This is a genomic window from Roseateles amylovorans (assembly GCF_025398155.2).
Lineage (GTDB): Bacteria > Pseudomonadota > Gammaproteobacteria > Burkholderiales > Burkholderiaceae_C > Roseateles > Roseateles amylovorans.
In genome coordinates this window covers 5,862,613-5,977,955 of record NZ_CP104562.2, presented here as the reverse complement: position 1 = coordinate 5,977,955, position 115,343 = coordinate 5,862,613, and the positions used below count along the sequence as shown (strand labels likewise).

Below are 115,343 nucleotides of genomic sequence, written 5' to 3'. Positions count from 1 at the left end.
TTGTCCGCCGAGGCGGCCACCTTGATCGAGCCGCGCAGCTTGCCGTTGACCTGCAGCATCAGTTCGATCTGGTCTTGCACCAGGGCGGCGTCGTCGACCGTGGGCCAGGCCGCATCCAGCAGCTCGCCCAGTTCGGCGGCGAAGCCGAGCTCGGTCCACAGCGCATGCGCGATGTGCGGGCAGGCGGGGTAGATCACCCGCAGCAGCACCGAGAAGCCTTCGCGCAGGGCGGCCGCGTCCTGACCCGCTTCGGCGGCCTTGAAGCCCTCCAGCGCATTCAGCAGCTTCATCGCGCCGGAGACGACGGTGTTGTACTGCATGCGCTCGTAGTCGTAGCTGACCTGCTTGAGCACCAGGTGCACTTCGCGACGCAGCGCCTTGCCGTCATCGCTCAGCGCGGCGAAGTCCGCGCCCGCGGCCTTGATCGCGTCGGCATGCCGGGTGCCGAAGCCCCAGACACGCTTGAGGAAGCGGTGCGCGCCCTCGACGCCGGCGTCGTTCCATTCCAGCGTCTGTTCCGGCGGGGAGGCGAACATCACGAACAGGCGCGCGGTGTCGGCGCCGTACTCGTCGATCAGGGCCTGGGGGTCGACGCCGTTGTTCTTCGACTTCGACATCGTCGTCATCTCGTACTCGAGCGGCAGGCCGTCGGCCTTGAGCGTGCCGCCCAGCGGCTGGCCGTGCTCGTTGCGGACCACGTCGACCTCATGCTCCCAGTAATAGTTCTTGCCGGCGTCTTCCGGCTTGCGGAAGAAGGCGCCCTTGAGCACCATGCCCTGGGTGAGCAGGTTCTTGAACGGCTCGTCGAACTTGATGAGCTTGAGGTCGCGCATCACCTTGGTCCAGAAGCGCGCATACAGCAGGTGCAGGATGGCATGCTCGATGCCGCCGATGTACTGGTCCATCGGCATCCAGTAGTCGCTGCCGGCGCCGACCATCGCGCCCTGGTTGGACGCGTCGCAATAGCGCATGAAATACCACGAGCTGTCCACGAAGGTGTCCATCGTGTCGGTCTCGCGCTTGGCGGCGGCGCCGCACTTGGGGCAGCTGCAGTTCAGGAAGTCGGCGCGCTTGTTCAGCGGGTTGCCGCTGCCGTCGGGAATGCAGTCTTCCGGCAGGACCACCGGCAGATCCTTCTCCGGCACCGGCACGGCGCCGCAGGTCTCGCAATGGATGATCGGGATCGGCGTGCCCCAGTAGCGCTGGCGGCTGACGCCCCAGTCGCGCAGGCGCCAGGTGGTTTTCTTCTCGCCCAGGCCCTGCGCGCCGAGCAGCTCGGCGACCTTGTCGACCGCCTGCTTGTGGGTCAGCCCGTCCAGCACGCCGGAGGCCGTGCACACGCCCTTGTGCTTGTCGCCGTACCACTCGGCCCAGCCGTCCAGCGAGAAGGTCTCGCCCTCGACCGCCACCACCTGCTTGATCGGCAGGCCGTACTTCTTCGCGAAGGCGAAGTCGCGCTCGTCATGAGCGGGAACGCCCATCACGGCGCCGTCGCCATAGCTCATCAGCACATAGTTGCCGACCCAGACCTCGACCTGCGCGTCGGTCAGCGGGTGGGTGACGAACAGCCCGGTGGGCATGCCCTTCTTGTCCTGCGTCGCGAGCTCGGCCTCGGTGGTGCCGCCCTGCTTGCATTCCTCGATGAAGGCGTGGAGAGCGGGATTGGACGCCGCCGCATGCGCGGCCAGCGGATGCTCCGGCGCCACGGCGCAGAAGGTCACGCCCATGATGGTGTCGGACCGGGTGGTGAAGACGTACAGACGTCCGCCCTGGATCAGTTGCCCCCCGGCATCCTGGATCTGGTGCGGGAAGGCGAAGCGCACGCCTTCGCTCTTGCCGATCCAGTTCTCCTGCATCAGGCGCACCCGCTCGGGCCAGCCGGCGAGGAAGTTCTTGTCCGAGGGATCGGCGACGGCCGCCAGCAGCTCTTCGGCGTAGTCGGTGATCTTCAGGTAGTAGCCGGGGATCTCGCGCTTCTCGACCACCGCGCCGGAACGCCAGCCCTTGCCGTCGATCACCTGCTCATTGGCCAGCACGGTCTGGTCGATCGGGTCCCAGTTCACCACCTGGGTGCGGCGCTCGGCGATGCCGGCCTCCAGCATCTTCAGGAACAGCCACTGGTTCCAGCGGTAGTAGTCCGGCTTGCAGGTGGCGATCTCGCGCGACCAGTCGATCGCCAGGCCCATCGCCTGCATCTGGCTTTTCATGTAGGCGATGTTGTCGTAGGTCCACGCGGCGGGCGGCACCTTGTTCTTCATCGCCGCGTTTTCCGCGGGCAGGCCGAAGGCGTCCCAGCCCATCGGCATCAGCACGTTGTAGCCCTTCATGCGCAGCTGCCGGGTCAACATGTCGTTGATCGTGTAGTTGCGGACATGGCCCATGTGCAGCTTGCCGCTGGGGTAGGGCAGCATGGAGCACGCATAGAACTTGGGCTTGCTGGCGTCCTCGACGACGCGATAGGCGTCGCGGGCGTTCCAATGGTCGCGGGCGGCCTGTTCGACCTCGGAGGGGGCGTATTTCTCGTTCATGTTGGCTCGGGGGACGGATCGGGCGATTGTAGGAGCCCAGCGCGTGCGGCTGGGCGCGGTTTGGCCCCGGTGCCGCCGTGCGCGTCTGGCGAAGGTCGAAACGCGGCCCGAATGCCGATGGCATGCGGATGCTGTGCCGCTGGAAGGCGGCGGTCGTATGGCGATGGTGGGGCCATGGATGCAGCGATCGATGCGGCGATGGATGCGGCCGTCGTGCAACTGAAGGAGACCTGCCGCAGGCCAGCGCGCGGGCAGGCCGCTGCTCAGCGAGGCGCGGGGTCCGGCGTCGCGCCTGTGCGCGGCGCCGTCTGGGGACGGGGTGGTGCGGCGGCAGCGCCGGGGGGCGTCGGCGGGCCTGCGCGGCGGTTGCCGCCGGCGTCCCCGCCACGGGCGTCGTCGCCCTTGCCGCCTTCGCCGCCCTCGCCGTTTTCAGCGACAAAGGCGATGCGATTCAGCCCCGCCGCCTGGGCCCATCCGATCAATTGCGCCACCTGTCCGTACGGCACGTTGCGGTCGGCCGTCATGCGCAGTTCGGTGTCGGGCTGACGCACGGCCAATGCCACCAGGCGAGCGCGTAGCGCGGCCGCCTCCAGCACGTCCTCGCCCAGAAAATAGCGGCCGTCCGGCGTGATGGCGATGGCCACGAAGCGCGCGGCGGGCCCGGGGGCTGCGGCGTCGCTCTTGGGGAGTTCCAGTTTGAGCGCGCTGCCCATCAGGGGGGCGGCGATGATGAAGATCACCAGCAGCACCAGCATGACGTCGATCAGCGGCGTCATGTTGATGTCGCCCATCGGCTTGGGCGTGTCGCGGCGCTCGAGCCGGCCGAAGCTCATGGGGTGACGAGCAGTTCGCGCAGGTCGTGGGCGAAGCCTTCCAGCTCGGCTTCGCAGGCGCCCACCCATTTGCCGAACAGGTTGTAGGCCAGCACCGCCGGAATCGCCACGGCCAGACCGGCCGCGGTCATGATCAGGGCCTCACCCACCGGGCCGGCCACCTTGTCCAGGCTGAAGTTGCCGGTCGACGAGATGCTGAGCAGGGCGTGGTAGATGCCCCAGACCGTGCCGAACAGGCCCACAAACGGCGCCGTGCTGCCGACGGTGGCCAGCACCACCTGGCCCCGGTTGAGGCCGCCCAGCACCTGATGCAGGGCATCGCGCAGGCGGCGGGTCAATTGGGCGTGGGGACGGCCGGAGGCCGCGAGCGTGCCGACCGGGCTGTCCAGCAAGGCGGCATCGACCAGCGGCAGCATCAGGGCTTCCCGGTCCAGGGCCTGAAGCTGCTCGCGGCCGGTGGGGAGTTCTCCCGCGGCCCAGAAGATGGGCAGCCCGCGTTGCAGGTCGCGGCGGGCGCGGACCAGGGTCCAGCCGCGCCACAGGATCAGCACCCAGCTGCTGACGGACATCACCAGCAGCACCAGGGCCACCAGGCGGCCGACGCTGTCGCCGGCATGCCAAAGATCGAACAGCTCACGCATCGTCAGCAGGCCCCTGGGGCTCAGGCCAAGCCGAGCACGTCGTTCATGTCGAACAGACCGGTCGCCCGCGTGGCGAGGAAGCGTGCGGCGCGCAGGCTGCCTTGCGCAAAGGTCGCCCGGCTGGACGCCTTGTGGCTGATCTCGATGCGCTCGCCGATGCCGGCAAACAGCACGGTGTGGTCGCCGATGATGTCGCCGCCCCGCACCGTGGCGAAGCCGATGGTCGACGGGTCGCGTTCACCGGTCACGCCTTCACGGCCGTAGACCGCGCAGGTCTTGAGGTCGCGGCCGATGGCGTCTGCCACCACTTCACCCATCTTGAGTGCGGTGCCGCTGGGCGCATCCACCTTGTGGCGGTGATGGGCTTCGATGATCTCGATGTCATAGCCCTGGGCCAGCGCCTTGGCGGCATTTTCCAGCAGCTTCAGCACCACGTTCACGCCCACGCTCATGTTGGGCGCCATCATGACGGCGGCCCGCTGCGAGAGGGCCTGGATCTCCGCCTTCTGGGCGTCGCTGAAGCCGGTGGTGCCGATGACGGTGCGCACGCCCAGCTCGGCACACAAGGCCAGATGGGCCAGCGTGCCTTCGGGACGGGTGAAATCGATCAGCACATCCGCCTGGCTCAGGCCCGCGCGGACATCGGTCGTGATCGCCACGCCGGTGTGCTGGCCCAGGAAGGCGCCCGCATCCTGGCCGAGGGTGGGACTGCCCTCGCGGTCCAGTGCGGCGGTCAGGCGCAGGTCGGGTGCATTCAGCACCGCTTCGATCAGCATGCGGCCCATGCGGCCGGAGGCCCCGGTGATGGCGATGCGCACGGCGCCTGCGCTCATCGACGCGCCTCCAGCGGCGGATAGTCGCGCACCGGGCCGACCGGCTCCGGGGTGGCGGAGGCCTGCTTGACCGGCGGGGGCAGCGCCTTGCGCTCTTCCTCGGTCATTTCCAGCTTCGGCGCCTTGCCGGACACCTTGGCGGTGTTGATCGCGGCGATGAATTCGTTTTCGGTCGGGAGGTCGCCCGGGGCGTCGATCTTGGCGAGCTGGTCGCCGTCGAAGGTCAGCTGGATGTGGCGATTCTGCGGCGCTGCGCCTTGGCGCCGGATGGTGAAGATGTAGTCCCAGCGGGTCTCGTGGAAGACATCGGTCAGCAGCGGCGAGCCGAGTTGGTCGCGCACCTGGGCCCGGGTCATGCCGGGCTTGATGCGCTCGATCTGTTCCTTGGTGACCACGTTGCCTTGCACGATCTCGACGCGGTAGGGTCGAACCAGGCCGAGCACCTTGTCGCCGCTGACGGAGAAGGCGTCGAAGGTGGGCATCTGCGAGCACGCGCCCAGCGACGCCAGGCCGCCGATGGCGACGCCGAGTCGCGCAATCAGGGCGATTTGGGATTTCAATGACATGGCGGGGCTTCGCAAGGGGTCAAGGGCTATGATGAGCGGAATTCTAGCGGGAGGCTCCCGCACTCTCGCGGTCGCAAACCCCATGAATCGCTCCGACGAAATCAAGAACAGCGGCCTCAAGGCCACGCTGCCCCGGATCAAGATCCTGGAGATCTTCCAGACGGCTCAGCGCCGCCACATGACGGCGGAAGATGTTTACAAAGCTTTGCTCGATGAGCGGGCGGACATTGGTCTGGCCACGGTCTATCGCGTGCTCACCCAGTTCGAGCAGGCGGGGCTGCTGTCTCGCAATCATTTCGAGTCAGGCAAGGCGGTCTTTGAACTCAATGAAGGTCATCACCATGACCATCTGGTCTGCCTGAACTGCGGCCGCGTGGAAGAGTTCTACGATCCCCAGATCGAGGAGCGCCAGCATGCCATCGCCGCCGATCGCGGCTTTGCGCTGCAGGAGCATTCGCTCGCGCTGTATGCGAACTGCATGAAGAAGGACTGCCCGCACAAGATGGAGCGCTGAGGCGCGCTGTCCTGCTGTCTCGCTGTCCCGCTGTCTGTTTGGCCGGTTGTCCTCTGCTGGGCGCTCCGGCGGACCGAGGCGGCGCACACGTCCATGTTGACGGCAGCTGTGGTTGCCACCGTGGCGGCAAGTGCAGCGGCTCGGATGGCGCGGCTCGGACAGCTGACGGAGTGGCGACGTGCGCCGTTCGTTGACGTCGCCGTCAGCTGGCGTCGTCGTTCAAGCCTTGTTCAATCGCGCGCTGGTGGCGTTCCACGAACTCGCGATAGGTGTCGATGCCCCGCAACTGGAGAATCGTGTTGCGCACCGCGGCCTCCACCAGCACCGCCAAGTTGCGGCCGGCATCCACGGCAATCACCACCTTGCGCACCGGCATGCCCAGCACGTCTTCATACAGCGGCTCGTAGGGCAGCCGTTCGAAGTCGCGCTCCATGGTTTCCTTGCGGACCAGATGCACGATCAGCTTGAGGCGCATCTTCCGACGCACCGCCGTCTCGCCGAAGATGGCCTTGATGTCCAGCAGGCCGATGCCGCGGACTTCCAGCAGGTTCATCAGCAGATCCGGGCAGCGGCCCTCGATCGCGGTCTGGGCGATGCGGTAGAAATCCACCGCGTCATCGGCCACCAGGCCGTGTCCGCGTGAGATCAGCTCCAATCCGAGTTCGCTCTTGCCCAGGCCGGACTCACCGGTCAGCAGCACGCCCAGGCCCAGGATGTCCATGAACACGCCGTGGCGGGTGGTGCGGTTGGCGCAGACATGCGCCAGATAGGCACGCACCAGGTCGATCACATGGCCGGCGGATTCGGCCGTGGTGAACAGCGGGATCTCGGCGCGGTCGCACATCGCGACCAGGCGGTCGGGCGCGGGCTGGTCGTCCGCCACGATGATGACCGGCGGCTCCAGGGTGACGATGCGGGCGATCCGTCGATCCAGCACATCACCGGAGGCCTGGCTGAGATAGCCGACTTCGCGCCGTCCCACGATCTGCACCCGGTAGGGATGGATGTAATTCAGATAACCGACGAGGTCGGCGGCGGACTGTGCATCGCGCAGCGCGGCTTCGTCGAAGCGGCGCTCGGGATGGGCGTGGCCGGCGATCCACTCCCAATGCAGGGCTTCCCGGTGCTCTTCAAACAGCCGGTCGGCACTGATGGAGGTCGGTTTCACGAAGTGGGGGCGGCGCGCGGTGGGGTGGAGAGGCGGGCGGCGGTCGGGGGCTCGAGCGGTCAGGCGACCGACTTGAGCGGCTCCCAGTCGGCGATCAGCCGGTGGACGACGCTGGCTTCGGGCTCGGTCTTCAGACGTTCGCGCAATTCGCGGTCCGACAGCATTTCGGCGATCTCAGAGAGGATTTCGAGGTGGCGCTGGGTGGCAGCCTCGGGCACCAGCAAGAAGATGAGCAGGGTGACGGGCTCGTCATCGGGGGCGTCGAAGCCGATCGGCTGCTGCACGCGCAGCACGGCGGCCAGCGGATTCTTCAGGCCCTTGATGCGGCCATGCGGAATGGCCACGCCGTGACCCAGGCCGGTGGAGCCGAGGCGTTCGCGGGCGAACAGGTTGTCGGTGACCGATGCGCGCGAAATCGAGTGGTTGTTCTCGAACAGCAAGCCCGCCTGCTCGAACACGCGCTTCTTGCTGGATGCGTCCACATCGACCAGCACGTTGCTGGCAGGAAGGATGGCGGCGAGACGGTTCATCGGGCAATGCGCCAATCGAGCGGTTGGCAGGGCTTGGGAAAAGCTGCCTGCCGGCCGAAAGGCGCGCAGGTCCATGGTGAAGGCAAGGATTATAGGAAGCCCGTCGCCATCGGCGATAGGCCGTCGGCGACGACCCTCGTGAAAACCTCGGCATTGGTGCTGCATCGCAACATCAGGTCGGGGTAATCCCAAGCAAAAGCGGCCGCAAGGGCCGCTGGGTGTGGGGTTGTTCGGGGTTAACCCTGGGATCTGGCCGTCCGCAGAGGCGCAGGCAGGGCGGGCTCCGAACCGGCGCCCCCTTGAGCTCACATCAGGTCGTTTCGACCTGACTCGGACGACACATCGTCAACGCCGGCAGGCGCTGGTGACGGTGTGGCGGGCGTTGCGAGTCATGGGGTGCGCGCCGTGGGTGCGATCAAGGACTGATGTCCAGCCGCTTCGCCGACGTGTGATGGTGGTTCTGCACACGATCCTTGTGGCGGCAGACCTGCCGATCCAGCTTGTCCATCAACTCGTCGATGGCGGCGTAGAGGTCTCCGTGCGAATGTTCGACAAAGATCTCCCGTCCCTTCACATGCAAGGTCACTTCGGCCCGTTGGCGTCGATCCTTCTCCTTTTGCTTTTCCACCGTGAGCAGGACGTTGACGTCCACGACCTGGTCAAAGTGTCGGATCACCCGGCTGAGCTTGTTCAGCACGTACTCACGCAATGCTTGAGTCACTTCGAGATGGTGGCCGCTGATGGTCAGGTTCATAAAGCCTCCTTTCACAAGGGCTTGATCGGAAAACAGCTGGCGCGCAAGGCGCTGCTGGGGACTTCGAGGTACGAGGGGGAGGGATGGATGTGTGGTGTCGGAAGGATGCGGGCCGTTGAGGCCGGTGAGTGGGGAACTGGAAATGACGGTGCCGTCAGAGCGGGGATGCGATGTAGCGGATCGTTGAGTTCGGACACGGCCGCATCGCTGCCGGAGGCGGGATGCGGGGGAAGGGATGGGCTCGATCAGGGGAGGCAGCAACGGCGCTCGACACGGATCGCACCGTGGACGGGGCGCTGGGCTTCAGGGCGTACTTCAGATTGCTCGTCATCTTGTACTTCAGTCTGCACGTCGCTTGAACCTGATCCTGGCTCGGCCGGGTCGGCCTTGCACCGGATGTTGACCTTTGTCGTGCCAGCCGCATCGCCTCACCGTGACGGGAACCGGTGCGGGCGCCATCGGTGCCGGGTGGCCCTCGGCGCCGGCCACAACAGCGATGGCGACGAGGATCTCCGGGACGTCTGCGGATCCGAAACCGATGCGGACTGGGCCTGGACAAATCCAGTCTGCGCGCGTTCGGCACCGAACACAAGCCAACAAAAGCAAGGTTTGGGGGTGAATATCACTGTCTTGCCGATCACGTCGAGCCGTGCTGGAATGGCGGATGTTGCGCGGCAGGGGCCGTGCTTGCTGGCGACGATGGCGCGATGTGATAATTCCGCGTCCCGATTACTGGAGTCCCACTTGGACAGCGACCACTCTCTGTGGCCGTCCACTCCAGCGTCAATCCGCCGCAGCTGAACCGTCCGTCGATACCCGGCGCCCACCGCGAAGTGGTCGCCGCCCTGCCGATCGCCGCCGCCGCGCCGCTTGTCCGGAGTGAGACGGGCCCCCTTCAAAGCCCCTCCGGACGCCTCTGCCCGCTCAGGCCGTCCTTGCTCTAGAAACTTGCGTCGACGCGCTCCACCCGCCTCCACGCGCTGTCATGCCCGAGCGTTCGCCCTTGCGCGAGCTGGCTCGCGGCTGATGAAGGACCTGCATGCTGAATGTTTTCACCCTGGACAACGGCCGCCTGAAGGGCGGCATGGTTCAAGAAGAGATCTCCACCGCCGCCGACCTGGCCTTGCTCGTGGGTGCGGAGCGGCAGCCGATCTGGGTGGACCTGGAGTCGCCAAGCGCCGAGGAGAAGGACTGGATCCGTCAGCGCTTCGGCCTGGTGATTCCCGAAAACATCGTCGATGAAGACCTGGAAGAGTCCGCCCGGTTTTATGAAGAGGACAACGGCGAACTGCACATCCGCTCGGACTTCCTGATCGACGACATGGACGCGCCGCGCAATGTGCGGGTGGCGTTCATCCTGCTCAACAACGTGCTGTTCTCGATCCACAACGAGGACCTGCCGGTGTTCCGGCTGCTGCGCCTTCGCGCCCGGCGCATCCCGGCGCTGATTGAGGATGCCAAGGACGTGCTGCTCAAGCTCTATGACGCTGATGCGGAGTATTCGGCCGACGTGTTGGAGGGCATCTATGACAACCTGGAAAAGGTCAGCGAGCGGGTCCTGAAGAAGGATGTGAACGACACCGAGGCGGGCGAGGTGCTCGCCGCCATCGCCCGCGAGGAGGACTTGAACGGCCGGATCCGTCGCAATGTGATGGACACCCGCCGCGCGGTCAGCTTCATGATGCGCAGCCGCATGCTGAATGCGGAGCAGTTCGAGGAATCGCGGCAGATCCTGCGCGACATCGACTCCCTCGACTCGCACACGGCGTTCCTCTTCGACAAGATCAACTTCCTGATGGATGCCACCGTCGGCTTCATCAACATCAACCAGAACAAGATCATCAAGATCTTCTCGGTGGCCAGCGTCGCCTTGCTGCCGCCGACCTTGATCGCCAGCGTCTACGGCATGAACTTCCGATTCATGCCCGAAGTGGAGTGGCAGTACGGCTATCCGTTTGCGCTGTGCCTGATGGCGGCGTCGGTGGTGGCCCCCTTCGTCTACTTCCGACGCAAGGGCTGGCTGGCCTGACGCGTCTGCGGGCGAACCTGGTCCCGCGTCGTCCCCGCATCGTCGCCTGACGGGGCTTCTGCGTCTGCGGGGGTGACCGCATCTGCCTGCGCCCTCAGCGGCGGGCTCTTCCTCCTTGCCCGTTTCGCCCGCATCAATGAACTGTACGGGTGTGGGCAGAGCCGCGTCGCATGCCGGGCTGCCAGGCGCCTGCGCAAAAACAAAGGGCTTCCGCGTTTGCGGAAGCCCTGGGAAGAAAAGAAGCCTCAAGACGCCCCGTGGCCAACGAGGGAGGGAGGGAGGAGGAGGAGAAAGGCCTCGGGATTGCAGCTTAATGAAAAGCAGGTCTTGCGGCTGAAATGCTGTGCTGACTTTACTCCGATCAGCGCGGGATTGGTGGAAACCCTCGAATGTCCTCGGTTTTCATCTTCGGACTGCGCACCGGCGGGGTCAACGCATCTGCACGCGGACCGTGCGAGATGGTGGCTAGCCCCCTCAGGTGTGCGGTGGACTGATGACAATAGTGCAGTGCAATGCGGTCCTTGTCACCCCGAATCGGGATGAAAAAGTGAGCAAGTGTCACTGGTGTACCGGCTAGCCGGGACAGTTCTTGAGCCCTTCGCGACAGGCGCGCGGATTGCCCATGGAGGGGTTGTCCAGAGCGATCTCGAGGTGACCCGTCGGCAGTCGCCGACGGGTCGAGCCGGGGCTCAAGGTTGTTGTGCCAGCAGACGATCCAGCGCCTGGGAGAAATGCGGGCTGTCCGGGCTGACGCCGGAAGCGAAGCTCATCACTTCCTTGCCGGATCGCGAGATGAGGTATTTGTGGAAGTTCCACTTCGGTGACTGACCGGTGCGCTTGGCCAGATCCGCGAACAGCGGGTTCAGGTCGGTCTTGCCTGCGGACACGCTGCTCTTGCTGAACATCGGGAACTTCACATTGAAGGTGTTCTCGCAGAATTCAGCGATCTCCTTGTTGCTGCCGTATTCCTGATTACCGAAGTCACCTGAAGGGAAACCCAGCACCACCAGACCCTTGTCCGCGTATTTGGCCGATACCGCCTCCAAGGCCTTGTATTGCGGCGTATAACCACAGAAGCTGGCCGTGTTCACCACCAACACTACCTTGCCGGCGTACTGGCACAGTGCCTGAGGCTTTTCATCCTGCAAGCGCGGCATGTCGCGTTGCAGCAGATCCGGACAACTCGCCGCGGCCTGCGCGCCAAAGGGCGCCGCCAGCAGCGTGGCAATCATCAGAACGCGGCGCATGCGGGTGCGCAGACCTTGTGAAAACATGAGGAAAGCTCCTGGTTTTACGGGATGTCGCATTAGGCCAGAAGGTCCGCCGTAAGGGATTGTCATCATCACCCGTTTAGAATCGTTCGCATTACCGAGGACGCGTCATGCTTTACCCCGAACTCTTCAAGCAACTCGAAGCCGTGCGCTGGAACATGGATACGGACATCCCCTGGGACAAGTTCGACGGGTCCAAGCTCACGGATGACCAGGCGCGCACCATCAAGATGAACGCCATCACCGAGTGGTCGGCCCTGCCGGCCACCGAGATGTTCCTGCGCGACAACAAGGACGACAGCGACTTCTCCGCCTTCATGAGCGTGTGGTTCTTCGAAGAGCAGAAGCATTCGCTGGTATTGATGGAGTACCTGCGCCGCTTCCGTCCGGACATGTGCCCGACCGAAGCCGAGCTGCATGAAGTGCGCTTCGAATTCGATCCGGCCCCGGCGCTGGAAACCCTGATGCTGCACTTCTGCGGCGAGATCCGTCTGAACCACTGGTATCGCCGTGCCGCCGAATGGCACACCGAGCCGGTGATCAAGGCGATCTACGAAACGCTCTCGCGCGACGAAGCCCGCCATGGCGGCGCCTACCTGCGCTACATGAAGCGCGCGATGACCAAGTTCGGCGACGAGGCGAAGGCGGCCTTCACCAAGGTCGGCGTGCTGATGGCCAGCGCCCGCCGCACCGCTCAGGCGCTGCACCCGACCAACCTGCATGTGAACGCCAAGCTGTTCCCGCGCGACACCATCCAGAGCCGCCTGCCGGATCCGGAGTGGCTGGAGCGTTGGCTGGACAAGCAGATCCAGTTCGACAGCGTGTGGGAAAACAAGGTCGTCGACCGCATCCTGCACAACATGAGCCTGTTGATGGAACGCAGCTTTGCCAGCGTTCAGGAGCTCAATCGCTATCGCAAGGAAATGGCGCAGCGCGTGGCGCAAGCCGCCGCCCAGGCCGCACCGGCAGGCGGCACCGCGCCGCAGGCGAGCTGATCGAAAAGCCTCCGGCACCGACGGCCGACTGAGCGCCTCGCCGTCCCCGCTCCGGGACGGCGTGACGTCTTCGCCAACGCCAAGAAAAACCGCCTGTCCGGCTCAGCCGGCAGGCGGTTTTTTCATGGTTTGCCGTGCATTGTTGCGGCGGTGGATGGTGCGCCAGGCGGGCCGCCGCCGCACACCCCCATCGATCAAGTGCCCTTGAGCTTGCGGCGCCAGGCGTGCAGCAGCGGCTCGGTGTAGCCGCTCGGTTGTTCGCGTCCCTTGAACACCAGGTCCAGCGCCGCCTGGTAGGCCATGCTGGTGCCGAAATGGCCCGCCATCGGTCGGTACAGCGGATCCCCGGCATTCTGGCCGTCCACGACCGCCGCCATCCGCTCGAAGGTGGCCACCACCTGCTCGCGCGTGACCACGCCGTGATGCAGCCAGTTGGCAATGTGCTGGCTGGAGATCCGCAGCGTGGCGCGGTCTTCCATCAGCCCAACGCCGTTGATGTCGGGCACCTTGGAGCAGCCCACGCCCTGATCGACCCAGCGCACCACGTAGCCGAGGATGCCCTGGATGTTGTTGTCCAGTTCCTGCTGCTTGTCGGTGTCGGTCCAGCTCGGTGCGTCGACCACGGGGATCGTCAGCAGGCGGTTCAGCAGGTCGTCCCGATCCACCTGCGGCGCCTCGGCCTCGATCCGCTGCTGAACCTCCGCCACATGGACCTGGTGGTAGTGCAGGGCATGCAGGGTGGCAGCGGTCGGGCTGGGCACCCAGGCGGTGTTGGCGCCCGCCTGCGGATGGGCGATCTTCTGAGCCAACATCGCGCCCATCAGGTCCGGCATGGCCCACATGCCCTTGCCGATCTGCGCCCGTCCACGCAGGCCGGCGGAGAGTCCCACCAGCACGTTGTTGCGCTCATAGGCCTGGATCCAGGCGCTGGATTTCATGTCGCCCTTGCGCAGCATCGGGCCGGCCAGCATGGCGGTGTGCATCTCGTCGCCGGTGCGGTCCAGGAAGCCGGTGTTGATGAAGGCCACCCGGCTTCGCGCCGCAGCGATGCAGGCCGCCAGGTTGACGCTGGTGCGGCGCTCCTCGTCCATGATGCCCAGCTTGACGGTGGAAGCGGGCAGTCCCAGCAATTGCTCGACGCGGCCGAACAGCTCGCTGGCAAAGCCCACTTCCGCCGGGCCATGCATCTTGGGTTTGACGATGTAGATCGAACCCTGACGCGAATTGCGCAGGCCCGAGCCCGACAGCTGCCGCAGGTCATGCAACGCGATCAGCGTGGTGATGACCGCGTCCATGATCCCTTCCGGGATCTCATGGCCGCCGTCCATCAGGATGGCGGGGTTGGTCATCAGGTGGCCGACATTGCGCACGAACAGCAGCGAGCGTCCCGGCAGCACGACTTCGCCGCCGGTCGGCCCCTGATAACGGCGGTCTGGATTCAGTCGACGGACGATGGTCTTGCCGCCCTTGGCCACCTCCTCCGTCAGCGTGCCGCGCAGAATGCCCAGCCAATTGCGATAGGCCAGCAGCTTGTCTTGCGCATCGACCGCGGCGATGGAGTCTTCCAGGTCCAGGATGGTGGAAAGCGCCGCCTCCATCAGCAGGTCGGACACCCCGGCCGCGTCGGTCTTGCCGATGGCCGATGCGCGGTCGATCTGGATCTCGATGTGCAGCCCGTGATGGCGCAGCAGCAATGCGCCCGGCGCCGACGCCTCACCCAGAAAGCCGACGAATTGCGACGTGTCGGCCAGACCCACCATGCGGCCGTCCCGAAGCGTCACGGTGAGCTGACCCTCCTGCACCCGATAGCCCGCAGCGTCGGCGTGCGAGGCGCCTTGGAGCGGCGCAGCCTGATCCAGCACCTGTCGGGCGAAGGCGATCACCTTGGCGCCGCGCACCGGGTTGTAGGCGCCCGAACGTTCCGCGCCATCGGCCTCGGGAATCACATCGGTGCCGTAGAGCGCGTCGTACAGCGAGCCCCAGCGGGCATTGGCGGCATTCAAGGCGTAGCGCGCATTGAGGATGGGCACCACCAGTTGCGGTCCGGCCTGAACGGCCAGCTCGGCATCAACCTGCGTGGTGGTGGCCTTCGGATCGGCCGGCGTGGGCACCAGGTAGCCGATGCGGCTCAGGAAGTCGCGGTAGGCGGCCATGTCCTGGATCGGCCCGGGGAAGCTCCGGTGCCAGGCATCGATCTCGGTCTGCAGCCGATCGCGTTCCTTCAGCAGGGCCGCGTTCTTGGGGGCCAGGTCATGCACCAGCGCATCGAAGCCCGACCAGAAGGCGTCCGGGGCGATGCCGGTGCCCGCCAGGGCCTCGATCTCGATGAAACGGGCCAGGTCGGCGTCGACCTGGAGGCGATGGTGGTGGCTGCGTGCGCTCATGACGGGTCTCCTGGCGGCATGTCGATCTCAATCCAGCCAACTGTAGGCCACCCGCCGTGGTCGATTGCGCATGGCCGGCGTGGAAGATCCCTGACTTTTTTGCACAAATAACAACGAAGCGGCGCCTCATTCATTGCGCCAAACGGTGCAACGGTCCAACAATCGCCAGCCATGGACCGCCTCAAACAGATCGAGTCCTTTGTGCTGGTGGCCGCCAAGGGCAGCCTGACCGCCGCCGCCCAGGCCGAGGGCGTCGCCCCTGCGGTGATGGGACGCCGCATCGATGCACTGGAGGCCCGTCTCGGCGTGAAGCTGCTGCTGCGCACCACCCGCCGGCTGAGCCTGACGCATGAGGGCAGCGCCTTTCTCGAGGACTGCCAGCGGCTGCTGGTCGAATTCGACAACGCGGAGGCCAGCGTCAGCGCGGGCGGCATCAAGGCCAGCGGCCATCTGCGGATCACCGCACCGGCCGGATTCGGTCGCCGCCATGTGGCGCCGCTGGTGCCGCTGTTCCTGGCCCGGCATCCCGATGTGAGCGTGTCCCTCAATCTGAGCGACCGCGTGGTCGACATCGTGAATGAGGGCTTCGACTGCGCGGTGCGTGTGGGTGACCTGAGCGATTCCAGCCTGATCAGCATGCGGCTGGCCGACAACCGGCGCCTGTGCGTGGCGGCGCCGGCCTACCTCCAGCGGGCCGGTACACCGCAACATCCGTCGGAGCTGATGCGCCATGAATGCCTGACCCTCAGCTCGGACGCCAGCCAGACCCGCGGCTGGGCGTTTCGTGTCGACGGCGAGGTCCAGCACCTGCGCCCCGGCGGTCGCCTGGACTGCAGCGACGGGCAGGTGCTGCATGACTGGTGCCGACAAGGGTTGGGGCTGGCCTGGCGCAGCACCTGGGAGGTGGCGTCGGACTTGCGCGCCGGGCATCTGGTGAGCGTGCTGGATGACTTTGCCGCGCCGCCGAATGGCATCTTCGGTGTGCTGCCCCAGCGCAAACACCTGCCGCTGCGTGTTCGGCTGTGGATAGACTTTCTGAAAGAACACTACGGCAGTGCGGACTACTGGACCCGCGCCGCCTCCCCGTCATCCCTGGAGACCGCATGACCCTGGAAGCCCTGCTCGCCGGCCTGCACATCGTGGCCATCCTCAGCCTGGTGGTGTTCCTCAGCAGTCAGGCCACCCTGTGCCGGAGCGCCTGGATGAATGCCGCTGTGCTGCATCGGCTGGTGCGGCTGGACACGATCTATGGCGTGACGGCGGTCGCGGTCTTGTTGACCGGCCTGGCGCGCGCGTGGTGGGGCATGAAGGGCGGTGGTTGGTACTGGCATCAGCCGCTGCTGCATTTCAAGCTGGGGCTGTTCATCGTGATCGGACTGCTGTCGATCAAGCCCACCCTGACTTTCCGGCGATGGGTCAAGACCCACACCGACGGCGGTGGCCTGCCGGATGACGATCAGGTGCGCGCGACCCGCCGGCTGATCCTGTTGCAGGCGCATCTGCTGATCCTGCTCCCCATCGCCGGGGTGATGCTGGCCAAGGGCGTGCTGACGCGTTGATCGGCGAAGGACGGGGCCCCTGCGGCCTGTCGCAGCGGTGCAGGCCATCGCACATCGACATCGCTGTATCGCGCTCGCCGGGTTGCGGCACTGATCGCCGAGCGTCTGCCTTGGATCGCTCATCAATGGTCGGGCACGAATCGGATCGTCACCCGGGCCGAGCGAGTCGGTCGCTGGGGCTTTGGGGCGGGCCTGGACAGGCCACGCCCCATTCCGTCTCAGCAGACTCAGCCGGGCTTACTTCGCCGACAGGCACTCTTTCATGAAGGCCTTGCGATCGTCACCGGTCTTGCCCTTGGCCTTGGCGTCCGCATTGCAGGTGGTCATCTTCTCCTGCTGCGCGGTCTTCGGTGGCTCCTCGGGGGTCTTGCCGGACAGGCAGGCGCTCATGAACTCCTTGCGCTCGTCGCCGCTCTTGCCCTTGGACTGCTTGCTGCACGAGGACATGCGCTGCTGCTGCGGGGTGAGCGGCTTCTTGTCGGCCTTGTCAGCGGACTTCTCTGCTGTCTTGTCGGTCTTCTCATCGGCTGCCTGGGCGGGGGCCAGCAGCGTCATCGACACCAGGGCGGCGGCGATCAGGGTCAGGACTTGCTTCATCACTCTCTCCTACGGGGGTTGGGGAACGGACCTCTCGGGCAGTGAAACACAGCAACGGGCAGTGCTCAACAGCGGTTGACGTCCGTCATGCAGCGGCTGACTCACATGATGCGGCGCGGATGGGCCAGGGTCTCATGCGCCAGATGCAGTCGACGCACCAGCACCTGAATGAAGGCGCGGTCGAAACGGTGCTGGCATTCCGGACTGAGCTGTCCCAGCGAGTCCGGCGTGAAGGACACGGTTGTGCAAAGTCTTGTCACCCGGATGTCGGTGCTGTGGCGGCGCAGCTCCGGGTTCGGCGCCAGGTAGGCCATCTCGCCCACCGAGGTGCCGTCTCCCAGGGTGGCCACCAGCGCGCCGTCGCGCCAGACCTCCACCTCGCCCTGGGCGATGATGTGGAAGGTGTTGCCTTCCTGGCCGCGCTTGTAGAGCAGATGATCGAGCGGATAGCGGCGCCAACGCGCGCGGCGCACCACTTCCCACAATTCCACATCGCCGAAGCTGGCGAAGAACTCCAGGCCGCGCAGCAGGTTGAAGCGTTCCGAATCCTTGACTTCATTGAGCCGGGCCAGCGGCACCAGTTGCTTGGCCACCAGCTCCGACAAGGCCTGACCGAACGACTCCCAATCGGCATGGCGCTCATGCGGATGCTTGGCCAGCGCCTTGAGGATGACCGCGTCCAGCTCGGGCGTCACCCCGCCGCGCTGCCCCTGCAGCGATTGCGGCGCCTGGTGGTAGATCTGATGCATCAGCGCCATCTGGTTGGGGGCGTCGAAGGGCGGGCGGCCGCTGACCAGGTGATAGAGCACCGCACCCAGGGAATAGATGTCCGCCTGCGCGCCGACATCGCCGCCCTCGATCTGCTCGGGCGGCATGAAGGCCAGCGAGCCGACGCGGTGCACCTGGGTCATGTCCGCATTCAGATTCAGCGCGCTGCCGAAGTCGCTGACTTTCACATCGGTGACCTGGCCGGCGCTGTCGAGCACCGCCAGCAGGTTGGCCGGCTTGATGTCGCGATGGATGACGCCCTGGCGGAAGACATAGGAGAGGGCCATGGCGCACTTGAACCCCAGCTCCACGATCTGGTCCAGGGGCAGCAGGCGGTCGCTGCGGCAGAAGTGCTTGAGCGTCAGCCCGTGCACATATTCCATGACCAGGTAGGGCGCGTCGCCGTCCTGCACCGCATCCAGGATCTGCACCACGTTCGGATGCTGCAGCCGGCCGGCCAGGGCGGCTTCGGCGGCGAAGAAACGGATGCTCATCGCATCTTCCTCGCTGGCGGGGCCGGACCAGTGGCGCAGGCGCTTGATGGCGACTTCCTGATTGTGGAAGTCGTCCATCGCCAGGAAGACATCGCTGGTCGCGCCTTCCCCCAGGCGGCGCAGCACCCGGTACTTGCCGATGTGCTCCGGCAGATCGGTGCCGGGCGGCAAGAGCGTGTCGCCGGGAAGGCTGGCGGAGGACGATGGATCGGCGGTCGGGCTCATCAAGTGGTTGATCCTGCCGCAGTGCAGGGTTCACCGGCAAGTCGCATGACGGTCTATTACAGGACACGCCCCCTAAAATGCGACACATGATCCAAGCCAAGCAGGAATTGCTCACCGCCCTGGAGACCGTCCTCCAGGCCCTGAGCCAGGAAGCCGTCACCGCCGGTGCCATCCCGGCCGCCCCCGCGGCCGCCTTCGAGACGCCCAAACAGGCCAGCCACGGCGATTTCGCCTGCACGGCGGCCATGCAGCTGTCCAAGGCGCTGAAGAAGAACCCACGCGAACTGGCGCAGACGCTGATCGCACAGCTGCAGGCCCAGCCGGCGGTGGCGCGATGGGTGGACGCGCTGGAGATTGCCGGCCCGGGCTTCATCAACATCCGGCTCAAGCCCGCCGCCCGCCAGGCGGTGATCGGCGAGGTGCGTGCCGCCGCCGAGGCCTTCGGCGCGCAGCCGGAGCGAGGCAGCTCCGCCCTGGTCGAGTTCGTGTCGGCCAACCCGACCGGGCCGCTGCATGTCGGCCATGCGCGCCAGGCGGCGCTGGGCGATTCGCTGTGCCACCTGTTCGCCACACAGGGCTGGCGGGTCAGCCGCGAGTTCTATTACAACGACGCCGGCGTGCAGATCGCCACCCTGGCCCATTCCACCCAGGCCCGTCTCAAGGGGCTGAAGCCGGGCGATGCGGGCTGGCCGGAATCCGCCTACAACGGCGATTACATCCAGGACATCGCCGAGGCCTTCCTGCGCAAGGAAACCGTCAAGGCCGACGACCGCGAATTCACCGCCTCCGGTGACATCGAGGACCTGGACAGCATCCGCCAGTTCGCCGTGGCCTATCTGCGCCATGAGCAGGATCTGGATCTGCAAGCCTTCGGCCTGCAGTTCGACAACTACTTCCTCGAATCCTCGCTCTACAGCGGCGGGCAGGTGGAGGACGCGGTGTCGCGCATGATCGCCAACGGCAAGACCTATGAAGACGGCGGTGCGCTGTGGCTGCGCTCCACCGACTACGGTGACGACAAGGACCGCGTGATGCGCAAGTCCGACGGCACCTACACCTACTTCGTGCCGGACGTGGCCTACCACGTCAACAAGTTCAAGCGTGGCTTCTCGAAGTGCATCAACATCCAGGGCACCGACCACCACGGCACCATCGCCCGGGTGCGTGGCGGCCTGCAGGCCACCGATGTCGGCATCCCGCAGGGATTCCCGGACTACGTGCTGCACAAGATGGTCACCGTGATGAAGGGCGGCGAGGAGGTCAAGATCTCCAAGCGGGCCGGCTCCTACGTGACCCTGCGCGACCTGATCGACTGGACCAGCCGCGACGCGGTGCGCTTCTTCCTGATCAGTCGCAAGGCAGACACGGAATTCGTCTTCGATGTCGATCTGGCGCTCAAGGCCAACGACGAGAACCCGGTGTTCTACGTCCAGTACGCGCATGCACGGATCTGCTCGGTGCTGCGCAAGGGCGAGGAACAGGGTCATGACATCGCCTCGCTGGGCGATGCCGATGTCTCGCTGCTGACCGCCCCGACCGAGTACGCGCTCATGGGCAAGCTGGCGGACTATCCCCGCATGCTGACCAGTGCGGCACAAGACCTGGCCCCGCATGATGTGGCGTTCTATCTGCGCGACTTGTCCGGCGCTTTCCACAGCTACTATGCGGCCGAACGTGTCCTGAGCGACGACCTGGCCCTGACCCGTGCCCGCCTGGCGCTGCTGGCCGCCACCCGTCAGGTGGTGCGCAATGCGCTGGCGGTGCTGGGCGTCTCGGCGCCGGACACGATGGCTCGAGACAACCAGGAGCATCAATGAGCAAGGACAAGCAGCGCGGCGGCTTCGCCATGGGCCTGATCGTGGGCCTGTTGCTGGGGCTGGGCATTGCGCTGGGCGTGGCCCTGTATGTGACGAAGGCCCCGGTGCCGTTCGTCAACAAGCTGCCGCAGCGCACCGCCGAGCAGGACGCGCAGGAAGCTGAACGCAACAAGAACTGGGATCCGAATGCGCCGCTGGCTGGCCGTGCGGGTGGGAAGACCGCTTCCGGCGTGGTGACGCCGGCGCAGCCGCCGGCCAACACGCCGCCCGCCGCGACCGGCAACGCAGGCAATGCCGCGACGGCCGGCCACAACACCGGCAGCGGCGGCACGCCGGCGGCCCAGGGCGGCGCCTTCACACCGCCTGCGGTGGAGGGGCGTCCCGCCGAGCGCGCTTCCGCCGCGCGGGCCGAGACCCGCACGGCCGACACCGCCAAGCCGGCGGACACCGCCCGCCCCGCGGACGGCACCCGCAGCGGCAGCTATTTCGTCCAGGCCGGTGCCTTCACCCGCATGGAAGATGCCGAGCAACAGCGCGCCAAGCTGGCCATCCAGGGCTTTTCCGCCAAGGTGATGGAGCGTGAACAGTCGGGTCGCACCGTCTATCGCGTCCGCATGGGGCCGTTCGACAGCCGCGATGAAGCGGAAGGCCAGCAGAAGAAACTGGAGTCGGCCGGCGTGGAAGCGAACCTGGTGGCGGCACCGCGCTGAGCGCGGTCCGACCGCGCTCGACGGCTACCAACGACTTCCACTAACGACTGGCACCGCTGCCCGCCCACTCTGCCCGCATTAATACCGGTCTAAGTTTGACTCTCTAGGATCGCCGCGCCGGTATTGGCGCCGGCCACCGCAAAGGAACCCAAGATGAAGCGTCGCGAATTCACTGCCCTCTCCGCCCTGTCGGCCGCCAGCGCCGGCGCTCTGAGCCTGGGCAGCGCGCCCGCGATGGCGCAGGGTGGCCCGGTCGAGGGTCGCCACTACCGTCGCCTGGAGACGCCCATCCCGAGTTCGACGCCCGGCAAGATCGAGGTGATCGAGTTCTTCTGGTATGGCTGCCCGCACTGCTACGTGTTCGAGCCCACCATCGAAGCCTGGGCCAAGCAGTTGCCCGCCGATGTGGTCTATCGCAAGGTCCACGTGGCCTTCCGCGAGAACGTGAAGATCCATCAGCGCCTGTTCTTCACCCTGGAAGTCATGGGCAAGGAAGCGCAGGTCCGTCCGGCGATCTTCAACGCGATTCACCGCGGCGGCCAAAGCCTGAGCGATCCCAAGGCCATGGCCACCTTCCTGGCCCCGCTGGGCGTGGACGCGGCGAAGTTTGTGGAGGTCTACAACTCCTTTACCGTGCAGACCAAGTGTCTGCAGGCGACCAAGCTGCAGGACAGCTACAACATCGACGGCGTGCCGACGGTGGCCATCGGCGGTCGTTTCCTGACCTCGCCCGCGATGGCGGGCTTCGGTCTGCGCGCCAGCGAAGAAGAGCTGGGCCAGCGCTGCATCGCGGTGGCGAACTACCTGATGCCGCTGGCTCGCAAGGGCTGAGCATGCCGCGGACGACCCTCGCGGGTCGGTACTGCCAAGCGCCCCGTGGGGCGCTTTTTTGTGGCCGTCTGGCGGCCGCCGCCCGTCGCTAGGCGCAGGGCCCAGGCCGATCCTGTGACGCTTTGGGCCATGGCGTGCCCCGTGATGCTCCCAAGCGGGTTGTCCCCGATGTCCGGGACGTCCTCATGCGGCTTAATCCAGCCTTTCCTCGTTCCACTGCTGGTTTCCGCGATCCATGGTTCCCCTGGCTTCCGATGGCGCCGCACCCCGCCTGACCCGAGTGCATCAGATCGACCCCTTGGCCTGGGCCCCGCTGCTGGCGGCCAGCGAAGCCGAGGGCTGGCACATGCTTCGACGGTTGATGGACGAATGGCGCACCGGCGCCAATCGCTACGACCAACCTGGCGAATCACTCTGGGCCTGGATGGATGCGCACGGCCAGGTGATCGCCGTGGGCGGACTGAATGTGGAGCCGGCGCCGGGGCGACCCGGGACCGGACGGATGCGTCGTTTCTATGTGCATCCCGCCTGGCGCAGCCATGGCTTGGCGCGGCGACTGGTCGGCGCGGTACTGGCCAGCGCGCAAGGGCATTTCAGCCGCTTGCATGTGAACTGCGAAAGCTCGGCGTCCGCCGACTTCTGGACCCGTTGCGGCTTCGCTCAGGTGGGCGGCATTGACGGGGACGCTCCGGCGCTTCGCCCCGCGCTCTACACCCACGTGCGCTTGCTCCCGCAGTTGCAGGCGGCCTGAACCGCGCGCCGCGGATGCCCGTTCAGGCCGGGCCCCAAGAGATCGGCGAGTCCATCGGCCTGTGTCACGGCCAATGCCGCGCATGCACCTCAGCCACTTGGGGCAGGGCCTCGATGCGCTTGAGCAGCGAGAAGAAGGCGGGCCGATGCTGTTCCAGATGGGGCCGCGTGCCCGACCATTTGGACACGATCCCGGCCATCACATCCAGCGCGCCCGGCTGCGCACCGCTGAGCCAGGGCCGTGCGGGAAACTGATCCGCGAACAAGGTCCAGTGCAGGTGCAGCCGATGGCGTGCCGCCTGGCGCACCGCTTCACGGGATTCGCTGTCCTCCTTTGTGGTGTAGCGCTCCGGATAGTCGGTGATGCTGATGCAGCTGTAGCAATTGGCGGCGATGTAGACCAGGCCGCGAAGGATCTGGTCGCGCGTGGCGTCATTGGCGCCCAGCAGGCCGCTGTCGGGATGGCGCAGGCCCAGATGCATCAGGATGGCGGCGCTTTCGGTCAGCACCTCGCCCTGTGGGGTTCGCAGCGTCGGGATCTGCATCAGCGGGTTGATTCGCTTCAGTTCTTCCTGGGCAGAGGGCGCTTCCCACGACGACGCGTGCACCACCCGATAAGGCTGGCCACACCATTGCAAGGCGATCTCCGCGATGGCCGAGCCAGAGCCCTGGGTGCCATAGAGCACATACGTGGAGGCGTCAGACGCCGGTCCGGCACCGTGCGCTGCGGCCGGGCCGGCAGCATGGGTTGGGGCGGAAGGGTTCATGCAAAGCAGTGTAGGCAGCGTCGATCCGACTGCAAACCTCGACCAATGCCCGTCTTGTCGCAGGGACACTGCCGCGCAAGCGCTGCCGATCCGCGTGCAGGGCAGCGTCGTGGCGCTTCCTGGCGGGTTTTGTGCTGCTGCGCTGGCTGAGGATCGATGATGTCCGGTGGGCGCACTGATTTGTCGACACAGACCCTGGCCGAACGCGCAACAGTGTGGGGCCAGCCCTGATGCAGCGACAAGACACCCAAATGAGGGCATGCGCGACGTGGCGTGCCGACGTCACCCAGCGGAAGCGACTCGCTAGAATCGGGCGCAGAAACGAGCGGTTGTCGCACCGTTGTCGCACCGGATTCGAATGAAACTCATCGGTTCACTCACCAGCCCCTATGTCCGCAAGGTCCGCATCGTCATGGCGGAAAAGAAGCTCGACTACCAGTTCGAGCTGGAGGACGTCTGGGGCAGTGACAACATCCTCAAGATGAACCCGCTGGGCAAGGTGCCTTGCCTGGTCATGGAAGGCCAGGACTCGATCACGGGCGCCATGTTCGATTCGCGGGTGATCGTCGAATATGTGGACACCCTGTCCCCGGTCGGCCGTCTCATCCCCGAACGCGGCCGCGAGCGCTGCGAGGTGCGGACCTGGGAAGCCCTGGCCGATGGCCTGGTGGACGCCTGCGTGGCCGCCCGGCTGGAGGAAACCTGGAGCGGTCGCAGCGACGCCCAGCGCAGCCCCGCCTGGATCGACCGCCAGATGGCCAAGGTGCGCGCCTCGCTGCAGGCCATGGGCCAAGGCCTGGCCGACAAGAACTGGTGCTCCGGCAATCACTTCACACTGGCCGATGTCGCACTCGGCTGCGCGCTGGGCTATCTGGATTTCCGCTTCGCCGACATCGATTGGCGTGCGGCGCATCCCAATCTGGCCCGTCATTTCGAGAAGCTGATGACCCGGTCGAGCTTCCAGGACACGGTACCACCCGCCGCGAGCTGAGCCTGCGAGTGGCCGGACGCGGCTCCTGAGCCCGCCGCGCGCAGGCGGCACCAGCCTCTGCACCTGCTGCACCTGCTGCACCCGCAGGTGCACCTGCACCTGCGCCTGAACCTGCGCCTGAACCTGCGCCCGCACGGCCCAGTACCCACTGCCACCTAGGCGGAGGCGGTGCCTCAGCCAATGGTTGTCCGGCGACCACCCCCTCTTGGGTGGACCACCCCTTCAGAGACCATGACCCTTGGCGGAACCGCTTGTGGTGGCGCATTCTGGCCTCACAATCGCTGCGTCATCGACCGTCCGCTGGGCGGGATGACGCCACGCGCTTGCCGCTGTGGTCTCAATGTCTCAGGATGCGTTTCCGAGGGAGGATGGAATGGGTCTGAAGCGTGTGTTGTCGCCGGTGGGCTGGTTCTTCGGGCGGCTCTGGTGGCTGCTGGACGGTACCCGCCGCGTGGTGCTGAATCTCTTGTTCCTGCTGTTGTTGATCGTGCTGCTGTGGGCAATGTTCTCGCGCGGCAAGGTGCAGCAGGAAAAGACCACCCTGGTGCTGGACATCCAGGGCGACGTGGTCGAGCAGTTCTCGGGGTCGGCACGCGATCAGGCGATGGCGCAACTGCGTGGCGAGTCCCGCCAGCAGACCCGACTGCGTGACCTGCTCGCGGTGCTGGACGCCGCAGCCAAGGACGACAAGGTCGTCCAGGTGCTGCTGGACCTGGACAACATGGGCAGCGCCAGCCCCGCCACGCTGCATGAGATCGAATCCGCGCTCACCCGTTTCAAGCAGAGCAAGAAGCCGGTGGTGGCCTTTGCCAATGCCTATGACCAGCGCAGCTACTACATCGCCGCGCAGGCCAATGAGGTCTACCTGCACCCGATGGGGTCGCTGAGCATCGAGGGCTATGGGCGCTATCGCAACTACTACAAGGACGCGCTGGATCGACTGGGTGTGGCCGCCAACGTGATCCGCGTGGGCACCTACAAGAACTTCGCCGAACCCTACTTCGCCAACGGTCCGTCCGAAGCCTCGATCGAGTCGGAGAGCTACCTCTACAACGAGCTGTGGGCCCGCTATCAGGACGGCGTCGAGAAGGCGCGCAAGCTGGAGAAGGGGGCGATCGCCAAGGCCATCGAGGAACTGCCGGAACGCCTGGCGGCGGTCGGTGGCGACGGCGCCAAGCTCGCGCTGCAGGAAAAGCTGATCGACGGCATCAAGACCCGCGACCAGGTGCGTGAGCTGCTGGAGCAGCGCGGCGCCAAGGACGACAAGCAACTGCGCGCCATCAACCTGGGCGCTTATGTGGCGCAGTTGCCGCCGCAACTGCCCAAGCCCGAGGGCCAGGTCGGCATCGTCGTGGCCGAAGGCGAGATCGTCGATGGCCAGGCCGCGCCCGGCCGCATTGGTGGCGACTCCACCTCGCGTCTGATTCGCCAGGCCCGAGAAGACGACCGGATCAAGGCCGTGGTGCTGCGCGTCAATTCGCCGGGCGGCAGCGCCTTCGCCTCCGAACTCGTGCGTCGCGAGCTGGAGCTGACCCGCGCGGTCGGCAAGCCGGTCGTGGTGTCGATGGGCGGGGTCGCGGCGTCGGGCGGCTACTGGATCTCGATGTCGTCGGACGAGGTCATCGCCGATGCGGCCACCATCACCGGCTCGATCGGTGTGGTGGGCATGCTGCCCACCGGCGAGAAGCTGATGGAGAAGCTGTCGATCCACACCGGGGGCTACACCACCACCTGGCTGGCTGGCGGCTATGACCCGCGCCGGCCGCTGGATCCGCGTCTGGCGGCGGTGGTGAAGTCCAGCATCGAACACACCTATGCCGACTTCACCGGCAAGGCCGCCCAGGCGCGCAAGAAGACGCCCGATCAGATCGACGCGGTCGGCCAGGGCCGGGTGTGGACCGGTTCCCAGGCGCTGGAGCGTGGCCTGGTGGACAAGCTCGGCAGCCTGAACGACGCCATCGTCAGCGCCGCGAAGCGCGCCAAGCTGGGCGATGCCCCGACGGTGCGTTATGTCGAGGCGGAGCGCGGCCCGCTGGAGCGGGTGCTCAGCAGCGTCACCGATGCCGCAGCGCCCACGCTGCGGGCCTCCGTGCTGCAGGCGCTGGGCGGCATTCCGCAGTTGCCCGTGCCGCTGCGCGAAGCCCAGGCCGACATGACCTGGCTGGCCGAGCAGGCGCGTGCCCAGGCCGAAGGCCCGGCGAGTGCGAGGGCCCCGGTGAAGGCGATCGTGCACTGCCTGTGCGTGGCGCCTTGAGATGCTGCGTGCGCTGCGTGCGCTGCGTGCGCAGCGTGTGCTGATCGCGTCTCGTCACGGACCGCGCGCGGTGGGGCGCGTGGTCAGGTCCGCGATCACCGGGCTCGCTGGGATCGCTGGGATCGTTCAGATCGCGGTGACCTGATCCCCAGGGATCCGCGGCCTCGCGGTCTCCACAAGGCCGCGGTCGAGGATCTGACCGAGGTCGTGGCTATACTTCCTCTCCATGGCGCCGATTTGTCCGGCTTGCGGGCGCCTTAGAAATGCAGCTAAAGGGGGACACCCGATCCACAGATCGAACCCGGTGTTCCGCTTCAAGCAGCGGCGCCGGGTTTTTTGTTGCCGTGCTCCGACGAAGACGCCGGGGCGCGGTGCGGTCAGAGGAAGAGGTGGGTTATGGGTTCCGTCGGTGACGTCACACCGCAGCGACTCCTGTTCGACGAGGCTTTGCCGCTGCGCAGCGGTGCCCGCATCAGCGACTACGAGCTGATGGTGGAGACCTACGGTCGACTCAATGAAGACAAGTCCAACGCGGTGCTGGTGTGCCATGCGCTCAATGCCAGCCACCATGTGGCCGGCACCCATGCGGGCGTTGAAAAGAGCGAGGGCTGGTGGGACAACCTGGTCGGTCCCGGCAAACCGCTGGACACCGACAAGTTCTTCGTCATCGGCATCAATAACCTGGGCTCGTGTTTCGGCTCGACCGGCCCGATGCATCTGAATCCGGAGACCGGGCGGGTGTATGGGGCGGACTTCCCCGTGGTCACCGTGCAGGACTGGGTGGATGCGCAGGCGCGGGTGCTCGATCGATTCGGCATCCGCAAGCTGGCCGCGGTGCTGGGCGGCTCACTGGGCGGGATGCAGGCCCTGGATTGGTCGCTGCGCTATCCGGACCGGATGGGCCATTGCATCGCGGTGGCCACGGCGCCCAACCTGTCGGCGCAGAACATTGCCTTCAACGAGGTGGCGCGACGGGCGATCATCACCGACCCCGAGTTCCACGACGGCTTCTTCTACGAGCACGGTGTCCTGCCGCGCCGCGGCCTGCGGGTGGCCCGCATGATCGGCCACATCACCTACCTGAGCGACGACGTGATGGAGGAAAAATTCGGCCGCCAGATGCGTTCCGCCGAGCTGGGCTATTCCACCCACGACATCGAGTTCCAGATCGAAAGCTACCTGCGCTACCAGGGCGACAAGTTCAGCGAGTATTTCGATGCCAACACCTACTTGCTGATCACCCGCGCACTGGATTATTTCGACCCCGCGCGAGAGCATGGCGGCGACCTCAGTCGCACCTTCGCCAGTGCCAACTGCAAATACCTGGTGGTCAGCTTCACCACCGACTGGCGCTTCTCGCCGGCGCGATCCCGCGAGATCGTGAAGGCGTTGCTCGACAACAAGCGCGACGTGTCCTATGCGGAGATCGATGCGCCGCATGGCCATGACGCCTTCCTGCTGGACGATCCCCGCTACCACGGCGTGCTGCGGGCCTACTTCGAGCGCATCGCCACGGAGTTTGATCCGCCGCTGCCCTCGCAACCCTTGACCGCACAGGTGGCGGCATGAGCGACCGTGCGGTGATGGAGATGATTGCGGCGCTGGTGCCGGCCGGCGCCCGGGTGCTGGACCTGGGCTGCGGCACCGGCGAATTGCTGGCGCATCTGCAGGCCGCCAAGGGCTGCACCGGCTACGGCGTGGAGCTGGACGACGCGAATGTGCTGGCCTGCGCCCAGCGCGGCGTGAATGTGATCCAGCTCAATCTCGAAGAAGGGCTGGCGATCTTCGAGGACCAGAGCTTCGATGTGGTGCTGCAGCTCGAAACCCTGCAGAACCTGCGCAACACCGAAGCCATGCTGCGCGAGACGGCGCGGGTGGGGCGCATGGGCATCGTCAGCTTCCCCAACTTCGCGCACTGGCCCAACCGGTTGCAGGTGTTGGCCGGGCGCATGCCGGTGACCCGTGTGCTGCCCTACCAGTGGTATGACACGCCCAACATCCGCGTCGGCACCTATGCCGATTTCGAGGTGCTGGCCCGCAAGTGCGGCCTTCGGGTGCTGGACAGTTTCGGCGTGCAGAACGGCCGTTCAGTGCGCCTGCTGCCCAACCTGATGGCCAGCATGGCGGTGTTCAAGTTCGATCGGGACTGAGCCGGGCCGCGCTGGTGGCAGCCGGTGCGCGCAGCCAGTCGGGCGCGTGCTGGCCGAACCCTCTAGGCCTCATACCGTCCCAACCGCACCATGGTCTGCCCCGCCTGCCCGGCGCGGTGCGAGGGCATGACCAGCACGCAGTCGTCGTGCGGCGTGACAAAGCGGTGGCCCTGGTCCTCCGCCAGCAGGGTGCCGGCGCGCGGGATCACCATCAAGTGATGGGTGGGCATCAGGAACTGGAAGGCCTGGCTGCGCGCCGCGATGCCTTCGCCAACCCGCAACAGTCGCTGCCGCGGCGGCAACGGGCAGCGCAGGTGGGCGTCGGCCCAGGCCGCATCCACCATCCCCAGATGGCGAAGGAAGCGCAGCGAGACGTCAATGGCCATCTCTGCCGACACCGCTTCCCAGTGCGCCCCACATTCGATCAACAGCGCCTGCCGGGGACTGGCGGGATCGGCAAAGCCGCCGCGGTCGATCAGACGCAGGCCGCCTGCGTGGCCGGTGTCCACCAGCAAGGTCTCCGGCTGGCCGAGCGCGCGGGCCAGCGACAGGCTCTTGTCGGTCATGCCGCAGATGGCCAGCGGCGGGGCACCGGCTTCCTGCATCGAGTGCAGGTCCAGGAGCACGTCGGCGCTGTCGATGAACGGGCGCAGTTCGCGCGCCCGGCGCAGCTCGAGGGTGTCGCCCGGGCCGTGGAGTACGGCGTCTTCCCAGACCCGGTTCAGATCCTCGTCCACACACCGCGACTCGAACGGGGAACGGGCGTCAAAGCGGTTGAAGGCCGCCATGTTGGCGAAGGCCAGCACCAGCCGCCCGTGCAGCGGCCGCACATCCTGGCGCAGCAGCCAATCCAGCGCGATGGCGCCGCACAGCTCGTTGCCATGGGTCAGCGCCTGCAGCATGACGGTCGGCCCCGGGCGGCCCGACGCCCGCACATGGACATGGTCCACCCCGCTGCCGCCCTCGCGCCAGGGGCGCAGGTCGGGCGGTGCGAGTTGCAGGTCGATGGTGTGGTCGTGGGGCGTCGGAAGCGACATGGCGGTGCGGCGATGAAGCCGAGGTCAGGGGCGTGGCAGGCGCACGCCGGGTCCGGCCAACCGGATCGCCTGCAAAAAAAACCAGTGTAGGCCCGCCGATCCGGCCGTCCGCAGCCTCAAGCTTTCTACACTCCCGTCCCATGAAAACTCTGAGCGGCCATGACGGCCTGCCGCTGCACTGGCGGGAATGGGGCGCCGACGCATCAACACCGGCCCGTGGCACGGTGCTGATCGTGCACGGACTGGGCGAGCACATCGGGCGCTATGACGCCGTGGCCCAGCGCTTCAACGACTGGGGCTGGCATGTGGCCGGCTACGACCAGCGCGGCCATGGTGCCTCGGGCGGGCCCCGCGGCGACATCCCGACCGCGGACGCCCTGCTGCGCGACCTCGCCTGCGTGATCGATGCGGTCCGCGCCGATGCCCGGATGGGGCAGGGTCCGCTGCTGGTGCTGGGCCACAGCATGGGCGGCGTGGTGGCGGCGCGATTCGTGGCCGGACAGGTGCTGGCGGCGGATGGCAGCGCTCGCCCGGACTGGTCGCGCCCGGTGGAGGGCCTGGTGCTCAGCTCGCCGGCGCTCGATGCGGGCCTGTCCGGCCTGCAGCGGGCGATGTTGGCGGTGTCGTTGCCCACAGTGCCGCACCTGGCGGTGGGCAACGGGCTGAATCCGGCCTGGATCTCCCGCAGTCCCGAGGTGGTCCAGGCCTACCGGAACGACCCGCTGGTGCATGACCGCATCACCCCGACGCTGGCCCGGATGATTGCCGACTTCGGCGCCCCGGTGCTGGCCGTGGCCCCGCGCTGGCCGGTGCCCACCCTGCTGATGTGGGCCGGCGCGGACCGCTGCGTGGCACCCGCGGGCAGCGCCGCTTTCGCCAAGGCGGCGCCTGCCGGGGTGCAGGCGGTCGGCTTCCCGGGCCTGTTCCATGAGATCTTCAACGAACCGGAGCGCGAGCAGGTCTTTGGCTGTCTGAAGACCTGGGTGGCCGCTCGCTCCTAGAATCCACCGTCTGACATGGCGGCTGATCCGGCCGCACAGGAGAACCGCATGAACGCACGTGATCCGTCGTTGCCGCTGCAAGCCGATGAGGTGAGCGCCCTGGGCGCCTTCGCCGAACAAGTCTGGGACCGGGAGATCGTCCCCGCGCTGACCGACTACATCGCCATTCCCGCCAAGAGCCCGATGTTCGATGCCGACTGGCAGTCGAACGGCTACATCGACCGCGTGGTGCGCGATGCCGCCCAGTGGGTCGAGAGCAAGAAGCTCAGCGGGCTCAAGCTCGAAGTGATCCGGCTGGAAGGCCGCACCCCGGTGATCTTCTTCGAGCTGCCGGCCACCCGGACCGACAGTCAGGACACGGTGGTGCTCTACGGCCATCTGGACAAGCAACCCGAATTCAACGGCTGGCGCGCCGACCTGGGCCCCTGGACGCCCAAGTACGAGGACGGCAAGCTCTATGGCCGCGGCGGTGCCGACGACGGCTACGCCGTCTATGCCTCGCTGACTGCGCTGATGGCGCTGGATCAGCAGAATGTGCCGCGCCCGCGCTGCGTCGGCCTGATCGAGAGCTGCGAAGAGTCCGGCTCCTACGACCTGCCGGCCTACATCGACCTGCTCAAGCCGCGGCTGGGCAATGTCTCGCTGGTGGTCTGCCTGGACTCCGGCGCCGGCGACTATGACCGCCTGTGGATGACCACCTCGCTGCGCGGCATGGTGTCGGGCATCCTCAAGGTCGAGGTGCTGACCGAAGGCATCCATTCCGGCGATGCGTCGGGCGTGGTGCCGTCGTCGTTCCGCGTGCTGCGCCAGGTGCTGGACCGGCTGGAGGATTCCAAGACCGGCCGCCTGCTGCCCGAGAGCTTCCATTGCGAGATTCCCGGTGCGCGCCTGGACCAGGCCCGCGCCACCGCGGCCATCCTCAAGGAGGAGGTCTACAAGCGCATGCCCTGGGCCTGCGGCGCGGACGGCGGCCCGGTGCTGCCGGTGACCAGTGACCCGGTCGAGGTGCTGCTGAATCGCACCTGGCGTCCGACGCTGTCGGTGACCGGTGTGGACGGATTCCCCGAGCTCAAGAGCGCCGGCAATGTGCTGCGGCCCTACACCGCCTTCAAGTTGTCGCTGCGACTGCCGCCGCTGGTGGATGGCAATGAGGCCGCCCTGCGGCTCAAGGCGCTGCTGGAAGACAACGCGCCCTACAACGCCAAGGTCAGCTTCGTGCCGGACGGTCGCGCCGGTGCCTATGGCGCCACCGGCTGGAACACGCCTGACCTGGCCCCCTGGCTCAGCCAGGTGCTGGACGATGCCAGCCAGGCCCATTTCGGCTCGCCGGTGGGCTACATCGGACAGGGCGGCACCATTCCGCTGATGAGCATGTTGCAGAAGGGCTTCCCGGCGGCGCAGATGATGGTCTGCGGCGTGCTGGGTCCCAAGAGCAATGCCCACGGCCCCAACGAGTTCCTGCATGTGCCCTACGGCAAGCGGCTGACGGCAGCCGTGGCCCAGGTGATTGCCGCGCATCCGTAAGCGCGGCCGCTGATCGACGGCGGATCGGCCGCGAAGGCGGCGGAAGGAGCGTCATGGACCAGGTCAAGGCGATGCGGGTGTTCACCCGCGTCATCGACGAAGGCAGCCTCGCCGGCGCGGCGCGGGCCCTGGATCTGGCGCCCGCCGTGGTGACGCGGCTGGTGGCCGAGCTGGAGGAGCACCTCGGTGCCCGGCTGCTCAACCGCACCACCCGCCGGCTGTCGCTGACGGATGTGGGGGAGTCCTATCTGGAGCGCTGTCGGCGCATCCTGAGCGACATCGAGGAGGCCGAAGCCCTGGCCACCGCTGCGGTGACCGAGCCCCGCGGCAACCTGCGGGTGCTGATGCCGCCGGCCATCGCGGTGCATCAGCTGGCACGCCACCTGGCGCGGTTCCATGCGATGTATCCGCTGGTCAGCCTGGAGCTGGTGGCATCGGGACCGGTCGACACCCTGGACGACAGCTTCGACATCACCGTCATCAGCACCCGGGTCCCGTTGCAGGGCGAGTTCATCGCCAAGCGCCTGGCCCGCACCGAGGTGATCATGTGCGCGTCGCCGGAGTACCTGGCGCGTCGCGGTCGGCCGCAGCATCCGTCCGAGCTCAAACAGCATGACCTGGTGCTGCCGCCGATCCATGAGCTCTCCCGCGGCGTGACCTTCGAGCGCTGCGGCGTCGACGGCGAGCCGGCCGAGAGCTTCTTCACCATCCCGTCGCGGCCGGTGATGACGACGTCCTCGGTCGACACCAAATATGCCTGCGCCCTGCACGGTGTGGGCGTGGCCGGCCTGCCATCGTTCGTGGTGGGCGATGCGTTGATGGAGGGCGCGCTGGAACGGGTGCTGTCCCAGTGGCGCATCTACAGCTATTCGCTCTGGGCGGCGATGCCGACCCGCAAGTTCGTGCCCGCGCGCACCCGCGCCTTCCTGGATTTCCTGATCGAGGTGTTCGGCGGCCAGGACGAGGATCCCTGGCTCGCCGCAGCCGGTTGTCCGACCATCGCGGCGGGGAAGGCCGCGGCGGCGACCCGCGCGGCAGCTGCCGCATCGACGGCATCCACCGCGTCGACCGCATCAGGAGGCACCGCCGCCGCAGCCCCTTCCGGGGCCGTCTCGACGGCGGGCGCCTCTGCTGCGACCACTCAGTCGCCCGCGGCTGATGCAGCGGCTGACACAGCGGCTGATGCGGCCGTGATCTCCGCTTCCGCCGCTAGCGCAGGCTGAAGCCGGTCTGCATCATCTGCGGTTGCAGGTCTTCCATCAGCCGCACCAGCGGCGTGAGTTCCATGTAGCGGCTCGCGGTCTTCACCACATAGGCATAGAAGCGTGGCAGGTCCTCCGCATAGTGCGGCTTGCCGTCGCGCAGCTTGAGTCGGCAGAAGATGCCCAGGATCTTCAGATGGCGCTGCAGCGCGGTCCATTCCAGCGCCCGCCAGAACAGGCCGAAGTCCTGTGCCATGGGGTGCGGGTCCGGGCCATCCGCGTGGGCGGCGGTCGATGGATCGATGCCGAACAGGCCGGCGCTGCGGGCGCCTTCCCAGTAACGCACCGCCCAGTCCAGCTCCTCGGCCTCATCCCAGGTCAGGAAGGCGTCGCGGAGCAGGGAGGCGAGGTCGTAGGTGATCGGGCCCAGCACCGCATCCTGGAAGTCGAGGATGCCGGGGTTGAGCGGTGCGGCGGCTGCGTCGGGCGCGATGTTGGTGGGCGCGGTGTCGTCTGACGTGGGGGACGCCGAGCGGCAGACCATCAGGTTGCGCGCCATGTAGTCGCGGTGCATGGGCACCATCGGCTGGGCGGTGATGTTGGCGACCAGCAGGGCGACCGTGCGGTTCCATTGTTCGAGCTGTCGCTCATTCCACTGCTTGCCGTGATGGGCCTGGACGCACCAGTCGACAAAGATCTGCAGCTCGCGCCGCACGAACGCTTCATCGAAGCGCGGCAGCGAAGCGCCCGCCGCGCAGCCCTGCCAGCGCAGCAGGGCGGTGGTGGCGTCGCGCATCAGGGAACTTGCCGTGGCCATGTCCTGCGCGACTTGCGCCGCGCGCAATGCCTCCAGATAGCCCAGCGACCCCAGGTCTTCCATCAGCACGAAGCCCTGGTCCTCGTCCTGCGCCAGCAGACGCGGCACGTGCAGGCCGCATCCGGTCATCAGCGCGGCCACCTCCATGAAGGGACGCACCTGGTTGGGCGTGGCTGGCGCATCCATGACCACCAGGCTGCCGCCATCGGCGGTGCGCAGTCGCAGATAGCGGCGGGAGCTGGCATCGCTGCTGGCCAGCGTCAGGGTGTCGGGCCGCAGGCCGAGGCGGTCCACCAAAGGGGCCAGCCATTGCTGGAACCGGGCGGCACGGTCGGCGTCGGGCCACAGCGCGGGCGAGTCGGAGGCAGTCATGCGGGGTCGGGGCGAGAGGCCGGCGGTGGGGGTGAACGCGCAGGGCGCGAAGGAATCGGAACAGGGGCACACTGAATTCGGCCAACGGCCCGGCGGCACCGCAAGCGCGGGCCCGGCGCGGAGCCCGGGCTCGTGGATAATGATTCTACAAACCCCCGGGCAGCGCGGCGTGACTCGCGCGGCCGCCTGTCCCATGCACGACGCCCCCGCCAGACGCCGCCCTGCCTTGATGCGCTCCTCGGTTCCCCGCCTCCGCCCCTTGCCCCTGGCCGTCCTGCTGGCGGTGGCGCTGCCCGCGTCGCCGGTGGCGTGGGCTCAGGAATCCGCTGGCGAAGGCCTGGCGCTCAAACCCAGCAAGCAGCTCAATCAGACCCGTCGCAAGGACCTGCGTCCGGCGATGGCGCTGAGTGCGGACCGGATCACCACCGAGGTGGACCAGCGCTCCGAGGCCCAAGGCGATGTGCAACTGCGCTATGGCAACCTGCTGCTCAAGACCAAGACGCTGACCTACGACCATGCCCAGGACCTGGCCACGGCGCAGGGCGATGTCGAGCTGAGCCAGAACGGCGCCATCCTGCGCGGACCGACGCTCAGCCTGTTCGTCGACCGCTTCGAGGGTCAGCTCGACAGCCCCACCTATTTCTTCTCCACCACCGGCGGCAGCGGCAGTGCGAAGGCGCTGCACTTCCTCGGCGACCAGCGCATGCGGGCCGATGAGGCCACCTACAGCACCTGCCCGGTGTCCGAGGACGGCGAACGCAAGCGCGACTGGGAGCTCGTCACCAAGAGCCTGCGCCTGGACTTCGAGGCGGGTGAGGGCGAGGCCACCGGCGCGGTGCTGCGCTTCCTGGGCGTGCCCATCCTGGCCGCACCGTCGCTGAGCTTCCCGCTGGGCGATCAGCCCAAGTCCGGCCTGCTGCCGCCCAACGTCAACATCGACAACCGCAGCGGCTTCGAATTCGGCCAGCCGTATTACTGGAGCATCGCGCCGAATCGGGATGCGACCTTCACGCCGTATGTGATGACCAAGCGCGGCGCCGGCGTGGACAGCGAGTTCCGTTTCCTCGAGCCCGCCCACCGCGGCCAGATCAATCTGGCCTGGCTGCCGAATGACCGGGTGATGGGTCGGTCGCGCTGGGACCTGCGGCTGCAGAACGACGGCGACATCACGCCCAACTGGCGCTACCAGATCAACTCGGAGCGAGTCTCCGACAACGACTACTGGAAGGATTTCCGCCGCCGCATGAGCAGCCAGACGCCGCGTCTGCTGCAGTCGGACTACCGCACTCAGCGCGACTTCGACTTCAACTGGGGCGATGTCCAGGCCTATGCCCGGGTGCAGCGCTGGCAGCCGTTGCAGGTCACGGAGACGGTCGACCAGTTCGCCTCCCCGTATCAGCGATCGCCGCAGATCGGCGTGCGACTGCAGACCGAGGCTGACGACTCGGTGCTGGCCGGCTATTTGCCGACCGGCCGCGGTGCCCGTCTGGAAGGGGGCGTGGAGGTCGAGTACAACCGCTTCGACCTGCCCAGCGGCGCCCTGACCAGCCAGACGCAGACCGGCGAGCGGATGCACATGCTCGGCCATGTGAGCCTGCCGATGAGCGGCGCGGCTTGGTGGCTGATTCCGAAGGTGTCGTTCAATTCGGCCAGCTATCACGTGGACGAGACGCTGGCCAACGGCCAGCGCTCGATCAGCCGCACCATCCCGACCTTCAGCATCGACCACGGCTGGATCCTGGAGCGCAACACCACGCTGTTCGGCCAGGACGCCCGCCAGACGCTGGAACCGCGCGTGCTCTACCTGAACACGCCCTACCGCGACCAGTCCTTCGTTCCCAATTTCGATGCGGCACCGCGCGACTACAACTTCGACTCGGTGTTCGCCGAGAACCAGTTCTCCGGCGTCGACCGGGTGAGCGATGCGCACATGGTGGCCTTCGGTGCCACCTCGCGCTGGATCGAGAACGAACGCGGCGAAGAGCAACTGCGCCTGGGCATGGTCCAGCGCTATCTGCTGCGTGACCAGCGGATCTCGCCGGACGGTACGCCGCAGACCCATCGGCTGTCCGATGTGGTGTTGCTGGGCTCCGCCCACCTGAACCAGGCCTGGTGGACCGACAGCACGCTGCAGCTGAATTCCTCGGACGGCAAGGTCGAGCGAACCGTGCTGCGCCTGCGCTATTCGCCGGGACCGTTCCGCACGCTGAGCGCGTCCTATCGACTGGCCCGCGGCCAGAGCGAACAACTGGAGCTGGCCTGGCAATGGCCGCTGTTCGGACCGGACCGCAAGGCGGTCACCGGCGGCCCGGGCTGCCAAGGCGCCTGGTATGGCGCCGGCCGGCTGCAGTATTCGATGCGTGACAAGCGCTTCACTGATTCCGTGATCGGCGCGGAATACGACTCTGGTTGCTGGATCCTGCGCATCGGCGCGGAACGCCAGGCGACCGGTCGCGCCGAGACCAATACCCGATTGATGCTGCAATTGGAGCTCGTCGGTCTGTCCCCGCTGGGCTCCAATGCGCTGAAAGTGTTGAGAGACAATATTCCGGGTTACCGTTCGCTGAGCTCGGAACGCTCGGCCTTTGGCACTTATGACTGAATTGCGTTCGATGCGAAATTTCAAGCAGGTGGCAGCCGCCACGCTCGTCCTGTCCGCGATGGCGGGCACCGCGTCGTGGGCGCAAGACAGCCAACCCCCTGCCGCCGCGCCCACCGCGGTCGCGCAGGTCACGACACCCGCCGCCGCGCCGGCCGCAGCAGCCTCGGCCACCACCTCGACCACCGCCGCGAGCCGTCCCCCGTTGGAACCCCGCACCCTCAAGCCCGGCGACTACATTGCCGCGGTGGTGAACTCCGACATCGTGGCCGCGTCTGAAGTCGTGCAGCGCACCGAGCGCATGCGTGACGAGGCCCGCCGCCGCGGCGACACGCCGACCAATGAGCTGCTGCACAAACAGGCGCTGGACAGCCTGATCGACGAGCGCGTGCTGGTGACCTATGCCCGCGAGAACGGCCCGCGCGTCGACGAGCCGGAACTGGACCGCGTGGTGGCCAACGTGGCCACGCAGAACAAGCTGTCCATGGACGAGCTCAAGAAGCGTCTGGCCGCAGACGGCATCGACTTCCGCCGCTTCCGTGAGAACCTGCGCGACCAGATGCTGAGCGAGCGGGTGCGTGAACGCGAGGTGCAGGGTCGGATCCGCGTCACCGACGGCGAGATCGACAAATACCTGGATGAACGCCAAGCCGCGCTGCAGGACCGGGCGCAACTGAACATCGCTCAGATCCTGGTCCCGGTGCCGGAAGATGCGGCGCCTGCGCTGGTCGCAGAACGTCGAGCCCGCGCGGAAGCGGCCCTGGAACGGGTGAAGGCCGGCGAAGACTTCGCCAAGGTGGCGCGTGAGGTCTCCGAGGATGCGAACAAGGCCCGTGGTGGTGAAATCGGCCTGCGCGCCGGCGACAAGCTGCCCGACGTGTTTGTCGAGGCGGTGCGCGACCTCAAGGAAGGCGAGGTGCGCCAGGTGCTGCTGCGTTCCGGTGCTGGCTTCCATGTGCTGAAGCTGATCGAGCGCCAAAGCGGCAAGGCCTCGATCAACACCGTGGTGCAGACCCGGGCCCGCCACATCCTGCTGCGCCCCTCCGAACAACTGAGCCCCGAGCAGGCCACTCGCCGCCTGACCGAGTTCAAGCGCGCGATCGAATCCGGCCGCGCCACCTTCGAGCAGCTCGCGCGTGCCAACTCCGAGGACGGCAGTGCTCAGGAGGGCGGCGATCTGGGTTGGGTCTCGCCGGGCAGCTTCGTGCCCGAGTTCGAGGAAGCCATGGATGCGCTGCCGCTCAAGGGCATCAGCAATCCGGTGCCGTCGCGTTTCGGCGTCCACCTGATCCAGGTGATGGAGCGTCGCGATGTGGTGCTGGACACCAAGCAACTGCGCGACCAGGCGCGCCAGGCCCTGCGTGAGCGCAAGTACGACGAAGCCTATGGCGACTGGATGAAGGACCTGCGCGCGCGCGCCTTCGTCGAGACCCGCGAATGGCTGGACTGACCGTTCAAGGCTGAGTCGTCATGGGACATGTCGCGCGCAAGCGCTTTGGTCAGCACTTCCTGACCGACAAGAGCGTCATCGGCGCCATCATCGACGCCATCGCCCCCGGCGAGAACGAGGCCATGGTGGAGATCGGCCCGGGTCTTGGCGCGATGACGCTGCCCTTGCTGGCGCAACTTCCGGCGAGCAGCCAGCCGCTGACCGTGGTCGAGCTGGACCGCGATCTGGCGGCCCGGTTGCGCAAGCGCGGGGACCTGACCGTCATCGAGTCCGACGTGCTGAAGGTGGACTTCGGTGCGCTGGCGACCGAGCGCGGCCAGTCGCTGCGGGTGGTCGGCAATCTGCCCTACAACATCTCGTCGCCCATCCTCTTCCACTTGCTGCAGTTCGTGGATCAGGTGGTGGACCAGACCTTCATGCTGCAGAAAGAGGTCGTCGATCGCATGGCCAGCGGCCCAGGCAGCAAGGACTACGGCCGGCTCAGCGTGATGCTGCAGTGGCGCTACCAGGTGGATGCGCTGTTCGACGTGCCGCCAGAGGCTTTCGATCCACCGCCACGGGTCAACTCCGCCATCGTGCGCATGATCCCGCATGCCCAGCCCGCATCGCTGGACGAGGCATTGCTGAGCGAGATGGTGGCCTCGGCATTCTCGCAACGCCGGAAATTGCTGCGGCACAGCTTGGGGCGCTGGCTCGAGGCGCGCGGCTTCCAGGGCGAATTCGATTTGCAGCGCCGGGCCGAGGAAGTGCCGGTGCAGGAATTCGTCGCGCTGGCGCAGTCGCTCTGACGGTTCCCAGGCAACCTGAGGCAGCGTGGCCCGTGGGGGGCAGCGCTCAGCCCCAACGCAGACCTTCGAAACGTAGGCCGTGTTCATATCCATGGCCACCGGCTCAATACGGCCGCAGCCGCGATACCCCAAGGATTCAAGGAACGGTCGGATGGCCGCCCTGGTGCGACCTTGGGCCACGAACAGCACCCGACGCGTGTCGGCATCCAGGACCACGCTGGCGTAGCGATGGCCCTTGAACAGGGCAGGCTCATCCATCTCCAAGCGCCGGGTGAGCCGGCTGTGTCGATCCAGCCATGACATCTGCTGCAAGCACCGTCCGCAGTGCGGGCAGTCCAGCCTCAGCACCTGCACCTGCACATGCAACTCGACGCGACGCCCGAGCATCGGCAGGTCGCGCACGCGTTGATGGACGCGCTCGTGCACTCGATTCACACGCCGCTGACATCGCCCGCAGTGCAGCTTGTGCTTGGGCAACGGCTCCAGTCTCACACGCCCAGTGTGTTCGTCGGAATACGCATTGACGACGCCGAATCCCTCCCAGAACGGGAGCCAGCTCGTAATCTTTACCCATGGAGCGGTGCTTTCGGATTGGATGGTTGGTCGCACAAACATCATCTCCGAGCAGTCACCGCGCTTCTACTTGGGCAGACTCAAGGCATCCCCTTCTTCCGTGAAGAACCAAAAAAAGCCCCGACATCTTGCGATGACAGGGCTTCGAATTTGGCTCCTCGACCTGGCCTCGAGCCAGGCACCTACCAATTAAAAGTCCGAGGTGACGAGCGCCATGGGGGGGGAGTAGCGTCATCGACCTCCCCATTTTGGGTGTGTCACCTGGCATTCACCTGCGAGCAATCCTTCATACAATCCGCCCGCTCCGGGGCGTCAGACCCTGGCGACTCGAGGGAGAAATCACATGCAACGCTTCTTGGGCAAGGCGCACCACGCCCTGCTGTCTTCGTTCGTACTTCTTGCCCTGTCCGCCTGCGGCGGCGGCGGCTCGGACACCCCCAACCAGCCCCCGCGTGTCGCCGTGCTCAGCAGCGGCGATGTGCGCGCGAACGCTGCGAGCGACAGCATGGGCGTCAGCCTGGGCGGCTTGGTCCGCCTGGATGCCGGCAGCAGCGTCGATCCGGACAAGGACGCGCTCACCTACAGCTGGACCCTCACCAGCAAGCCCGCCAGCAGCACCCTGGCCATTGCCGATGCCGCCGTGCAGGTGCTGGAGTTCCACCCCGACGTGCTGGGCTCGTATGTCTTCTCCCTGAAGGTTACTGACGCCCGCAACGGCCAGGCCACGCAGCAAGTGACCGTGGTGGCGGACAACACCCCGCCGACGCCCGGCGCGGTGGTCCAGGTGACCCCGGTGGTGATGCAAGCCGCGTCCAGCACCATCACGACATCAGTGGGCTATGTGGTCCAACTGGACAGCAGCAGTGCCAGCGACCCGGAAGGGGCCATCGCCTCTCGTGCGTGGACGCTGGTCAGCCGACCGAACGCCAGCACCGCGACCCTGAGCAGCACCGCGGCGGTCACCACTATCTTGCAACCGGACGTCCTGGGTGACTACGTCGTCAAGCTTGTGGTCACCGACGCCGCCGGCGCGAAGTCGGAAAAGCTGACCACGATCCGCGCCAACAACCGCGCGCCCACCGCCGCCATCGCCTCCAATGCGACGCCTGTGGCGCTGCCGACGGCCCCCGGTTTCAAGGTGCCGGTCGGCACCATCGTGACCTTCCGCGGCGACAGCAGCATTGACGCCGACGGCGACGCGCTCACCTACCTGTGGAGCCTGGACAGCCGCCCCAACGGCAGCACCGCCTCGCTGTCCAGCCTGAGCGCCGCCACGCCCGCCATCACCCCGGATGTGGGAGGCAACTACGTCTTCCGCCTGCGAGTCACGGACACCTCCGGCGCCTTCTCCGAGCGCTCGGTGACCATGATGGTCGGCAACGATGCCCCGGTGGTGGTCCTGGACCATACCCGCGTTACCGTCGAGCTTGGCGGCACGGTGAGTGCCACCGCCGCCCTGAGCTATGACGGCGATGGCGACGCCCTGACCTACCAGTGGCAACTGGACGCCCGCCCCGCCGGCAGCACTGCCACGATCGCGAATGCCACCACACCGGCAATGTCGCTGGTGCCCGACGTGGCCGGTGTCTACCAGGCCACCGTCTCGGTGTCGGACGGCCGCACGACGGTGCTGCGCGCCGTCGAAATCCGCGCGCTCGCTTCGATCGCCAGCCAGGTCCAGCTCGGCTTCACACCGGGCGAGGCCCGATACGACAGCGGCCTGGACAAGATCGTGGTCACCTCGCAAGGCCCGACCGCCCTGCGCCTGATCGACCCGTTCACCGGCGTGACCCAATCGGTCGGGCTGCCTGCGGCCGTGAAGAACTACAGCCTCAGCCCCAATGGCCTGCTGGCGGTGGTGCTGCACGAGGGGCTGGCATCGCTGGTGGATTTGCAGACGCTGACCGTGGTGCGCACCTTCACCACCTTTGGTGCCCAGACCGATGCGTTCGTGGATGATGGCGGCTTTGTCTCGCTGATCGGCGGCAACCAGTGGGTGAGCCCGGCCATCACCATGATCAATGGCCGCACCGGGGATGTCGTGGACACGGCCAGCGGCTACCCCGGCACCTTCTGGGGTACGCAATACGGCGTCATCGCCGGCAAGCTGAACAAGGTGTTCGTCCTCTCCCAGGGGCTGTCCCCGGCCGACATCAGTTATTACGGTTTCGACCCGGTCACCCACAAGTTCACCGGATCGGGCGAGTCCCCTTATCACGGCGACTTCGCGATGGCCACGCCGATGTTCCTGAGCGAGGTCCAGGACCAGCTGTTCACCGCCGGCGCCACCTTCTATCGCACGTCCGACCTGCGCTACATGGGCCGTCTGTCCGGCGTCACCCGCGGGATCTACAGCCTGAGCAACAACACCGCGCTAGACGAGACGCTGGCGCTGGAGCCGGCCTCGGGCGCGTCCTACCAGGGCGTGAACTACATCGGCACCTACGCCTCGGTCTACAAGCGCTTCACGACCTCGCTGCAACTGCCGCAGCCCGACCTGTCGCTGCCGATGATCGCCGGCGTTCAGAGCTATGGCGTCAAGGTGTTCCACTCGGTGACCGGCCGCCATGTGCTGCTGGTGCAGACCGGCAGCGCTACCCCGGGCGCCGGCACGGGCTACTACGTGATTACGCGTTGAGAGGACAGCATGCGCGGCGGACGCTGCGTATGCTGCCCATCACCATTCGCTATGCCGGCCGTGTCGAATCCGAGGCGAGCATTTCCAGGCGCTTCGAGGCCAGCATGGCCCTGGCCCAGTCCCTGACCCAGGCTCACCCAGAGCACTTGATTGCGGCACGGCTCGACGATGACAGTCGCGTAGCGGTGACCCTTGTGGATCGCGAATTCGTCCATCGCGATGACCCGCACCCTGCCAGATCAACGGGACCGAGCTGACGCTCCAGATGGCGGTATCGATGCGCTTGACTGTCGCCCAGGCCAGTGCATAGAACGGCGCCACGTGGCGAACCGTCACCAACTTGCACAGCCGTGCCGCGCTGCCAGCCAGGTCCGGCACCTGGCCGTGTGTCGTTCTGCCCCGCATATTCGCGAAGAACAAAAAAAGGCCTTCCGGTTCTGGAAGGCCTTTTCTATTTCAGCGACGGGTCAGGCGGTCGCTGCGGCGGTACGGGTGATGGACTTCAGGCGGCGTTCAGCCACATGGAGGTATCAAACGCACTGCACATCATCGGCATGTTCATGCCGAAGTTGGGGTTTGGATTCGTCTTGGTGCTCTTGAGCACCGGCTTCTCTGCGGGGGCCACCTCAGTCGCCCGCTCCCATGACCCGATTTCTTGGGAGCGGGCTACTGAAAAGAATAGAAACAGCGGAACTGGACTTTTCGTTCGCCCCAGAAGTCGGCGGCCTCCCGGAAGACATCGAGCAGTTGCTCGCGGGCTTCGCGGTCGAAGCGGGCGTGATCAGGGAGTTGATCCAGCACCACCACGAAGCCGGGCTGCGCGCCTGACTTGTTCACCAGGTCGGTCATGCAGTCGTACAACGCATCCAGGTTCTTGCCGAAGTGAGCCGGGAACAGGAAGGCGCTGGCGATGAGCTCCAGCACATCCTGCTTGGTTTCCGCTGGCGACAGATTGGCATACAGGAAATGTTGGCCGGCATCATGGGCGGCCTGCATCAAGTCCTCTACCCGGTAGGCCCTGATGGCCTGCACGATGTTGGGACGGACTGTCTGCAAAAGCATGGTCGCGTTCCTCCTAGATGGTCACAGATTGCGGTTCCGCCGGTTCACGGCGCGATCTTGCTGAAGCTCGCGTAGTGGTCGTCGGTGTAATAACAAGCATCAGGTTTCGTGGGAGGCTTGCCGCCGCACACCACCCGTCGGGCACCGCGATTGCGTGCGCCCGGCGTCTTGACGGTGTACTCTCGGTAATACCCCCGCGCCTTGGCCGGCAACTGCCTCTCCCGGTTACCGAAAACCGTGCCATCCTTGTCGTAGGGGAAGGGTCCCCCGGACAGCACGAGTCGGTAGGTCGATTGCGCTTCGGCCGGAAGCGCGGTCAAGGCCACCGTGTCGCCCCAGCGCGCTTTCGTGCTGCCGGCGTTGTTGTCCCGAGCCATGACGCCGCCGCCGCTCAGCAGTGCTGCGGTGATCGCCGCCGCCGTGCACACGGAGCGGGTCACCTTGCCCAACGAGCGCCAGCCGGTGGGCTTCACTGCCGAAGACCGGGCCGAAATTTCCTTCAGCCCCGACTGGGCGAGCCCTGACGTTTCGAGCCAAAACACGGGTTTACCCTGAATCCTGAAGCCGAAATGGTACAGAAAGGGCCCGCAATGCTCAAGCCAGGGTCTGCCAGCATGCCCTAAAAAGCGGCAAAGTTAGCGCGTGCCTACATACAAGGAGAGCCGCGTCCACGGCCAGATTCATCGCGGTGAAATCGGCTGGTGAGCCACTACAAACTTTTTCTAATGCAGTCCCGAAGGAACGGTCTTGAATGACCTTAAAGCGGGATTGACGATCGCTATGGACAGTTGCGCCAGCGATGTGGAACGGGTTTCGGTTCCCGTCATGCGGAATGCAGAAGCGAAAGCAACACGCCTGCGCCGGGGCGCTGCCGAGCCTCGAACGCGGTTCCGGATCGCCACGGCGGATCCGGAACCGCGCTGAGCGGGGGGCCGATCGATCAGCGTGCGGCGTTGGCGTCCGCGACGGTCAGGGCCGTCATGTTGACGATGCGGCGCACGGTGGCGGAAGGCGTCAGCACATGCACCGGCTTGGCCGCTCCCAGCAGCACCGGGCCGATGGCAATGCCGCCGCCGGCCGCCGTCTTCAGCAGGTTGTAGCTGATGTTGGCGGCATCGATGTTGGGCATGACCAGCAGGTTGGCTTCACCGGTCAGGGTGCTGTTGGCCATCACTTGCTGCCGGTATTGCGGGTCGAGCGCGGCATCGCCGTGCATTTCGCCGTCCGCCTCCAGCCAGGGCGCCGTCTGCTGGATCAGCGCGAGCGCTTCACGCATCTTGACCGCGGACGGGCAGTTGCTCGAACCGAAGTTGCTGTGCGAGAGCAGCGCCGCCTTCGGCCGCAGGCCGAAGCGCATCATCTCTTCGGCCGCCATGATGGTGATCTCGGCGATCTGCTCGGCGGTCGGGTCGTAGTTCACATGGGTGTCGACCAGCATGACCTGGCGACCCGGCAGGATCAGCCCGTTCATGCAGGCGAAGTTCTTGACGCCCGGACGCTTGCCGATGACCTGGTCGATGTACTGCAGATGCATCGCGGTGTTGCTCCAGGTGCCGCAGAGCATGCCGTCGACCTCGCCCTTGTGCAGCATCATGGCGCCGATCAGCGTCAGGCGGCGGCGCATCTCGATCTTCGCGAGCTGCTGGGTGACGCCCTTGCGCTCGGTCATCTGCAGATAGGTCTGCCAGTAGTCGCGGTAGCGGTGGTCGAACTCGGTGTTCACCAGGTCGTAGTCCCGGCCTTCCTGCAGACGCAGGCCGAAGCGCTCGCAGCGCTGGGCGATGACCTGTGGGCGACCGATCAGCGTGGGACGGGCCAGGCCTTCATCCACCACCACCTGCACCGCACGCAGCACCCGTTCCTCTTCGCCCTCGGCATAGGCCACGCGCTTGTGCTTGGCACGCTTGGCGATCTGGAAGATGGGCTTCATCGTCGTGCCGGAGGCATAGACGAAGCTCTGCAGCTTCTCGATGTAGGCGTTCATGTCCGCAATCGGACGCTGGGCCACGCCCGAGGCTTCCGCCGCCAGGGCCACCGCCGGCGCGATCTTGATCATCAGGCGCGGGTCGAACGGCTTGGGGATCAGGTACTCGGGCCCGAAGCTCAGGTTGGCGCCGGCGTAGGCCGCGGCCACCACCTCGCTCTGCTCGGCCTGGGCCAGTTCCGCGATCGCGCGCACGGCGGCGATTTCCATCTCGTCATTGATGGTGGTGGCGCCGCAATCAAGCGCACCGCGGAAGATGTAGGGGAAGCACAGGACGTTGTTGACCTGGTTCGGATAGTCGGTCCGGCCGGTGGCCATGATCGCGTCGTCGCGGACCGCCTTGACCTCTTCCGGGAGGATCTCGGGCGTGGGATTGGCCAGCGCGAAGATGATCGGCCGGTCGGCCATGGTGGCGACCATGTCGGCCTTGAGCACGCCGCCGGCGGACAGGCCCAGGAAGATGTCGGCGTCCTTGATCACTTCGCGCAGGCTGCGGGCGTCGGTCGGCTGGGCGTATTCGGCCTTGTCCGGATCCATCAGCTCGGTGCGGCCCTGGTAGACCACGCCGGCCAGGTCGGTCACCCAGATGTTTTCACGAGGCAGGCCGACCTTCACCAGCAGGTTCAGGCAGGCCAGCGCGGCAGCGCCGGCGCCGGAGGTGACCAGCTTGACCTTCTTGATGTCCTTGCCCTGGACCTTCAGACCATTGAGCAGACCGGCGCTGACCACGATCGCGGTGCCATGCTGGTCATCGTGGAAGACGGGGATCTTCATCCGCTTGCGCAGTTCCCGCTCCACATAGAAGCAGTCCGGGGCCTTGATGTCTTCCAGGTTGATGCCGCCGAAGGTGGGCTCGAGCGCAGCAATCACGTCGACCAGCTTGTCGAGGTTGTGCTTCTCGTCGATCTCCAGATCGAAGACATCGATGCCGGCGAACTTCTTGAACAGCACGCCCTTGCCTTCCATCACCGGCTTGGAGGCCAGCGGGCCGATGTCGCCCAGGCCCAGCACCGCAGTGCCGTTGCTGATGACGGCAACCAGGTTGCCGCGCGAGGTGTAGCGGAAGGCATTGGCCGGATCCGCCACGATTTCTTCGCAGGCAGCCGCCACGCCTGGCGAATAGGCCAGGGCCAGGTCGCGCTGGTTGACGAGCTGCTTGGTCGGCGCGATGGCAATCTTGCCCGGCGTCGGAAACTCGTGATATTCGAGGGCGGCCTGGCGCAGCTGCGCGCTTTTCTGTTCGGACGTGGACATGGAAGGACTCGATCTGGTTGGCCGCGACGGCGGGGCCTGGGCGCCTCCGTCGGCCGGCTGGTTCAGCATGCGGGACGGGTCGGGGATTGTAGGAGCCGCCCTGACAACCGTCAGTGCGGACTATGCGTATCCTGCATGCGGCCGTGCCGGAGCGGGATACGCGAAACTGCGCATCCCGACCTGCGGCTGCGGCGCCATACTGCCGGCCTGCCGAGGGGATGGTCATCGGCGGCCTGACCGCGACAGATGTCCATTGGCGGCATCGGGCCGTGCCTTGGCCACGCTTAGAACGCGGTTTGACCGTGCTTTGACCGTGCTTTGACCGTGCTTTGGCGCGCTTCGGTGCTCATTCCTCCTCTTTGGCGCTGTCCGCACCTTTCGCCGTTCCCCGCCCGCTTGATGCCGCCGCCGATGTCCTCCCACTCGCTGACCCCGCCCTTGCCGCGCCCACGCCGTTGGCGGCGCGCTTTGCTGTGGGGCACGCTGGTGGCCTTGCTGCTGATCGCCCAGAGTTTGCTGGTGGCGCTGACGCTGAGCTATGAGGCGTCTCGCGCCCAGGAAGAGTCGGAGCAGGCGGCGGCGGAGGTGGTCGCCCGGGCCAAGCAGTTGGTGGGACGTGACCTGCAAGGCCTGCAAGGTCTGATGTGGGCCCAGGATGAAGATTGGCGCGACAACGCCACCAGCCTGTTGCGGCAGACCCGGCTCCTGTTGCGCATCGAGCTGCGTGATGAGCACCGTCGCGTGCAGCGCATCGTCAACACGCCTTACGCACCGCCGCTGTTCGCGCGCCTGGGCCGGGACCAGCTTCAGCTGGAGACCGAGCTCGCCTGCGCCACGGCGCTGCGACAGGGCACGCCGTTGTTCTCGCGGTCCTATTTCGTGCCGCTGCCCGGTGGCGATGGCCTGGAGGTGACCGACCTCTGCCTGCCGCGGGTGCGCGCCGGCGAGCCGCCGTCCTATGTGGTGGCGACCTTGGGCCTGCGGCCGCTGCTGGAAGAGTCGGTGGGACAGGAACAGGCGCGGGCGTTCGAGATGTCTTTTGTCGAAGGCGACGGCACCCGGCTGGCGCGCATCGGCCTGACCCGGGGCAGCGGCTACTACCTGGCCGAGCGGCTGCTCGATCTGCCGGGCCTGAGCCTGCAACTGCGGGTCGACAGCGCCACCGGCAAGCCCAAGCTCATTCCCAACCTGGCCACGGCGCTGGTGATGGGGCTGTCGCTGGTGCTGTTTGCGCTGGTGCTGGTGCTTGCGCGCGACGGCCGGCGTCGTGCTCAGGCAGAGCATGCGCTGGCCGAAGCGCTGGCGTTCCGGCAGGCGATGGAGAACTCCCTCATCACCGGCCTGCGGGCGCGCGACCTGGACGGCAACATCAGCTATGTGAATCCCGCCTTCTGCGCGATGGTGGGCTACGGGGCGGAGGAGCTGGTCGGCACCGGCCGGCCGCCGCAGGCCCCGCCCTACTGGCCGCCGGAATTCACCGAGGAATACTGGCGTCGCCATCACGACCGCGAAGCCCGCTGGGAGGCGGGGCTGCCGCCGCGGGAAGGCTTCGAGACGGTGTTCGCCCGCAGTTCCGGGGAGCGCTTCCCGGTGATGATCTACGAGGCGCCGCTGCTCAATGCCGAGGGCCAGCAGACCGGCTGGATGAGCGCGGTGCTGGATCTGAGTGCGCAGCGCAAGGTCGAGGAATTGTCGCGTCAGCAGCAGGAGCGGCTCCAGGCCACCGCCCGATTGGCGACGGTCGGCGAAATGGCCTCGCTGCTCAGCCATGAGCTCAACCAGCCGCTCGCGGCCATCGCCAGCTACGCCACCGCGTCGATCAACCTGATGGTGCGGGAAGGCGACGACCCCCAGACACCCGCGATGGTGCGCCAGGCCGTGACCCGCATCGCCGAGCAGGCGGAGCGCGCCGGGCGGGTGATCAAGAGCGTGCATGACTTTGTGCGGCGCCGTGAGCAGTCCCGCGAGTGGGTGAACGCGGAACAGCTGCTGGATGCGGTGCTGCCGCTGGTGCGATTGCAGGCGCGAAAGAGCGGCACCCGCATCGAGCTGGATGTGCCGCGCGGCCTGCCCAGGGTGCGCTGCGACCGGACCATGGTCGAGCAGGTGCTGCTCAACCTCACCCGCAATGCGATCCAGGCCATGGACGGCCCCACACCGCTGGCCGATCGGGTGCTGATCCTGCGGGTCCGGCCGCTGCAGCCGCGCTGGTTGAGTTTCGCGGTGCTGGACCATGGCCCCGGGATTCCGGCCGAAGTGGCACGCCAGCTGTTCACGCCCTTCTTCACCACCCGCAGCGAAGGCATGGGCCTGGGCTTGAGCCTGTGCCGCACGGTGGTGGAGCAACATGGTGGCGCCATGGACTTTGAAAGCCGCAGCGCGCCCGAGGCCCCCACGGGCACCGAGTTCCGGTTCAGCCTGCCGTGCGAGGATGTGACCGGCGGGCCACCCCGGCCCACCCTCAATGGAGAAACATCCGCATGAAGCCGCAGTCCTTGCCGATGGTCTACCTCGTCGACGACGAGGAGGTGGTGCGTGACGCACTGTCGTGGCTGTTGCGATCACGCCGGCTGCTGTCCGAAGGCTTTGGCAGCGCCGAGGCCTTCGAGTCCATGCTCGACGGATTGCCGCGTCAGGGCCTGGACTGGCCCAGCGCGCCCAGCTGTCTGCTGCTCGATGTGCGGATGCCGGGGATGAGCGGATTGGCCCTGTTCGAGCGACTGATCGAACGCGGTCTGCTGCAGACCTTGCCGGTGATCTTCCTGACCGGTCATGGCGATGTCCCGACCGCCGTGGCGGCCGTCAAGCAGGGCGCTTACGACTTCGTGGAGAAGCCGTTCTCCGACAACGCGCTGGTGGACCGGGTCGAGCAGGCGCTGGCCGTCAGCGCCGCCGCCATCGATGCCCGGGACCAGCATTCGGCGCTCGGTCAGCGCATCGGCGAACTCACCGAGCGCGAGCGCGAAGTCATGCAGCTCGTGGTGCAGGGACTGCCCAACAAACTGATTGCCGACCAGCTCAACATCAGCGTGCGCACTGTGGAGGTTCATCGCGCCCGGGTGTTCGAGAAGATGGAAGTGAAGTCCGCGGTCGAGCTGTCGAATCTGCTGCGCGGGGATGGTGCGGCTGGCTGACGCGGCCTGCCGGCGCGGCGGAGGCAGGCTGCGCAAGGTGGGGGTGCCCGCCCCATCGTCATCGGCTTCCAATCAGGCTCCGGCGGGTTGTACGCAGCGGGATGGAACGGCGACGGACAGGCACAAGACCGTGCGGGTGTGTCTCCGAGCCAAAGCAGCGCCCCGGCAGCGCCCCGCTCGCGGCGACAATGCCGCCCATGGGTGAATTCGATCTGATTGCGCGCTACTTCACGCGTCCGGGGCGGACCGAGGGCGGGGTGGTGACGCACGGCATCGGCGATGACTGCGCCGTGCTCACGCCGACCCCCGGTTGGCAATGGCTGGTCTCGGCCGACATGCTGGTGGAAGGGCGTCACTTCCTGTCCACCGTCGCACCGAGGCGGTTGGGCCACAAGGCGCTGGCCGTGAACCTGAGCGATCTCGCCGCCTGTGGCGCGACCCCGCGCGCCTTCTTCCTGTCGCTGGCCATGCCGAGCGCCAACGAGGACTTCCTGGCCGGTTTCTCCGCGGGCCTGTTCGAGCTGGCCGACGCGCATGGCATCGTGCTGGCCGGTGGCGACACCACCGCAGGACCGCTCAACATCAACATCACCGTGATGGGTGAGGCCCCGCCCGGCACGGCCCTTCTGCGCTCCGGCGCGCGCGCGGGCGAGGATGTGTGGGTCAGCGGCACCTTGGGCGATGCGCGGCTGGCGCTGGAGGTGTTCCGCGGCAGTTTGTCCCTGCCGGGCGAGGCCTTCGAGGCGGTCCGCCTGGCGATGGAGCTGCCGCAGCCCCGCGTGGCGCTGGGTCAGGCGCTGCGTGGCATTGCCACCGCGGCGATCGATGTGTCCGACGGGCTGGCCGGGGACCTGGGCCATCTGCTGAAGCGGTCGAATGTCGGTGCCGAGCTGCATCTGGCCGATCTGCCCCGCTCCAGCGTCCTGGGCGCCATGCCGGAGGCGGTGCAACAGCTCTGCCTGCTCACTGGCGGCGACGATTACGAACTGGTCTTCACCGCGCCCGCCGACGCCCGTGCCCGCGTGCTCGATGCGGGTCGATCGACCGGCACCCCGGTCTACCGCATCGGCCGCATCGAGGAAGCGGCCGGCCTGCGGGTGCGGGACGGCCACGGCCGCCTGCTCGACCAGACCTTGCAGAGCTTCGACCACTTCCAGTCATGACCGATCCCCTGATGACGCTCCCGCCCGAGGACGGCGAACCGTTGGCGCCACCGCCTGCCGCGCCCGAGGCACCGACGCGCCGCGCGCCGAAACGCCCCGGGTTCCTGTTCATGGCCCGTCATCCGGCGCACTGGATCGCGCTGGGCTTTGGCAGCGGGCTTTCGCCCAAGGCCCCGGGCACCGTCGGCTCGCTGTGGGGCTGGGCCAGTTTCCTGGTGCTCAATGCGTGGCTGACGCCGCTGCAGTGGGCCGGTGTGATCGGCGTGTCCCTGCTCATCGGATGGTGGGCCGCCACGGTCACCGCCCGGCACCTGGGCATCTGCGATCCCGGCGCAGTGGTGTGGGACGAGATCGTCGCGGTCTGGCTCATCCTGTGGCTGCTGATGCCGGTGGGGTTCTGGTGGCAGTTGGCCGCGTTCGGGGTCTTCCGTTATTTCGACGCCGCCAAACCGGGTCCGGTGCGCTGGGCAGACGGACTCTTCAAGACGGCGCCAGGTGAAACCGTCGGGGCGCGGCAGGGATTCGGCATCCTGTTCGACGATCTGGTGGCCGCCGGATGTACGCTGGTGGTGTTGGCGGTCGCGCGTGCGATCAGCCTCGCCACCGGGATGGCTTGAGGGGTCGCTGCCGGCGTTCAACCCACCTGAAGGATTGGAGAGAGGCATGCTGTTACCCGAAGAATCCGAACTGATCGAGCGCGTCGCGCTGGCGCTGATCCAGCGCAAGGAGCGCATGGGCACGGCCGAGTCCTGCACCGGCGGACTGATCGCCGCCGCCTGCACCAGTTTGGCCGGATCCAGCCAGTGGTTCGAGCGCGGCGTGGTGAGCTACAGCAATGAGGCCAAGACGGAACTGCTGGGTGTCCCCGCGGCCTTGATCGGGCTGCACGGCGCCGTGAGCGGCGAGGTGGCCGAGCAGATGGCACGCGGGCTGGTGGCCCACGCGCCGGTGGACTGGGCCTTGGCGGTCACCGGCGTGGCGGGCCCGGGTGGCGGCAGCGAGGCCAAGCCGGTCGGCACCATCTGGCTGGCGTTGATGCACGGACGCACCCGGGTGCGGGTCTGGCGAGAGCACTTCAGCGGCGATCGCCATGCGGTGCGCGAGCAGACGGTGCGCGCCGGGCTGCAGGCACTGTGCGATGCGCTCGAGGACCGCGACAGCTGAGACTCGCCAGCACCCGCGGCCCGGCGATGGCACACTGCGGCGACACCCCTGGGGACTCTCACCCTGCCATGCCGCCCAAATCAGCCACCATCATCGATGTCGCCCGCGAAGCCGGGGTCTCGATCAAGACCGTCTCCCGCGTGGTCAACCAGGAGTCCGGCGTCCATTCCGAGACCCGCGAGCAGGTGCTGCAGGTCGTGGCCCGGCTCAACTACCGGCCCAAGCAGTCGGCCCGCAGCCTGGCGGGCGGGCGCTCCTTCCTGATCGGCCTGCTCTACTACGATCCCAGCGCTGCCTTCGTCGGCGGGGTGCAGCAGGGCGCGACCCTGCGTTGCCGGGAGGCCGGCTATCACCTGGTCGTCGAATCCCTGCACAACGATGCCCCCGACCTGGCGATGCAGGTGGACCGCATGGTCTCGGCCTTGCGACCGGACGGCATGATCCTCACCCCGCCGCTGTGCGACAACCCGCAGGTGCTCAAGGCGCTGCGCGACAACCACACGCCGTGCGTGCTGATCTCGCCGGCGGCCGACAACCCGGACTTGCCCAGCGTCCGCATGGATGACATCCATGCCGCCGAAGAGATCACCAACCTGCTGATCAGCCTCGGTCACCAGCGCATCGCCATCATCAAAGGCGCCAAGGACCAGGTGGCCGCCAAGCGGCGCCACCAAGGCTATCTGGCCGCCCTGAAGTCGCACCGCATGGCGCTCGACAAAGACCTGGTGGTGCAGGGCGACTTCACCTTCGATTCCGGCGTGGAGGCGGCCTATCAGCTGCTGAGCCGGCGCCAACGCCCGACCGCCGTCTTTGCCAGCAATGACGACATGGCGCTGGGCGTGCTGGCGGCGGCGCAGCGGCTGGGCCTGGCGGTGCCGGGGGATCTGTCGATCGTCGGCTTCGACGACACGCCGGCTGCCTCGCGCGTCTGGCCGCCGCTGACCACGGTGCGTCAGCCGATGGATGAAATGGCACGCGCAGCGGTGGACCTGCTGGTCGGCGGCGCCGGCGGCGGTCGGGGCGATGCCGCCGCGCCGAGCGGGGCCGAGCGCCGCGCGATGCACCGCGTGCTCAAGCATGAGCTGATCGTGCGGGATTCGACGGCCGCCTTGTCGGCCAAGCCGTCGAGGCTCAAGAAGGCTTGATGCAGGCCTGCCGGCTCAGGCGGCCAGCTTCACCCCGGCCTTGCTCATCATCTGATCGATCAGGGCACGATGCGGCGGCAGGTCTCGCCGCGCATGGGCACCCAGCGCGGCGATCGCCTGGAACTCCTGCCGGGCCTCCGTGCCTCGCCGCAATCCGGCGCGCGCGGCGCCGAGCTCGGTCTTGAACTCCATGCCGTAGAGCACGTATTGCCAGCTCGCCGGCAGGTACATCTCCAGGTCGGTGATGAAGTCCAGCCGCTGCGGCGGCCGGCTGCGCCACATCGCCAGGCGCTCGCGCAGCGCGTCGGGGAAGCTGGCGGGATCGGCGTTGTCGCGCCAGAAGGCGGTGTCGCGGCGTTGGGTCAGGCCGTAATGCAGCTTGATGAAATCGACGATGCGGGCATAGCGTTCCCGCATGAAGTCATTGAAGTGGCGGGCCACCGGCGCCATGTCGCCGTCGAACGGGAACAGATGGCTGATGAGGTAGGCCGCCGTTTCGATCAGGCCGATGCCCGAGGATTCCAACGGCTCAAGGAAGCCGCCGGAGAGCCCGACCGCCACGCAGTTCTTCACCCATTGGGTCTCGCGGTAACCGACGTTGAGCACCAGGCGGCGTGGTGACAGCGCCTCCGACGCCGGGCCGATGTAGCGCCGCAGCACCTGCTCCGCCGCGTCGTCATCGGTGTGGCGGCTGCTGTAGACATGGCCGATGCCGCGCCGCTCCTGCAGGCCGATGTCCCAGGTCCAGCCGTTCTCCTGCGCTGTGGCGATGGTGCAGGAGGCGATCGGCGTGTCGGGGCGCTCGTAGGGCACCTGCATCGCCAGGGCGCGGTCGACAAACAGCACATCGTTCACTGACTTGAACGGCGAGCCCATCGCCTCGCCGATCAACCGGGCCCGGAAGCCGCTGCAGTCGATGTAGAGATCGGCGGTCAGCGGGCCTTTTTCCTGGGTGTGCACGGCCGCAATCGCGCCGTGTTCATCGAGATCGACCCGATCCACCGTGGCCACCACCCGCCGCACGCCGAGCGCCTGGCCCTGCTCCGCCAGCAGCGTGGCAAAGCGGCCGGCATCGAAGTGATAGGCATAGTTCAGCGGCCCCATGAAGTCGGCGTCGCCGACGCGCTTGGGGCCATGGCGGGCGTCCACCACCGCCTTCTGCAGCGTCACCGCCTCGGCGAAGGCCACGCCCGGACCGGCGTCGCCCTGCAGCCAGTACGGCAACAACTCGGGGGCACCGGGCCGCTGGCTGGGCAGACTGAACGGATGGAAGTAATGGTCGTGACCGGGCACGCCGGGCGGCCGCACCCAATGGTCGAAGCGGATGCCCTGCTTGAAGGTGGCGGAGCAGGCCTGCAGAAAGCGCGCTTCGGAAATGCCGATGGCGGCGAGCGTGCCGCGGATCGAGGGAAAGGTGCCTTCGCCGACGCCGATGATTCCGATGTCGCTGGATTCCACCAGCGTGATCCGGATGCCGCCGTGTGAGGTGCCCAGATGGCGGGCGAGGAAGGCGGCCGTCAGCCAGCCGGCCGTGCCGCCGCCGACGATGAGAACGTCCTGGATGGGCTTCATGCGCTTGTCTCCGCAATGCAGTGGCGGGTCCGTCGATCGCGCGATTCCAACACCCTGCAAGGGGCCGAGTGTCGCGTCGTCATCGGGATCCCGACCGTTTGTGGTGCCGATGCATCGTTTGTCGCGCCGCCGCCTCGGGGACAGCGTAGCGGGACTACGAGGGAACTACGGGTAAATGATAGTGCCGCAAATGACAACGATGTCAATCTTCCCGTTGACAACGTTGTCATGGCTTGCCTACGATGTATTCAAATTACAAGAACAAGCGGTAAAGAGCTTCCAAAAGCCCACCCTGGAGACAACATGAGTGCTACCCCATCCCGCCGGCCGCGCTTCGGTCTGGCTACCCCCGTCCACCTTGCCGTTCTCGCGCTGATGGCTGGCGCTGTTCACGCCCAGTCCGGCCCCAACGACAGTCCGGCGCCCGCGCCCCAACAGGAATCCTCGACCACCGCGTCGGGCTCGAGCGACGCTCGAGAATCCAAGGCGCTGCCGCAGGTGGTGGTCACCGCCACCAAGCGTGCCAGCTCGCTGCAGAAGACGCCGGTGTCGGTCACCGCGATCAGCGCCTCCACCCTGGAAGACGCCCACGTCAAGAACCTGCTGGATGTGTTCAACCTGGTGCCCAGCATGCAGGGCACCGGCCAGGGTGACCACGGCATCGTCAGCATCACCTTGCGCGGCATCGGCAACGACTCGGCCAAGACCGAATATGCGGATCCGGAAGTCGCCCTGTTCGTGGACGGCGTCTTCGCGCCGCGCCCCGAAGGCGCGGCCACGCTGCTGTTCGACCTGGACGGCGTGGAAGTCCTGCGCGGCCCGCAGGGCACGCTGTGGGGCCGCAACTCCACCGTCGGCGCCATCAACATGAAGACGGCCAAGCCGGTGCTGAAAGACCAGTCCGGCTACTTCGAAGGCGGCACCGGCAGCTACAACCGCCTGGGCGTGAAGGGCGCGGTCAACATCCCGCTGACCGACACCGCCGCGATGCGCGTGGCCTTCATGCATGAGCAGCATGATGGCTACGTCGACTACCAGAAGCCGACCCAATACACGCTGGCGCAACAGCAAGCGGCGTACTCGGCCTCGAATGGCGGCAGCCTGGCTGGCTTCCAGCCCATCAACTACAACCTGTTCGTCACCGGCGGTCCGAAGTACAACGCCCAGGATCAGACTGCAGCCCGCCTGAGCTTCTTGTGGAAGCCGACCAGCCAGTTCCGCTGGGACCTGTCGCTGGAGCAGTTCGCCGATCGCGGCACGCCCGCGATGAGCCTGATGCAGACGCCGCGCGCCGGCCAGAACTTCTGGTCCGCGCTGATCGACACCGCGCCCACGCTCAAGCGTGATTCCACCTCGGTGCGCAGCCGCATGGAATACGACCTGGGCGGCATGGCCCTGGCGTATGTGGCCGGCTACACCCATTTCAAGGGATCGGGCACCTACGACCAGGACGGCGGCGTCAATGTGCCGACCAGCTTCACCACCGGCGCCACCTACCAGGCCAACAACACCGTGTGGACCAGCTATCGCAGCTCCAGCCATGAGCTGACGCTGCAAAGCACCGAGAAGCAGACCATCGACTGGGTGCTGGGCCTGTATTACGCGGCGGAAGACAATGCCATCCGCTTTGACATCCCCATCATGAACGGCACTCAGCAGGGCACCGTGAGCTGGCAGGGGTCGTTCATCCAGCCCAAGGAGACGGTCGATTCCAAGGCGGTCTTCGGTCAGGCGACCTGGAACCTCACCGATGCGTTCCATGTGACCGGTGGTCTGCGCTACACGCACGACGATCGCAAGAACATTGGTGGCCGTGGCTGGACCTGGGCCGGCAACGCCGCCGCGCCGCAGATCCCGTTGAACCCGACGATCGACCCGACCGATCCGGCCAACGGCTACACCGCCGGCAACATCAACGATGCCCACTACACCGGCAGCAAGACGACCTGGCTGGCCCGCGCCGCCTACGACCTGAGCAAGACGCAGATGGTCTACGGCAGCATCGCCACCGGCTACAAGTCGGGCGGCTCCGGCGACGGCGGCCTGCTCTACGGTCCGGAAACGCTGACCAACTACGAGGTCGGCTACAAGACCACGCTGTGGGATGGCCGCATGACCTTCAACGTCAGCGCTTACCACATGAAGTTCAAGGACTTCCAGTTCAGCGCACCGGTCATCGTCAACGGCAACCGCCAGTTCGCCTACAGCAATGCCGAAGGCGCGAAGGTCTCCGGCCTGGAAGTGGAAAGCGCCGTGCTGATCACGCCGGACGACCGTCTGCAGTTCAGTGCCAGCTACACCAAGACCAAGCTGGGGCAACTGGTGGCCGCGTCCAACGACTATGCGCTGCCGACCTGCTTCGATGCGACCCTGGGTGGCAACTGCGTGGACGTCACCGGCAACGACCTGCCGCATGCGCCGAAGTTCGCGCTGCAGCTGATGTACGAGCACACCTTCCCGCTGTCCAACGGCGATCAGATCGCGCCGCGCATCAGCTTCCACTACCAGACCGCCAACTGGCTGTCGGTGTTCAACCTGGGCGAGGGCGACCGTCAGAAGGCCTATTCCACGGCCGACATCAGCCTGCGCTACAGCTCGAAGAAGAACTGGTATGTGGACGGCTTCGTTCGCAACGTCTCCGACGAGAAGATCAAGACCAGCGCCGGCAGCTCGGGCAGCTACGCGAACAACCCGATCTGGAGCGCACAGTACGCGCCGCCGCGGACGTTCGGCGTGAACGCTGGCTACAACTTCTGATGCCCGCATGAGGTCGTCCGTCGAGCCCGCGCCTGGCGTCCCTGCCGATCTCACCGATCCCATGGACCCGATCGCTGTCTCGATGGACACCCCCGAGGCCGCCCCGATGGCGGCCCGCGAGGAGGTGACTGCGGTCGCGCCTCGTGGGTGGTCGTCGGCGGCGGCCTCGGCGTTGATGACGTCGGATTTGTCGTTGTCTTTATCGTCGCCGTCGCCGTCGCCGTCGCCGTCGCCGTCGCCGTCGCCGTCGGCCTTGTCCGTGCAGTTGCCGCGCCGCCGCGTGACGGCCGCCGCCATCGCCACGGGACTCGCACTGGCCTGTCCCGCCGCGCCCGCGCTGGCGGGCATCTTCGGCCGGGACGAGCCGCCCGCGACCCCGACCTTGCGCGTGGCCACCTTTCCGGATCTGGATCGCGCGGCACAAGCCGCCGCCGCACGCTGGGCCGCGTTGCGCCCGAACGTGCCGCTCAAACTCAGTTCCCTTCAGTACGCCGACCATCACCTGGCGATGACCACCGCCCTGGCTACCGGCTCCGGCCTGCCTGACGTGATGGCCATCGACCTGCGCTACATCGGCAAGTTCGCCGCGTCGGGCGGCTTTGTCGACCTGGATCAGGCGCCGTACCACGCGGCGGCGCACGCGTCGGACTACGCCCGCTTCGCACTCGCGCAGGGCCGCGGACCGGGCCTGACCAGCCAGATCGCCTTGCCCGCGGACATCGGCCCGGGCACGCTGCTCTATCGCAAGGACGTGCTGGACAAGGCCGGCGTGTCCGAGGCGGAGCTCACCCACGACTGGACCACCTACCTCGCTGCTGGCCAACGCATCAAGGCCCGCACCGGCGCCTTCCTGTTCGGCAATGCCGGCGACCTGCGCGACATCGCGCTGCGCCAGGGGCTGCGGGACGGCGAAGGCATCTACTTCGATGCCGAGGGCCGCGTGCTAGTGGACTCCGAACGCTTTCATCGCGCCTTCGAGCTGGGTCGCACGGCGCGTCGGGCCGGGCTGGATGCGCGCGCCATCGCCTGGAGCAATGACTGGGCCGCCGGCTTCAAGCAAGGCCGTATCGCCACCACCATGATCGGTGCCTGGCTGGTCGGGCACCTGCGCAACTGGCTCGCGCCGGAAACCGCCGGGCTGTGGCGTGCGGCGCCGCTGCCCGGCGGCGTCAAGGCCGCCTATGGCGGGTCGTTCTATGCGATTCCCAAGAAGGCGCAGAACAAGGCCGCCGCCTGGGATTTCATCCGCATGATGACCGCCCACCCCGGCGTTCAGCTGCAGGCGCTGCAGGTGCTGGACAGCTTCCCGGCGCTGGTGTCGGTCTACCAGGATCCGGTGATGGATGAGGCAATCGCCTTCTTAGGCGGTCAGCGGGCGCGGCAGATGTGGCGCGACACGGCGGTCAGCATCCCGGCGATTCCGGTGCATCGCTTCGATGCGCTGGCCACCGACATCATCCGCGACGAATTCGAGAAGGTCATCGCGCGTGGCAAGGACATCGCGGTCGCCTTGGCCGATGCGCGCTCGCTGCTGGAGCGCCGCGCGCGCCGCCGCTGAAGAAAGCCGCCCATGATGCGCCGCGCTTCGTTGTCCACAGGGTCGCGCCCGTCCTCACGCGGCATGCGCGCACGAGGCTGGGCGCCTTACCTGTTCCTGGCGCCGTTCTTCGTGGTGTTCCTGGTCTTCGGGCTCTTCCCGCTGCTGTTCTCGATCTACCTGTCCTTCCAGCAATGGAACCCGGCCGAGGGTCTGCACACGATGCACAGCGTCGGGCTGGAGAACTACTGGTACGCGATCACCGATCCCTGGTTCCACGACTCGCTGCTCAACACCCTGTGGTTCGCGCTGGTGTCCGGCGCACCGCAGCACCTGGTGGCGCTGCCGCTGGCGTACTTCATCCATCGGCAGGTCAAGCGCGGCCGCGATCTCCTGGTGGGCGCCTATTTCGTGCCCTACATCACCTCCAGCGTGGCCATCGCGCTGATCTTCAGCACGCTCTATTCCAAGGACTACGGGCTGATCAACGCCGCCCTGTCGGAGCTGACCCGGCTGCCGTTCATCGGCAGTCCGCTGGAGGCGGCGCAGCTCGCCCGTGGGGGGCCGATCGACTGGCTGGGCGATGCGGACACCACCCGGCCTGCGGTGGCCTTCGTCGTGTTCTGGCGCTACCTGGGCTGGAACCTGGTGCTGTATCTGTCGGCGCTGCAGGTGATCGACCAGGACCTCTACGAGGCGGCGACCCTGGATGGCGCGTCCACCTGGCAGCAGTTCCGCCATGTGACGCTGCCGCTGCTCAAGCCGATGATCTTCTTCGCCGTGACGCTCACGCTCATCGGCAACTTGCAGCTGTTCGAAGAGCCCTTCATCCTGGTCGATTCAGAGAAGGGTGTGAGCCAGTCGGTGATGACCAGCGCGATCTTCATGTACCGGCTCGCGTTCAACGACGGCGACTTCGGCACCGCCTCCGCGGTGTCGTGGCTGCTGTTCATCCTCATCGCCGCGCTGACCTGGCTGAATGCCCGGCTGTTCGGCCGTGATGCGCGAGGTGCCCATGAAGCGGGCTGACGTGATGCCGCAACCCTTGCCCGCGGGCCGGGACGCCTGGCCTGGGCGCGCGTGGCTGTCGCGACCCTGGCTGGCCTGGACGCTGATCCTGGCGGGCGCGGCGGTGCTGGTCGCGCCGCTGTACTTCACCTTCGTGTTTGCCACTCACGGGCGCACCGAGATCTTCAACTCGCCGCCGCCGTTGTGGTTTGGCAGCCAGGCGCTGTCCAACCTGCATCTGCTGGAGGAACGGCTGCCGTTCTGGCGCAACCTGGGCATGAGCCTGTATGTGGCCGGCATGACCACGCTGCTCAACCTGCTGCTGTGCTCGATGGCTGGCTATGCCTTCGCCATCTATCAGTTCCGCTTCAAGCGCCCGCTGTTCGCGCTGGTGCTGGGCTCGATGATGCTGCCGAGCTTCCTGCACATGATCCCCAGCTTCATGGTGATGGATGCGCTGGGCTGGATCGACGAACCCCGCGCGCTGTATGTGCCGGCGGCCGCCAGCGCGCTGGGCATCTTCCTGATGCGGCAATACATCGGATCGGCGATTCCGCGCGACCTGATCGATGCGGCCCGCATGGATGGCTGCAGCGAGTTCCGCATCTTCCGCAGCGTGGTGCTGCCGCTGCTCAAGCCCGCACTCGGCACCTTGGGGCTGATCACTTTCATCGCCTCCTGGAACAACTTCGTCGCACCGCTGGTGGTGATGCGCTCGCCCGAGCACTACACCCTGCCGCTGGCGCTGCGCTCGATGCAGACCCCCAACAACACCGAATGGGGCGCACTCATGATCGGCAGCGCCATCGCGATGCTGCCGCTCCTGGTCGCCTATGTCCTCAGCGCACGGCGCCTGGTCTCCGGCCTCACCGCCGGCGCGGTGCGCGGCTGATGCCCGATCGGCCCTCACAACGATCTTTCTCGCCATGAACTCACCGACCATGAAACCGCTCGACTCCACCCCCGCGACCGACACGGCCCTGATCCGCGACCTGATCCAGGCCCTGCCCGCCGATTTCCAATGGGGCTCCGCCACCAGCGCCGCCCAGATCGAGGGTGCTGCCCGCGAGGACGGCAAGGGCGAATCGATCTGGGACCGGTTCTGCGCCCAGCCCGGGCGGATCAAGGACAGCTCCAACATCGACGTGGCCTGCGACCATTACCGACGCTATCCCGAGGACGTGGCGCTGATGAAGTGGCTGGGCCTGCAGGCCTACCGCTTCTCGTTCTCCTGGCCGCGGGTGCAGCCGCTGGGCCGCGGCGCCTGGAACGAGGCCGGCTTCGCCTTCTATGACCGGCTGATCGATGAACTGCTTGCCGCCGGCATCCGCCCGCATGCGACGCTCTATCACTGGGATCTGCCGCAGGCCCTGGATGACGGCATCGGTGGCTGGCTGTCCCGCGACGTGGTGCCGCTGTTCGCGGACTATGCCGCCGAGATCGCGCGCCGCTTCGGCGACCGCCTGGCCAGCATCGCCACCTTGAACGAACCGTGGTGCTCCGCCACCCTGGGCTATGAGACGGCGCAGTTCGCGCCGGGTCACACCAGCCGCGCGGAAGCGGTGCAGGTTTCCCACCATCTGCTGATGGCCCATGGCGCGGCGATGCAGGCCATGCGGGCGGTCGGTCCGAAGGCGCAGCTGGGCATCGTGCTCAATCACACGCCGTCGTTCCCGGCCAATCCGGAGAGCGAGGATGACCGCCGCGCCGCACGCATCGACGACGGCACCAATGTGCGCTGGTACATGGACCCGGTCTTCCGCGGCCAGTACCCCGCCGACATCATCGAGTACCTCGGCGCGGACGCCCCGAAGATCCAGCCCGGCGACCTGGCGCTGATCCAGCAACCGCTGGATTTCCTGGGCGTCAACTTCTATACCCGCAGCTTGCTGAACGGCCAGAACGGTCAGCAGTCGATGGTCACGCCGCCGGCTGAGCTCGGGCTCACCGACATGGGCTGGGAAATCTATCCGCAGGCGCTGACCCAGCATCTGCTGCGCATCACCCGCGAGTACACGCCGCCGCCGATCGTCATCACCGAGAACGGCATGGCCAATGCGGACAGCGTGGTCGACGGCCGGGTCAACGACGAGGCCCGCATCGCCTACCTGCGCGGCCACCTGTCGGCCGTGGCGCAGGCGGTGGCGCTGGGCGCGGATGTGCGGGGCTATTTCTACTGGAGCCTGCTGGACAACTTCGAATGGAACTCCGGCTACCTGAAGCGCTTCGGCCTGTTCCATGTCGATTACGCCACCCAGCAGCGCCTGGCCAAGGACAGCGCGCATTGGTATCGCGGCGTGATCGAGCAATTCAAGACGCGTTGAATGGTTGTGGGCATGCAGCGATCGAGGCGTGATCCGGAGCGCCTGCGATGAGCCCGTCGGAGTCGACGACGCGCAGCCGTGGATCGTCCGCGCGGCTGCTCGCGGACGTCGGCGGGACGCATGTGCGCTTCGCCAGCCAGTGCACGGCGGAGGGGCCGTTGGAACACCTGGCGCGCTATGCCTGCCGGGATTTCGACAGCCTGGCCGATGCCATCTTCTATCACCTGCATCGCGAGGGCCTGGCGCGTCCGCACAGCTGCGCGATCGGCATCGCCACGGCGATCACCGGCGACCATGTGCGGATGACCAATCACCACTGGAGCTTCTCCACCAAGGCGCTGCAATCGGCGCTGGGGGCCGAGCGTCTGTTGGTGCTCAATGATTCGACCGCCCTGGCGCTGTCCCTGCCGGCGCTCGATGCGCAAGCGCTGCGCCAGGTTGGCGGCGGGCAGGCGGTGGCGGGCGCGCCGATGGGGCTGGTCAGTCCCGGCACCGGGCTGGGCGTGTCGGGGCTGTTGCCGACGCTGGATGGTGAACGCTGGGCTGCGGTGGGCGGTGAGGGCGGTCATGTCACGCTGACCTCCTACGAGCCCGAGGAGCAGGCGGTGCTGGATCGACTGCAGCGGCGCTTCGGCCATGTCTCCGCCGAGCGCGCGGTCTCGGGACCCGGCTTGGAGAATCTCTATCAGGCCCTGGCCGAGATTCGCGGGCTGGTGCTGGCGCCCGGTGAGGGCCGTGATGCCCCCGCGATCACCACGGCCGCGTTGTCCGGCGAGACCTTCAGCAGCGAAGTGCTGCGCATGTTCTGCGGTTTGCTGGGCGATGTGGCCGGCAATGTCGCCCTGACGCTGGGCGCGCGCGGGGGGCTCTACATCGGCGGCGGCATCGTGCCGCGCCTGGGCCGGTGGCTGGACGAGAGTCCGTTCCGCGCGCGCTTTGAATCCAAGGGCCGATTCACGGCCTTTCTTCGGGCGATTCCGACCCTGGTGGTGCAACAGGCCGATCAGGCCGCGCTGCTGGGGGCGGGTCGCGCGCTCGACCGTAGTGTGGGCCATTGATGAGGCGCCTGATGGATCGCCATCAGACCGACAACCATCGGCCCGAAGAGGTGGAGGGAGACGTGCTGGTGGCGCTGGTCGGCGACGAGGCCGAGGCGTCGCCCTCCCTGGCGACCTGCGGGACCGAGCCCGCAGGCTCGCCGGTTGTTCCGGTGGTGGCGAATCCGTTGCGTGCGCCGCTTCGGGACCCGGTGTTCCATCGCCTGGTCGCGCTCGAACGCACCCTGCATCGGCCACAGGTCCGACGAGACCGGCAGCGGCTGGATCAGTTGCTGCATGAGCAGTTCGTGGAAATCGGCTATTCCGGGCGGCGCTACACCAAGGTCGATCTGCTGGTGAAGCTGCCGGCCGAACGCGCAGACGGCAATGAGATCCGGGCGCAGGACTTTGAATTGAACTTCCTCTCGCCCGACCTGTTGCTGCTCGCCTATCGCTGCGCCCATCGGCATCCGGACGGCACGATGACGCGCTTCAGCTACTGCAGCTCATTGTGGGAGCGCCAGGGCGGCGAATGGCGCTTGCGCTTTCATCAGGGCACGCCCACGCAGGCCTTCGAGACGCCGCTCTGGTGAAGGCGCCCAGGCCCGCCGGGCGTGCGCATCCCCTGTGGCCAGGACATGCGCCTGCGCCGTGCGCTTGCTCAATGCGCACCGCCCATGAAAAAGGGCCGCTGTTGCGGCCCTCGAGGGTCGGGTCGGGATGACGGGGACCTGCCCCTCACCCGCCTGCGGGCGAGGCCCGCAGGGGTCGGCCTCACCAGATGCGGATGCGCTCTTCCGAGGGCTTGAACATCTTGTCGCCCGGCTTGGTCTTGAAGGCTTCATGGAAGCCGTCATGGTTGACCGCGGCGCCATTGGCGCGGAACTCCGGCGGCGAATGCGGGTCCACGGTCAGCAGTTGCAGCTTGCGTTCCTCGCGGGCCTTCTCGCGCCAGGCTTGTGACCAGCCCATGAAGAAACGCTGCTCACCGGTGTAGCCGTCGATCACCGGCGCGGGCTTGCCGCCCAGCGAGCGCAGATAGGCCTTGTAGGCGACCTGCAGACCCGACAGGTCGGCGATGTTCTCGCCCAGCGTCAGCTTGCCGTTGAGGTGTTTGCCGGGGATCGGCTCATAGCCTTCGTACTGGGCGACCAGCTTGGCGCCGATGGCGTCGAAGGCCTTGCGGTCGTCGTCGGTCCACCAGTTGCGCAGCGCGCCGTCGCCGTCGAACTGGCTGCCCTGGTCGTCAAAGCCGTGGCTGATCTCGTGGCCGATCACCGCGCCGATGGCGCCGTAGTTGACCGCGTCATCCGCCTTCGTGTTGTAGAACGGCGGCTGCAGGATCGCCGCGGGGAAGACGATCTCGTTCATTGTCGGGTTGTAGTAGGCGTTCACCGTCTGCGGCGTCATCAGCCATTCCCGGCGATCGACCGGCTTGCTGGCCTTGGCCGCCTGACGCTTCCATTCGAACTGGGCCGCGCGCAGGCCGTTGTTGAGCGCATCGCCGGCGCGGATTTCCAGCGCGTCGTAGTTGCGCCAGTTGTCCGGATAGCCGATCTTCACCATGTACTTCGACAGCTTGTCCTGGGCCTGCGCCTTGGTCGCGGGCGTCATCCAGCTGAGCTTGTCGATGGACGCCTTGTAAGAGGCCAGCAGGTTGTTGACCAGGGCCAGCATGCGGGCCTTGTCCGCCGGCGGGAAGTAGCGCTGGACATAGACCTCGCCGACGGCTTCGCCGAGTGCGCCGTTCACATTGCCCACGGCCTGCTGCCAGCGCGGCTTCTCGCTCTTGGCGCCGGTCAGCGCCGCGCCGTGGAAGGCGAAGTGCGCATCACGGAAGGCCTTGGGCAGCGTGTCGGCGGCACCGTCGAGCGTCTGCAGCGTCAGGTAGAGCTTGATGTCGTCCAGCGACGCGTCGCCCAGGATCTTGGCCGCACCCACCAGGTAGCTCGGCTGGGAGGCCGAGAGCTTGTCCAGGCCCGGCAGCGACGCGGCGGTGAAGAAGGCGTTCCAGTCGAAGCCGGGCGCCTGCTTGATCAGCTCGGCCGGCGTCATCGGGTTGTAGAGCTTGACCGGGTCGCGGTTCTCGACCTTGTCCCAGTGCACTTCGGCCAATCGGTGCTCCAGCGCGATCACGCGCTTGGCCGCACCCGCCGGGTCCTCGATGCGGGCCAGGCGAGCCAGCGTCTCCAGGTAGTTCTGGTAGGCGCCGCGGGCCTTGGCCAGCCGTTCGTCGTCGGCCTTGAGGTAGTAGTCGCGGTCCGGCAGACCCAGGCCGCCCTGCCAGGTGACCAGGCGATTGATGGTGGGGTCCTTGAAGTCGGCGTCGATCGTCAGGGGCACTGGCGTGTTGATCACACCGGTCTGACGGCCCATCCAGACCGCGAGCTGCTCGCGGTTCTCGATGGCGGCGATGCTGTCGAGCAGCGGCTTGACCGGCGCCAGACCGGCCTTGTCGATGGCGGCGGTGTTCAGGTAGGCGGCGTAGTAGTCGCCGACCTTCTGTTCCACCGAGCCGGGCTTGCCCTTCTTCTTGGCCAGCTCTTCAACGATGCCGCGCACCCGCTTGTCGGACAGATCGCCCAATTGCACGAAGGTGCCGTAGGACGACTTGTCACCCGGGATCTCGGTGCTGGAGAGCCAGTGGCCGTTGGCGGCGCGGAACAGGTCATCCTGAGGCCGGACCGACTTGTCGAAACCGGGCAACGCCAGCCCGGACTGCGGCGGCGCCGCCATGGCGGAACCGCCCAGATGCATCAGCAGGGCCAGGGTGGTGAGACGGAGAGCATTCTTCATCGCAAGCAGGAATCTGAGCGTGGGCCGGGCCCGACGAAGCCCACAGCCTATGCCAAAAGGCACGGCGTGCCAAAAGGCAGGAGTCGGGGAAGACCCTCATCCGGCTGTCCTCTGTTTCGGGCCGGTCAGCCCCTGCGCTGGGCGCGGCCGTCCGGGCTGGGCGCGGTGCGATGTGCGGGCTCGAAGTCCACCACGCAGCGGAACCCACGCGCCTGTCGAACTCACCGCTTGTGGACGGCTCGTGCGCCCCGGAGGCACCCGCCATGTCGGCTGCGATACTGCCCGCAAACAATGGAGTGGCATCGTGGAGACCTTGCAGATGACAACCGATGCGCGGGGCGTCGCCCGCGTGATGATGAACCGGCCGGCGGTGTTCAACGCCTTCAACGAGGCCATGATCGGCGAACTGGACGCGGCCTTTGCGGCGCTGGCCGAGGACGCGTCGGTGCGGGTGATCGTCCTGTGCGGCGCCGGCAAGTCGTTCAGCGCGGGCGCGGACATCCAGTGGATGAAGCGTGCGTCCGAGGCGACGCAGGCCTGGAATCTGGAGGACGCGCGCCGCTTCGCCGGCATGCTCGACCGCATCGCCCGCTGCCCCAAGCCGACGGTGGCGCGGGTCCATGGTCTCGCGCTGGGCGGCGGTGTGGGTCTGACGCTGGCCTGTGACATCGCCATCGCCTCGGGCAGGGCGACGTTCGCGGTCAGCGAGGCGCGACTCGGCATCCTGCCGTCGGTGATCGGGCCGTATGTGATTAACGCGGTGGGGCCGCGGCAGGCACGCCGCCTGGCCCTGACGGCCGGGCGCATCGATGCCCGCGAAGCGCTGCAGTTGGGCCTGGTCCAGCAGGTGGTGGGCGAGGGCGATGGACCGGGCACGGAGGGCGCGGACGGCGCCGAGGCGACCGCGCTCGATCTGGCCGTTGACGCCTGTGTCAGCGATCTGCTGGCCAGCGGTCCTCAGGCGCAGGCAGAAATCAAGACGCTGTTTGCACAACTCGCCGCGGGACCGATCACCGAACAGGTGCGGGAACTGACGGCCCAGACCATCGCGCGGGTGCGCATGGGGGCGGAAGCCAAGGAAGGCTTTGCGGCCTTCTTCGACAAGCGGCCTGCCGGATGGGTGCCCCAGGGGGACTGAGGCCGGTTCGGCGAGGATCAGTGCGAATCACCGCCGCAGGCTGCGGCGGTGTCGACCATCACAAGAGGAGACAGGAATGACAGACGCGACGCTGGACTGGCGCGTGAGCACGGCCGCCCCGGCACAAGCCCCAGTGGCGGTGATCGGTGCGGGCGTGATGGGGGCCGGCATTGCCCAGGTGGCGGCCCAGGCCGGCCATCCGGTGTGGCTGATGGACCTGCGCGAAGGCGCCGCCGAGGCTGCAATTGCGCAGGTGAGGCAAGCGCTCGGCGGGCTGGTCACCAAGGGCCGGATGGCGGCCGAGGAGCGCGAGGCGGTGCTGGCCCGGCTGCGTCCCGCGAGCGAACTGGCCTTGCTCGCCGATGCGGCCCTGGTCATCGAGGTGATCGTCGAGCAGTTGGCGCCCAAGCAGGCCCTGCTGCGCGAGCTCGATGCGCTGCTGCCGCCGCAGGCGCTGATCGCCTCGAACACGTCGTCCATCAGCATCACCGCGTTGGCCAACGGCATGCGGACGCCGCAGCGGCTGGTCGGCATGCATTTCTTCAATCCGGTGCCGCTGATGAAGCTGGTGGAGGTGGTGTCGGGCGCCGAGACCGAGGCCTCCGCCGCCCAGGCGATCGAGCAACTGGCGCGTCGCTGGGGCAAGACGCCGGTGCATGCGGCCTCGACGCCGGGCTTCATCGTCAATCGCATCGCGCGTCCCTATTACGCGGAGACGCTGCAGCTGCTGCAGGAGCAGGCGGCGACACCGGCGGCGCTGGATCGGGCGCTGCGCGGGGCCGGCTTCCGGATGGGGCCGTGCGAGCTGATGGACCTGATCGGCCATGACACCAACTATCTGGTGACGCAATCGGTGTTCGAGGCGAACTACGGCGACAAGCGCTATCAGCCCTCGCTGGTGCAGAAGGCGCTGGTGGACGGTGGTCGGCTCGGCCGCAAGGTCGGCAAGGGCTTCTATGACGGTGTGCCCGCCGCCGCGGCGCCCCGCAGCGCCGAGGCGACGCCCGGCGAAGACGGCGAAGACGGCGCGAGCCTCGATCCGAGCGGTCTCGTGCTGGCCGGGCAGGGCGTGTGGAGCGATCGGCTCGCCGGGTGGATGACAGCCCGCGGGGTGTCATTCCATCGAGATCCGACGGCGGATTGGCAAGGCCTGGCGATCGAGGAATTGCAGCTGCACGTCACGCGCGGCCGCAGTGCAGCGCAATTGGCGCATGAGCGCGCGCAGCCTGCGCTGGCCGTGATCGACTGGCCGCTGGCGCCCGATCGGATCGATGGCCTGCCCATCAGCTTTGGCCCGAAGGTGGAACGGCCTGAGCGCGAGCGCGCCCAGGCGCTGCTGGCACGGCTCGGATGGGTGGCCTTGGTCTGGCGCGATGTGCCTGGGCTGGCCGTGGCGCGCACCGTGGCCATGTTGGTCAACGAAGGCGCGGATGCGGTCTGGCAGGGCGTGTGTGACGAGGCCGGTGCCGACACCGCCATGAAGCTTGGGGTGAACTATCCGGCCGGACCATTCGAGTGGCTCGAACAGGTGGGCGCGCCGGTGGTGGTGGACCTGCTCGACGGGCTGTTCACCACCTATCGCAGCGAGCGCTACCGCATCAGTCCGTTGTTGAACCAGCGGGTCTGGGGCGCCTGAAGCGCGCAGGACGCGCTCGGCGGCGAGCGGCTCCGGGCGGCGGCTCGCTGGCCGAGTGACACGTGTCGTTTCCTGGGCCCAATGCAAAGAGCGGCCTCATGGGCCGCTCTTTGCGCAACAACTTGAGAGCGCGTCTGCGCCGTCGTCTGCCTTACAGCAGCATGCGCAGGTGGGCCTGGGCCTGCAGCAGCGGCGGCAGGCAATGTTCCACCATCTGCTCCATGCTCATGCGCGAGGCATGCACGCTGATGGCCATGGCGGCCACGGTGTCGCCCTTGTAGTTCTTCAGCGGCACGGCGACGGTGCGCAGGCCTTGCTCAAGTTCCTGGTCGATCAACGCATAACCCTGGGCGCGGGCGCGGGCGATCTCGATGCGCAGGCGTTCCGGATGGGTGATGGTGTGGGGCGTCAGCGCCGTCAGTTCCTGGCGGGCGATGAAGGCGTCCACCTCGGCTTGCGGCTGGGCCGCCAGCAGCACGCGGCCGTTGCCGGTGCAATGGGCCGGCACCCGGGTGCCGGGCTGCAGCGTCGGGGACACCACGCGACCGGCGCTGGTCGCGGAGATGCAGATCACATCGTTGCCGTCCAGCACGCCCGCGGACGACGCCTCTTTCATCGCATAAGCCAGCTTGTGCAGCTCGGGCTCGATGATGCGCGGCAGGCGGGCGGAGTGCATGTAGCTCTGACCCAGGCGCAGGACCTTGGGCGTCAGGGCAAACATCTTTCGGTCTTGCGACACGAAGCCCAGGTGGGTCAGCGTGAGCAGGTAGCGACGGGCTGCCGCGCGGGTCAGGCCGGTGCGGCCGGCGACTTCGCTGATGGTCAGCCGGGGGCGTTCCTGGTCGAAGGCCTCGATCACCGCCAAGCCTTTCTCCAGGCCGGCCACCAGGTCGCGCTTGAGCGGACCGGTGCGCTCTTCAGCGGGGGTGTCAGGGGTGGTGGGGACCGTCAGGGCGGTCAGATCATCATGAGCTCGAGCAGCGGACATGGCAGACAAAACGTGCGTTTGACGCCCAAAGCTGCTGGGCGTAAGCAGGTGATGTCCAGGACTATAGGGACAACCCCGTGAAGAATGTTTGCCGAGGCAATCGTTTTATCTGAAGTTCGCACACTTGCGCACCAACTTGGTTCTTTTGTGACGCATGTCGCCCCACGCTCCTACTTTCAGGCGTGTCGTGGGCGATATCCAAAACAAAAGGGTGAAGCCGCAGGTGTGATGTGCGTTCAGCGGGGAGGAAGCAGTCCGACATCAGCGCGCGGGTCGCATACCTCACATATATGAGCGATATGCGCCACCGATCGAAGTCAGTATCCCATGCACTGTGCGATTAACGAGTACGTGGTCCCACGTGATGCCATGATGATTTTTCAGCATCTGTTAAGTTTTGGTGATGCCTGACGGCGTACGTTCGAAAACGGAACGAAATCATTCGAAATGTGCCGCTCGAAACCTCCCCGCGTCCACGGAAAGGACGGGTGAAGGTCAAGCCGCCCGTCCTGACGCCATCGCAGGACCAGCGCCGGTTGCGCTCACGTGGTGGCCCTCTTCGGCCCTCTATATAGAGAGGCGAGGGCCGCGTGGAGAGGTGAGGGCAGTTTGACCGCACAGGCCGCGTTCGGCGGCCGTACGAGAACCGTGGTCGGCGTCCGTGCGCGTCCGAGGGCGTCAGACGCGCTCGACCACCACCGCGATGCCCTGACCGACGCCAATGCACATGGTGCACAGCGCATACCGCCCCCCGCTGCGGTGCAGCTGGTTCACCGCGGTGGCCACGAGTCGCGCCCCGCTGGCCCCCAGGGGATGGCCCAGCGCAATGGCGCCGCCGTTGGGATTGACCCGCGGATCGTCGTCCTGCAGACCCAGGTCGCGCAGTACGGCCAGGCCCTGCGCCGCGAAGGCTTCGTTGAGCTCGATGACGTCCATCTGGTCCAGCGTCAGGCCGACCTGCGCCAGCACCTTGCGGCTGGCCGGGGCCGGGCCGATGCCCATGATGCGCGGCGGCACGCCGGCCACCGCCATACCCAGCACCCGCGCGCGCGGCGTCAACCGATGTCGGCCGATCGCCGCCTCGCTGGCCATCAACAGGGCACAGCTGCCGTCATTCACGCCGGACGCATTGCCGGCGGTCACGCTGCCGTCCGGGCGGACCACGCCCTTGAGCCGGGCCAGCGCCTCCAAACTGGTCTCACGCGGATGCTCGTCCTGGCGCACCACCACCGGGTCGCCCTTCTTCTGGGGGAGGGTGACCGGACAGATCTCGTCGTCGAAGACGCCGCCGCGCTGGGCCGCCAAGGCCTTGGTCTGGCTGGCCAGCGCCATGCGGTCCTGCGCGTCGCGCGGGATGCCGAATTCGGCGGCGACGTGCTCGGCCGTTTCCGGCATCGAATCGACACCGTGCTGCGCCTTCATCCTGGGATTGATGAATCGCCATCCGATGGTGGTGTCGTAAATGGCGTTGGCCCGTGAAAACGCGCTCTCGGCCTTCGGCATCACGAAGGGCGCGCGGCTCATGCTTTCCACGCCGCCGGCGATCAGCAGATGGGCTTCTCCCGCCCGGATGGCCCGCGCGGCGGTCCCGACGGCATCCATGCCCGAGCCGCACAGCCGGTTGAGTGTCATGCCGGGCACCTCCACCGGCAGCCCGGCCAGCAGGGCCGACATGCGGGCCACATTGCGGTTGTCCTCGCCGGCCTGGTTGGCGCAGCCGTAGAAGACGTCGTCCAGCGCGGACCAATCAAGCGTCGGATGGCGCGCCATCAGGGCCTGGATCGGCAGGGCGCCCAGATCGTCCGCGCGCAGCGAGGACAGGGCGCCGCCGTAGCGGCCGAAGGGGGTGCGCTGGGCGTCACAGATGAAGGCGTGCATGACAGTCTCCGGAATCTTCATGAGAATGCTGATCTCGGGGGATCATAGGGGGGCGGAAAAAGGCGTGACAAGTTGCACGCTTGCGGGTTGAACGTCGGCGACATCGCCTGAATGGCCGGAATTTCGCTTAAGTTGCGCCCCTTGCCCGCCGAAGCACTGACGAGGGCACCCGGACCCGTGGAAGAAAAATGAAGGACAGATCGGCCGATCCGTTGATCGATGTAAGCCAGCTCAAGGTGGGGATGTTCATCCACCTCGATCTCGGCTGGATGTCGCATCCGTTTCCGCTGAGCAGCTTCAAGCTGAGCTCGGATGAGCAGCTGTTGATTCTTCGCCGGCTGGGTCTCAAGCAGGTGCGCTGGAGTCCGGGCAAGAGCGATCTGCCGATCGAGGCCACGCCGATGCCGGCGGCGTCTGCACCCGCCGCCGAGGTCATCGTCCCGGCGGCGACGGTCGAGGTGGAAGACCAGGAGCTGGCCCGTCATCGCCGCCTGCTGGCCGAGCAGCGCGATGCCTTGCAGCTCTGCGAACAGCAGTATGCGGAAGCCGCCGTCGCCCTGCGCGACCTGATGGAGCTGGTCCCCCGCGAGCCGCTGGATGCGCGCGATCGCTCCGCCGCGCTGTCGCGGGCGCTGCTCGACAAGATGCTGGTCGAGGGCGACATCAACATCCGTCTGCTCAACGAAGGCGCCGGCGACCGAGGCACCGCGCATGCGTTGAACGTGGCGGTGATTTCCATGTTGCTCGGCCGTGCCTTCGGCATGGTGCGCGATGAGATGCTGGACCTGGGCCAGGGCGCCCTGCTGCATGACATCGGCAAGATGGAAGTCACCCCGCGCTTCCGCCATCGGGATGACGGTTTCACCAGCGCCGAGGTCCAGGCCTATCAGCAGCATGTGGCCAAGGGCGTGGTGCTGGCTCAGAAAATGGGCGTCACGCCCGGTCCGCTGCTGATCATTGCCCAGCATCACGAGCATGCGGACGGCACCGGGTTCCCGCAGCACCTCAATGCGGACCGCATGAGCATCGGCGCCCGCATCGTGGCGCTGGTCAACCGGTTCGACGGCCTGTGCAATCCGCTGGTCGCCTCCAAGGCAATGACACCGCACGAGGCGCTGTCGCTCATGTTCGCCCAGGGGCGCAGCCGCTTCGATGCGACCATGCTCAATGCCTTCATCCGCATGATGGGCGTCTACCCACCGGGCTCGGCCGTCCAACTGACCGACGACCGGTATGCGATGGTGGTGGCGGTCAATTCCTCGCGCCCGCTCAAGCCCAAGGTGATGGTCTATGACCCGAAGGTGCCGCGCGAAGAGGCGCTGATCCTGAACCTGGAAGCGCTGCCGGATCTCGGCATCCGCCGCAGCGTCAAGCCTCAGCAACTGCCGCGCGCCGCACAGGACTACCTGTCGCCGCGCTCGCGCATTGCCTATTTCTTCGAAGCTGTTGGTCTGCCCGCTGCGCCCGGGGAGCTGGCGGCGTGATCGTGGATCGTCCTGCCAGCGTCGTGACGGCGCTGCCGCCGTCATTTCTGGCGATGATCGACGGACTGCAGGAAGCGGTCTGGCTGGTCGACGCCCAGACGCACCAGGTGCTGGCCGCGAATGCCGCCTCGCAGCAGTTGCTGGGTTTCCCGGCGCGGGCGCTGATCGGCCGCGCCATCGAATCACTGGCCACCACGCCCGAGGACACGCTCTTCTGGTCGGATGCCGCCGTCGGGCGCCGCGAAGGCCTTCATACCGACACCATGATGCGGCACGCCGACGGCCACCTGCTGTGGGCCTCTCGCCGCGTCAGCCATGTGGCGCTGCCGCAAGGCGACGGGCTGTGGATGGTCACGATGCGTGATCTCACCCGGCAACGCCAGCAGGACGAGGAGCGCGACACCCTGCTCGCGGAACTGCGGGCCACTTTGGAATCGACGGCGGACGGCATTCTGGTCACGGACCTGGCCGGTCGCATCTGCAACTTCAATCAGCGCCTGGCCACGCTCTGGGCCATCCCCGAACACCTGCTGACCGAGCGCAACGACCAGGCGGTGCAGGCCTGGATGCGCCGCAGCGTGGTCGACGGCGCTGCCTACGCGGCCCGGCTGTCCGCCATTCAGGAAGCCACGCTGCTGCACACCAGCGACCGTCTGAAATTGCTGGATGGCCGCGTGCTGGAGCGGGTGTCCTTGCCGCAGTGGAGCCGCGGGCGGCCGATCGGTCGGGTGTATTCATTCCGCGATCTCAGCGAAGCCCTGGCCGCGAACCAGCGCATCGAGGAGCTGTCTCACAACGACATGCTCACCGGACTGCCCAACCGGCGCGCGCTGATGGAGCGGGTGGAGTATGCGCAGGCCTTGGCGCGTCGCGAGGCCTCGCCGTTCGCGCTGTTGAATGTCGACTTGGATCGCTTCAAGCAGATCAACGACACGCTGGGGCATTCCTATGGCGACCGTGTCCTGAAGGAGGTCGCGTTGCGGTTGAAGGATTCGCTGCGTGAGGTGGACACCGTCGCCCGCCTGGACGGCGACCAGTTCGCCTTGCTGATCCATCAGGCCGACGCGCGCGGCGCCGAGCATGCGGCGCGCCGGGTGCAGGAGGCGATGTCGCAGCCCTTTTGTTTCGACACCTTGAGTTTCACCGTCACCTGTAGCACTGGCATGGCCGTGTTCCCGGGCGACGGCGCCTCTTCGGAAGCCTTGCTGGCCAGCGCCGAACGCGCGATGCACTGGGTCAAGGAGAGCGGTCGCGGCACCTTCCGGTTCCATCAGCCCCGCAAGGATGTGGACCTGCTGTCGCGCATGCGGCTGGACCATGCGATGCGGCAGGCGCTGCAGGAGCATGAGTTCCGGCTGCATTTCCAGCCGCAGATCGACATCGACAGCGGTCAGCTCATCGGCGCGGAAGCCCTGATCCGCTGGCGCGATCCGTTGCGGGGCGAGGTCTCGCCGGCCGAGTTCATCCCGGTTGCGGAGGAGAGCGGCTTCATCATCGCGATCGGGCAGTGGGTGCTGCAGCAGGCGGTGGCGCAGGCGGCGCAGTGGCTCCAGCTCGGGCTTCGGGTCCCCGTGGCGGTGAACGTGTCGGCCCTGCAGTTCCAGCAGGCGCAGTTCGTGGAGGGCGTGGCCCAGGCGCTGCGCGAAGTGGGTCTCCCGGCCGAGTTGCTGGAGCTGGAGCTCACCGAGTCCGTCCTGCTGCGCGACGCGGATGATGCGTTGCATCGCATGCAGGAGCTGGCGGAACTCGGCGTGTTGATCGCGATCGACGACTTCGGCACCGGCTATTCCAACCTCGGTTATCTGAAGCGGTTCCCGATTCAGCGACTCAAGGTGGACCGCAGTTTCGTGCGCGGCCTGCCGGATGACGCCAGCGATGCGGGCATCGTCAACGCCATTGTCCAGATGGGCCGTGCGCTGAACCTGAAGGTGATTGCCGAAGGCGTGGAAACCGAGGCGCAGCGGGCGTTCCTGTCGCGCTGCGGCTGCCATGAATACCAGGGCTTCCTCTGTGCCCCGGCGCTGGACGCGCGCGCCTTCGAGCACCGCTTCGGTCCGCCCGCGGCCACGGCCGACGGCGCGGCGGCGCCGGTGCGGTCGAACGTCCGCCTGCTGCGCGGCGCGTGAGTGCCAGGGCCGCGCCCCCGCGGTTGTGATGCGTGTCGCTCGTTTCAACCCGCGCATCGGGCGCTGTGGCCTTTACGGCCAAGCCTGATCTGTCCCCTGCCGTGTCCCTCGCCTGCTGGCTCGCCATGACGGCACAATGCCGTGAAAGGCTGCGTCATCTGTCAGCCAGGAGACAAGCGTGCTGTACAAGTTCAAATCGAAGGCGGGTGCCGATGTGATCATGCTGGCCGCCCACGGCGACCAAGCCCTGTCCGCGCTCGGACGCTCTCCCTCGCCCACGGGCATTTTTCAGCAGTCCGAACTGGCCGGGCTGATTGCGCAGGGTGAGGCCGCCATTGCCGAAGAGCAGCAGTCGCTCGACCGCACCGGTGCAGCCCGCGCGGACGACGACGCCCCCGACGACGAACCCAAGGCGCCCAAGCGACCGGACGTCACCCTGCGCCAGCGACTGTGGCCCTTGCTGGAGCTGATGCGCGCGGCCCAGGCGGCCCACACCGACGTCGTCTGGGGCGTCTGAGTGGAGCCCACACTGATCATTGCGGTGCGGCACGGCGAGACCGCCTGGAACCGCGAAGGGCGGCTGCAGGGGCATCTGAACCTGCCGCTGAACGCGCTGGGCGAGCGACAGGCACAGCGCCTGGGTGAGGCCTTGGCCGATCAGACCCTGCATGCGGTGTATGCGAGCGACCTGGACCGGGCCTCGGTCACGGCCCGCCACCTGGCCGCGCCGCATGGCCTTTTGGTCACGACAGACGCCCGGCTGCGGGAGCGCAGCTTTGGCGACTACGAGGGCAAGCGCTGGGTGGACATCGAAACCGAAGCCCCGGAGGCCGCTCTGCGCTGGCGCCAGCGCGATCCGGTCTTCGAGCCGCCGGGTGGCGAAAGCCTCACGACCTTCTATGCCCGATGCGTGGCGGCGGTGACTTCCTTGGCCGATGCGCATCCCGGCCAAACCATCGCCATCGTGGCCCATGGCGGCGTCATGGACTGTCTGTACCGCGCGGCCACCCGCATCGAACTGCAGGCGCCGCGCAGTTGGGTATTGGGCAATGCCAGCATCAATCGCCTGCTGTACTCGCCGCAGGGCTTCAGCCTGGTCGGATGGAACGACGACCATCACCTGCAAGGCCTGACCCTGGACGATCCAGGTGTCCCCGGCTTCATGCCGGGGGCGATGGTCGGGCGGGAAGACGCCGTCAGCAGCCATCCCGCGCGCCCTCAGGACACCGCCAAGGCCTGATCTCATGACCGAGGCGCAGATCATCGTGCTCGCCACGCCGGTCTTCTTCCTCTTGATCGGGCTCGAGTACCTGGTCGGTCGATGGCGCGGCCGGCAGACCTATCGACTCAACGATGCGCTCAGCAGCATCAGCCTGGGCATGCTGAGCCAGGTGGTGGGCGTGCTGACCAAGCTGTTCACCCTCGGCATCTACACCTGGGTGTTCGATCACGCCGCGCAGTGGCGCCTGGATCCGGGCGCCTGGTGGGTGTGGCTGACCGGCCTGCTGCTCTACGACTTCCTCTATTACTGGCATCACCGCTTGGGCCACACCACCGCGCTGCTGTGGGCCGCGCATGCGATGCATCACCAGAGCGAGGACTACAACCTCTCCACCGCCCTGCGCCAGACCGGCAGCGGCTGGCTGGTGGGCTGGCTGTTCTACATCCCGATGGCGCTGCTGGGGTTTCCGCCGCTGGTGTTCGCGGTGGTGGCGCTGGTCGACCTGCTCTACCAGTTCTGGGTCCACACCCAGCAGATCGACCGCCTCGGCTGGTTCGACCGCTGGTTCTGCTCACCCTCCAATCACCGGGTCCATCACGCGGTGAACGATCCCTATCTGGACCGCAATTTCGGCGGCATCCTGGTGATCTGGGATCGGCTCTTTGGGAGCTTCCAGGAGGAATTGTCGAATGAGCGCTGCGTTTATGGGACACGCGACGCCCTTGCCCACTGGAGTCCGTGGCGCGCCAATGTGCAGGTCTACGGGCAATTGCTGCGCAAGATGCGCGCCGTCCCGCGATGGCGCGACAAGCTGCGGCTGTGGTGGGAGCCGGCCCATTGGCAGCCTGGGCACGGTGCTCGCATAGCGCCCGGATACGACCCACACCAGCGCGCGCTCTTCGACCCAAAGGTCTCTCGGACGAACGCATGGCTCGCGTCATCGCTGTTCCTGGCGGTACTCGGCGGCGTGGCCGTGTTTCTCTGGCACGCGCACCGTTTGGGACCGATCGAGCAGATTGCCGTGTTGATGGGCCTTCTGGCGAGTCAATCCCTGATCGCCCGGCTTTTGACCTCAATTCGCACCTAATGGGGAACTGTTGCAATTTCGCGTCGGGCTGATGAGGTGCGGGCATCGCACTTCTATACTCCGCACACACTGCAGTAAGCCCGCCCAGACAACTGGCGAAAACCTCCAACCATGAAGGTCGATATGAAGAAGATTGCAACTGCTGCTGCCATCGCGGCACTGTCCGCTCCGGTGTTTGCTCAAAGCTCTGTCACGCTTTGGGGCCGCATCAACACCACCGTGGAAAGCCAGAAGGTCGGTAACGGTGATCGCACGGTCGCGGTCAACAACAACTCGTCGCGTCTGGGCTTCAAGGGTACGGAAGATCTGGGCGGCGGCCTGAAGGCGAGCTTCGCCCTGGAACACGGTCTGAATTCGGACAACGGCGCGGCCACCGGCGGCTCCCAGTTCTGGAACCGTGAAGCCAGCATTCAGCTGTCGGGCGACTTCGGCGCCGTGCGCATGGGCCGTTGGACGAATGGCTCGTACTACGCCACTGCCGACTATGTGTCGATGCACAACCACGACACCGGCTCGTCGTCCGACGCGCTGTACTCGGGCGTGGGCTTCTTCACCCCGAACGGCAATCCGCAAAGCAACAAGGTGGCGTACTTCACGCCCAACCTGAACGGCTTCAACGCCGAGGTGTCGCTGCACGCCGGTGAAGGCGTCGACCAGCGCGCCTACGACGTCGCCCTGAACTACGACCAAGGCCCGCTGCACCTGGGCGCTGGCTACTCCAAGCAAGGCTCTGCCAACCAGTACGCCGTGCGCGGCCTGTACGAGCTGGGCGCCTTCACCTTCGGCGGCTATGTGCAGCGCGAAGACAGCGGCGTGGCGCAATCGCTGGGCGCCAAGGACACCCGCACCATCGGTCGTGCGGTGGTGATGTACACCATGGGCCAGTCCGAATACCACCTGAACGTCGGTGGCACCAAGGCTGGTGGCTACTCCTTCAACAATGGTCGTAACGGTGGCAAGCAGTACACGCTGGGCTACAACTACAACCTGAGCAAGCGCACCAAGGTCTACAGCTACTACACCGTGATCGACGCGACGACTGCCCGGAAGGCTGACGATTTCAACTCGTTCGCCGTCGGCGTCCGCCACAACTTCTAAATCGATCGCGATCGGGTCGTGGTCGCTTCATGCGGCCACGCGATCCCGTCCCGTGATGGCCAACCGCCTGCCCGGCTCCCGCCGGCAGGCGGTTTTTCTTTGTCTGCCGTGATGGTCTGCGGCCCGCGATGACGTTCGACCGTGAGGCGATGACGGACGGTTGGCATGCCGGCACGTCTGGACCACAAGACCGGGTACATGCGCGAGACGGGTTGTATTGCCACAATGCGGGCATCTCTTCCCTTTGGCCCACGGACGTCTCCCGACGTCCCCACTGACTCCGACAGCCCCATGAAGTATCTGCACACGATGGTCCGCGTGACCGACCTCGACACCTCCATCAAGTTCTACCGCGATGCGCTGGGTCTGCAGGAGGTGCGCCGCACCGAGCATGAAGCCGGCCGCTTCACCCTGGTCTACCTGGCCGCCCCGGGCGATGAGGACGCCCAGGTCGAACTCACCTACAACTGGGACCCGGAGGTCTACACCGGCGGCCGCAACTTCGGCCATGTTGCCTATGCAGTGCCTGATATCTATGCGGCCTGCCAGCGCCTGATGGATCACGGCGTGCTGATCAACCGCCCGCCGCGCGATGGCCGCATGGCATTCGTCCGCTCGCCCGACAACATCTCCATCGAACTGCTGCAGGACGGCCCGGCGCTGCCGCCGGCCGAGCCGTGGATTTCGATGCCCAACACCGGAAGCTGGTGAGCTCATGCCGCTGCTGACGTCGATGCTGCTGTCGACCCGGTCGCCCTGGAGGCCACGGTCGTTTTGGCCGGCATCGGTGATGGCGCGGCAAAGGGTTCGACGGCTCCTGCCGCTGCTGCTGGCCGCGCCCGTGGCCTGTCTGGCGCAAGGGCAGGGCAAGCTGCTGCTCACCGGCGGCGTGAGCAGCATCGACGGCGCAGCAGGCGGCGGGCTCACGCCCTGGGCACTGACCGGCAGCTACGCCACGGCTGGCGAGATCGGCGCCACCGCCTTCGCGACCCGACTGCCCACGCGGGACTACGGCCTGACCGGTTATGGCGCGCTGATCGCCTGGGGCGAGCGCGCCGAGTTGTCGATCGCCAAGCAGGATTTCTCTGCGGGCTCGACCGGTGCCGCGCTGGGGCTGCCCGGGCTGCGCCTGAAGCAAACTCTCATCAGCGCCAAGGTGCGGCTGGGTGGTGATGCGGTGCTGGATGCGGACACCTGGCTTCCGCAGGTGGCGCTGGGCGTCGAAATCAAGCGCATGGATGGCGGCGGCCTGAATCCGACGCTCAGCGTGCTTGGCGCCAAGCGCCATGGCGTGGATGTCTATCTCAGCGCGACCAAGCTGTTTCTCGGTCAGAGCACCCTGGTCAATCTGACCTTGCGGGCGAGTCGTGCCAACCAGAACGGCTTGCTGGGGTTCGGCGGCAGTGCCAGCGATCGGTACTCGCTGCTGCCCGAAGTCTCCGTGGCCTATCTGCTGAATCGGCACTGGGCCATTGGGGCTGAATACCGGATGAAGCCGGACAAGCTCAACCCGTCGGTGTTGGGCGACGCGCTTCGCGAGGACGACTGGAAGGATGTGTTCATCGTCTGGGCGCCCAACAAGCATGTGTCGCTGACGGCGGCCTATGTGGATCTGGGGCGCATCGTGCCGGGCCTTCAGCCGCGTCGGCAACAGGGCGTCTATGGGTCGATCCAGTTGGCCTACTGAGCCCTGCTGCTGTGCAGGGGGGCATTGAGGGAATCAAAGCAGTGAGCACCGGAGGTCTGCCATGTCGCACGTTGCGCTTGCTTTGAGCCGCCTTGGTCGGCGACGGATGATGGCGCTTTCATTGGCGGTTGCATTGGCGCTGGGATTGGGACTGTCTGCCGGGCCCGTGTCTGCTCAGGATGACCTCTATCGCGCGCTCGGCGGCGAGGATGGCGTGCGGCGCATCAGTGCGGAGCTGGTCCAGCGGGTGTATGCGGACGACCGCATCAAGCACCTCTTCCAGGAGACCAATCCCAAGTTCCTCACGGAGCAGTTGCGCAAGCAGTTCTGTGAGTTGAGCGGCGGGCCATGCCAATACGACGGCGAGAGCATGAAGAACTCGCACGCCAAGCTCGGGATCACCAAGGCGCATTTCAATGCGCTGGTCGAGGATCTCCAATCGGCGATGGACGCCCAGGGCGTCCCGTTTACGACGCAGAACCGTTTGCTCGCGCTGTTGGCGCCGATGCATCGGGACATCGTGACGCGCTGATCAGGCCGTGTCCGAGGCGGCGGGTTGGGACAGGGTCAAGAACTCTGCCGTACCCACTGATCACTAGCGTGCTCCGGGTCCGAACCTGAGGCCCGCTTGATCACATCGCCCTTGCGGCGAAGGAGCCTCCATGTTTCCCCACCCAGTTCAAGCTGCTCAGCCATCCCCTTTGCTTGGAGAGGCTGACCATCAGGCCATGGAGGCGTCGACCGCATCGTCGAAAGTGGTGGGCCATGTCTATCTCGCCCGCCTCCATCACTTGTCGCAGACGCTTCTGCCTCAGGCCAATGCGAACGGCGTTCCCCTGGCCGAGGCGCTGATGGCGACGGTGGAGTTCCTGAATGATGGGATCGAACAAGGATTTGATCTGGCGTTTGCGCGGGCTAAAGCGAGAGGCGGCAAGCAGGAGCTCGTCTTTGGAGATGACTCATGCGCCATTCCCGAGCTGGTCAAGCGTGCGATGGATCGCGGCGCGGCGCTGCGTTTTGTGGTGGGAATGCCGGAAGAACAGCAGGGCCGCCCCTCGTTATTGACTCGAGGCTTTGATGACCTTCCGCGATCGCGACGGCAATGGAGCGACACGCCCAAAGATCTGCCGCCCCGGGAGATTCCCCGTTTCAATCAGACGTTTCTGCGCGCTGGTATTGATGCGCTTCCGGTCGGCAAGTGCATGCTGCTCGCGCCGCCCAAGCAAAAGATGTTGGTGCTGGGACGCACCGGGCCCGGGGAGTGGGATCAACTGGTGGTGGGTCACCGGCCGCTCGGGGCGCGACCAGAGCTTCGCCTTGTCCGGGGTTACGAAGCAGCGCATTGTGTGGACTCGGCACTGAGTTTTCAGGAGGGGGGCGCCAGATGGGCGATGGTGCTGCCGAGTTCGGAGTGATCACGCGGCGGATGCACCCGGGCATGGCGTAGAACCTGGCCGCTGGCGGGGCGCACTAGCTGGCGACGGGGCCTGATGGTCGGGCCTCTCATCGATCGCCCTTCGAGGCGAAGGAGCCACGAATGTTCCCCAACTCCGTTCAATTGGGTCGGCCATCCGCCGCCTTCGACGCTGCTGACCTGTCGAACGCCTCGCCGTTGGCGGCTGCGTCGCAGGTGGAGGGGCACATTGATCCGTCTCTTATCGATCGCCTCGTGCGGTGTTTCATTCCTCAAGCGAATCAGAAAGGCGTTGACTTGGCCGAAGGCTTGATGGCCGCCATGGAGTTTCTGAACACGGGTGATGATCGGGCATTCGATGCGGCCTTTCGGCGAGCGCATGATCGCTGCGGCAAGCAGGCGTCTTCCTTCGACGCCAGTTCCAGCTCGCTCCCGCAGTTGTTCAAAGAGGCGGTGGAAGAGCGAGGCGCGAAGCTGCGCTATGTGCTGGGGCGTCCGAAGGAGCTCATCGACCTGCCGTCGTTTTGGACTCGAGGTGTCAAGGAGATCCCGAGTGGGGGGCTTCAGTGGACACCTGATCCCGACGGGTATCCTGACAAAGAGGTGAGCGCACTGAGGCTCGCCATCATCCGAAGTGGCATTGACGACCTGCCGGTGGGAAAGTGCATGCTGCTGTCGGCGCCCTGCGGAGAACTGTTTGTCCTGGGGCGCACGGGGCCCGGCAAGACGGATCTGTTGGCGGTGGGTAAAAAACCGTTTTCCAAAAACCCCGAGATTCATTTCACTGAGGGACGCCAGGCGGCGGATCGCTTGGACATGACCTTCGGATCCCTCGGGCAGGGCCACAACTGGGCCATGGTGTTGCCGGCGCCTCGCTGATGAAGTGACTCGCCGCGCCGCCGGGAACGCCGGTGCGGTGAGCCCAGCAAGCAGGACGAAGCTCGCCAGAAGAGAAGACAGACCAAGCAAAAAGCCCCCCACTCCGGTAGGAATCGGGGGGGCATCGCTTGGTGGATGGCCAGCGTCGCGACCAACAGAGCGTCGCAAGCGGCGGCATGAACTCCGGACGTCGTGCTCGCGGCCTCTAGGTTGAAGCCCGCTCGCCGATGTGAAGCACGACCGTAAGTTATTTCGGAATTTAAGATTTTCTTGATTGTGAACAGCGATAAAGGGGTGTAGCTTCGGAATTTAATGAATTGAACGCTTCTAAAAACGCGGATGTGGCATGATTTCGGAATTCAAGAAATCGGCCATCTGGGCAGTCACAGAAGGCCATCATCCCGGGAATTCCGAAATGACTTCTACCCCTGCCTCCCCACCCAACCTCTTGCGCGTGACCGACGCCACCGCTGTTGGGCCGGCCATTCGCGCGCGTCGACGTGAGCAGTCGCTGCGAATTGACGATGCCGCTTCATTGAGTGGCGTCTCCGTCGACCTGCTCTCTCGCCTCGAGAACGGCAAAGGCGCCGTTCGACTGGACAAGCTGCTGGCCGTGTTGGACAGCCTCGGGCTCGCACTCATGCTCGGCCCGAAGGACCATCCCGGCATGCAAGCTGCCTCGCGTCCCGCCGTCGCGCGCCCGCAGAAGTCATGAGTTCAGCAACCGGCACACGGATCGACGCCCCGAGTTCGCATGCGCTCAACCTCTGGGCAGATGGCCAGAAGGTGGCGACGCTGGGCTACGAGCCCATGAACGACCGGTGGTCGCTGGACTACGACGCGGACTGGGTCGCGACGCCAGCAGCGTTTCCGCTATCGCCCGCTCTGCCCTTCCAGCCCCCGGCCGGTGGCTATGCCGCCGGCGCCGTGAAACGCTTCGTGGAGAACCTGCTGCCCGAAGGGCGAGCCCTTGAGATCACCGCCACGACTTACCGGGTCTCCAAGTCGAACATCTATGCGCTCATCAGCGCGCTGGGGACCGAGACCACCGGGGCCTTCCGGTTTTGGCCCTCGGCCGAAGCGCCACCCGTCGTCGCCGCCAAGCCGCCGCGTGAAGTGAGCCGCGAGGAACTGGACAGACGAATCGCCGAGCGCGACGAGATTCCGTTCGCGGTCTGGGATGGCAAGGTCCGGATGTCCATCGCGGGCGTGCAGGACAAGTTGATGGTCTACCTGGACCGCCCGCTGGACGACGGTGGGCGCGTGTTTCTGGTCGAGCCGCCTTTGGCATCGACGCACATCCTCAAGCCCGACCCTGCTCGGCTGGTCACGCCCCATCTGGTCATCAACGAACACTTCTGCATGGCCCTCGCCAGGCGAATGGCGCTGCCCGTCGCGGAAGTCAGCATCTATAGGACGCCGCGGCCGGTACTCGTCGTGCGCCGCTTCGACCGGGTTGTCGTGCAGGGTGTCGGGCAGGGTGTCGACCATGGCGCCAACGAGCCCACCGTGCAGCGCCTGCACATCATCGACGCATGCCAGGCTTCAGACCTGCCTGAAAGCTTCAAGTACGAGCGGAATCTCGGGGGCGGTGAGCATGTGCGCAACATCCGGGAAGGCGTGAGCTTCGAAATGCTGTTCGAGCGCGTGGGACAGACTGTGAACAAGGCCGCGGCAAGCATGACCCTGGTCAGGTGGGCCCTGTTCCAGTTCCTCATCGGCAACAGCGACGCCCATGGCAAGAACTTTTCTTTCTTCGTGCGACGCGAGGGTCTCGACCCAGCGCCTTGGTACGACCTGGTCAGTGTGCTGCAGTATCCGGACATTGACCACGAGCTGGCGATGGCCTGGGGCGACGCCTTCTCGCTGAACGAGGTGGGGGCATTCCAACTGGCGGACTTTGCGCAGCGATGCGGCATCGACAGAAAGCTGCTCCAACGCGAGGCCGCGCGGCTAGCGAAGCTGGTCGTGCAACACGCGCCGGCGCAGGCCCTGGCAGACGACTATGTCGACGACGGTGAGCGCGCCTTCGCGGGACAACTCCGCGACTTCGTGATGGGACAGGCCGCCCGTCTGACCCAACTCGCCGGCGAGGCGGCCAAGCTGAAGCCTGAGTTTCTGTGACCTGGAAGCGTGCCGCGCAGTGACACGCCATCGCGCCCGCGCGGCGGCGAACTCGCTACGGCAGCCTTGCGGTGGACCAGCGCGTTGCGTAGGTCGACCCAGTCTTTGACGCCTTGCTGGGTGTCGATTTCGCCTCTACGCGAGTCAGGCGCTGCAGCCCGGCTGCCGGGAGTGCGGATCGTCGAATACCGAATGAGGCGATCTACTTGACGCAAGCTTTTCGCTGGACGCTACATGAGGGCGACGTAGCGAAGTCACCAACGAAAAAGCCCAGCGCTTGGCTGGGCTTTTATCGCTCTAAGTGACCGATGCACCTAGTGAATTCTGGTGGCCAAGGGCGGAATCGAACCACCGACACGCGGATTTTCAATCCGCTGCTCTACCAACTGAGCTACTTGGCCTTGCTTCGATGTGTCAGCGAAGTGCTGAACAACGAAGACCGCGACTATAGCACTAAATTCCGCCCCCGCGCTTGTTTCTTGAAAGATCGACGCCGAGTTGTTTCAACTTGCGGTACAGGTGGGTGCGTTCCAGCCCCGTCTTCTCGGCCACCCGGGTCATCGAGCCGTTTTCCTTGGCCAGATGGAACTCGAAGTAGCTCTTCTCAAACGCATCGCGCGCCTCGCGCAGCGGTCGATCCAGCTCGAACACCTGCTCCGACGCCAGGCCCTGGTGCTGCGGGATCGGCGCCACCGGCGCCAGTCCCGGCCCCGACAGCGTCACCACGCCCGTCATCACCGGCAAGGTTTCCGGCCGGGCGTAGCTGGGCAGACCCACCGTCACCGGCGGCGGGGGCGCCGGCCGTGGGGCGGCCTTGACCAGTGCCTGCTCCACCGCGCGCAGCAGCTTCTGCAAGGTGATCGGCTTTTCCAGGAAGGCCATCGCGCCGAACTTGGTCGCCTCGACCGCCGTATCGATCGTGCCGTGACCGCTCATCATGATCACCGGCATCGTCAGCTGGCCGGTGCTGCCCCACTCCTTGAGCAGGGTCACGCCGTCCACATCGGGCATCCAGATGTCCAGCAACACAAGGTCCGGGCGCATCCGCTCGCGGCAGGCTCGCGCTTGCTGCGCGTTCTCTGCCAGTTCGATGGAATGCCCTTCGTCCGAAAGGATTTCAGACAACAGGGCACGGATGCCCAGTTCGTCGTCAACAACAAGAATGGTTGCCATGTATGCCTACTGTTCACGCGGCCGAGGCGCGGCTGGCGCAGGGCTCGGTGCAGTCGCGAGTTTTGAAAATGATAACGAAACTTGCGCGCCTATCGCGGGCTGTTCGGTATCACTACCTGGATGAAGATTGATGAGTCGAATGCGCGCACCATGTTCGTCCGCAATTTTCTTCACCACGGCCAAGCCCAGGCCGGTGCCTTTGCTCTTGGTCGTGACATAGGGCTCGAAGGCCCGGTTCAGCACCTTTTCCGCAAAACCGTGTCCGTTGTCGGTGATGACCAGGCGCACCGCCCGCAGTTCGCCGTTGTCGTTGAAGGCCTTCTGGGTCCGCACCGTGACCCGACCCTGAGGCAGGTCGCTGACCGCGTCCAGGGCGTTCTGTACCAGGTTGTGGATGACCTGGCGCAGCTGCGGCGCATCGCCCAGGATGGCCGGCGGCTCGGCGGCCAGCTCCGCCACCAGTTGCCCGGCCTCCTGCGCCGGCGCATACAGCGTCAGCACTTCGGCCACCAACTCGTTCAGATCGAGCGGCGCGAGCTTGGCCGCCGGCAGCCGGGCGTAGTCGCGGAACTCGTTGACCAGCTGCTTCATTGCCTGCACCTGGTTGACGATGGTGCCCACCGAACGCACCAGCATCGCCTGGTCGGTGCCCTCGAGCTTCGATTCCAGCTTGAATTGAAGTCGCTCCGCCGACAGCTGGATCGGCGTCAGCGGGTTCTTGATCTCATGGGCCAGGCGCCTTGCCACTTCGCTCCAGGCGGCCGAGCGCTGCGCCGAGACCACCTCGCTGATGTCGTCGAACACCATCAGCCGGGCATCCAGCGGCAGCGCCGCGCCGCGCACCAGCAGCGTCAGGGTGCTCTGCTCGCCCAGCTGCAGTTCAAAGGAATCCTGCCAGTGGTCGCGCTCACCCGCTTCCGGCGTTTGCAGTTCGAAGCGGTGCCAGATCGCCCGTGCGAACTCGGTCAGCTCGGGCACCTCCTCCAGGCCCCGCCCGACATAGGCCGACAGCGGCAGCTTCAGGATCCGCGTCGCGCCGGGGTTGACCGTCTCGATGTGCCGATCGCCATCGAACACGATCACGCCCGCCGTCAGGTTGTCCAGGATGGTCTGCAAATGGGTGCGGGCGCTTTCCAGCTGCGCCACGCTCAGGTCCACCTGCGAGCGCGCGTCGGCGAGCTGCTGGGTCATGTCGGCGAAGGAGCGTGTCAGCCCGCCCAGCTCGTCCCGCGACCGGAACACCGCCTTGGCCTTCAGGTCGCCCGAGGCCACCTCGCGCATGCCGTCGGCCAGCAGCAGCAGCGGCTGCACCAGTTGGTTGGACAGCGCCACCGCCAGCAGCAGCGCGGCGAACACGGCCAGGATCAGCACCAGGGTCAGCGTGCCCAGGTACATCCGCCGCAGGCCGTCCCGCAGCAGCGACCGTTGCAGGTATTCCTGGTTGGCCGTCGAGACATTCAGCGCATTGCTCACCACCTTGCCGGGGATGGGCTTGACCACCATCAGGTAGCGGTCGCTGTTGCTCAGCTGCAGGGCACTGCTGGGCAGCAGGGCCACGGCGCGCATCCGGGCTTCGCCCTGGATCGCGAGTTGCTCATCCTCCAGACCTTCCAGCCGCGAGGACACCCCGTTGATCCGCGCCTGGCTCAGCATCGAACTGCCGGGCCGCTCCGGCAGGGCGGTGGTTTCACCTCCGGCGGAAAGCAGGACCTGGCCGTTGCTGCCCAGCAGCGCCACGGTGCGGGCGGACAGCTGGTCGCGCAGCCGCTCCAGCGCCAGAGGCGACAGCGCGCCGTCTTCCCAGCGCTCGGCGGCGCTGCGGGTGCGGGCGGAGAGTTCGCTGCGCAGGTTCTCCAGCGTGTCCTGTCCGAGCGCGAGGCCGGCCTCCAGCGCGCTGGCCAGGCGCTGATCGAACAGGCTTTCGATGCTGCGGTTCACGAACTGGTAGGAGACCGTGTAGATCAGCACACCCGGCACCACGCCCACAAACGCGAAGATCCCCGCCAGCTTGAGCAGCAGCTTGCTGCCGAAACGTCCGCGCTTGACCCGCAACGCCAGACGCGCCGCGGCCACGCCGATGACCACCACCAGCGCGGTCGCGACCGCCACGTTGACCCAGAACAGCCACAGGTAGTGGCGCTCCAGGAAGCCGCGCTGAGCCGTGGCGCTGATCGACAGCAGAAAGGCCAGCATGCCGCTGGCGCCGGCGATCGCCGCCACGGAAATCAACCACGCCAGGCGTGTCGACTTGGTCACGGATGAAGGTCCTTCGGGTCGGGGTGGCTCACGCGGAGCGATCGGCACATGGAGGGACGGGGCAGGCCGCGCAGGGAGCGATCAATGGACAGATTCAGGGCTGCGGCTTGTTCGGCGGAGGCGTCGATGCCGGCGCCTCCAGGTTGAGGGTCACGCTGCGGTCGACCGCCAGCGTCCAGCCTTGGCTGGCGCCCAGGCCGATCTGCATCGGCCGCGGCAGTTGGGTGGTGTCCAGCTTGTAGCTGAACTCCAGGTAGTAACGACCGTCGTCCTCGATGTCCTTGCTCTCGGCCACCCGCCAGCCGGACACGCCCCGCAGCGAGGCGACGGCCTCGCCCAGCGTGTCATAGCTCTGGTGCAGGCCCCCGGTGCTCACCCGGTATTGGCGGGTCAGGGGTTGCCAGGTCAGCCGCCAGGTGCGGGTGGCCTGGGCCACCCGGGCATCACGCCAGTACCAGCGGTTGCGCAAGACCTGGATCTCGGCGACGAAATACACCGCCACGCCCTTGAGCAACGCGTCCTCGACCTGTCGCGGCAGATCGAACCGGGTGCTGAAGCTCAGGGCCAGGCCATCCTCAGCCCGTTCTGCGGTCAGCTGCTGCAGCGTCACGCCCTGGGCCAGCGTCCAGCCGTGCAGGGCCAGCAGCACGCTGACCAGGGTCAGGCGACGCAGCCAGGAACGCAGCGATGCGGAACAAGAGGGACGACTCACGCAGCCGGGGACTTCTGTAGCAAGGCGTAGTAGAAACCGTCGGTCACACCTACATCACCTTGTTGGGGGGAATGAAGGGCATTGTCTGCGAGCGGCAGCAGATGCCCGGCGCCCTGTGCGAACAGACGCGAACGCGCGTCCCCGTGGCGTTGCAAAAACGCGTCGATTTGATCTTGGCCCTCGGCCTTGAAGACGGAGCAGGTCGCGTACAGCAACCGGCCGCCTGGCTTGAGCAGCGGCCACAAGGCGTCCAGCAGCGCCAACTGGATGGCCGCCAGCGCGGGGATGTCGCTGGCACGGCGCAGCCAGCGCACATCCGGATGCCGCCGCACGATGCCGGATGCACTGCAAGGTGCGTCCAGCAAGATGGCGTCGAAGGGGCGGCCGTCCCACCAACTGGCCGTGTCGCGCGCATCGGCCGCGCGGACCTGGCCGTTCAGCTGCAGGCGCTGCAGGTTCTGGCTGACGCGCTCCAGCCGTTTGCTGTCGGCATCCAACGCCAGCAGATCGAGGCCGTTGCCGGCCAATTCCTGCAGATGGGCGGTCTTGCCACCCGGCGCGGCACAGGCATCCAGTACCCGGGCGCCCGGGCTCAACATCGACCAGGACTCGCCCGGGGACAGGTCTTGCGGCGTGAGCGCGCCCAGCAGCAGCGGCGCGGCGAGTTGAGCCGAGGCATCCTGGACCGACGCATGGCCCTGATCGAAGCCCGGCAGCGCATGCACCGGACGCGGCGAGTCCAGTACCGCGGCCTGCGGCCAGAGCGGACCCGCCGGGCGCGCCTCGATGCCCACCTCGCGCAGCCGGGCCAGGTAAGCGGGCAGGTCGCCGTGGGTCGGATTGATCCGCAGCGTCATCGGCGGACGCCGCTGATTGGCGGCCAGCAAGGCCTGCCAGTCGTCGGGCCAGTCCTGGCGCAGCCGTTGCTGCCACCACAACGGATGGTTGTGCGCCGCCACCGGATCCTCGCGCAGCACGGTCGCCACCAGGGCCTCGCGCTCCCGCAGGAAGCGCCGCAGCACCGCATTCACGAAGCCCGCGCTCTTGGGCGAGCGCTGGCGAGCGGCGTCCACCGCCTGGTCGACCAGGGTATGTTCGGTGTAGGCGGTCTCGCCCGGCCACAGCAGGGCCAGCGCAGTGACCAGCAGCGCATCGACCCGCGCCGGCGGCGCCTTGGGCGCCAACCGGGCGCGCAGGGCCTGGGCAGCGCCCAGGCGACGCAGCACGGTGAAGCTCAGGGCCTGGACACCCGGTCGCACCTCGGCTGGACAGCGGGCCAGCCAGTCGGTCAGCGAGTGGCCCTCGCGGACGGCCTGGACGGCGTCGGCCCCATGGGCCAGCAGACGATGAAGCGGGGGAGCGGAAACGGGGGCAGGGGCGGAAGACACCGGCGGAGTTTAAGGGCCGGGGGTCGGGGTGGCTCCGAATGGGCCCACGGTTCGCACGGAGCACCGGTTGGGCTGACAATCGCCCCTCACCCTTCGCCGATCCGCGGCATCACTACCTGGGCAGGCTTGATCGCCGACCCCCACGACCCATGACTGCCACCCCCATCCTGAGCCCTGACGCCCTGGCTGAGCTGCCGGCGTCCGAGCGCATCCGCTACCGCCTGGTGCAGGCGCAGCGCCGCTATCACGCCAACGACAACATTTCCGAGTTCCTCGAACCCGGCGAACTCGATCAGTTGCAAAAGGAAGTCCAGGCCAAGATGCAGGAGGTGCTGCAGTCCCTGGTGATCGACACCGACGGTGACCACAACACCCAGGACACCGCCAAGCGCGTGGCCAAGATGTTCCTGCGCGAGGTGTTTGCCGGACGTTATGCCGCCGCGCCGGCAGTGACCGAGTTCCCGAATGTGGAGCGCCTCAACGAACTGATGATCGTCGGCCCGATCACCGTGCGCAGCGCCTGCTCCCACCACCTCTGCCCGATCATTGGCAAGGTCTGGATCGGGTTGCTGCCCAATGAGCATTCCAACTTGATCGGCCTGTCGAAATACGCCCGGCTGACCGATTGGATCATGAGCCGTCCGCAGATCCAGGAAGAAGCGGTCACCATGCTGGCCAATGAGCTGCAGGCCCGTGTGCAACCGGACGGCCTGGCCATCGTGATGGATGCGGACCACTTCTGCATGCACTGGCGCGGCGTGAAGGACATGGAATCCACCATGATCAACAGCGTGATGCGCGGCGCCTTCCTGAAGGATCCCAACCTGCGGCGGGAGTTCCTGTCGCTGATCCGCAAGGGCTGACCCCCGGTTCTGCGAGGCGCCGGCCGCGCCCGACCGTTCGGTGCGGTGCCGCGGGCTTGAAGCTTGCTACTGAAGCGGGATGCGCGGGATGGCCGCACCGTGGTTGAACCGTCGAGCCGCTGAACCGTCGAACTGCAGACCCGCCGCAGGGGTGAACCGCCTGATCTGCCGAACTGCCGAACCGCCTGATCTGCCTGATCTGCCTGATCTGCCGAACTGTCTTCAACGAACCAGGAATCGCCATGCTTGTCCGTCTCGTCTACGCCAGCCGCGCCTCGCGCGAGCTGAGCCCCCAGGATCTGCAAGACATCCTTCGCCGCTCCCGCGATCACAACCCGGCCGAGGGCATCACCGGCCTGCTCTGGTACAACGACGGCGTCTTCATCCAGGTGCTCGAAGGCGGCCGGGATCCGGTGAATGCGCGCTACAAGCGCATCGTCATGGACAACCGCCATGACGCGCCCATCCTGCTCACCTATCAGGAGATCTCCGAGCGGCGCTATGCAGGCTGGTCGATGGGCCAGGTGAATCTGCACCGGCTCAATCCGGGGCTGCTGCTGAAGTACGGCGAAACCCAGAAGCTCGACCCCTACCGCATGAGCGGCGCCATGCTCACCGCGCTGTTCGACGAGCTGGTCAGCTCCGGCGCGATCGAATGCGCATGAGCGCATGAGCGCATGAGCGTGTGAACGCGTGCGCGGGCCTGCGCGGGGACTTCACTCAGCCCAGCATGTCCGCCCACAGCGTGCGCGCCCAATGCCACGCATAGCGGGCTTCGAGCGCGTTGGGCGCGTCTGACACGCCGCCCGATCCCGGCACTGCGCGGTAAGTGCGCTCACCCGCCAGATAGCGGTGCACGCTGGCCACGTGAATGACCCGTTCGCCGTCGACATGGCTGTAGCAGGTGTTGGTGAGCATCGGTGCCGGATCGGGCTCCCACCCTGCCAGCGAAGCGATGACCGCAGCGGCCGCCACCTTGGCATGCGCATTCGCCATGTGCCCGCTCTTGGGCATGGCCGGCGCCACCTGGATCGCATCGCCGATGACATGGATGTCCGGCGCGGCGGTCGCAGCGAAGGTCTGGTAGTCGATCTCGCACCAACGGCCGGCCGCACCGGTCAGCCCCGTCTCCCGCGCCAGCGACCCGGCGCGCATCGGCGGCAGCAGGTTCAGCAGGTCCACGCGTTCGGGCTCCTGCAGCTCGAAGCGCACCGTGCTGCGGCCCTCCGTGTCCCGTCCGGCATCCACGGCGATGGCCTTGTGCAGGGGCCGGTACTCAATCAGCCCGGCGTACTGCTCGGCCCACACCTTGCGGAACAGCGCGGCCTTGGAGGTGATGTCCGGATTCGCATCGAACACCAGCAGCTTGGCCCGCGGGCGGTGCCGCTTGAGCCAGGCCGCCACCACGCTGGCGCGTTCGTAAGGTCCGGGCGGGCAACGGTAGGGCGCTTCCGGAATCGTGATCGCCAGCACACCGCCGTCCGGCAGGGCCTCGATCTGCCGCCGCAGGGCCAGCGTTTCCGGTCCCGCCTTCCAGGCCTGCAACACGCGGCCCTCGTCGTGAGCGGCTTCCAGGCCGCGAACAGCGCCCCAATCCAGATCGATGCCGGGCGACAGCACCAGCCGGTCGTAGCGCAGCGGCGCGCCCTGGGCCGGCAGCACCAGGCGATGTCGGGTGTCGATGGACCGGACCCGGTCGCGAATGAGCTGCACGCCGTGCTGCCGCTGCAGGCTGTCCAGCGGACGCCGCAGATCGTCCAGCGCGCGGAAGCCGCCGAGCACCAGATTCGACATCGGGCAGGACACGAAATCCGCCTGCGGCTCGATGAGGACGACCTCCAGCCGACCGCCCGACCACATCCGCAAATACCGGGCCGCCGTGGTGCCGCCAATGCCGCCGCCGACCACGATCACGCGGGCGCGGGCCAGGCCCTGCGCCGCCCGCGCCGGCAGCGGCATTCCCATGCCCAATGACAGACCCAGCGCCGCGCCGGTGGCACCGGTGCCGGCCAGCCAATCGCGTCGGCGCATCATGGCTGTGCACCTCGCGACGACGGCGAGCGGCCAGTGGCCATCGACTGCGCGGCGAAGTAGCGGGCGATGGCGCGGATCTGTGCCTCGTCATAGCCCTTGGCGATCTGCGGCATCACGGTACCCGGGCGTTCCCCGCGTTTGTAGGCCAGGATCTGAGCCTCAAGATCGGCCGCCGATCGGCCCGCCAACCCCGGCACTGCGGGATCGCTGACGGCGCGTCCGTCGGTGCCATGGCAGGCGGTGCACGTGGCCGCGAGTGCCTTCACCCGCAGCGCCTGCGCGGCGTCCGGTGCCGCGCCGTCGGCCGGCGGCGCACCGGCCGGCGACGCCGCGAAGGCGGCGCTCGACAGGACGAGGCTGATCATCCACCACCACCGCGCGCGGACCATGCTGTGCTCCCGGCCCCGTGCGAGGCCATCACCTTGCCCAACTTGCAAAACCCACCGCCGCAGGCTGCGCGACGGTCGACGGCGATGAGTGTAGGAGCGGGCTTGGGAACGCGCCATCGTGGGCCCCCGCTGTCGGCGACCGGGCGCGCGAGGCGCGCACCGCATGCGTCCGCTCGGGCGGCCCGTCGCGTTACAGGCTGCGGGATTCGCTGAAGCCGAAGAAGCTCACCAGCACCCGGGTCGGGAACTGACGCACCGCGTCGTTGTAGTTGTGGACCGCCTGGTTGAAGAACTGGCGTGCGAAGGCGCGTTGGCGGTCGATCAGCTTGAGCTCGTCGATCACCGTGCTCACCGCCGCGTCCGAAACCAGTTCCGAATGGTGCTCCACCAGCGACACCATGCGGGTCAGCGCGGCGCCGTGGACGGCCGAGGTCACCGCCAATTGCGCGATCGGATCGGCCGCATACGGGCGCACCCGCACCGCTTGCGCCGTGGTCTTGGCCTCCGCCTGGGCGGTGGCCAGGGCGTCCAGGCTGGCCTGCTCGCTCGGCAGCCGTTCACGCAGCAGCAGCAGCAAGGCTTCGCCTTGCTCGGTGCGTCGGGTTAGGGCGTCATCCAGTTGCGCGAAGGCCTTGCCGATCTCATTGCGCAGCAGCATCACCCGGTTGTAGGCGCCAATGCCCCAGAACAGCAGCAGCGCGCCCAGCACCCACAGCCAGAGCTCCCAGCCCGCGCTCATGGATGCGCGGCCTCGGCCTGCCGGAACTCGCGGTAGCCGCGTGCTCGCAGCTCGCAGGCCGGGCAGTGGCCGCAACCCCAGCCCCAGTCGTGGCGCGTGGTGCGCTCGCCGAGATAACAGGTGTGGGTGTGCTCGACGATCAGATCGTTCAAAGCGTCGCCGCCCAGCGCCTGCGTCATCGCCCAGGTCTGGGCCTTGGTGATGAACATCAGCGGCGTCTCCACCGTCATCGGCGTGTCCAGGCCCAGGCTCAGCGCCACCTGCAGCGCCTTGAGGGTGTTGTCGCGGCAGTCCGGATACCCGGAGAAATCGGTCTCGCACATGCCGCCGACCAGCACCGAGGCGCCGCGCCGGTAGGCCAGCGTGGCGGCGAAGGTCAGGAACAGCAGGTTGCGTCCCGGCACGAAGGTGTTGGGCAGGCCGTTGGCCTGCAGCTCGATCGCGCGTTCCTGGGTCAGCGCGGTGTCGGAGATCTGGCCCAGCAGGCTCAGGTCCAGCAGATGGTCCTCGCCGAGCTTCGGAGCCCAGTGCGGGAACCGGGCCGCGATCTCCGCGCGCACCGTCTGGCGGCAGTCCAGCTCGATGCGATGGCGTTGGCCGTAGTCGAAGCCCAGCGTCTCGACCTCGGCGAAGCGGTCCAGCGCCCAGGCCAGACAGGCGGTGGAATCTTGGCCACCGGAGAACAGCACCAGGGCCTTGCGGCTGGAGGCGGTGACGGCGGCGGGCGGCGTGGCGGGCAGGGAAGGCGGCATGGGACGACGACTGAAAACGCAGACCCGGAAGTGTGCCAGGGCCGTGCTACCGTCATTGTCCAGGAGGACAAGATGCAACGACTGTTCACGATTCTTGCGCTGGCCGGAGCCGCCGGTGCGGTCATGCCGATCAGCGCAGCGGCCCAGGCGGGCGCACCGACCTCGACCATCCGCCAGGTGCTGCTCTATCCGGGCGGCGCCCAGGTGGACCGCCAACTGCGGGTGCCTGCGGGCGCCACCCTGGCCCGGTTTTCCTGCCTGCCGGCGGGCCTGGACCAGGATGCGTTGCAGGTGCAGGCACCGGCCGGCGTGAATCTGGGCGAGCTCAAGATCGAGCGCCAGTCGCGGGATGCGCTGCCGGAGTGCCGCCGCCGCGATCCCAAGGTGCTCGAACTGGAAAAGCAGCGCGATGCCGTCAACGCCGAGATCAGCGGTGTGGATCTGGCGCTCGGCTATCTGAAGGGCCTGTCGGACCGCGAGGCCAAGCCCGGCCCCGGCCTGGCCGCCGGCCTGGAGACCCTGCGGCGCAACGGCCAGGAGCTGGTCGTGCGACAGCAGGCGCTCCAGGAGCGCCTCACCGAGATCGACCTGCAATTGCGGGCCGCGCGTGCGGCGCAACTGGCCTCCGGTGGCGAGGTCTCGGTGGTCACGCTGCGCCTGTCGGCCCCTGGTCAGACCGAACTGGGGCTGAGTTATCGACTGTCGGGTGCCGGCTGGCAGCCGCAGTACCGCGCCCGGCTGGACACCACCAGCGGCGCGCTGTCCATCGAACGACTGGCCCAGATTGCCCAGGCCAGCGGAGAAGATTGGGTGGATGTGAAGCTGCGCTTGTCGACCGTGCCACCGCGCCAGACCACGGCCGCCTCCCCCTTGCAGCCGTGGACGCTGTCGATGGCGACGCGCATGAGAGAGGCCTCTCTTTTCGATCGTGTGCCCATGGCGACGATGGCCGCGCCAGCCCCTGCCGCGCCGCCCGTGGCCGAGTTCAAGGTGGCGGTCACCGGCTCGCGGGCCGCGACGGTGAACTTCGATGCGAGCGTGTTCGAAGGTGAGTTCGGCGCCGAGTACGACCTGCCGCAGCCGGTCACCCTGATGGCCAATGGCGAGCGCTCCACCGTCAGCCTCGGGCGGGTCTCGATGGAAGCCAAGCTGCTGGCGCGGGTGCAGCCGCAGACCGAGGCGGCGGCCTATCTCGTGGCCGAGGTGCCGCGTCCGCAGGGCTCCTGGCCGAGCGGCCCGGTGCAGCTGTTTCGCGACAACAGCCTGATCGGACAGACGCCGCTGCAACTGGGCGACGACACCACCTGGTCGATTCCCTTCGGCCGTGACGACCGCTTGCGTGTGCGGGTGGAACCGGACAAGCGGGAGGGCGCCACCACCGGCCTGATCGGCTCACGCCGCGAGAGCGTCATCACCCGCCAGTGGCTGGTCGAGAACCTGCGCACCCGGCCGGTCACCTTGCAGGTGCTGGAGGCCGCGCCGGTGGCCGAGCATGAGGACATCCGTGTCCAGACCCAGTTCACCCCGGCGGTGACCCGTGCCGGTTGGCGCGATCAGCCCGGCATCCAGATGTGGGAACTGCCGCTGGCGCCCCAGCAGACGCAGCGATTCCAGGCGGTCTATCGCATCAGTGTGCCGAAGGAAGCGGTCGTTGATGGACTGCCTTGAGACGCAGCGGGCCGGAGCGGCCTGACGGACCGAGAGGCATTTGTCGACATGGCTTGGCAGGCTGATGGGCGCGATGGCTCGACGGTCTGCGGGCCTGACGGCGTGACGGTCCGAGGGTCCGACAGCCCGATGGCCTGACGGCCCGATGGCCCGATGGCCGCCGGGCCCGCCTTCGGCGAGCCCTTCCGTCTCAGCTCCGGACTTCGCCCTGACCCAGCACCACCCACTTCATCGACGTGAGCCCGTCCAGGCCGACGGGTCCACGGGCGTGGAACTTGTCGGTCGAGATGCCGATTTCCGCGCCCAGGCCGTATTCGAAGCCGTCGGCAAAGCGGGTGCTGGCATTGACCATCACGCTGGCGGAATCCACCTCGCGCAGGAAGCGCATCGCGTTCATGTGGTTGGTCGTCAGGATCGCATCGGTGTGATGGGAACCATGGCGATTGATGTGGGCGATGGCCTCGTCCAGGCTGTCCACCACCTTGATGCTGATGATCGGCGCCAGGTACTCGGTGTCCCAGTCCGCCTCGGTGGCGGCGCGGCGCAGGTCGCCGGGCACCTGGCTCAGCAGCGCCAGCGCGCGCGGGCAGGCGCGCATCTCCACACCCTTGGCCGAGAACACCATGCCGATGCGCGGCAGGAAACTTGCCGCCTGGGCTGCATGCACCAGCAGCGACTCGGTGGCATTGCAGGGGCTGTACTTCTGCGTCTTGGCGTTGTCGACCACGGTCACGGCCAGGTCGATGTCGACCTCCGCATCCACATAGCTGTGGCAATTGCCGTCCAGGTGCTTGATCACCGGCACCCGGGCCTCGCGGCTGATGCGCTCGATCAGGCCCTTGCCGCCGCGCGGAATGATCACGTCGACATGCGCCGGCATCGTGATCAGCAGGCCCACCGCGGCGCGGTCCACGGTGTTGATCAACTGCACGGCATCGCGCGGCAGGCCCGCGTCGTCCAGGCTGTCGCCGACCAGCGCCGCCAGAGCCAGGTTGCTGTGCAGCGCCTCGGAGCCGCCGCGCAGGATGCAGGCATTGCCGCTCTTGATCGCCAGCGAGGCGGCCTCGATGGTCACGTTCGGGCGGCTTTCGTAGATCATCCCGAACACGCCCAGCGGCACCCGCATCTGGCCGACGCTGATGCCGGTGGGCCGGCGCTTCACACCGGTGATCTCGCCGATGGGGTCCGGCATGGCGGCGATCTGCTCGCAGCCTTCGGCGACCGTGGCCAGCACCTTCGCATCCAGCCGCAACCGGTCCACCATCGGCGCCTCCAGCCCGGCCTCGCGGGCGGCGGCCAGGTCGCGCTCATTGGCCTCGGCCAGCACCGGGCCGGCCTCCCGCAGGCGGCGGGCCAGGGCCAGCAGGGCCTGGTTCTTGGCGGCGGTCGGCGCGGCGGCCATCAGCGTTGCGGCCCGGCGGGCCGATTCGCCGACGCCGGTCATGTAGGCGTTCAGATCGGTCATGCCGGCATTCTGAACCATCACCCCGACGGATGCGTGGAGTGGGGTTCGGCGCACCGGTCGGTCAGCCATCGCAAGGCGCCACGGCTGCCTTCGTGGGGGTCAGGCGGGCGGCCGTGGCCGACCATCGACCGCTGCTCAAAGCTGCTGGGGCGCTGCGCCTATGGGAATGGCGGAAGGCAGGCCTGCGGCGGGGCGATGCCGTGATGCCGTGATGCGGTGATGCGGTGACGCGGTGACGCGGATGCCACAGCGTTCGCGCCTGCCGCGACCGCCGCGCCGGCCCGGTCCGGTCTGGTCCAGAATCGGTGCATGGCGCTGCACACCTGGACCCTCTATCTGCTGACCGTCATCGGTCTGTCGCTCACCCCCGGCCCCAACAGCTTGCTGGTGCTGGCGCACGGGGCGATGCATGGGCATCGACGCACCCTGTGGACGGTGGCCGGCGGCGCGCTGGGTTTCACCTCGCTGATTGCGCTGTCGATGCTGGGCATCAGCGCGCTGCTGCAGACCGCCTCCAGCGCGCTGCTGGTGCTCAAGGTGATCGGCGGCGCCTATCTGATCTGGCTGGGCATTCAGCTCTGGCGAGCGCCGGCCATCAGGTTGGCGCCGAGTGCCGCCGGCGCGGCGCGGGCCTCGGCGCGGTCACTGTTCCGGCAGGGGCTGCTGTCGGCGATCTCCAATCCCAAGGTGCTGCTGTTCTACGGCGCCTTCTTGCCGCAGTTCATCGATCCGAACCGCGATCTGCTGCTGCAGTTCAGCCAACTCGCCGCCACCTTCGTGCTGGTCGAGGCGATGGTCGAGATCCTGATCGCCAGCCTGGCACACCGCGTGCGGCCGTGGCTGGAACGCAGTGGCCGTCGTTTCAACCAGGTCTGCGGCACGCTGTTCGCGTTGATGGGCGCCGCCTTGCCGATGACGCGCTGACGGGTGATGCGCTGGCGAGAGATGCGCTGACGAGTGATGCGCTGACGTGCGATGCGATGCGCTGACGTGCGATGCGCTTTAGCGCTATCGCCGCAAAGGACAACGGCCCGCGCGGTATGCACCACGCGGGCCGTGTCCAACGCAGGCGGACAACGCCGATCGACGTCATCCGCCGGGCATCATCGCCCGGTCGTCCGCACCGGCGCGATCAGGGCTTGGCCGCCGATGCCGGCACCGCAGAGGCTGCGGCGCTGACCGGGGCGCCGGTCACATCGCGCAGCGCCAGCGGCTTGCGGCCCAGCGCCTCGAGCTGCGGCAGCACCTTGGCCTTGTCGCCCACCGCCACCACGATCAGCGCAGCGGGATCCACTCGCGTCCGCGCCGCCTGGTAGGCGCTCTGCGCGGTCACGGCGCCGTACTGGCGCGGCAGCGAGGTGATGCTGTCGGCCGGCTGGCCCAGCGCCCATTCGCTGGCGTAGGTGGCGGCCATCACGCGGTTGGTATCGAACAGCCCCGGCAGTGCCAGCAACTGCGCATTGCGCACCCGACTGAGTTCGGCCGCACCCATGGGCTTGGCCCGCATGCCGTCGATCTCCTTGAACATGTCGGACAGCGCGGCCCCGGTCACATCGGTGCGCACGCTGCCGCGGATCGCGAAGTTGCCGCTGTCGCGGTTCATCGAATAGGCGGAGTAGATGCCGTAGGTGTAGCCCTTGACCTCTCGCAACTGGGTGTTGATGCGCGAGGTGAACAGGCCGCCCATGGCCGCGTTCATCACCTTGAGGTCGGCGGCATCGCGCACACCGGCCTTCGGTCCGGCGGCCACCACCGCCAGCGCGGTCTGCGGTGCATTGGGCTTGTCCACCAGCACCACGCGCGCGTCGATCGGCTGCGGTGCGGCGGTGTTGACGGCCGCCGCTGCCGCTGTCGGCCGCTCCCACTTTGCAAACAGGCTGTCGACCAGCGACTTCAGCTCGGCCTCTGACAGGTCACCCGCCACCACCAGCGCAGCCTCGTCCGGGCGGTAATGGCGCTGCCAGAACTGGCGCAGCGAGGCGGCGTCGGTGGCCTGGATGGCGGCCTCGTCGCCCAGGCTGCTGCGGGCCAGCGGATGACCTTCACCGTAGAGCACCCGGTTGGCCACCACGGCCGCGACCGAGGGCGCCTGTTCGCGCTGCTGGGCGAGTGCTGCGAGTCGCTCGGCGCGCTGGCGTTCGACCTCGGCCTCGGCGAAGGCCGGATGCATCGCCACGTCGGCCAGCAGGGCCAGGCTCTGGCCGAAGTTGCGCTTCAGGCTGCTGACTTCGATCCGGGCCTCGTCCCGACCCGCGCCGCTGGTCAGGGTCGCGCCCAGGGCGGCTGCCTCATCGGCGATCTGCTGCGCGCTGCGGGTCTGGGTGCCTTGCTGCAGCATGGCCGCCGTGAAGCTGGACAGGCCGGGCTTGTCCGCCGGGTTGGCGGTCTGGCCGGCGCGCAGCACCAGGCTGGCGCTGACCAGCGGCAGGCCGGGGTTGGGCACCTGGATCACGGTCAATCCATTGGCCAGCGTGGTGCGTTTGCCCTCGGGCAGCGTGAGCGGCTTGGCCTTGCCCGACTTGGGCGGCGTCTTGCGCCAGGCCGCATCGGCATTGAGCGATTCACGCTCGCCCTTGCCGGCGCGGGTGGGCATCGGCGGCGTCGGCACTTCGGCGGCCAGCTTCTGCTCGCCAGGCGTGGCGTAAACCACCACGCGGGCCGTCTTCTTCAACTGCTGGGCCACCACGTCGCGCACCTGGGCGGCGGTCATGGCCTGGTAGCGTGCCAGGTCCTTGGCCATGTAATTGGGATCGCCCGCCTGCTGGTTGTAGTAGTTGATCTGGTCGGCCAGGCCTTGCACCTTTTCCAGCCGCGTCAGCAGCCCGGTTTCCACCGCCGCGCGGGCGCGGGCCATCTCTTCGGGCGTGGGCGGATTCTGCGAGAGCGCGTCCAGCTCGTCATTGACCAGCTTCTCGATCTCTTCGAGCGACTTGCCGGGCCGGGCCACCACCTCGATGTTGAACACCGAGCCCAGTGACAGCGAATACTGCGACACCGAGACCGACTGCGCCAGTTGCTTGTCATAGACCAGCGTCTTGTACAGCCGGCTGGATTTGCCGCCGCCCAGCACATGCGAGGCAATGTCCAGTTCCGCGTCGCCCGGCTGGAACACCGCCGGCGTGTGCCAGGCAATGTTCAGCCGGGAGAGCTCGATGCGGTCGGTCACTGCAAGGCGTTTCTCTTCGGTCAGCGTGGGCTGCGGCACATGGACCGGTGGCACCGCCTCGCCGGCTTTCAACGGGCCGAAGTATTTCTCGACCAGCTTCTTCGCATCGGCCGGATTGAAATCGCCGGCCAGCACCAGCGTGGTGTTGTTGGGGCGGTAGTAGCGGCGGGCGAAGGCCTTCACATCGGCCAGCTTGATCGACTGGATGTCCGCATGCGAGCCGATCACCGAGGCCCGGTAGGGATGGCCTTCGGGATAGAGCGCCTGGAAGACCGCTTCCTCGACGATGCCGTAGGGCCGGTTCTCCACCGACTGGCGGCGCTCATTGCGCACCACGTCCTGCTGGTTGGCCAGCGCGACCGAATCGACCTCGTCGATCATGTAGCCCAGCATGTCGGACTTCAGCCACAGGCCCAGTTCCAACTGGTTGGAGGGCAGGGTGAAGAAGTAGTTGGTGCGGTCGAAGTCGGTGGTGCCGTTCGAGTCGGTGCCGCCGGCGGCATCCACGATCTTGTCGGCCTGACCGCGCGGAATGTGTCGGGTGCCGGCGAACATCAGATGCTCGAACAGATGGGCAAAGCCGGTCTGGCCGGCGGCCTCGTTGCGCGGGCCGGCATGCACCCACATGTTGAAGGCGATCAGCGGCAGGCGATGGTCCTCGACCAGGATCACCTCGAAGCCGTTGGCCAGCTTGACCTTCTCCAGCTTGACCTGCAGCGAGCCGCCGTCGGTGGTCACCGCGCTGGCGGCGCCGGTCGCAGCCCAGGCGGGGCTGAGGGCCGCCATCGGCGCCAGAGCGCCCAGGCTCAGCGCGCTCCAGAGCGCAAGGGTGAGGGCGGCGGGGGCCGGCTTCTTGATTCGCATGGTCGTGGTGTCCCCGTGCGGGGAGGGTGATGTGGTGGCTCGCACCCTACCTCACCGCGGCGTCCGCTCACAAGTGCGGGAAGCTCAGGGCCCCATCGGTGTCAGGGTCGCCCCTTGATGGCGACCGGACATCGGTCGGACCTCCGCGTCGACCGGCGTCCCGCTTCACACCGGCGTGGCCCGCCACACAACGGAGGCGATTGCCGCCGAATGCTCCAGAACGCCGCGGAACACCGCCGAGCAGCGCCTCGATGCTCAAGCCCAGCGCGACAGCCACACCGGCACGGCCAACCACAGCGGTGCGGTCAGTGCGAACAGCATGGTGGCCACCACCACCGCGCCGGAGGCTTCGCCCTCCAGCGTGCGATAGCGCTGCGCAAACATCATGGCATTGGAGCCGGGCGGGAGCGCCGCCATCATCACGATCACCGACAGGCCCATGCCCGACAGCCCGAACCCCCAGTGCGCGATCACCAGCACCAGGGCCGGCAGGGCCAGCAGCTTGAGCACGATCAGGCTGCTCATCTCCCGCCAGGCCTTGGGCCAGCCGTAATAGGAAAGCGACATGCCGATCAGCACCAGGCACAGCGGCACCACCGCGCTGCCCAGCATCTGCAGCACTTCATCCAGCACCGTGGGCAGGCCCAGGCCGGTCAGGTTCCAGGCAAAGCCGGCCAGCACCGGCAGCACCACCGGATGGATCACCGTGTTGCGGACCGTGACCAGCACCATGCCCCACAAGCTGGCGCCGCTGCGGTGGTGCCGGGCCAGATCGGATTCCACCAGCACGGTGGCGATGGTCAGCAGGGTCAGGGCATGCAGGCTGACGATGGTGATGTGCACCGCCAGGCCGTCTTCGCCGAACACACCGGCCACCAGGGGCACGCCCACCTGCAGCGTGTTGCCGAAGGTCGCGGTGATGCTCCGCACCGCCGGCACGGCCGGGTTGTCCGGATGCCGCGCCCGCTGCCACAGGTAAACGCCGATCAGCATCAGCACCACCGGCACGAAGAAGGCGGCCACCGTCAGCCACGGCAGGGTGGCGAAGTCCACCCGCGCCGTGGTGCGGAACATGAGCGCCGGCACGAACAGGTAGAAGGCCAGGTTGGAAAGGACGCGCGCCGGATCGTTGTCGCCGCCGGCCTTGCCCAGCCAGCGCATGTGTCCGACGAACCAACCCATGCCTGCGGCGATGAAGATCGCCAGCAGCTTGTAGAACAGGACGGCAGTCATGGCCGCGGAGTATGCCGCCGAGGCCGGCCTCTGCCGCGCGCGGCGCGCACAGGTGCATCCGCTCCGGGAGGCGCGGGCTCGGTCCGGGCCGGGCCGCCAGCCCGATAGAGGCTCGCCAACCTGTCCTGCACGCGCAACGAGGCACGGACCGCCTTCACTTCGTCGCTCAGGCCGTGCAGGGCACTGGACAGTTCTTGGACCCTGGCAATGACGGTGTCGATGTCGCGCAGGGTGTCGGCCTGCCGCATCAAGACCAGATGCTTTTCCAGCGACGGGACCCGATGGTGGACCTCGGGGTGGAGTGTCCGCAAGGTGCCTTCCAGCAAGGTCCGATGGATGTTTTCCCGAATCAGGCCGAGGCGCAGTGCGTCTGGAGGCGCCCGGTCGAGCAGCTGGCGAAGCGCCGAGCCGCTGTCGCGGAACAAGGTCACGGCCCGCGCCCGGATCTGAGGGCAGCGATCGCCCTCATGCACATCCGCGATCAGTCTGGAACTGACGACCTGCAATTGCCGCAGATCGGCCATTCGGCGCTGCATCGCGGTTCTCAAGGCCGCCGGAGCGATGCCGTACGCGTGTTCCAGTTCAAGCAGGTGGTCCATGCCTTCGCGCAAGGCTTGTCCACACGCGTCGAGGGTCAGGTCGACCGTCTCGTCGCCGAAGCAGGCGCCCGCCGAGCGCCGGTGAGCGGGCGCCGGATGGGCGTCATCGATCGATCCGGCATTGCTGCAGAGGGCCGACACGGCACGGGGGGCGATGAAGGAGAAGGACATGAGGGGTGCAACCTGGGCAATGGAGAAGCGCGCAGTCTGGACAGCCGTCAACGGACAATCCTTGACGCCCCTCAAAGCCACGCGGCTGACCGAGCACCGATCGCTGTGCTGCGTGCCCCGCAGACTCAGGACGCCAGCGGCAGTTCCAGCGCGAAGCTGAACCGGCTGCCCTGGGTGGGTGCGGTCTCCACCTCGATCTGCCCGCCCATCAGGCGCACCAACTGCTGGCTGATCGCCAGGCCCAGTCCGGTGCCGCCGGCGCGGCGAGACTGGTCGGCCACCTGCTCGAAAGGCTGGAACAGACGCTGCACCTGCTCGGGCTCCATGCCGATGCCGGTGTCGGCCACGGTGAAGCGCAGCACGATGCTGCTCGGACCGTGGGCCACCAGGTCCACGCTCAGACCGACATGGCCCCGGTCGGTGAACTTGACGGCGTTGGACAGCAGATTGAGCAGCACCTGGCGCAGCCGCTGACCATCGGCGCGCACCCGGGTGGGCAATTGGGCATCGAGCTGCACGCCGAAGTTCAGGCCCTTTTCAGCGGCGCGCGGACGCATGGATTCGCTGCACATCTCCAGCAGGCCGCGCAGGTCTAGCGGATTGAGCTGCAGGGTGAGCTTGCCGGCCTCGATGCTGGCGACATCCAGCAAGTCGGTGATCAGCACCAGCAGATGGTCGCCGGACTCGCGGATCAGCCTGACCTTGGATTGCTGAGCCGGGGTCAGGCTGGCGTCCATCTGAAGCAGTTGGGCAAAACCCAGGATGGCATTGAGCGGGGTGCGGAACTCATGGCTCATGGTGGCCAGGAAGCGGCTTTTGGCCTGGTTGGCCGCCTCGGCGCGCTGCTTGGCCTGGGACAGCTCCACCGTGCGCTCGGTCACCAGGTCTTCCAGATGATCCCGGTGCTGGGTCAGTTCCTGCTCGGCCAGCCGGCGTTGGGTGATGTCGCTGACCAGGCCTTCGATCCGCGACGTGCCGCCGTCCTGCACCAGATGCAGGCTGAGCTCGACCCACAGTTCGCGGCCGTCCCGCGTGGTCACCAGCAAGGGCACCTGCTGCAGCAACCGATGGCGCTCCAGGGCGCGGGCGAGCCGGCGGTACTCGTCATGCTCGACCTGCACCATGCGGCCCAGGATCCGCCCTTGGGCTTCTTCCGGCCGCGCCAGTCCCAGCATCTGTGCCAGCGCCTTGTTGACCCGCAGCAGCCGGCCGTGGCCATTGGCCTGGAAGATGCCCTCGGCGGCGTTCTCGAACAGGCTGCGATAGCGCTGCTCGCTGCTGCGCAGACCTTCGGCGAAATCGCGCAGCTTGGCGCTCATGGCATTGAGCTGGTCGGTCAGATCACCGATTTCGTCGGCATGTTCCGGCTCGATGTGGGCGCCCAGCTCCCCGCTGGCGACCCGCTGTGCGAGACCGCGCAGGCGCGAGACCGGCTGTTCCACCAGCCGGCGCACCAGGAAATAGCTGGTGAGCGCGATGGCCAGCAGCACCGTGGCGAGCAGGCTGGCGACCAGGCGGCGGGTTTCGCCCAGGCTCTGGTCGATGTAGGCGCGGGTGAACACGATGTTGGCCCGACCCAGCGCGCCGGCCGGGCCGGGCGACGGGCCGGTGCGGTGGCTGAGCTCGAAGTCGATCTCCAGCGGGCGCACGGCCGGGGTGTCGCGTTCGCGGCGCAGGGTTTCCAGGCCGGGCGCGGTCAGGGAGATGGACTGGACCTCCGGGTCGGCCATCACCGCATCCAGCAATTCGGACAGCGCGGCGCTGTCCAGATTCCAGACCGGTTCGGCAAAGCCGCGGGCGACCAGTTGCGCCATGCGCTCCTGGCGCTCGACCAGCGCCGCGTTGAGCTCCCGCTCATGGCGGTCGACCCAATAAAGCCCGATCAGGCCCACCAGCAGCGTCGCGCTCAGGCTCAGCGCGGCCACCAGCCGCGTCTGGATACTCAGCGTCGATCGACCCATGGCTCCCTGCTTCGTTGGAATGTCTGCGGGCGAGTGTCGCAAAAATGCAGGCGCCGGCCGGTCGGTGTCGGTCGAGCGGGCTCAAGGATTTCACGGATTGCAGCGCGACAGAGACCGCCTCTGCCGGCGCAGCCCCACGTGGTCCGGTGCCCGTACGGGGTGGCGCGATCACGCCGGTCGCAAGGGCGGCTGCGGTGGGTGCTGCGGCCTCACCGCCGCGCGCGAGCGCGGCACCCGATGGCGGCGCGCTTCGGCCGACGATGCCCGGTGCGCCTGCATTTGTCGGAGGTGATCCTTCATCTCCTTCACCGTGACAGACAGCGACACCAGTGGCCGATCCAAGGCGGGCAACTCGCCGGTCAGAAATGCGACGATGCCTGACGGTCCGGATACGTGGCGACGGAGGTCGTTGCGGGCGGACGCTCAGGGAGCGGGTTCGTGCCGCCGGAGGGCTGCAGCGGCGCAGGGCGTGGCTTCACGAGCGATTTCATCGAGATGTGGAGGTACAGGAGTTCCACCAGGTGCCGATGGCAGTCGTTCAGGTTGTCCGCCGCGTTCAACGCGTCGACCGTCTGGCTGAATCGAGTCGCCAAGGGCTGATGGGTATGCCAGTCGCTGCCGCGACCCAGCATCCGAAGGTATAAGTCGCCGCGCGAGACCAGCTCCGCCTGGCAGGTCAGCGCCACGGCAAGCGCTTGGCTGTCTTGGTTCAACAATTGGTCGAGTGCCTTGATCTCTCGATCCAACCGAGCCGTGCATTCTTGCAGCCGAGCGTTCAGCTCCGGCGTGGTGTGCGGTGCGGCGAGCAGTTGTCTGAGCTCGGCTTCGCTGCGCCTCAGCGAATCGAGCCGGACGGACAAGAGCGGCTTGAGCGCTTCATCCTGCTCGAGGACGCGAAAGTACAGCAGTTGAAAGGCCTCTGCGACCTGCTGGGGCGTGGCGGGTGGACGGTCGTCGTTGGCCCGAGAGGGCGCGACCAGGGTCCTCGCCGCGGGCGGGGAGAGACGCGTCGCTCCCGTTGGAGGCGACTTGACCGAGCTGGCCGAGCAGCTCCCGGACGGACCGGCGACCGCAGCGTCATCCGCCAGGTCCGGTGCGGCCACCCGTGCTCGCTTCAGGGACGGCGCCTGCTCGGGGAGCTGCGGCATCTGGAGGCCGCCAGAGCCGGAGGCGGCGGTGCTGGATGAAGGCCATGCCGACGCAGCCACAAGCATCCTCAACAGGCTCCGGGGCGGTGCCGTGCCGGATGTTCCGCGCAGCAGCGCTTCTGCGTTGACCCGATCCACGGCCACGTGGAGGCGGAGCACATCGCGCGCCATGTCGTCCAGGGCCCGCGCCAGGGCCTCGGGTGTCGCGGCCTTGTCGGCGGTCAACCGTAGGCGGTGGTAGTTTTGAGCCTCTTCCCGATCGCGGGCGCTGCCGTTCCACAGCCGGCGCCACAGCGGGCTGGCTTCCGACATCAGTGCCGCTTGTTTCCGAAGCAGCGGTTCCAGCTCGGGCTCCGGCCATCGCAGCAGGCTGTTGATCGCGTTGGTTGCCTGGTGGAAATGCGTGACACGTTGCTCAACGGCCGCTCTGTCGGGTTGCTCCGCCAGGGAATGCACCAGGTGCCGCAAGTCCTCCAGGCGGCCTCGCCACCTATCTCGACACAGCGGCGTGTACCCAGCGCACCGGTCCTCGATGGCGCGCAGCGAGGCTTCCAGTCGCTGCTGCAACGAGACCAGATCGTCGGCAAGGTTCGAGCCCGGCTGAGGGATGAAGCCAGGCGCGACTGAGGCGTCGGTGGTTGTGGGCACATACATGAGGCACTCCAAGGGCGAAGAGAGTGGCTCAGTGACGCCTTGGCGCCGTTGGCTCCACGTTCACCTCGTCGGGTCATCGGGGCCGCAGACGGCTGGGCGGGCGATGTGCAGAGGCGATTTGCAGAGGCGATTTGCAGAGGCGATGCGCAAAGGCGATGCGCAGAGGTGATTTGTTTGGCGGGGCCAGGTGGTGCAGCGATACCGCGTCGCCGGCGCGGAGGACCGATTCGCCGACCGCGTCCCGCCCTGAGGACCGGTTCCGGACGTCTTCCCGTATGGCGCTCGCGATCTTCTCAAGCGCATCCGGTGTCTGCGCGTGCCACGAGGGTCTCCGGTGAATGGGAGACCCTCGTGGCGTCAGCGCGTGCTCAGGACTTCGCGGCAGCGGTCTTCTTCGCCGCGGCCTTCTTGGCGGGGGCGGTCTTGGCGGCGCGCGGTTCGAACTCGAAGATCACCTTGCCTTCCTTCTTGTCGTAGGTGAGGAAGGCCTTGAACTTGCGCCGCGTCTTGTTGGAGACGAAATTCTCCAGCAGGTCGGTCTTGCCGGTGCTCAGCAGCTTGGTCATCTGCGCCGGCTCGATCGGCTGCTGCAGGATGATCTTGCCGCTCTTGAAGTCGCAGGTGACCTGGGCACCGACCGCGTGCTCGCAGACATAGTTGCTGCCGTGGTCGAAGACCCGTCCGTTGCACTTGGGGCAATGGCCCAGGGGCGCCTGGTCGCTGAAGTCCACCGGCTCGCCGGATTCCTCGGCCTTTCGGGCGTCTTCGCCGAAGTCGAATTCCAGCTTCCAGTTGTCGATCTCGGTATCGAACACCAGCGCCAGTTCGGCGGTGAAGGGCCATCCGGCCTTGGAGCGGAATCCTTCCAGGGGCCCCACCTTCTTGTCGCGCAGGAAGGTTTCCACCTCGTTGAGCTCGAAGCTGCGACCGCCCGGGATCTTCGGGATCGAGAAGCCGCATTCGTCGCCTTGACCGGTCTTGCCGACGCAGGTGAAGCGTCGGTAGTTCTCCTTGACCGTGCCGCCGCACTTGGGACAGGGCGTCTTCAGGGTCGCATAGTCGCCCGGGATGGTGTCGCGGTCGTATTCCTTGGCCTTTTGCACCACCCGCTCGGTCATGGCGGCGATCTCGGCCATGAAGGCCTCGCGCTTGAGCCGGCCCTTTTCCATTTCCGACAGCTGGTGTTCCCAGTTGCCGGTCAGTTCCGGCTTGGTCAGTTCCTCGACGCCCAGGCCGCGCAGCAGGGTCATCAGCTGGAAAGCCTTGGCGGTGGGGATCAGCTCCCGGCCCTCGCGCAGCATGTATTTCTCGGCCAGCAGACCTTCGATGATGGCGGCGCGCGTGGCCGGCGTGCCCAGGCCCTTCTCGGCCATGGCCTCGCGCAGCTCATCGTCATCCACCAGCTTGCCGGCGCCTTCCATGGCGGACAGCAGCGTGGCTTCGGTGTAGCGGGCCGGCGGCTTGGTCTGCAGGGCTTTGACGTCGGCGCTTTCGGTGCGCACCACCTCGCCCGGTGCGACCGGGACCAGCATCGCGCCACTGGTGCCAGGCTCGGCATTCTCGTCGGTGGCTTCCTTGCCGTAGACCGCCTGCCAGCCCGGCTTGACCAGCACCTTGCCGTTGGTCTGGAAGCTGTAGGACTTGGCCGCCGTCTTGACGGTCGAGATCCGGGTGGTGACCTGGAATTCGGCCGGCGGGAAGAACACCGCCAGGAAGCGCTTGACGACCATGTCGTAGAGCTTGGCTTCGGCCTCGGTCAGGCTGCGCGGCGGCTGCAGCGTGGGGATGATGGCGAAGTGATCCGACACCTTGGTGTTGTCGAACACCTTCTTGGTGGGCTTGATGTAGCCGTTCTTCAGCGCGGTGCGCGCATGCGGGGCGAGTGCCTGCAGTGGGCCGGGCAGGTCCTCGCTGGCAATCATCTCGGCGGTCTGCTTGGCCACGCTCAGGTAGTCCTCGGGCAGGTAGCGCGAGTCGGTCCGCGGGTAGGTCAGCACCTTGTGCTTTTCATACAGCGCCTGCGCCAGGCCCAGGGTGGTCTTGGCGGAGAAACCGAAGCGCGAGTTGGCCTCCCGCTGCAGCGTGGTCAGGTCATACAGGCCGGGGCTGGCCTGGCTGCTGGGCTTGGACTCTTCGGTGACGGTGGCGGGCTGGGTCAGCACCGCGGCGGCAATGGCGTCGGCCTCGGCCTGGGTCCAGACGCGATCGGCCCGCTTCTCGGGGTCGTCGCTCTTCTTCCATTCGGTGTCGAACCACTTGCCTTCGTACTGGCCGGCCACGGCATCGAAGGTGCCGCGGATTTCCCAGTAGTCGCGGTAGACGTGCTTGCGGATCTTCTCCTCGCGCTCGACCACGATCGACAGCGTGGGCGTCTGCACCCGGCCCACCGTGGTCAGGAAGAAGCCGCCGTCGCGCGAGTTGAAGGCGGTCATCGCGCGGGTGCCGTTGATGCCCACCAGCCAGTCGGCCTCCGAGCGGCAGCGGGCCGCGTCGGCCAGCGGCAGCATCTGCTGATCGGTGCGCAGGCGTTCGAAGCCGTCGCGGATCGCCTGCGGCGTCATCGACTGCAGCCACAGCCGGCTGACCGGCTTGGTGATGGCGGTCTTGGCGCTGCCGGCGTACTGCACGATCAGCCGGAAGATCAGTTCACCTTCGCGGCCCGCGTCACAGGCGTTGATCAGCGAGGTCACATCCTTGCGCTTGATCAGCTTGACCAGCGCATTCAGCCGGCCCTTGCTCTTGTCGATCGGGTTCAGGTCGAAGTGCGGCGGGATCACCGGCAGGTGGGCGAAGCTCCACTTGCCGCGCTTGACGTCGAATTCCTCCGGCGCCTTGATCTCCACCAGATGGCCCACGGCCGAGCTGACGACGTAGTGGTCGTTCTCGAAGTGGTCGTCGTGTTTCTCGAACTTGCCCGACAGCGGAGTCAACGCCTTGACGATGTCCTGTGCCACCGACGGCTTCTCCGCGATCACCAATGCCTTGCTCATTGCGCTTGCTTCTTTCGTCTTCGATCAGTTCGCTCGAACCTGCCGAACGCCTGCCTACAATCCGGCCTCGCGCGCACATACGCGCGCGCACCCATGAATTCAATGTACCGGACTCGCTCCATGCCGCAAAAAAGCCCCGTTTCGAGCCCCCCCGCCGCGAACGACCCCCTTCGCGGGAAGGGAAAGAAGACGGTGGCGCCATTGCCCGGTACATCCGACGAGGGTGAGTCAGCCAGCCCATCCGGTTCCCCGGCCGCTCGCGCCTCCGCCTCCGCCCGCATCCAGGTGCGCGCCTCCGGTGTGCACGGCCGCGGCGTGTATGCCGTGGCCGAGCTCACCGCCGGCGAGCGCCTGATTGAATACCGCGGGGAACGCATCGACTGGGACGAGGCCCTGCGCCGCCATCCGCACGATCCCGCGCAGCCGGACCATACCTTTTTCTTTCACCTGGAGGATGGTCGGGTGATCGATGCGGCGGTCGGCGGCAACAGCGCCCGCTGGATCAACCATGCCTGCGCCCCCAACTGCGAGGCCCGCGAAGCCGACGGCCGGGTGTTCATCCATGCCCTGACCGACATTTCCCCTGGCGAAGAGCTGTTCTACGACTATGGTCTGGTGATCGACGAACGCTACACCGCCAAGTTGAAGAAGCGCTTCGAGTGCCGTTGCGGCAGTCCGAGCTGTCGTGGCACGATGCTCGCGCCCAAGCGCTGAGGATCGGGCGGGCGCATAGCGGACACTGCCATGCGTCAGCGGGAACAACATCGGCACCTCAACGGCACCTCATCGACACCTCAGCGGGATTTGATCGGGAATGGCCTTGGCGTGTCGGACCGCCCACCGCTCCCCGCAATCTCCGACCGGAACGACGACCCAGAACCACCATCGCGGCGATGCAACAAGAACACCAACAATGGGGCGCCGAAGCCCTGTGGCAAGACCTGGAACCCCTCATGCCGGGCCTCAGCATCGAGGTGCTGGCGCGCGTGGAGTCGACCAACGCCGCCCTGATCGACCGGGTGCGCCGCGAGGAGCGAGGTCGCAGCGACGGCCGGCCCTATGGCCGTCGCCAGCATGATCTGCATCCCTGCCTGCTGGTCGCGGAGCACCAGACGCACGGCCGTGGCCGTCAGGGGCGCAGCTGGCACAGCACCGCCGGCGCGTCGCTGACCTTCTCGCTGTCGCTGCCGCTGGAGTCGGCGGATTGGTCCGGTCTGTCGCTCGTGGTGGGGGCGGCCATCGCTGAAGGGCTGGATCCGTCGGGCGAACGCCTGCGGCTCAAGTGGCCCAACGATCTCTGGCTGGATGACCGCAAGCTCGGCGGCATCCTGATCGAAACCGTGCCCGCCGGCAGCCAGCGCATGGCGGTGATCGGCGTCGGACTGAACATTTCCGATGACGCGCGTGTCCCCGATTCGCAGCTCACGACCGGTTTCGCCGCGCTGAATGAGTTCATCCCCGGCGTCACGCCGCCGCAGGCCCTGACGCGCCTGGCACCCACGCTGGTGACGGCCCTGTCGGCGTTCTCGACCGAAGGCTTCGCGGCCTGGCGCGAGCGCTTTGCCCGCCGCGACCTGCTGCTGGGCCGTCCGGTGACCGCCGGCACGCTCGAGGGCGTGGCCGACGGCGTCAACGAGCGGGGCGAGCTGCTGGTGCGCACGCCGCAGGGCATCCAGGTGGTCAGCGGTGGCGAGGTCAGCGTGCGCCTGGCCGGCCCGGTGCAGGAGTAAGCCGCCGATGCTGCGCGCCCTGGTTGTTCTGCTGTTCGTTGCCAACGTCCTGGCCCTGGCCTGGCACCAGGGGTGGATCGCCCCCGGTGCGGCGCCGGTCTCGCGCCTGAGCCTGCAGGTGCATCCTGAGAAGATGAAGCTGCTGGGCCAGCAGGCGGTCACCCAATTGGCCACCCAAGCCTGCGTGGACATCGGCCCGCTGGACGGCGAGGAGGCATTGCGCAAGGCCACCGCTGCGCTGACCAAGGCGGGGCTGTCCAACTCGGCCTGGCAGGCGCAGACGGCGACTGTCGGTGGAAGTTGGGCGCTCGCCACGATCAAGATGCCCAGCAAGGATTTCCAGGCCCGCAAGGAAGAGACCTACCGCAGCGCCCGGATCGCGTTCGAGCCGCTCGTCGGCCTGCCCGATGAGCAACCCACGCTGGTGCTGAGCCGGCACGACAGCGAAGCCGCCGCCCAAGCGGCGCTCGACGGCATGACGCGGCGGAACTACAAGGGGCTGCGCGTCCTGGCGCTGCAGGCACCGCGCCAGCAGACCACGCTGCGGCTGCCGAACATCGACGGGCTGCAGCTCTCGAAGCTGGACGCGATTGCCAATCCACCCTGGGGTGGCGCGCGCAACAGCTGCGAGGTCGCCACGGCGGCGGGCGCCTCGGCGCCGGCCAGTGCCCCCGCTTCCGGCGCAGCAGGCGCCAGCACGGCGGCCAAGGCCGCGTCACGCTGATCCCTTCGCGCTGAAGCCTGACGGGCAGCAGATGAGGCGCTGCACAGGATGATGCCCCGCGGATCTACTCGTGGGCAAAGACATGGAAAAAGGGCTGACAGCCTGAAAGCTGTCAGCCCTTTCTTGTTGGCCGGTTGTCTCGATGACGGGGGCGTTTCCGCCGCTTTCCTTCTGCTAGCCGGCGTTGCTGACGCCTGATCGGTCAGCGGCGGCGGCCGATCCTGGCCGGCACGCGGCGCGAAGGCCAGCGCAGCAGCAGGGCGGCCGACGCCAGTGCGGCCAGCCACAGCACGCTCATCGCGCCGCCGCCACCGCCACCGCTGGAGGAGGTGGGCGTGTCGGTGGTGGGTGTGGTGGGTGCCGGGGTTGGTGTCGGCGTCGGCGTGGGTGTGGTCGTGAGGGAGGCCTGTACGGCGCGGACAGCGGCGTTGGCGTCCAGCATGCCGGCGCCGCAGGTGGTGGTGGTGCAGGCGCATTCCAACTGAGGGGATGCGCTGTTGCCGGCCACGCATTGCGCCACACCCGACGGGGCCGCCGGGAAGGCGCGGGCCGAGCTCGTCAGGAAACTCTTCAGTTGGGCGGGCGTGAGGCTCGGCTTGATGGCGAACATCAGCGCGGCAGTGGCGCTCACCAGCGGCGTCGAGAAACTGGTGCCGACGCCGGAGTAGTTGTAGGTGTTGTCAGCGGCGACCGGTCCCTTGGTGCCGCTGTTGCTGGTCGACAGCATCGGATAGAGGCAGGCGCCGGTCTCGTTGACGCAGTTGCCCCCGGGGGCGCTGATGCTCACCTGCGGTCCGAGGTTGGAGAAGCCGACCTTGGTGCCCGCATGGCGCAGGCCCGCGACGCCAATCACATTGGCGCAGTTGGCCGGTGTGCCCACGGCGATGCCGCCGCCTTGGGAGGATCCCGCGGCTTCCACGCCGTTGCCCGCCGCGGCCACCACCACGGCCCCCGCTTCGACGACGGCATTGACGGCCGATTGGTAACCGGACGAGCAGGCTCCGTC

At 67.0% G+C, this 115,343-nt stretch carries 94 protein-coding genes, 1 tRNA gene and 1 pseudogene (2 of these 96 only partly in view); 56 read left to right on the top strand and 40 right to left on the bottom strand.

Going from position 1 to position 115,343, the window contains the following annotated elements; genetic code table 11:
* The 5 genes from leuS to N4261_RS24710 all read right to left on the bottom strand — a co-directional run.
* On the bottom strand, window positions 1–2,528 hold the 5' portion of the coding sequence (leuS, locus tag N4261_RS24730; protein ID WP_261757897.1) for a leucine--tRNA ligase. The gene continues 115 nt to the left of window position 1, outside the view; 2,528 of the gene's 2,643 nt are visible here — the first part of the coding sequence; its start codon is at window positions 2,526–2,528; its stop codon lies off the left edge, out of view.
* A gap of 263 nt (window positions 2,529–2,791) precedes the next feature.
* Complete coding sequence (locus N4261_RS24725; protein ID WP_354005387.1) at window positions 2,792–3,361, bottom strand: ExbD/TolR family protein; 570 nt, start codon at window positions 3,359–3,361, stop codon at window positions 2,792–2,794.
* The gene (locus tag N4261_RS24720; RefSeq protein WP_261757896.1) at window positions 3,358–4,002 is read right to left on the bottom strand and encodes a MotA/TolQ/ExbB proton channel family protein; all 645 of its coding nucleotides are present in this window, start codon (window positions 4,000–4,002) and stop codon (window positions 3,358–3,360) included. Before N4261_RS24720 ends, N4261_RS24725 begins: the two co-directional genes overlap by 4 nt.
* Before the next feature lie 20 nt (window positions 4,003–4,022).
* Complete coding sequence (gene dapB / locus N4261_RS24715; RefSeq protein ID WP_261757895.1) at window positions 4,023–4,835, bottom strand: 4-hydroxy-tetrahydrodipicolinate reductase; 813 nt, start codon at window positions 4,833–4,835, stop codon at window positions 4,023–4,025.
* Window positions 4,832–5,401 (bottom strand): outer membrane protein assembly factor BamE, encoded by a 570-nt coding sequence (locus tag N4261_RS24710; protein ID WP_261757894.1) that lies wholly within the window; start codon window positions 5,399–5,401, stop codon window positions 4,832–4,834. The genes dapB and N4261_RS24710 overlap by 4 nt, the downstream gene beginning before the upstream one ends.
* An 82-nt stretch (window positions 5,402–5,483) precedes the next feature.
* Here N4261_RS24710 and fur point away from each other — a divergent pair, with 82 nt between their 5' ends.
* A complete protein-coding gene (fur, locus tag N4261_RS24705) occupies window positions 5,484–5,915 on the top strand; it encodes a ferric iron uptake transcriptional regulator (protein ID WP_261757893.1) in 432 nt (143 codons plus the stop codon).
* Window positions 5,916–6,117: 202 nt separating this feature from the next.
* Here the strand turns inward: fur and hprK are convergent, their stop codons facing one another.
* The 3 genes from hprK to hpf form a co-directional block, all read right to left on the bottom strand.
* Window positions 6,118–7,083, bottom strand: coding sequence for an HPr(Ser) kinase/phosphatase (gene hprK / locus N4261_RS24700; RefSeq protein ID WP_261757892.1), 966 nt, complete (start codon window positions 7,081–7,083; stop codon window positions 6,118–6,120).
* A gap of 59 nt (window positions 7,084–7,142) precedes the next feature.
* Window positions 7,143–7,613, bottom strand: a complete 471-nt coding sequence (gene ptsN / locus N4261_RS24695; RefSeq protein ID WP_261757891.1) for a PTS IIA-like nitrogen regulatory protein PtsN — start codon at window positions 7,611–7,613, stop codon at window positions 7,143–7,145.
* Between the two features lie 415 nt (window positions 7,614–8,028).
* On the bottom strand, window positions 8,029–8,367 hold the full coding sequence (gene hpf / locus N4261_RS24690) for a ribosome hibernation-promoting factor, HPF/YfiA family (RefSeq protein WP_261757890.1): 339 nt from the start codon (window positions 8,365–8,367) through the stop codon (window positions 8,029–8,031).
* A 1,039-nt stretch (window positions 8,368–9,406) separates the two neighbouring features.
* Between hpf and corA the strand changes: the two genes are divergently transcribed.
* Entirely contained in the window at window positions 9,407–10,396 is a 990-nt protein-coding gene (gene corA, locus N4261_RS24685) for a magnesium/cobalt transporter CorA (RefSeq protein ID WP_261757889.1), read from the top strand.
* Between the two features lie 689 nt (window positions 10,397–11,085).
* Here corA and N4261_RS24680 read toward each other — a convergent pair.
* A complete protein-coding gene (locus tag N4261_RS24680) occupies window positions 11,086–11,670 on the bottom strand; it encodes a glutathione peroxidase (protein WP_435531977.1) in 585 nt (194 codons plus the stop codon).
* A 107-nt stretch (window positions 11,671–11,777) separates the two neighbouring features.
* Here N4261_RS24680 and N4261_RS24675 point away from each other — a divergent pair, with 107 nt between their 5' ends.
* Window positions 11,778–12,662 (top strand): ferritin family protein, encoded by an 885-nt coding sequence (locus N4261_RS24675; RefSeq protein ID WP_261757888.1) that lies wholly within the window; start codon window positions 11,778–11,780, stop codon window positions 12,660–12,662.
* A 194-nt stretch (window positions 12,663–12,856) separates the two neighbouring features.
* Here N4261_RS24675 and N4261_RS24670 read toward each other — a convergent pair whose 3' ends face one another.
* A complete protein-coding gene (locus N4261_RS24670) occupies window positions 12,857–15,046 on the bottom strand; it encodes a malate synthase G (protein ID WP_261757887.1) in 2,190 nt (729 codons plus the stop codon).
* A 171-nt stretch (window positions 15,047–15,217) separates the two neighbouring features.
* On the opposite strand from N4261_RS24670, the gene N4261_RS24665 reads away from it, so the two are divergent.
* On the top strand, window positions 15,218–16,153 hold the full coding sequence (locus N4261_RS24665) for a LysR family transcriptional regulator (RefSeq protein WP_261757886.1): 936 nt from the start codon (window positions 15,218–15,220) through the stop codon (window positions 16,151–16,153).
* Window positions 16,150–16,605, top strand: coding sequence for a DUF2214 family protein (locus tag N4261_RS24660; RefSeq protein ID WP_261757885.1), 456 nt, complete (start codon window positions 16,150–16,152; stop codon window positions 16,603–16,605). Before N4261_RS24665 ends, N4261_RS24660 begins: the two co-directional genes overlap by 4 nt.
* A 237-nt stretch (window positions 16,606–16,842) precedes the next feature.
* On the opposite strand, the gene N4261_RS24655 is transcribed toward N4261_RS24660, so the two are convergent.
* Window positions 16,843–17,202, bottom strand: coding sequence for a PsiF family protein (locus tag N4261_RS24655; RefSeq protein WP_261757884.1), 360 nt, complete (start codon window positions 17,200–17,202; stop codon window positions 16,843–16,845).
* A 101-nt stretch (window positions 17,203–17,303) separates the two neighbouring features.
* Window positions 17,304–18,689 (bottom strand): serine/threonine-protein kinase, encoded by a 1,386-nt coding sequence (locus N4261_RS24650; protein ID WP_261757883.1) that lies wholly within the window; start codon window positions 18,687–18,689, stop codon window positions 17,304–17,306.
* A gap of 86 nt (window positions 18,690–18,775) precedes the next feature.
* Between N4261_RS24650 and argS the strand changes: the two genes are divergently transcribed.
* The 4 genes from argS (at window position 18,776) to N4261_RS24630 (ending at window position 22,798) form a co-directional block, all read left to right on the top strand.
* The gene (argS, locus tag N4261_RS24645) at window positions 18,776–20,506 is read left to right on the top strand and encodes an arginine--tRNA ligase (protein ID WP_261757882.1); all 1,731 of its coding nucleotides are present in this window, start codon (window positions 18,776–18,778) and stop codon (window positions 20,504–20,506) included.
* Window positions 20,503–21,216, top strand: coding sequence for an SPOR domain-containing protein (locus N4261_RS24640; RefSeq protein ID WP_261757881.1), 714 nt, complete (start codon window positions 20,503–20,505; stop codon window positions 21,214–21,216). Before argS ends, N4261_RS24640 begins: the two co-directional genes overlap by 4 nt.
* Before the next feature lie 153 nt (window positions 21,217–21,369).
* Complete coding sequence (locus N4261_RS24635; protein WP_261757880.1) at window positions 21,370–22,047, top strand: thiol:disulfide interchange protein DsbA/DsbL; 678 nt, start codon at window positions 21,370–21,372, stop codon at window positions 22,045–22,047.
* Window positions 22,048–22,282: 235 nt separating this feature from the next.
* Complete coding sequence (locus N4261_RS24630; protein ID WP_261757879.1) at window positions 22,283–22,798, top strand: GNAT family N-acetyltransferase; 516 nt, start codon at window positions 22,283–22,285, stop codon at window positions 22,796–22,798.
* A 64-nt stretch (window positions 22,799–22,862) separates the two neighbouring features.
* Here the strand turns inward: N4261_RS24630 and N4261_RS24625 are convergent, their stop codons facing one another.
* Window positions 22,863–23,564, bottom strand: a complete 702-nt coding sequence (locus tag N4261_RS24625; protein ID WP_261757878.1) for a glutathione S-transferase family protein — start codon at window positions 23,562–23,564, stop codon at window positions 22,863–22,865.
* Window positions 23,565–23,922: 358 nt separating this feature from the next.
* Between N4261_RS24625 and N4261_RS24620 the strand changes: the two genes are divergently transcribed.
* The 4 genes from N4261_RS24620 (at window position 23,923) to metW (ending at window position 28,959) form a co-directional block, all read left to right on the top strand.
* Window positions 23,923–24,555 (top strand): glutathione S-transferase family protein, encoded by a 633-nt coding sequence (locus N4261_RS24620; RefSeq protein WP_261757877.1) that lies wholly within the window; start codon window positions 23,923–23,925, stop codon window positions 24,553–24,555.
* A 373-nt stretch (window positions 24,556–24,928) separates the two neighbouring features.
* Entirely contained in the window at window positions 24,929–26,809 is a 1,881-nt protein-coding gene (gene sppA / locus N4261_RS24615) for a signal peptide peptidase SppA (protein ID WP_261757876.1), read from the top strand.
* Window positions 26,810–27,205: 396 nt separating this feature from the next.
* The gene (metX, locus tag N4261_RS24610) at window positions 27,206–28,378 is read left to right on the top strand and encodes a homoserine O-succinyltransferase MetX (protein WP_261757875.1); all 1,173 of its coding nucleotides are present in this window, start codon (window positions 27,206–27,208) and stop codon (window positions 28,376–28,378) included.
* A complete protein-coding gene (metW, locus tag N4261_RS24605) occupies window positions 28,375–28,959 on the top strand; it encodes a methionine biosynthesis protein MetW (RefSeq protein WP_261757874.1) in 585 nt (194 codons plus the stop codon). The genes metX and metW overlap by 4 nt, the downstream gene beginning before the upstream one ends.
* 62 nt (window positions 28,960–29,021) lie before the next feature.
* On the opposite strand, the gene N4261_RS24600 is transcribed toward metW, so the two are convergent.
* Entirely contained in the window at window positions 29,022–29,996 is a 975-nt protein-coding gene (locus tag N4261_RS24600) for a M14 family metallopeptidase (protein ID WP_261757873.1), read from the bottom strand.
* 140 nt (window positions 29,997–30,136) lie between these two features.
* Between N4261_RS24600 and N4261_RS24595 the strand changes: the two genes are divergently transcribed.
* From N4261_RS24595 to N4261_RS24585, 3 genes are read left to right on the top strand one after another with little or no spacing between them, the layout of a single operon-like run.
* Window positions 30,137–30,997: an alpha/beta hydrolase gene (locus tag N4261_RS24595; RefSeq protein ID WP_261757871.1), complete on the top strand. Its 861-nt coding sequence runs from the start codon at window positions 30,137–30,139 to the stop codon at window positions 30,995–30,997.
* Window positions 30,998–31,045: 48 nt separating this feature from the next.
* The gene (locus N4261_RS24590) at window positions 31,046–32,521 is read left to right on the top strand and encodes a M20 family metallopeptidase (protein ID WP_261757870.1); all 1,476 of its coding nucleotides are present in this window, start codon (window positions 31,046–31,048) and stop codon (window positions 32,519–32,521) included.
* Window positions 32,522–32,574: 53 nt separating this feature from the next.
* On the top strand, window positions 32,575–33,744 hold the full coding sequence (locus N4261_RS24585) for a LysR family transcriptional regulator (RefSeq protein ID WP_261757869.1): 1,170 nt from the start codon (window positions 32,575–32,577) through the stop codon (window positions 33,742–33,744).
* On the opposite strand, the gene N4261_RS24580 is transcribed toward N4261_RS24585, so the two are convergent.
* Window positions 33,731–34,912: an aminoglycoside phosphotransferase family protein gene (locus N4261_RS24580; protein ID WP_261757868.1), complete on the bottom strand. Its 1,182-nt coding sequence runs from the start codon at window positions 34,910–34,912 to the stop codon at window positions 33,731–33,733. The two genes, N4261_RS24585 and N4261_RS24580, sit on opposite strands and share 14 nt — an antisense overlap.
* Window positions 34,913–35,171: 259 nt before the next feature.
* On the opposite strand from N4261_RS24580, the gene N4261_RS24575 reads away from it, so the two are divergent.
* Genes N4261_RS24575 through rsmA form a run of 3 tightly spaced genes read left to right on the top strand, consistent with a single transcriptional unit; the run spans window position 35,172 to window position 39,749 of the window.
* Entirely contained in the window at window positions 35,172–37,514 is a 2,343-nt protein-coding gene (locus N4261_RS24575; RefSeq protein ID WP_261757867.1) for an LPS-assembly protein LptD, read from the top strand.
* 10 nt (window positions 37,515–37,524) lie between these two features.
* A complete protein-coding gene (locus tag N4261_RS24570) occupies window positions 37,525–38,961 on the top strand; it encodes a peptidylprolyl isomerase (RefSeq protein WP_261757866.1) in 1,437 nt (478 codons plus the stop codon).
* 20 nt (window positions 38,962–38,981) lie between these two features.
* Window positions 38,982–39,749 carry a 16S rRNA (adenine(1518)-N(6)/adenine(1519)-N(6))-dimethyltransferase RsmA gene (rsmA, locus tag N4261_RS24565; RefSeq protein ID WP_261757865.1) on the top strand — a complete coding sequence of 256 codons (768 nt, stop codon included), beginning with the start codon at window positions 38,982–38,984 and terminating at the stop codon, window positions 39,747–39,749.
* A 72-nt stretch (window positions 39,750–39,821) separates the two neighbouring features.
* On the opposite strand, the pseudogene N4261_RS26185 reads toward rsmA, so the two are convergent.
* Window positions 39,822–40,364 (bottom strand): annotated as a pseudogene (locus N4261_RS26185) (transposase); the annotation flags it as partial.
* 301 nt (window positions 40,365–40,665) lie between these two features.
* Between N4261_RS26185 and N4261_RS24555 the strand changes: the two are divergent.
* Both N4261_RS24555 and N4261_RS24550 read left to right on the top strand, forming a co-directional pair.
* Window positions 40,666–42,960 (top strand): PKD domain-containing protein, encoded by a 2,295-nt coding sequence (locus tag N4261_RS24555; RefSeq protein ID WP_261757864.1) that lies wholly within the window; start codon window positions 40,666–40,668, stop codon window positions 42,958–42,960.
* 29 nt (window positions 42,961–42,989) lie between these two features.
* Window positions 42,990–43,217 (top strand): hypothetical protein, encoded by a 228-nt coding sequence (locus N4261_RS24550; RefSeq protein WP_261757863.1) that lies wholly within the window; start codon window positions 42,990–42,992, stop codon window positions 43,215–43,217.
* 409 nt (window positions 43,218–43,626) lie between these two features.
* Here the strand turns inward: N4261_RS24550 and N4261_RS24545 are convergent, their stop codons facing one another.
* From N4261_RS24545 to N4261_RS24535, 3 genes are all read right to left on the bottom strand, one after another.
* Complete coding sequence (locus N4261_RS24545) at window positions 43,627–44,022, bottom strand: barstar family protein (protein ID WP_261757862.1); 396 nt, start codon at window positions 44,020–44,022, stop codon at window positions 43,627–43,629.
* Window positions 44,023–44,066: 44 nt separating this feature from the next.
* The gene (locus tag N4261_RS24540) at window positions 44,067–44,399 is read right to left on the bottom strand and encodes a guanyl-specific ribonuclease (protein WP_261760842.1); all 333 of its coding nucleotides are present in this window, start codon (window positions 44,397–44,399) and stop codon (window positions 44,067–44,069) included.
* Window positions 44,400–44,962: 563 nt separating this feature from the next.
* A complete protein-coding gene (locus tag N4261_RS24535) occupies window positions 44,963–47,260 on the bottom strand; it encodes an NADP-dependent malic enzyme (RefSeq protein ID WP_435531976.1) in 2,298 nt (765 codons plus the stop codon).
* Window positions 47,261–47,671: 411 nt separating this feature from the next.
* On the opposite strand from N4261_RS24535, the gene N4261_RS24530 reads away from it, so the two are divergent.
* The 6 genes from N4261_RS24530 (at window position 47,672) to N4261_RS24505 (ending at window position 53,866) form a co-directional block, all read left to right on the top strand.
* Window positions 47,672–49,744: a PAS domain-containing sensor histidine kinase gene (locus tag N4261_RS24530; protein ID WP_261757860.1), complete on the top strand. Its 2,073-nt coding sequence runs from the start codon at window positions 47,672–47,674 to the stop codon at window positions 49,742–49,744.
* Entirely contained in the window at window positions 49,741–50,394 is a 654-nt protein-coding gene (locus N4261_RS24525) for a response regulator transcription factor (protein ID WP_261757859.1), read from the top strand. The genes N4261_RS24530 and N4261_RS24525 overlap by 4 nt, the downstream gene beginning before the upstream one ends.
* Window positions 50,395–50,591: 197 nt before the next feature.
* Entirely contained in the window at window positions 50,592–51,557 is a 966-nt protein-coding gene (gene thiL, locus N4261_RS24520) for a thiamine-phosphate kinase (RefSeq protein WP_261757858.1), read from the top strand.
* Entirely contained in the window at window positions 51,554–52,174 is a 621-nt protein-coding gene (locus N4261_RS24515; protein ID WP_435531975.1) for a phosphatidylglycerophosphatase A family protein, read from the top strand. The genes thiL and N4261_RS24515 overlap by 4 nt, the downstream gene beginning before the upstream one ends.
* A 46-nt stretch (window positions 52,175–52,220) precedes the next feature.
* Window positions 52,221–52,721, top strand: a complete 501-nt coding sequence (locus N4261_RS24510) for a CinA family protein (protein ID WP_261757857.1) — start codon at window positions 52,221–52,223, stop codon at window positions 52,719–52,721.
* Between the two features lie 68 nt (window positions 52,722–52,789).
* Entirely contained in the window at window positions 52,790–53,866 is a 1,077-nt protein-coding gene (locus tag N4261_RS24505; protein WP_261757855.1) for a LacI family DNA-binding transcriptional regulator, read from the top strand.
* 15 nt (window positions 53,867–53,881) lie between these two features.
* Here the strand turns inward: N4261_RS24505 and N4261_RS24500 are convergent, their stop codons facing one another.
* Window positions 53,882–55,438, bottom strand: coding sequence for a tryptophan halogenase family protein (locus tag N4261_RS24500; RefSeq protein ID WP_261757854.1), 1,557 nt, complete (start codon window positions 55,436–55,438; stop codon window positions 53,882–53,884).
* 303 nt (window positions 55,439–55,741) lie between these two features.
* Between N4261_RS24500 and N4261_RS24495 the strand changes: the two genes are divergently transcribed.
* The 7 genes from N4261_RS24495 (at window position 55,742) to N4261_RS24465 (ending at window position 64,694) form a co-directional block, all read left to right on the top strand.
* A complete protein-coding gene (locus tag N4261_RS24495; protein ID WP_261757853.1) occupies window positions 55,742–58,195 on the top strand; it encodes a TonB-dependent receptor in 2,454 nt (817 codons plus the stop codon).
* Between the two features lie 61 nt (window positions 58,196–58,256).
* On the top strand, window positions 58,257–59,753 hold the full coding sequence (locus N4261_RS24490; protein WP_261757852.1) for an ABC transporter substrate-binding protein: 1,497 nt from the start codon (window positions 58,257–58,259) through the stop codon (window positions 59,751–59,753).
* A 63-nt stretch (window positions 59,754–59,816) separates the two neighbouring features.
* Window positions 59,817–60,761, top strand: coding sequence for a carbohydrate ABC transporter permease (locus N4261_RS24485; RefSeq protein ID WP_261757851.1), 945 nt, complete (start codon window positions 59,817–59,819; stop codon window positions 60,759–60,761).
* Complete coding sequence (locus N4261_RS24480; RefSeq protein WP_261757850.1) at window positions 60,748–61,632, top strand: carbohydrate ABC transporter permease; 885 nt, start codon at window positions 60,748–60,750, stop codon at window positions 61,630–61,632. The genes N4261_RS24485 and N4261_RS24480 overlap by 14 nt, the downstream gene beginning before the upstream one ends.
* Window positions 61,633–61,666: 34 nt before the next feature.
* Window positions 61,667–63,064 carry a GH1 family beta-glucosidase gene (locus N4261_RS24475; RefSeq protein ID WP_261757849.1) on the top strand — a complete coding sequence of 466 codons (1,398 nt, stop codon included), beginning with the start codon at window positions 61,667–61,669 and terminating at the stop codon, window positions 63,062–63,064.
* 47 nt (window positions 63,065–63,111) lie between these two features.
* Window positions 63,112–64,122, top strand: coding sequence for a glucokinase (glk, locus tag N4261_RS24470; RefSeq protein ID WP_261757848.1), 1,011 nt, complete (start codon window positions 63,112–63,114; stop codon window positions 64,120–64,122).
* Between the two features lie 11 nt (window positions 64,123–64,133).
* On the top strand, window positions 64,134–64,694 hold the full coding sequence (locus tag N4261_RS24465) for a nuclear transport factor 2 family protein (RefSeq protein WP_261757847.1): 561 nt from the start codon (window positions 64,134–64,136) through the stop codon (window positions 64,692–64,694).
* Window positions 64,695–64,875: 181 nt separating this feature from the next.
* Here the strand turns inward: N4261_RS24465 and N4261_RS24460 are convergent, their stop codons facing one another.
* A complete protein-coding gene (locus tag N4261_RS24460; RefSeq protein WP_261757846.1) occupies window positions 64,876–66,897 on the bottom strand; it encodes a M13 family metallopeptidase in 2,022 nt (673 codons plus the stop codon).
* Between the two features lie 319 nt (window positions 66,898–67,216).
* On the opposite strand from N4261_RS24460, the gene N4261_RS24455 reads away from it, so the two are divergent.
* Together N4261_RS24455 and N4261_RS24450 are read left to right on the top strand one after the other, a co-directional pair.
* Entirely contained in the window at window positions 67,217–68,035 is an 819-nt protein-coding gene (locus N4261_RS24455; protein WP_261760840.1) for an enoyl-CoA hydratase-related protein, read from the top strand.
* Between the two features lie 76 nt (window positions 68,036–68,111).
* Entirely contained in the window at window positions 68,112–69,671 is a 1,560-nt protein-coding gene (locus N4261_RS24450) for a 3-hydroxyacyl-CoA dehydrogenase (RefSeq protein ID WP_261757845.1), read from the top strand.
* Window positions 69,672–69,822: 151 nt separating this feature from the next.
* Here the strand turns inward: N4261_RS24450 and N4261_RS24445 are convergent, their stop codons facing one another.
* Both N4261_RS24445 and pcaF read right to left on the bottom strand, forming a co-directional pair.
* Complete coding sequence (locus N4261_RS24445) at window positions 69,823–70,659, bottom strand: IclR family transcriptional regulator domain-containing protein (protein WP_261757844.1); 837 nt, start codon at window positions 70,657–70,659, stop codon at window positions 69,823–69,825.
* A 678-nt stretch (window positions 70,660–71,337) separates the two neighbouring features.
* Entirely contained in the window at window positions 71,338–72,537 is a 1,200-nt protein-coding gene (gene pcaF, locus N4261_RS24440; protein ID WP_290428842.1) for a 3-oxoadipyl-CoA thiolase, read from the bottom strand.
* Window positions 72,538–72,725: 188 nt separating this feature from the next.
* On the opposite strand from pcaF, the gene N4261_RS24435 reads away from it, so the two are divergent.
* From N4261_RS24435 to N4261_RS24375, 13 genes are all read left to right on the top strand, one after another.
* Window positions 72,726–74,021 (top strand): HD-GYP domain-containing protein, encoded by a 1,296-nt coding sequence (locus tag N4261_RS24435; protein WP_261757842.1) that lies wholly within the window; start codon window positions 72,726–72,728, stop codon window positions 74,019–74,021.
* Window positions 74,022–74,023: 2 nt separating this feature from the next.
* Window positions 74,024–76,147, top strand: a complete 2,124-nt coding sequence (locus tag N4261_RS24430; RefSeq protein WP_261757841.1) for a putative bifunctional diguanylate cyclase/phosphodiesterase — start codon at window positions 74,024–74,026, stop codon at window positions 76,145–76,147.
* A gap of 178 nt (window positions 76,148–76,325) precedes the next feature.
* On the top strand, window positions 76,326–76,664 hold the full coding sequence (locus N4261_RS24425; RefSeq protein WP_261757840.1) for a DUF1840 domain-containing protein: 339 nt from the start codon (window positions 76,326–76,328) through the stop codon (window positions 76,662–76,664).
* Entirely contained in the window at window positions 76,665–77,387 is a 723-nt protein-coding gene (locus tag N4261_RS24420; protein ID WP_261757838.1) for a histidine phosphatase family protein, read from the top strand.
* 4 nt (window positions 77,388–77,391) lie between these two features.
* Window positions 77,392–78,456, top strand: a complete 1,065-nt coding sequence (locus tag N4261_RS24415) for a sterol desaturase family protein (RefSeq protein ID WP_261757837.1) — start codon at window positions 77,392–77,394, stop codon at window positions 78,454–78,456.
* A gap of 123 nt (window positions 78,457–78,579) precedes the next feature.
* Window positions 78,580–79,554 (top strand): porin, encoded by a 975-nt coding sequence (locus N4261_RS24410; protein WP_261757836.1) that lies wholly within the window; start codon window positions 78,580–78,582, stop codon window positions 79,552–79,554.
* A gap of 291 nt (window positions 79,555–79,845) precedes the next feature.
* Entirely contained in the window at window positions 79,846–80,265 is a 420-nt protein-coding gene (locus N4261_RS24405) for a VOC family protein (RefSeq protein WP_261757835.1), read from the top strand.
* 79 nt (window positions 80,266–80,344) lie between these two features.
* Window positions 80,345–81,241 (top strand): DUF3034 family protein, encoded by an 897-nt coding sequence (locus tag N4261_RS24400; RefSeq protein ID WP_435532094.1) that lies wholly within the window; start codon window positions 80,345–80,347, stop codon window positions 81,239–81,241.
* Window positions 81,242–81,302: 61 nt separating this feature from the next.
* Window positions 81,303–81,773: a group I truncated hemoglobin gene (locus N4261_RS24395; RefSeq protein WP_261757833.1), complete on the top strand. Its 471-nt coding sequence runs from the start codon at window positions 81,303–81,305 to the stop codon at window positions 81,771–81,773.
* A gap of 130 nt (window positions 81,774–81,903) precedes the next feature.
* Window positions 81,904–82,656: a hypothetical protein gene (locus N4261_RS24390; protein WP_261757832.1), complete on the top strand. Its 753-nt coding sequence runs from the start codon at window positions 81,904–81,906 to the stop codon at window positions 82,654–82,656.
* A gap of 122 nt (window positions 82,657–82,778) precedes the next feature.
* The gene (locus tag N4261_RS24385; RefSeq protein ID WP_261757831.1) at window positions 82,779–83,534 is read left to right on the top strand and encodes a hypothetical protein; all 756 of its coding nucleotides are present in this window, start codon (window positions 82,779–82,781) and stop codon (window positions 83,532–83,534) included.
* Between the two features lie 346 nt (window positions 83,535–83,880).
* Window positions 83,881–84,249 carry a helix-turn-helix domain-containing protein gene (locus N4261_RS24380; RefSeq protein ID WP_354005386.1) on the top strand — a complete coding sequence of 123 codons (369 nt, stop codon included), beginning with the start codon at window positions 83,881–83,883 and terminating at the stop codon, window positions 84,247–84,249.
* Window positions 84,246–85,658 (top strand): HipA domain-containing protein, encoded by a 1,413-nt coding sequence (locus N4261_RS24375; RefSeq protein ID WP_261757830.1) that lies wholly within the window; start codon window positions 84,246–84,248, stop codon window positions 85,656–85,658. The genes N4261_RS24380 and N4261_RS24375 overlap by 4 nt, the downstream gene beginning before the upstream one ends.
* A gap of 325 nt (window positions 85,659–85,983) precedes the next feature.
* Here N4261_RS24375 and N4261_RS24370 read toward each other — a convergent pair.
* From N4261_RS24370 to rsmB, 5 genes are all read right to left on the bottom strand, one after another.
* A tRNA-Phe gene (locus N4261_RS24370) sits at window positions 85,984–86,059 on the bottom strand.
* A gap of 52 nt (window positions 86,060–86,111) precedes the next feature.
* Complete coding sequence (locus N4261_RS24365; protein ID WP_261757829.1) at window positions 86,112–86,831, bottom strand: response regulator; 720 nt, start codon at window positions 86,829–86,831, stop codon at window positions 86,112–86,114.
* Window positions 86,832–86,837: 6 nt separating this feature from the next.
* Window positions 86,838–89,087, bottom strand: a complete 2,250-nt coding sequence (locus N4261_RS24360) for a sensor histidine kinase (protein WP_261757828.1) — start codon at window positions 89,085–89,087, stop codon at window positions 86,838–86,840.
* Between the two features lie 94 nt (window positions 89,088–89,181).
* The gene (locus tag N4261_RS24355; RefSeq protein WP_261757827.1) at window positions 89,182–89,799 is read right to left on the bottom strand and encodes a DUF4390 domain-containing protein; all 618 of its coding nucleotides are present in this window, start codon (window positions 89,797–89,799) and stop codon (window positions 89,182–89,184) included.
* A complete protein-coding gene (gene rsmB, locus N4261_RS24350; RefSeq protein ID WP_261757826.1) occupies window positions 89,796–91,187 on the bottom strand; it encodes a 16S rRNA (cytosine(967)-C(5))-methyltransferase RsmB in 1,392 nt (463 codons plus the stop codon). The genes N4261_RS24355 and rsmB overlap by 4 nt, the downstream gene beginning before the upstream one ends.
* 149 nt (window positions 91,188–91,336) lie before the next feature.
* Here rsmB and folE point away from each other — a divergent pair, with 149 nt between their 5' ends.
* On the top strand, window positions 91,337–92,050 hold the full coding sequence (folE, locus tag N4261_RS24345) for a GTP cyclohydrolase I (protein ID WP_261757825.1): 714 nt from the start codon (window positions 91,337–91,339) through the stop codon (window positions 92,048–92,050).
* A gap of 242 nt (window positions 92,051–92,292) precedes the next feature.
* Window positions 92,293–92,715, top strand: a complete 423-nt coding sequence (locus tag N4261_RS24340) for a BLUF domain-containing protein (RefSeq protein WP_261757823.1) — start codon at window positions 92,293–92,295, stop codon at window positions 92,713–92,715.
* A gap of 55 nt (window positions 92,716–92,770) precedes the next feature.
* Here the strand turns inward: N4261_RS24340 and N4261_RS24335 are convergent, their stop codons facing one another.
* The 4 genes from N4261_RS24335 to queC all read right to left on the bottom strand — a co-directional run bounded on the left by N4261_RS24335 (window position 92,771) and on the right by queC (window position 95,964).
* Entirely contained in the window at window positions 92,771–94,081 is a 1,311-nt protein-coding gene (locus N4261_RS24335; protein ID WP_261760838.1) for an NAD(P)/FAD-dependent oxidoreductase, read from the bottom strand.
* Window positions 94,081–94,449 (bottom strand): c-type cytochrome, encoded by a 369-nt coding sequence (locus tag N4261_RS24330; protein WP_261757821.1) that lies wholly within the window; start codon window positions 94,447–94,449, stop codon window positions 94,081–94,083. Before N4261_RS24330 ends, N4261_RS24335 begins: the two co-directional genes overlap by 1 nt.
* Window positions 94,450–94,663: 214 nt before the next feature.
* Window positions 94,664–95,212 (bottom strand): LemA family protein, encoded by a 549-nt coding sequence (locus N4261_RS24325; protein WP_261757819.1) that lies wholly within the window; start codon window positions 95,210–95,212, stop codon window positions 94,664–94,666.
* On the bottom strand, window positions 95,209–95,964 hold the full coding sequence (gene queC, locus N4261_RS24320) for a 7-cyano-7-deazaguanine synthase QueC (RefSeq protein WP_261757817.1): 756 nt from the start codon (window positions 95,962–95,964) through the stop codon (window positions 95,209–95,211). Before queC ends, N4261_RS24325 begins: the two co-directional genes overlap by 4 nt.
* Window positions 95,965–96,036: 72 nt before the next feature.
* Here queC and N4261_RS24315 point away from each other — a divergent pair, with 72 nt between their 5' ends.
* Complete coding sequence (locus N4261_RS24315) at window positions 96,037–97,632, top strand: DUF4139 domain-containing protein (protein WP_261757816.1); 1,596 nt, start codon at window positions 96,037–96,039, stop codon at window positions 97,630–97,632.
* Window positions 97,633–97,822: 190 nt separating this feature from the next.
* Here N4261_RS24315 and N4261_RS24310 read toward each other — a convergent pair whose 3' ends face one another.
* The gene (locus tag N4261_RS24310; RefSeq protein WP_261757815.1) at window positions 97,823–99,097 is read right to left on the bottom strand and encodes a glutamate-5-semialdehyde dehydrogenase; all 1,275 of its coding nucleotides are present in this window, start codon (window positions 99,095–99,097) and stop codon (window positions 97,823–97,825) included.
* Window positions 99,098–99,406: 309 nt separating this feature from the next.
* Here N4261_RS24310 and N4261_RS24305 point away from each other — a divergent pair, with 309 nt between their 5' ends.
* Window positions 99,407–100,021, top strand: coding sequence for a LysE family translocator (locus tag N4261_RS24305; RefSeq protein ID WP_261757814.1), 615 nt, complete (start codon window positions 99,407–99,409; stop codon window positions 100,019–100,021).
* Between the two features lie 208 nt (window positions 100,022–100,229).
* On the opposite strand, the gene N4261_RS24300 is transcribed toward N4261_RS24305, so the two are convergent.
* From N4261_RS24300 to N4261_RS24275, 6 genes are all read right to left on the bottom strand, one after another.
* Entirely contained in the window at window positions 100,230–103,127 is a 2,898-nt protein-coding gene (locus N4261_RS24300) for a M16 family metallopeptidase (RefSeq protein ID WP_261757813.1), read from the bottom strand.
* 255 nt (window positions 103,128–103,382) lie between these two features.
* On the bottom strand, window positions 103,383–104,360 hold the full coding sequence (locus N4261_RS24295) for an AEC family transporter (RefSeq protein ID WP_261757812.1): 978 nt from the start codon (window positions 104,358–104,360) through the stop codon (window positions 103,383–103,385).
* Window positions 104,357–105,181, bottom strand: a complete 825-nt coding sequence (locus N4261_RS24290; protein ID WP_261757811.1) for a hypothetical protein — start codon at window positions 105,179–105,181, stop codon at window positions 104,357–104,359. Before N4261_RS24290 ends, N4261_RS24295 begins: the two co-directional genes overlap by 4 nt.
* A 74-nt stretch (window positions 105,182–105,255) precedes the next feature.
* A complete protein-coding gene (locus N4261_RS24285; RefSeq protein ID WP_261757810.1) occupies window positions 105,256–107,091 on the bottom strand; it encodes an ATP-binding protein in 1,836 nt (611 codons plus the stop codon).
* Window positions 107,092–107,450: 359 nt separating this feature from the next.
* Window positions 107,451–108,893, bottom strand: a complete 1,443-nt coding sequence (locus tag N4261_RS24280; RefSeq protein WP_261757809.1) for a hypothetical protein — start codon at window positions 108,891–108,893, stop codon at window positions 107,451–107,453.
* A gap of 368 nt (window positions 108,894–109,261) precedes the next feature.
* Complete coding sequence (locus N4261_RS24275; RefSeq protein WP_261757808.1) at window positions 109,262–111,883, bottom strand: DNA topoisomerase III; 2,622 nt, start codon at window positions 111,881–111,883, stop codon at window positions 109,262–109,264.
* 279 nt (window positions 111,884–112,162) lie between these two features.
* Here N4261_RS24275 and N4261_RS24270 point away from each other — a divergent pair, with 279 nt between their 5' ends.
* The 3 genes from N4261_RS24270 (at window position 112,163) to N4261_RS24260 (ending at window position 114,337) form a co-directional block, all read left to right on the top strand.
* The gene (locus N4261_RS24270) at window positions 112,163–112,597 is read left to right on the top strand and encodes an SET domain-containing protein (protein ID WP_435532093.1); all 435 of its coding nucleotides are present in this window, start codon (window positions 112,163–112,165) and stop codon (window positions 112,595–112,597) included.
* 179 nt (window positions 112,598–112,776) lie between these two features.
* Window positions 112,777–113,613: a biotin--[acetyl-CoA-carboxylase] ligase gene (locus N4261_RS24265; protein ID WP_261757807.1), complete on the top strand. Its 837-nt coding sequence runs from the start codon at window positions 112,777–112,779 to the stop codon at window positions 113,611–113,613.
* Between the two features lie 7 nt (window positions 113,614–113,620).
* The gene (locus tag N4261_RS24260) at window positions 113,621–114,337 is read left to right on the top strand and encodes a hypothetical protein (RefSeq protein ID WP_261757806.1); all 717 of its coding nucleotides are present in this window, start codon (window positions 113,621–113,623) and stop codon (window positions 114,335–114,337) included.
* Window positions 114,338–114,539: 202 nt separating this feature from the next.
* On the opposite strand, the gene N4261_RS24255 is transcribed toward N4261_RS24260, so the two are convergent.
* On the bottom strand, window positions 114,540–115,343 hold the 3' portion of the coding sequence (locus N4261_RS24255) for a S8 family peptidase (RefSeq protein WP_261757805.1). 987 nt of this gene lie beyond the right edge of the window; 804 of the gene's 1,791 nt are visible here — the last part of the coding sequence; the start codon falls outside the window, past its right edge; its stop codon occupies window positions 114,540–114,542.

Bases quoted from the DNA above. Each gene is read 5' to 3' on its own strand.
- N4261_RS24725 (WP_354005387.1), bottom strand. From the start codon at position 3,361: ATGAGCTTCGGCCGGCTCGAGCGCCGCGACACGCCCAAGCCGATGGGC.
- N4261_RS24720 (WP_261757896.1), bottom strand. From the start codon at position 4,002: ATGCGTGAGCTGTTCGATCTTTGGCATGCCGGCGACAGCGTCGGCCGC.
- dapB (WP_261757895.1), bottom strand. From the start codon at position 4,835: ATGAGCGCAGGCGCCGTGCGCATCGCCATCACCGGGGCCTCCGGCCGC.
- N4261_RS24710 (WP_261757894.1), bottom strand. From the start codon at position 5,401: ATGTCATTGAAATCCCAAATCGCCCTGATTGCGCGACTCGGCGTCGCC.
- fur (WP_261757893.1), top strand. From the start codon at position 5,484: ATGAATCGCTCCGACGAAATCAAGAACAGCGGCCTCAAGGCCACGCTG.
- ptsN (WP_261757891.1), bottom strand. From the start codon at position 7,613: ATGAACCGTCTCGCCGCCATCCTTCCTGCCAGCAACGTGCTGGTCGAT.
- hpf (WP_261757890.1), bottom strand. From the start codon at position 8,367: ATGAACCTGACCATCAGCGGCCACCATCTCGAAGTGACTCAAGCATTG.
- corA (WP_261757889.1), top strand. From the start codon at position 9,407: ATGCTGAATGTTTTCACCCTGGACAACGGCCGCCTGAAGGGCGGCATG.
- N4261_RS24680 (WP_435531977.1), bottom strand. From the start codon at position 11,670: ATGTTTTCACAAGGTCTGCGCACCCGCATGCGCCGCGTTCTGATGATT.
- N4261_RS24675 (WP_261757888.1), top strand. From the start codon at position 11,778: ATGCTTTACCCCGAACTCTTCAAGCAACTCGAAGCCGTGCGCTGGAAC.
- N4261_RS24670 (WP_261757887.1), bottom strand. From the start codon at position 15,046: ATGAGCGCACGCAGCCACCACCATCGCCTCCAGGTCGACGCCGACCTG.
- N4261_RS24665 (WP_261757886.1), top strand. From the start codon at position 15,218: ATGGACCGCCTCAAACAGATCGAGTCCTTTGTGCTGGTGGCCGCCAAG.
- N4261_RS24660 (WP_261757885.1), top strand. From the start codon at position 16,150: ATGACCCTGGAAGCCCTGCTCGCCGGCCTGCACATCGTGGCCATCCTC.
- N4261_RS24655 (WP_261757884.1), bottom strand. From the start codon at position 17,202: ATGAAGCAAGTCCTGACCCTGATCGCCGCCGCCCTGGTGTCGATGACG.
- N4261_RS24650 (WP_261757883.1), bottom strand. From the start codon at position 18,689: ATGAGCCCGACCGCCGATCCATCGTCCTCCGCCAGCCTTCCCGGCGAC.
- argS (WP_261757882.1), top strand. From the start codon at position 18,776: ATGATCCAAGCCAAGCAGGAATTGCTCACCGCCCTGGAGACCGTCCTC.
- N4261_RS24640 (WP_261757881.1), top strand. From the start codon at position 20,503: ATGAGCAAGGACAAGCAGCGCGGCGGCTTCGCCATGGGCCTGATCGTG.
- N4261_RS24635 (WP_261757880.1), top strand. From the start codon at position 21,370: ATGAAGCGTCGCGAATTCACTGCCCTCTCCGCCCTGTCGGCCGCCAGC.
- N4261_RS24630 (WP_261757879.1), top strand. From the start codon at position 22,283: ATGGTTCCCCTGGCTTCCGATGGCGCCGCACCCCGCCTGACCCGAGTG.
- N4261_RS24625 (WP_261757878.1), bottom strand. From the start codon at position 23,564: ATGAACCCTTCCGCCCCAACCCATGCTGCCGGCCCGGCCGCAGCGCAC.
- N4261_RS24620 (WP_261757877.1), top strand. From the start codon at position 23,923: ATGAAACTCATCGGTTCACTCACCAGCCCCTATGTCCGCAAGGTCCGC.
- sppA (WP_261757876.1), top strand. From the start codon at position 24,929: ATGGGTCTGAAGCGTGTGTTGTCGCCGGTGGGCTGGTTCTTCGGGCGG.
- metX (WP_261757875.1), top strand. From the start codon at position 27,206: ATGGGTTCCGTCGGTGACGTCACACCGCAGCGACTCCTGTTCGACGAG.
- metW (WP_261757874.1), top strand. From the start codon at position 28,375: ATGAGCGACCGTGCGGTGATGGAGATGATTGCGGCGCTGGTGCCGGCC.
- N4261_RS24600 (WP_261757873.1), bottom strand. From the start codon at position 29,996: ATGTCGCTTCCGACGCCCCACGACCACACCATCGACCTGCAACTCGCA.
- N4261_RS24595 (WP_261757871.1), top strand. From the start codon at position 30,137: ATGAAAACTCTGAGCGGCCATGACGGCCTGCCGCTGCACTGGCGGGAA.
- N4261_RS24590 (WP_261757870.1), top strand. From the start codon at position 31,046: ATGAACGCACGTGATCCGTCGTTGCCGCTGCAAGCCGATGAGGTGAGC.
- N4261_RS24585 (WP_261757869.1), top strand. From the start codon at position 32,575: ATGGACCAGGTCAAGGCGATGCGGGTGTTCACCCGCGTCATCGACGAA.
- N4261_RS24580 (WP_261757868.1), bottom strand. From the start codon at position 34,912: ATGACTGCCTCCGACTCGCCCGCGCTGTGGCCCGACGCCGACCGTGCC.
- N4261_RS24570 (WP_261757866.1), top strand. From the start codon at position 37,525: ATGCGAAATTTCAAGCAGGTGGCAGCCGCCACGCTCGTCCTGTCCGCG.
- rsmA (WP_261757865.1), top strand. From the start codon at position 38,982: ATGGGACATGTCGCGCGCAAGCGCTTTGGTCAGCACTTCCTGACCGAC.
- N4261_RS24555 (WP_261757864.1), top strand. From the start codon at position 40,666: ATGCAACGCTTCTTGGGCAAGGCGCACCACGCCCTGCTGTCTTCGTTC.
- N4261_RS24550 (WP_261757863.1), top strand. From the start codon at position 42,990: ATGCTGCCCATCACCATTCGCTATGCCGGCCGTGTCGAATCCGAGGCG.
- N4261_RS24545 (WP_261757862.1), bottom strand. From the start codon at position 44,022: ATGCTTTTGCAGACAGTCCGTCCCAACATCGTGCAGGCCATCAGGGCC.
- N4261_RS24540 (WP_261760842.1), bottom strand. From the start codon at position 44,399: ATGGCTCGGGACAACAACGCCGGCAGCACGAAAGCGCGCTGGGGCGAC.
- N4261_RS24535 (WP_435531976.1), bottom strand. From the start codon at position 47,260: ATGTCCACGTCCGAACAGAAAAGCGCGCAGCTGCGCCAGGCCGCCCTC.
- N4261_RS24530 (WP_261757860.1), top strand. From the start codon at position 47,672: ATGTCCTCCCACTCGCTGACCCCGCCCTTGCCGCGCCCACGCCGTTGG.
- N4261_RS24525 (WP_261757859.1), top strand. From the start codon at position 49,741: ATGAAGCCGCAGTCCTTGCCGATGGTCTACCTCGTCGACGACGAGGAG.
- thiL (WP_261757858.1), top strand. From the start codon at position 50,592: ATGGGTGAATTCGATCTGATTGCGCGCTACTTCACGCGTCCGGGGCGG.
- N4261_RS24515 (WP_435531975.1), top strand. From the start codon at position 51,554: ATGACCGATCCCCTGATGACGCTCCCGCCCGAGGACGGCGAACCGTTG.
- N4261_RS24510 (WP_261757857.1), top strand. From the start codon at position 52,221: ATGCTGTTACCCGAAGAATCCGAACTGATCGAGCGCGTCGCGCTGGCG.
- N4261_RS24505 (WP_261757855.1), top strand. From the start codon at position 52,790: ATGCCGCCCAAATCAGCCACCATCATCGATGTCGCCCGCGAAGCCGGG.
- N4261_RS24500 (WP_261757854.1), bottom strand. From the start codon at position 55,438: ATGAAGCCCATCCAGGACGTTCTCATCGTCGGCGGCGGCACGGCCGGC.
- N4261_RS24495 (WP_261757853.1), top strand. From the start codon at position 55,742: ATGAGTGCTACCCCATCCCGCCGGCCGCGCTTCGGTCTGGCTACCCCC.
- N4261_RS24490 (WP_261757852.1), top strand. From the start codon at position 58,257: ATGGACCCGATCGCTGTCTCGATGGACACCCCCGAGGCCGCCCCGATG.
- N4261_RS24485 (WP_261757851.1), top strand. From the start codon at position 59,817: ATGCGCGCACGAGGCTGGGCGCCTTACCTGTTCCTGGCGCCGTTCTTC.
- N4261_RS24480 (WP_261757850.1), top strand. From the start codon at position 60,748: ATGAAGCGGGCTGACGTGATGCCGCAACCCTTGCCCGCGGGCCGGGAC.
- N4261_RS24475 (WP_261757849.1), top strand. From the start codon at position 61,667: ATGAACTCACCGACCATGAAACCGCTCGACTCCACCCCCGCGACCGAC.
- glk (WP_261757848.1), top strand. From the start codon at position 63,112: ATGAGCCCGTCGGAGTCGACGACGCGCAGCCGTGGATCGTCCGCGCGG.
- N4261_RS24465 (WP_261757847.1), top strand. From the start codon at position 64,134: ATGGATCGCCATCAGACCGACAACCATCGGCCCGAAGAGGTGGAGGGA.
- N4261_RS24460 (WP_261757846.1), bottom strand. From the start codon at position 66,897: ATGAAGAATGCTCTCCGTCTCACCACCCTGGCCCTGCTGATGCATCTG.
- N4261_RS24455 (WP_261760840.1), top strand. From the start codon at position 67,217: ATGACAACCGATGCGCGGGGCGTCGCCCGCGTGATGATGAACCGGCCG.
- N4261_RS24450 (WP_261757845.1), top strand. From the start codon at position 68,112: ATGACAGACGCGACGCTGGACTGGCGCGTGAGCACGGCCGCCCCGGCA.
- N4261_RS24445 (WP_261757844.1), bottom strand. From the start codon at position 70,659: ATGTCCGCTGCTCGAGCTCATGATGATCTGACCGCCCTGACGGTCCCC.
- pcaF (WP_290428842.1), bottom strand. From the start codon at position 72,537: ATGCACGCCTTCATCTGTGACGCCCAGCGCACCCCCTTCGGCCGCTAC.
- N4261_RS24435 (WP_261757842.1), top strand. From the start codon at position 72,726: ATGAAGGACAGATCGGCCGATCCGTTGATCGATGTAAGCCAGCTCAAG.
- N4261_RS24415 (WP_261757837.1), top strand. From the start codon at position 77,392: ATGACCGAGGCGCAGATCATCGTGCTCGCCACGCCGGTCTTCTTCCTC.
- N4261_RS24410 (WP_261757836.1), top strand. From the start codon at position 78,580: ATGAAGAAGATTGCAACTGCTGCTGCCATCGCGGCACTGTCCGCTCCG.
- N4261_RS24405 (WP_261757835.1), top strand. From the start codon at position 79,846: ATGAAGTATCTGCACACGATGGTCCGCGTGACCGACCTCGACACCTCC.
- N4261_RS24400 (WP_435532094.1), top strand. From the start codon at position 80,345: ATGGCGCGGCAAAGGGTTCGACGGCTCCTGCCGCTGCTGCTGGCCGCG.
- N4261_RS24395 (WP_261757833.1), top strand. From the start codon at position 81,303: ATGTCGCACGTTGCGCTTGCTTTGAGCCGCCTTGGTCGGCGACGGATG.
- N4261_RS24390 (WP_261757832.1), top strand. From the start codon at position 81,904: ATGTTTCCCCACCCAGTTCAAGCTGCTCAGCCATCCCCTTTGCTTGGA.
- N4261_RS24385 (WP_261757831.1), top strand. From the start codon at position 82,779: ATGTTCCCCAACTCCGTTCAATTGGGTCGGCCATCCGCCGCCTTCGAC.
- N4261_RS24380 (WP_354005386.1), top strand. From the start codon at position 83,881: ATGATTTCGGAATTCAAGAAATCGGCCATCTGGGCAGTCACAGAAGGC.
- N4261_RS24375 (WP_261757830.1), top strand. From the start codon at position 84,246: ATGAGTTCAGCAACCGGCACACGGATCGACGCCCCGAGTTCGCATGCG.
- N4261_RS24365 (WP_261757829.1), bottom strand. From the start codon at position 86,831: ATGGCAACCATTCTTGTTGTTGACGACGAACTGGGCATCCGTGCCCTG.
- folE (WP_261757825.1), top strand. From the start codon at position 91,337: ATGACTGCCACCCCCATCCTGAGCCCTGACGCCCTGGCTGAGCTGCCG.
- N4261_RS24340 (WP_261757823.1), top strand. From the start codon at position 92,293: ATGCTTGTCCGTCTCGTCTACGCCAGCCGCGCCTCGCGCGAGCTGAGC.
- N4261_RS24335 (WP_261760838.1), bottom strand. From the start codon at position 94,081: ATGCGCCGACGCGATTGGCTGGCCGGCACCGGTGCCACCGGCGCGGCG.
- N4261_RS24330 (WP_261757821.1), bottom strand. From the start codon at position 94,449: ATGATCAGCCTCGTCCTGTCGAGCGCCGCCTTCGCGGCGTCGCCGGCC.
- N4261_RS24325 (WP_261757819.1), bottom strand. From the start codon at position 95,212: ATGAGCGCGGGCTGGGAGCTCTGGCTGTGGGTGCTGGGCGCGCTGCTG.
- queC (WP_261757817.1), bottom strand. From the start codon at position 95,964: ATGCCGCCTTCCCTGCCCGCCACGCCGCCCGCCGCCGTCACCGCCTCC.
- N4261_RS24315 (WP_261757816.1), top strand. From the start codon at position 96,037: ATGCAACGACTGTTCACGATTCTTGCGCTGGCCGGAGCCGCCGGTGCG.
- N4261_RS24310 (WP_261757815.1), bottom strand. From the start codon at position 99,097: ATGACCGATCTGAACGCCTACATGACCGGCGTCGGCGAATCGGCCCGC.
- N4261_RS24305 (WP_261757814.1), top strand. From the start codon at position 99,407: ATGGCGCTGCACACCTGGACCCTCTATCTGCTGACCGTCATCGGTCTG.
- N4261_RS24300 (WP_261757813.1), bottom strand. From the start codon at position 103,127: ATGCGAATCAAGAAGCCGGCCCCCGCCGCCCTCACCCTTGCGCTCTGG.
- N4261_RS24295 (WP_261757812.1), bottom strand. From the start codon at position 104,360: ATGACTGCCGTCCTGTTCTACAAGCTGCTGGCGATCTTCATCGCCGCA.
- N4261_RS24285 (WP_261757810.1), bottom strand. From the start codon at position 107,091: ATGGGTCGATCGACGCTGAGTATCCAGACGCGGCTGGTGGCCGCGCTG.
- N4261_RS24280 (WP_261757809.1), bottom strand. From the start codon at position 108,893: ATGTATGTGCCCACAACCACCGACGCCTCAGTCGCGCCTGGCTTCATC.
- N4261_RS24275 (WP_261757808.1), bottom strand. From the start codon at position 111,883: ATGAGCAAGGCATTGGTGATCGCGGAGAAGCCGTCGGTGGCACAGGAC.
- N4261_RS24265 (WP_261757807.1), top strand. From the start codon at position 112,777: ATGCAACAAGAACACCAACAATGGGGCGCCGAAGCCCTGTGGCAAGAC.
- N4261_RS24260 (WP_261757806.1), top strand. From the start codon at position 113,621: ATGCTGCGCGCCCTGGTTGTTCTGCTGTTCGTTGCCAACGTCCTGGCC.